At 45.2% G+C, this 115,343-nt stretch carries 97 protein-coding genes, 1 pseudogene and 1 riboswitch (1 of these 99 cut by a window edge); of the genes and pseudogenes, 21 read left to right on the top strand and 77 right to left on the bottom strand.

What is annotated here, in order from left to right:
* Nucleotides 1-259: 259 nt before the first annotated feature.
* A complete protein-coding gene (locus HP552_RS16890; RefSeq protein WP_175396586.1) occupies nt 260-1,144 on the top strand; it encodes a carbohydrate ABC transporter permease in 885 nt (294 codons plus the stop codon).
* A gap of 135 nt (nt 1,145-1,279) precedes the next feature.
* Here the strand turns inward: HP552_RS16890 and HP552_RS16885 are convergent, their stop codons facing one another.
* Nucleotides 1,280-3,523, bottom strand: a complete 2,244-nt coding sequence (locus tag HP552_RS16885; RefSeq protein ID WP_175396585.1) for an AraC family transcriptional regulator — start codon at nt 3,521-3,523, stop codon at nt 1,280-1,282.
* A 235-nt stretch (nt 3,524-3,758) separates the two neighbouring features.
* On the opposite strand from HP552_RS16885, the gene HP552_RS16880 reads away from it, so the two are divergent.
* Entirely contained in the window at nt 3,759-4,553 is a 795-nt protein-coding gene (locus HP552_RS16880) for an AraC family transcriptional regulator (protein ID WP_175396584.1), read from the top strand.
* 60 nt (nt 4,554-4,613) lie between these two features.
* Here HP552_RS16880 and HP552_RS16875 read toward each other — a convergent pair whose 3' ends face one another.
* Nucleotides 4,614-5,360: an SDR family NAD(P)-dependent oxidoreductase gene (locus tag HP552_RS16875; RefSeq protein ID WP_175396583.1), complete on the bottom strand. Its 747-nt coding sequence runs from the start codon at nt 5,358-5,360 to the stop codon at nt 4,614-4,616.
* Nucleotides 5,361-5,684: 324 nt separating this feature from the next.
* On the opposite strand from HP552_RS16875, the gene HP552_RS16870 reads away from it, so the two are divergent.
* Nucleotides 5,685-6,131, top strand: a complete 447-nt coding sequence (locus HP552_RS16870; protein ID WP_175396582.1) for an Lrp/AsnC family transcriptional regulator — start codon at nt 5,685-5,687, stop codon at nt 6,129-6,131.
* Between the two features lie 76 nt (nt 6,132-6,207).
* On the opposite strand, the gene HP552_RS16865 is transcribed toward HP552_RS16870, so the two are convergent.
* From HP552_RS16865 to HP552_RS16795, 16 genes are all read right to left on the bottom strand, one after another.
* Nucleotides 6,208-7,761 carry an acetamidase/formamidase family protein gene (locus HP552_RS16865; RefSeq protein WP_246310928.1) on the bottom strand — a complete coding sequence of 518 codons (1,554 nt, stop codon included), beginning with the start codon at nt 7,759-7,761 and terminating at the stop codon, nt 6,208-6,210.
* Between the two features lie 237 nt (nt 7,762-7,998).
* Nucleotides 7,999-8,283, bottom strand: coding sequence for a glycoside hydrolase family 95-like protein (locus HP552_RS35030; RefSeq protein ID WP_246310927.1), 285 nt, complete (start codon nt 8,281-8,283; stop codon nt 7,999-8,001).
* Complete coding sequence (locus HP552_RS16860; RefSeq protein ID WP_312884304.1) at nt 8,280-10,550, bottom strand: glycosyl hydrolase family 95 catalytic domain-containing protein; 2,271 nt, start codon at nt 10,548-10,550, stop codon at nt 8,280-8,282. Before HP552_RS16860 ends, HP552_RS35030 begins: the two co-directional genes overlap by 4 nt.
* A complete protein-coding gene (locus HP552_RS16855; RefSeq protein ID WP_175396581.1) occupies nt 10,547-11,692 on the bottom strand; it encodes a glycoside hydrolase family 88/105 protein in 1,146 nt (381 codons plus the stop codon). Before HP552_RS16855 ends, HP552_RS16860 begins: the two co-directional genes overlap by 4 nt.
* 69 nt (nt 11,693-11,761) lie before the next feature.
* The gene (locus tag HP552_RS16850; RefSeq protein ID WP_175396580.1) at nt 11,762-13,819 is read right to left on the bottom strand and encodes a glycoside hydrolase family 65; all 2,058 of its coding nucleotides are present in this window, start codon (nt 13,817-13,819) and stop codon (nt 11,762-11,764) included.
* Nucleotides 13,820-13,865: 46 nt separating this feature from the next.
* Nucleotides 13,866-16,160 carry a helix-turn-helix domain-containing protein gene (locus HP552_RS16845; protein ID WP_175396579.1) on the bottom strand — a complete coding sequence of 765 codons (2,295 nt, stop codon included), beginning with the start codon at nt 16,158-16,160 and terminating at the stop codon, nt 13,866-13,868.
* A 195-nt stretch (nt 16,161-16,355) separates the two neighbouring features.
* Nucleotides 16,356-17,681 (bottom strand): Gfo/Idh/MocA family protein, encoded by a 1,326-nt coding sequence (locus tag HP552_RS16840; protein ID WP_175396578.1) that lies wholly within the window; start codon nt 17,679-17,681, stop codon nt 16,356-16,358.
* On the bottom strand, nt 17,678-19,210 hold the full coding sequence (locus tag HP552_RS16835; RefSeq protein WP_175396577.1) for an extracellular solute-binding protein: 1,533 nt from the start codon (nt 19,208-19,210) through the stop codon (nt 17,678-17,680). Before HP552_RS16835 ends, HP552_RS16840 begins: the two co-directional genes overlap by 4 nt.
* Before the next feature lie 23 nt (nt 19,211-19,233).
* Nucleotides 19,234-20,103, bottom strand: coding sequence for a carbohydrate ABC transporter permease (locus HP552_RS16830; protein ID WP_175396606.1), 870 nt, complete (start codon nt 20,101-20,103; stop codon nt 19,234-19,236).
* Nucleotides 20,103-21,062, bottom strand: a complete 960-nt coding sequence (locus HP552_RS16825) for an ABC transporter permease (protein ID WP_175396576.1) — start codon at nt 21,060-21,062, stop codon at nt 20,103-20,105. Before HP552_RS16825 ends, HP552_RS16830 begins: the two co-directional genes overlap by 1 nt.
* Before the next feature lie 278 nt (nt 21,063-21,340).
* Nucleotides 21,341-22,033, bottom strand: coding sequence for a hypothetical protein (locus tag HP552_RS16820; RefSeq protein WP_175396575.1), 693 nt, complete (start codon nt 22,031-22,033; stop codon nt 21,341-21,343).
* 147 nt (nt 22,034-22,180) lie between these two features.
* Nucleotides 22,181-22,909, bottom strand: a complete 729-nt coding sequence (locus HP552_RS16815) for an amino acid ABC transporter ATP-binding protein (protein ID WP_175396574.1) — start codon at nt 22,907-22,909, stop codon at nt 22,181-22,183.
* Nucleotides 22,902-24,350 carry an amino acid ABC transporter substrate-binding protein/permease gene (locus HP552_RS16810; protein WP_175396573.1) on the bottom strand — a complete coding sequence of 483 codons (1,449 nt, stop codon included), beginning with the start codon at nt 24,348-24,350 and terminating at the stop codon, nt 22,902-22,904. Before HP552_RS16810 ends, HP552_RS16815 begins: the two co-directional genes overlap by 8 nt.
* A gap of 379 nt (nt 24,351-24,729) precedes the next feature.
* Nucleotides 24,730-25,149 (bottom strand): MFS transporter, encoded by a 420-nt coding sequence (locus HP552_RS16805; RefSeq protein ID WP_175396572.1) that lies wholly within the window; start codon nt 25,147-25,149, stop codon nt 24,730-24,732.
* A gap of 45 nt (nt 25,150-25,194) precedes the next feature.
* The gene (locus HP552_RS16800; RefSeq protein ID WP_175396571.1) at nt 25,195-26,910 is read right to left on the bottom strand and encodes an ABC transporter ATP-binding protein; all 1,716 of its coding nucleotides are present in this window, start codon (nt 26,908-26,910) and stop codon (nt 25,195-25,197) included.
* A gap of 514 nt (nt 26,911-27,424) precedes the next feature.
* Nucleotides 27,425-28,051 carry a spore coat protein gene (locus tag HP552_RS16795; protein ID WP_175396570.1) on the bottom strand — a complete coding sequence of 209 codons (627 nt, stop codon included), beginning with the start codon at nt 28,049-28,051 and terminating at the stop codon, nt 27,425-27,427.
* A 173-nt stretch (nt 28,052-28,224) separates the two neighbouring features.
* Here HP552_RS16795 and HP552_RS16790 point away from each other — a divergent pair, with 173 nt between their 5' ends.
* Nucleotides 28,225-28,722, top strand: a complete 498-nt coding sequence (locus HP552_RS16790) for a spore coat protein (protein ID WP_246310926.1) — start codon at nt 28,225-28,227, stop codon at nt 28,720-28,722.
* Nucleotides 28,723-28,816: 94 nt separating this feature from the next.
* Here HP552_RS16790 and HP552_RS16785 read toward each other — a convergent pair whose 3' ends face one another.
* The 3 genes from HP552_RS16785 to HP552_RS16775 form a co-directional block, all read right to left on the bottom strand.
* Nucleotides 28,817-29,680: a manganese catalase gene (locus HP552_RS16785; protein WP_175396569.1), complete on the bottom strand. Its 864-nt coding sequence runs from the start codon at nt 29,678-29,680 to the stop codon at nt 28,817-28,819.
* Between the two features lie 162 nt (nt 29,681-29,842).
* On the bottom strand, nt 29,843-32,677 hold the full coding sequence (locus HP552_RS16780) for a DUF8487 domain-containing protein (RefSeq protein WP_175396568.1): 2,835 nt from the start codon (nt 32,675-32,677) through the stop codon (nt 29,843-29,845).
* Between the two features lie 165 nt (nt 32,678-32,842).
* The gene (locus tag HP552_RS16775; RefSeq protein WP_246310925.1) at nt 32,843-36,904 is read right to left on the bottom strand and encodes an S-layer homology domain-containing protein; all 4,062 of its coding nucleotides are present in this window, start codon (nt 36,902-36,904) and stop codon (nt 32,843-32,845) included.
* A gap of 271 nt (nt 36,905-37,175) precedes the next feature.
* Here HP552_RS16775 and HP552_RS16770 point away from each other — a divergent pair, with 271 nt between their 5' ends.
* Nucleotides 37,176-38,378, top strand: coding sequence for an MFS transporter (locus tag HP552_RS16770; RefSeq protein ID WP_175396567.1), 1,203 nt, complete (start codon nt 37,176-37,178; stop codon nt 38,376-38,378).
* Nucleotides 38,371-39,006 carry a TetR/AcrR family transcriptional regulator gene (locus tag HP552_RS16765; protein WP_175396566.1) on the top strand — a complete coding sequence of 212 codons (636 nt, stop codon included), beginning with the start codon at nt 38,371-38,373 and terminating at the stop codon, nt 39,004-39,006. Before HP552_RS16770 ends, HP552_RS16765 begins: the two co-directional genes overlap by 8 nt.
* A 113-nt stretch (nt 39,007-39,119) precedes the next feature.
* On the opposite strand, the gene HP552_RS16760 is transcribed toward HP552_RS16765, so the two are convergent.
* Nucleotides 39,120-39,554 (bottom strand): DUF3888 domain-containing protein, encoded by a 435-nt coding sequence (locus tag HP552_RS16760; RefSeq protein ID WP_175396565.1) that lies wholly within the window; start codon nt 39,552-39,554, stop codon nt 39,120-39,122.
* Between the two features lie 232 nt (nt 39,555-39,786).
* Here HP552_RS16760 and HP552_RS16755 point away from each other — a divergent pair, with 232 nt between their 5' ends.
* Entirely contained in the window at nt 39,787-41,553 is a 1,767-nt protein-coding gene (locus HP552_RS16755; RefSeq protein ID WP_175396564.1) for a methyl-accepting chemotaxis protein, read from the top strand.
* 217 nt (nt 41,554-41,770) lie between these two features.
* On the opposite strand, the gene HP552_RS16750 is transcribed toward HP552_RS16755, so the two are convergent.
* The 4 genes from HP552_RS16750 to HP552_RS16735 form a co-directional block, all read right to left on the bottom strand.
* Nucleotides 41,771-42,397, bottom strand: a complete 627-nt coding sequence (locus HP552_RS16750) for an ABC-2 transporter permease (RefSeq protein WP_175396563.1) — start codon at nt 42,395-42,397, stop codon at nt 41,771-41,773.
* On the bottom strand, nt 42,390-43,256 hold the full coding sequence (locus HP552_RS16745; protein ID WP_175396562.1) for an ABC transporter ATP-binding protein: 867 nt from the start codon (nt 43,254-43,256) through the stop codon (nt 42,390-42,392). Before HP552_RS16745 ends, HP552_RS16750 begins: the two co-directional genes overlap by 8 nt.
* Nucleotides 43,253-43,585 carry a GntR family transcriptional regulator gene (locus tag HP552_RS16740; protein WP_217506458.1) on the bottom strand — a complete coding sequence of 111 codons (333 nt, stop codon included), beginning with the start codon at nt 43,583-43,585 and terminating at the stop codon, nt 43,253-43,255. Before HP552_RS16740 ends, HP552_RS16745 begins: the two co-directional genes overlap by 4 nt.
* Nucleotides 43,586-43,794: 209 nt before the next feature.
* Nucleotides 43,795-45,201 (bottom strand): outer membrane protein assembly factor BamB family protein, encoded by a 1,407-nt coding sequence (locus HP552_RS16735; protein WP_175396561.1) that lies wholly within the window; start codon nt 45,199-45,201, stop codon nt 43,795-43,797.
* A gap of 251 nt (nt 45,202-45,452) precedes the next feature.
* Between HP552_RS16735 and HP552_RS16730 the strand changes: the two genes are divergently transcribed.
* A complete protein-coding gene (locus HP552_RS16730; protein ID WP_175396560.1) occupies nt 45,453-45,800 on the top strand; it encodes an AMP-dependent synthetase and ligase in 348 nt (115 codons plus the stop codon).
* 157 nt (nt 45,801-45,957) lie between these two features.
* On the opposite strand, the gene HP552_RS16725 is transcribed toward HP552_RS16730, so the two are convergent.
* Nucleotides 45,958-46,812: a manganese catalase family protein gene (locus tag HP552_RS16725; protein WP_175396559.1), complete on the bottom strand. Its 855-nt coding sequence runs from the start codon at nt 46,810-46,812 to the stop codon at nt 45,958-45,960.
* Nucleotides 46,813-46,973: 161 nt separating this feature from the next.
* On the opposite strand from HP552_RS16725, the gene HP552_RS16720 reads away from it, so the two are divergent.
* The 4 genes from HP552_RS16720 to HP552_RS16705 all read left to right on the top strand — a co-directional run bounded on the left by HP552_RS16720 (nt 46,974) and on the right by HP552_RS16705 (nt 49,128).
* Entirely contained in the window at nt 46,974-47,492 is a 519-nt protein-coding gene (locus HP552_RS16720; RefSeq protein WP_175396558.1) for a DUF3231 family protein, read from the top strand.
* Between the two features lie 173 nt (nt 47,493-47,665).
* Nucleotides 47,666-48,505, top strand: a complete 840-nt coding sequence (locus HP552_RS16715) for a manganese catalase (RefSeq protein ID WP_175396557.1) — start codon at nt 47,666-47,668, stop codon at nt 48,503-48,505.
* 106 nt (nt 48,506-48,611) lie between these two features.
* Nucleotides 48,612-48,803, top strand: coding sequence for a spore coat protein (locus HP552_RS16710; RefSeq protein WP_175396556.1), 192 nt, complete (start codon nt 48,612-48,614; stop codon nt 48,801-48,803).
* Nucleotides 48,804-48,816: 13 nt separating this feature from the next.
* Nucleotides 48,817-49,128, top strand: a complete 312-nt coding sequence (locus tag HP552_RS16705) for a spore coat protein (protein WP_175396555.1) — start codon at nt 48,817-48,819, stop codon at nt 49,126-49,128.
* Between the two features lie 95 nt (nt 49,129-49,223).
* Here the strand turns inward: HP552_RS16705 and HP552_RS16700 are convergent, their stop codons facing one another.
* From HP552_RS16700 to HP552_RS16690, 3 genes are read right to left on the bottom strand one after another with little or no spacing between them, the layout of a single operon-like run.
* On the bottom strand, nt 49,224-50,333 hold the full coding sequence (locus HP552_RS16700) for a GerAB/ArcD/ProY family transporter (RefSeq protein WP_175396554.1): 1,110 nt from the start codon (nt 50,331-50,333) through the stop codon (nt 49,224-49,226).
* A 20-nt stretch (nt 50,334-50,353) separates the two neighbouring features.
* A complete protein-coding gene (locus tag HP552_RS16695; RefSeq protein ID WP_312884303.1) occupies nt 50,354-51,568 on the bottom strand; it encodes a Ger(x)C family spore germination protein in 1,215 nt (404 codons plus the stop codon).
* Nucleotides 51,569-51,581: 13 nt separating this feature from the next.
* Nucleotides 51,582-53,195, bottom strand: a complete 1,614-nt coding sequence (locus HP552_RS16690) for a spore germination protein (RefSeq protein ID WP_175396553.1) — start codon at nt 53,193-53,195, stop codon at nt 51,582-51,584.
* A 135-nt stretch (nt 53,196-53,330) separates the two neighbouring features.
* Between HP552_RS16690 and HP552_RS16685 the strand changes: the two genes are divergently transcribed.
* Entirely contained in the window at nt 53,331-53,957 is a 627-nt protein-coding gene (locus HP552_RS16685; RefSeq protein WP_246310924.1) for a LysE family transporter, read from the top strand.
* Here the strand turns inward: HP552_RS16685 and HP552_RS16680 are convergent.
* The 3 genes from HP552_RS16680 to HP552_RS16670 form a co-directional block, all read right to left on the bottom strand.
* Entirely contained in the window at nt 53,950-55,386 is a 1,437-nt protein-coding gene (locus HP552_RS16680) for an amino acid permease (protein WP_175396551.1), read from the bottom strand. The two genes, HP552_RS16685 and HP552_RS16680, sit on opposite strands and share 8 nt — an antisense overlap.
* A gap of 214 nt (nt 55,387-55,600) precedes the next feature.
* Nucleotides 55,601-56,188, bottom strand: coding sequence for a sugar O-acetyltransferase (locus HP552_RS16675; protein ID WP_217506466.1), 588 nt, complete (start codon nt 56,186-56,188; stop codon nt 55,601-55,603).
* A gap of 149 nt (nt 56,189-56,337) precedes the next feature.
* Nucleotides 56,338-56,919, bottom strand: coding sequence for an esterase/lipase family protein (locus HP552_RS16670; protein ID WP_217506465.1), 582 nt, complete (start codon nt 56,917-56,919; stop codon nt 56,338-56,340).
* 330 nt (nt 56,920-57,249) lie between these two features.
* Between HP552_RS16670 and HP552_RS16665 the strand changes: the two genes are divergently transcribed.
* Nucleotides 57,250-58,311 carry an S-layer homology domain-containing protein gene (locus tag HP552_RS16665; RefSeq protein ID WP_175396548.1) on the top strand — a complete coding sequence of 354 codons (1,062 nt, stop codon included), beginning with the start codon at nt 57,250-57,252 and terminating at the stop codon, nt 58,309-58,311.
* 85 nt (nt 58,312-58,396) lie between these two features.
* Here HP552_RS16665 and HP552_RS16660 read toward each other — a convergent pair whose 3' ends face one another.
* From HP552_RS16660 to HP552_RS16640, 5 genes are all read right to left on the bottom strand, one after another.
* A complete protein-coding gene (locus HP552_RS16660) occupies nt 58,397-59,191 on the bottom strand; it encodes an SDR family NAD(P)-dependent oxidoreductase (protein WP_175396547.1) in 795 nt (264 codons plus the stop codon).
* A gap of 105 nt (nt 59,192-59,296) precedes the next feature.
* Nucleotides 59,297-60,325 carry an AraC family transcriptional regulator gene (locus HP552_RS16655; protein ID WP_175396546.1) on the bottom strand — a complete coding sequence of 343 codons (1,029 nt, stop codon included), beginning with the start codon at nt 60,323-60,325 and terminating at the stop codon, nt 59,297-59,299.
* Between the two features lie 213 nt (nt 60,326-60,538).
* The gene (locus HP552_RS16650) at nt 60,539-62,509 is read right to left on the bottom strand and encodes a 5'-nucleotidase C-terminal domain-containing protein (protein ID WP_246310923.1); all 1,971 of its coding nucleotides are present in this window, start codon (nt 62,507-62,509) and stop codon (nt 60,539-60,541) included.
* Nucleotides 62,510-62,757: 248 nt separating this feature from the next.
* Entirely contained in the window at nt 62,758-63,066 is a 309-nt protein-coding gene (locus HP552_RS16645; RefSeq protein WP_175396545.1) for a hypothetical protein, read from the bottom strand.
* A gap of 189 nt (nt 63,067-63,255) precedes the next feature.
* Nucleotides 63,256-63,588: an antibiotic biosynthesis monooxygenase gene (locus HP552_RS16640; protein WP_175396544.1), complete on the bottom strand. Its 333-nt coding sequence runs from the start codon at nt 63,586-63,588 to the stop codon at nt 63,256-63,258.
* 230 nt (nt 63,589-63,818) lie between these two features.
* On the opposite strand from HP552_RS16640, the gene HP552_RS16635 reads away from it, so the two are divergent.
* Together HP552_RS16635 and HP552_RS16630 are read left to right on the top strand one after the other, a co-directional pair.
* Nucleotides 63,819-65,093 carry a stalk domain-containing protein gene (locus HP552_RS16635; protein ID WP_175396543.1) on the top strand — a complete coding sequence of 425 codons (1,275 nt, stop codon included), beginning with the start codon at nt 63,819-63,821 and terminating at the stop codon, nt 65,091-65,093.
* 68 nt (nt 65,094-65,161) lie between these two features.
* Nucleotides 65,162-65,587 carry a hypothetical protein gene (locus HP552_RS16630; RefSeq protein ID WP_175396542.1) on the top strand — a complete coding sequence of 142 codons (426 nt, stop codon included), beginning with the start codon at nt 65,162-65,164 and terminating at the stop codon, nt 65,585-65,587.
* 135 nt (nt 65,588-65,722) lie between these two features.
* On the opposite strand, the gene HP552_RS16625 is transcribed toward HP552_RS16630, so the two are convergent.
* From HP552_RS16625 to HP552_RS16580, 10 genes are all read right to left on the bottom strand, one after another.
* Nucleotides 65,723-66,907, bottom strand: a complete 1,185-nt coding sequence (locus tag HP552_RS16625) for an aminotransferase-like domain-containing protein (protein WP_175396541.1) — start codon at nt 66,905-66,907, stop codon at nt 65,723-65,725.
* Nucleotides 66,908-67,089: 182 nt separating this feature from the next.
* Nucleotides 67,090-68,241: an NAD(P)/FAD-dependent oxidoreductase gene (locus HP552_RS16620; protein WP_175396540.1), complete on the bottom strand. Its 1,152-nt coding sequence runs from the start codon at nt 68,239-68,241 to the stop codon at nt 67,090-67,092.
* 54 nt (nt 68,242-68,295) lie between these two features.
* Complete coding sequence (locus HP552_RS16615) at nt 68,296-69,027, bottom strand: SAM-dependent methyltransferase (RefSeq protein WP_175396539.1); 732 nt, start codon at nt 69,025-69,027, stop codon at nt 68,296-68,298.
* Complete coding sequence (locus HP552_RS16610; RefSeq protein WP_175396538.1) at nt 69,014-70,174, bottom strand: type III polyketide synthase; 1,161 nt, start codon at nt 70,172-70,174, stop codon at nt 69,014-69,016. The genes HP552_RS16615 and HP552_RS16610 overlap by 14 nt, the downstream gene beginning before the upstream one ends.
* 214 nt (nt 70,175-70,388) lie before the next feature.
* Complete coding sequence (gene murB, locus HP552_RS16605) at nt 70,389-71,321, bottom strand: UDP-N-acetylmuramate dehydrogenase (protein WP_175396537.1); 933 nt, start codon at nt 71,319-71,321, stop codon at nt 70,389-70,391.
* 229 nt (nt 71,322-71,550) lie between these two features.
* Entirely contained in the window at nt 71,551-72,432 is an 882-nt protein-coding gene (locus HP552_RS16600; RefSeq protein ID WP_175396536.1) for a carbohydrate ABC transporter permease, read from the bottom strand.
* Nucleotides 72,433-72,446: 14 nt separating this feature from the next.
* Nucleotides 72,447-73,337: a carbohydrate ABC transporter permease gene (locus HP552_RS16595; protein WP_175396535.1), complete on the bottom strand. Its 891-nt coding sequence runs from the start codon at nt 73,335-73,337 to the stop codon at nt 72,447-72,449.
* Nucleotides 73,338-73,385: 48 nt separating this feature from the next.
* Nucleotides 73,386-74,660, bottom strand: coding sequence for an ABC transporter substrate-binding protein (locus HP552_RS16590; RefSeq protein ID WP_246310922.1), 1,275 nt, complete (start codon nt 74,658-74,660; stop codon nt 73,386-73,388).
* A gap of 87 nt (nt 74,661-74,747) precedes the next feature.
* On the bottom strand, nt 74,748-75,626 hold the full coding sequence (locus HP552_RS16585) for an AraC family transcriptional regulator (protein WP_175396534.1): 879 nt from the start codon (nt 75,624-75,626) through the stop codon (nt 74,748-74,750).
* Between the two features lie 231 nt (nt 75,627-75,857).
* The gene (locus tag HP552_RS16580; RefSeq protein ID WP_312884305.1) at nt 75,858-76,619 is read right to left on the bottom strand and encodes a substrate-binding domain-containing protein; all 762 of its coding nucleotides are present in this window, start codon (nt 76,617-76,619) and stop codon (nt 75,858-75,860) included.
* Nucleotides 76,620-76,830: 211 nt separating this feature from the next.
* Between HP552_RS16580 and HP552_RS16575 the strand changes: the two genes are divergently transcribed.
* A complete protein-coding gene (locus HP552_RS16575; RefSeq protein WP_175396532.1) occupies nt 76,831-77,256 on the top strand; it encodes a MaoC family dehydratase in 426 nt (141 codons plus the stop codon).
* Nucleotides 77,257-77,352: 96 nt separating this feature from the next.
* Here the strand turns inward: HP552_RS16575 and HP552_RS16570 are convergent, their stop codons facing one another.
* The 7 genes from HP552_RS16570 to HP552_RS16540 form a co-directional block, all read right to left on the bottom strand.
* On the bottom strand, nt 77,353-79,365 hold the full coding sequence (locus HP552_RS16570) for an alpha-L-arabinofuranosidase family protein (protein ID WP_175396600.1): 2,013 nt from the start codon (nt 79,363-79,365) through the stop codon (nt 77,353-77,355).
* A gap of 22 nt (nt 79,366-79,387) precedes the next feature.
* Nucleotides 79,388-80,230 (bottom strand): carbohydrate ABC transporter permease, encoded by an 843-nt coding sequence (locus HP552_RS16565; RefSeq protein WP_246310932.1) that lies wholly within the window; start codon nt 80,228-80,230, stop codon nt 79,388-79,390.
* Between the two features lie 68 nt (nt 80,231-80,298).
* Complete coding sequence (locus HP552_RS16560) at nt 80,299-81,261, bottom strand: ABC transporter permease (protein ID WP_175396530.1); 963 nt, start codon at nt 81,259-81,261, stop codon at nt 80,299-80,301.
* A 30-nt stretch (nt 81,262-81,291) separates the two neighbouring features.
* Entirely contained in the window at nt 81,292-82,860 is a 1,569-nt protein-coding gene (locus HP552_RS16555; RefSeq protein ID WP_175396529.1) for an extracellular solute-binding protein, read from the bottom strand.
* Nucleotides 82,861-83,043: 183 nt separating this feature from the next.
* Nucleotides 83,044-84,699, bottom strand: a complete 1,656-nt coding sequence (locus HP552_RS16550; RefSeq protein ID WP_175396528.1) for a response regulator — start codon at nt 84,697-84,699, stop codon at nt 83,044-83,046.
* 2 nt (nt 84,700-84,701) lie between these two features.
* Nucleotides 84,702-86,501, bottom strand: a complete 1,800-nt coding sequence (locus HP552_RS16545) for a sensor histidine kinase (protein WP_175396527.1) — start codon at nt 86,499-86,501, stop codon at nt 84,702-84,704.
* 63 nt (nt 86,502-86,564) lie between these two features.
* Complete coding sequence (locus HP552_RS16540; protein ID WP_175396599.1) at nt 86,565-87,425, bottom strand: AraC family transcriptional regulator; 861 nt, start codon at nt 87,423-87,425, stop codon at nt 86,565-86,567.
* A gap of 125 nt (nt 87,426-87,550) precedes the next feature.
* Here HP552_RS16540 and HP552_RS16535 point away from each other — a divergent pair, with 125 nt between their 5' ends.
* The 3 genes from HP552_RS16535 to HP552_RS16525 are packed head-to-tail and all read left to right on the top strand — an operon-like array spanning nt 87,551 to nt 90,289.
* On the top strand, nt 87,551-89,089 hold the full coding sequence (locus HP552_RS16535) for a sulfatase family protein (protein ID WP_175396526.1): 1,539 nt from the start codon (nt 87,551-87,553) through the stop codon (nt 89,087-89,089).
* Complete coding sequence (locus HP552_RS16530; RefSeq protein WP_175396525.1) at nt 89,089-89,736, top strand: chromate transporter; 648 nt, start codon at nt 89,089-89,091, stop codon at nt 89,734-89,736. The genes HP552_RS16535 and HP552_RS16530 overlap by 1 nt, the downstream gene beginning before the upstream one ends.
* Before the next feature lie 22 nt (nt 89,737-89,758).
* Nucleotides 89,759-90,289: a chromate transporter gene (locus HP552_RS16525; protein WP_175396524.1), complete on the top strand. Its 531-nt coding sequence runs from the start codon at nt 89,759-89,761 to the stop codon at nt 90,287-90,289.
* A 70-nt stretch (nt 90,290-90,359) separates the two neighbouring features.
* On the opposite strand, the gene HP552_RS16520 is transcribed toward HP552_RS16525, so the two are convergent.
* The 16 genes from HP552_RS16520 to HP552_RS16445 all read right to left on the bottom strand — a co-directional run bounded on the left by HP552_RS16520 (nt 90,360) and on the right by HP552_RS16445 (nt 108,060).
* On the bottom strand, nt 90,360-91,373 hold the full coding sequence (locus tag HP552_RS16520) for an aldose 1-epimerase (RefSeq protein WP_246310921.1): 1,014 nt from the start codon (nt 91,371-91,373) through the stop codon (nt 90,360-90,362).
* 13 nt (nt 91,374-91,386) lie between these two features.
* Nucleotides 91,387-93,168: a glycoside hydrolase family 2 protein gene (locus HP552_RS16515; protein ID WP_175396522.1), complete on the bottom strand. Its 1,782-nt coding sequence runs from the start codon at nt 93,166-93,168 to the stop codon at nt 91,387-91,389.
* Between the two features lie 43 nt (nt 93,169-93,211).
* Nucleotides 93,212-94,978: a glycoside hydrolase family 2 protein gene (locus HP552_RS16510; protein WP_175396521.1), complete on the bottom strand. Its 1,767-nt coding sequence runs from the start codon at nt 94,976-94,978 to the stop codon at nt 93,212-93,214.
* 83 nt (nt 94,979-95,061) lie between these two features.
* Nucleotides 95,062-95,868, bottom strand: a complete 807-nt coding sequence (locus tag HP552_RS16505) for a carbohydrate ABC transporter permease (RefSeq protein ID WP_175396520.1) — start codon at nt 95,866-95,868, stop codon at nt 95,062-95,064.
* Nucleotides 95,868-96,758 carry a carbohydrate ABC transporter permease gene (locus HP552_RS16500; protein ID WP_175396519.1) on the bottom strand — a complete coding sequence of 297 codons (891 nt, stop codon included), beginning with the start codon at nt 96,756-96,758 and terminating at the stop codon, nt 95,868-95,870. Before HP552_RS16500 ends, HP552_RS16505 begins: the two co-directional genes overlap by 1 nt.
* Nucleotides 96,759-96,836: 78 nt before the next feature.
* The gene (locus HP552_RS16495) at nt 96,837-98,129 is read right to left on the bottom strand and encodes an ABC transporter substrate-binding protein (protein ID WP_175396518.1); all 1,293 of its coding nucleotides are present in this window, start codon (nt 98,127-98,129) and stop codon (nt 96,837-96,839) included.
* A 188-nt stretch (nt 98,130-98,317) separates the two neighbouring features.
* The gene (locus tag HP552_RS16490; protein WP_175396517.1) at nt 98,318-99,259 is read right to left on the bottom strand and encodes an ArsR/SmtB family transcription factor; all 942 of its coding nucleotides are present in this window, start codon (nt 99,257-99,259) and stop codon (nt 98,318-98,320) included.
* 280 nt (nt 99,260-99,539) lie between these two features.
* A complete protein-coding gene (locus HP552_RS16485; RefSeq protein ID WP_175396516.1) occupies nt 99,540-100,871 on the bottom strand; it encodes a DEAD/DEAH box helicase in 1,332 nt (443 codons plus the stop codon).
* Between the two features lie 111 nt (nt 100,872-100,982).
* Nucleotides 100,983-101,297 (bottom strand): DMT family transporter, encoded by a 315-nt coding sequence (locus HP552_RS16480; protein WP_175396515.1) that lies wholly within the window; start codon nt 101,295-101,297, stop codon nt 100,983-100,985.
* The gene (locus HP552_RS16475) at nt 101,294-101,635 is read right to left on the bottom strand and encodes a DMT family transporter (protein WP_175396514.1); all 342 of its coding nucleotides are present in this window, start codon (nt 101,633-101,635) and stop codon (nt 101,294-101,296) included. The genes HP552_RS16480 and HP552_RS16475 overlap by 4 nt, the downstream gene beginning before the upstream one ends.
* Before the next feature lie 99 nt (nt 101,636-101,734).
* Nucleotides 101,735-101,834, bottom strand: a riboswitch (guanidine-I (ykkC/yxkD leader).
* Between the two features lie 51 nt (nt 101,835-101,885).
* On the bottom strand, nt 101,886-102,518 hold the full coding sequence (locus HP552_RS16470) for a pentapeptide repeat-containing protein (protein WP_175396513.1): 633 nt from the start codon (nt 102,516-102,518) through the stop codon (nt 101,886-101,888).
* On the bottom strand, nt 102,508-103,284 hold the full coding sequence (locus HP552_RS16465; RefSeq protein WP_175396512.1) for a class I SAM-dependent methyltransferase: 777 nt from the start codon (nt 103,282-103,284) through the stop codon (nt 102,508-102,510). The genes HP552_RS16470 and HP552_RS16465 overlap by 11 nt, the downstream gene beginning before the upstream one ends.
* Before the next feature lie 183 nt (nt 103,285-103,467).
* Nucleotides 103,468-104,460: a helveticin J family class III bacteriocin gene (locus HP552_RS16460; protein ID WP_175396511.1), complete on the bottom strand. Its 993-nt coding sequence runs from the start codon at nt 104,458-104,460 to the stop codon at nt 103,468-103,470.
* 244 nt (nt 104,461-104,704) lie between these two features.
* Nucleotides 104,705-105,865, bottom strand: coding sequence for an MFS transporter (locus HP552_RS16455; RefSeq protein ID WP_175396510.1), 1,161 nt, complete (start codon nt 105,863-105,865; stop codon nt 104,705-104,707).
* A gap of 154 nt (nt 105,866-106,019) precedes the next feature.
* Nucleotides 106,020-107,006 (bottom strand): aldo/keto reductase, encoded by a 987-nt coding sequence (locus HP552_RS16450; protein WP_175396509.1) that lies wholly within the window; start codon nt 107,004-107,006, stop codon nt 106,020-106,022.
* Between the two features lie 67 nt (nt 107,007-107,073).
* On the bottom strand, nt 107,074-108,060 hold the full coding sequence (locus HP552_RS16445) for an aldo/keto reductase (protein WP_175396598.1): 987 nt from the start codon (nt 108,058-108,060) through the stop codon (nt 107,074-107,076).
* A 231-nt stretch (nt 108,061-108,291) separates the two neighbouring features.
* On the opposite strand from HP552_RS16445, the gene HP552_RS16440 reads away from it, so the two are divergent.
* Complete coding sequence (locus tag HP552_RS16440) at nt 108,292-109,209, top strand: AraC family transcriptional regulator (RefSeq protein WP_175396508.1); 918 nt, start codon at nt 108,292-108,294, stop codon at nt 109,207-109,209.
* A gap of 92 nt (nt 109,210-109,301) precedes the next feature.
* Here HP552_RS16440 and HP552_RS16435 read toward each other — a convergent pair whose 3' ends face one another.
* From HP552_RS16435 to HP552_RS16410, 6 genes and pseudogenes are all read right to left on the bottom strand, one after another.
* Nucleotides 109,302-110,381: a threonine aldolase family protein gene (locus HP552_RS16435; protein ID WP_175396507.1), complete on the bottom strand. Its 1,080-nt coding sequence runs from the start codon at nt 110,379-110,381 to the stop codon at nt 109,302-109,304.
* Nucleotides 110,378-110,800, bottom strand: coding sequence for a MarR family winged helix-turn-helix transcriptional regulator (locus HP552_RS16430; RefSeq protein ID WP_175396506.1), 423 nt, complete (start codon nt 110,798-110,800; stop codon nt 110,378-110,380). The genes HP552_RS16435 and HP552_RS16430 overlap by 4 nt, the downstream gene beginning before the upstream one ends.
* 187 nt (nt 110,801-110,987) lie before the next feature.
* Entirely contained in the window at nt 110,988-112,706 is a 1,719-nt protein-coding gene (locus HP552_RS16425; protein ID WP_175396505.1) for an ABC transporter ATP-binding protein, read from the bottom strand.
* 2 nt (nt 112,707-112,708) lie between these two features.
* Complete coding sequence (locus tag HP552_RS16420) at nt 112,709-113,077, bottom strand: hypothetical protein (RefSeq protein WP_175396504.1); 369 nt, start codon at nt 113,075-113,077, stop codon at nt 112,709-112,711.
* Between the two features lie 263 nt (nt 113,078-113,340).
* Nucleotides 113,341-114,320, bottom strand: a pseudogene (locus HP552_RS16415) (alpha/beta hydrolase).
* 164 nt (nt 114,321-114,484) lie between these two features.
* Nucleotides 114,485-115,343, bottom strand: partial view of an alpha/beta hydrolase gene (locus HP552_RS16410; RefSeq protein ID WP_175396503.1) — the 3' portion only. The gene runs 131 nt beyond the window's last position; the window shows 859 of its 990 coding nt (coding positions 132-990); its start codon lies beyond the right edge, outside the window; its stop codon occupies nt 114,485-114,487.

The raw sequence follows: 115,343 nt of genomic DNA, 5'->3' as shown, positions 1-115,343 counted from the left end.
TATCCCCTGAGTCCCATTCCGTATATAATCATTAGCTATCATACTCCAGATAATCCTTTGGAACTGGCCTCTGGTAAGGCTTTTCGTTCTAGTGATTGTAGTTGATGATTATTAACCCCGTTGATGATTATCCTGTTTTTTGCTCGCGTATTCCCCCATTTGAATGCCTGCCGTAAGGTCTTAGGATATGATTATATACGTTATCTTGAACGCTTGTTATGGTGGGATGAGACCAATTATTAAGGAGGAACCCATCATCATGTCCAAAGCCGCACTCAAGAAGGAAACGATCGGAAGCGTCGTATTTAACGTAATGAACTATACACTGCTGCTCCTCTTTGCCCTTGCCTGCCTTTTACCTTTCATCAATGTGGTTGCCAGTTCATTTGCCTCAACACAAGAAATCGTGCAGAAGAAATTCATTTTGTTTCCAACATCGTTTTCACTCGATGCCTATCGTTATATCTTGTCCACTCCGACCATCTTCAAAGGGCTCGGTGTTTCCATCTTCATCACCCTTGTCGGTACCGCGGTCAGTATGACACTTACTGCACTAATGGCGTACGGATTATCCAGACGTTATCTGCTGGGCAGAAACGTCATTAATTTTATCATCGTATTTTCCATGCTGTTCAGTGGAGGCATGATCCCGACATTTTTGATTGTCAAAGCAGTAGGGCTGATTGATTCCTATTGGTCCATGATTATACCCACAGCCATTAACGCATTTAACCTGATCATCATGCGAAATTTCTTCCAGGCCCTTCCGGACAGTTTGGAGGAATCGGCCAAGATCGATGGTGCCAATGATTTCAGAATATTGTGGCAGATCATGCTTCCACTGGCTTTGCCATCGATTGCCACGCTGTCTCTTTTTTACGGCGTATCTTACTGGAACACCTATATGAATGCAATTCTATATCTCAACGAATCCAAGATGTGGCCGCTTCAGGTACTTCTTCGTCAGATCGTCATTGTATCGAGCGGAATGGAAGGGAATAGCTCGGCTGTTGATATCGTTCCCCCTTCTCAGACGATTAAGATGAGTGTAATCGTTGTAGCTACTGTACCCATGCTCATTGCATACCCTTTTGTACAGAAACACTTCACGAAAGGTGCTCTGCTGGGTTCAGTAAAAGGTTGAATGGCAGGATGCTGTTTATGCAAAACAATCCCCTCAGGTTACGGACCTGAGGGGATTTGTGGTAGAAGTATTCCATCTGACTTAATCACTAATGACACCAGTTAGGTTAATACATTTAGGATAGTACATTTGCCTTCACAGTTCGAGCTTCATCTTTCGATATGCTCCTGGAGTGACATGCTCTTTTTTACGAAACGAACGAATAAAGTTCTGCGAATTCTGATAACCGAGACGTTCAGCGATATCCTTAATCGGCATATCAGTATCAACCAGCCATTTCCTTGCAACTTCAAGCCGGAATCCCATCAGATAATCACTGAAAGTCATTCCATATTCTTTGCGGAAAATGCTGCTTAGATAATTGGGTGTGTAATGCAAACGTTCACTGATGGATTCAAGCGACAGTTCCTGATCATACTCCGTGCGCACAATGGCTGCGATTCGATCTGCGACCGAACGGAATTGGTGATTTGCCTTCTCTTGCATACTGACGACCATGGGATAGATTACATCGTGAACAAGAATGTGCTCAATCTCTTCCGGGTTAAGTGTATTCAGCAGCCTTTGATATAGCGTTGCATTGCTTTGTGTCAGCAGCACTTCTGCTCCGATCAGCTGCTCCAGTTGGATCAGATTGTTCACGAAACGAATCAGTGTGATCTCCAGGTTCATCGGATTCTGACTATGCTTCATCATGTCAGCAAGGAGCGGGTACAGAGCACGGGATGCTTCATCCTTGTCTCCCAGCCTGATCGCATCAAACAGCTGTGATTCCAGCTCGGTAGGATAATGCAGCAACGTTGGTCCAGTACTTCCTTGAGAGATATCTTCATAAAAAATGACGGATTCCTTGCCCAGCTTCAGGCGCTGATATAATGCCTCGAGACTCATGGCGCATGCTTCTCTGCTGTTCATCAGATCCTCATAAGGTGCACTCACGCCTGCACTCACTGAAGCTTGCCAATAATCCCTGGACGAAAGGATAATATTCTTGGCATATTTCATGATCGAGTTTCGTATCTCTGCTGCCTTATCCGAGCTGCAAAACAACAGAGTCGCTTGTGTACGTTCATTTAGTACAACAGGAATCATTCGCTCCGATACCGGAATAATTTCCTGCACCAACTGGTTAACGGTAAGTAAAAGAACATCTTTATCCGATAAAGCTCCTTCTCCGCAGCGATCAACCTGAATGAGCATCGTGATAAAAACCGTGCTGCTGTCAACGTTATACCCAAAACGCTCTAAGTTCTTCTCCACTTCGTCTCTTGTTAATCGGTTTTGCAGCAGGTTAAGTACAAATTGAGCTTCGAGTTTAGGCTTTTCGAGCTGAATGAGCTGCTCCAGATCTTTCTTCTCGGATACAATCGAATCAATGGATTGAATGATCCAATCTACTTCATCCTTGATCATCGGCTTGGATATGTTCGTTAGACTGTTCTGAATCTTGCGGAATGGTTTGGTGAGATAGATGGAGATAATGTAGGCCAAGATAACCATGAGCGCCATAATCACGATTCCCATCACAATGAGACCTATTCGAATTGTCGTTAAGGCTCCACTGACTTCTTTTTGATCAAGCAGCGTGACATAAGTCCAACTGTTGTAATCCGACCGGGCATATAGGGCGATGATTTTATCTCCCGATGCACCTGGAATTTCCAATTTCCCAGTCTGTGCTTGATTGACGGTACGCTCACTGATGAGTTTCATTTGCTGGTTCGATAATCGCTCTTGATCTGTCTGAGTTGTGTACAACGGTTCTCCTTGTTTGTTTAAGATATATATGGATGTATTCGGTTTGGATTGCAGCGATTGATTTAGTGTATGAAGTGAAAGATCCGACACGGCGACAGCTTGTTTCTTGTTGGAGTACACGGGAAGTCCTTGCATTAGCCGGATACCATCAGTCGTTTTTGTCCAATATAATCCGTTACCTTCCTGCCCCGCAAACTGATCTTGAAACGCATCTGTCTCCTCGGAAGTCAGCCGGGACACGGAGCCATTGGACAAACTCCACTTCTGTTTCAGGCTGACTAACGTATACTGCACCCCTTCAAGGCCCATGGTGGCGATATAGCCCAGCTGGGATTTCAATTCTTGATATGCTTCGAATTCCTGCTCAGTCAGAGGACTGTTGATGACCGATCGGAATGATGGGGTCGTACTATAAGTGGCAAAAGCATATTCAATGGTTTGGATTTTCTGCTCCAGCGTATTCCGGATCTGTGTAATAAGGCTCTGTTTGCCGTCTCCAACCCGGTCAACCACGGAATTCGTGGTCGAGATGTATATGTAGCTACCAAAGCCGATAACAATTCCTACACTCAGGAGCAGAACCGGAATAAAAATATTGTAAAAGGTTTTACTTTTTCTCAAAGCACAGTCCTCTCCTTTCGCAAATTCACGTGATCAGAATGGTTAAAGATTAGCATCATGAAATACTCAGCATATAAAGCTTCTTTTATTGTAAGCGATTACAACAAATTGGGATATAGCACTTGATAATCCCTCCATTTGGTAATATTCTCTTGAATTTTAACACAGCACGTGATATGTGTTTAGACATAACATATTTGAAATTAGCCAAATATTGCACAGGAGTGAATGAATTATGCTGCCGTTTTACGAGATTCGAAAAGATGATTTTACGATTTTCCGTAACGCCAAGCCAATTGCTTTTCCTGCTCATATGCACGGTGCAGTTGAGATTTTATATATCTTTTCAGGCACTCAGTGCATCGAGATTAACGATGTTTCTTACGAAATTAAGCAAGGTGAGGCAGCCGTCATATTCCCGGATATGGTTCATCGTTATTACAAAAGTGGTCAAGAAAATGCAAGTGCCACTCTGCTCATCATAAATCCAAAAGTATTTGATGGAATATTCCCCGATTTCATTCATCTTCAGCCTGCAAATCCAGTGATTCCTAAGAAATATGTACACAAGGACGCGGTATATGCATTAAAGAAAATTAGAAAAGAAGATGACTATGCCATCAAGCTTGGTTGGGCACATATCATCATGACGCATCTGATGCGTCAGATCAATCTGGAGCAGCGGCAAAGGCTTCCGGTAACGGATATGTCACATAAAATTATAGAGTATCTGGCTAACCATTTTACGGAGCCCCTTTCACTGGATTCCCTTGCTGCCGAGTTCAATGTGAGCAAGTATTATATTTCGCATATTTTCTCCAAACGGATTCAGATGAATTTTCGAAACTACCTCTCCATGTTACGAGTCGAATACGCATCCAAATTAATCCGTACAACAGATGCCTCCTTAACCACCATTAGCAGCAGCGCAGGCTTTGAAAGCCAGCGTACATTTAATCGTGTTTTCCAAGCCATTTATGGAATTACACCCAGGGAATTCAGGAATAATGTAAGCAACTATATAAAATGACAAGAAATCAGGAATAAAAAAAGGCCCCACAAGGGGAGCCTCTTATCATTTGGTCAACATTTATTGGGCAAGGTATCCACCATCCACAAGGATAGTTGTACCCGTAACGAAGTCATTTTCAGCCAGAAATACGACAGCGTGAGCAATTTCTTCCGGTTTGCCCAGTCTTCCGATAGGGTGTTTAGCAACCAGGCCATCATAGAATTCACCCAGTGCTTCTTTGTTAACCATACCACTTTCCACAAATCCGGGTGCAACTGCGTTGACACGAATGTTACGATCAGCATACTCCAGAGCAAGGGATTTCGTAATCTGATTGACTGCACCTTTACTAGCCGCATAAGGCATGGATGTTGGTTCACCAACTGAACCCAGGATTGAAGAAGTGCTGATTACAGACCCTCCACCGGTTTTCAGCATTTCGCGGATCGCATATTTTGCACCGTAGAATACACCGTCCTGGTTGATTGCAATGACGCGTTTATATTCCTCGTCCGTCAGTTCGTGCGATGGCTTTTGAACTCCAATACCTGCATTATTAAAGATGACATCCAGTTTGCCAAATTGCTTCACCGTTTCGGCTACCAGGTTTTCAACTTGTTTCTCATCAGCAACATTGACTTTGATGAACAGTACATCTTCATTATATGTTTGTTTTAATTCTTGCTCGGCAGCTTTGCCGTGCTCTTCATTATAATCAGCAATGACAACTTTGGACCCTTTATCCAAAAAGGCTTTTACTGTGGCCAAACCAATTCCGGAAGCTCCGCCTGTGATAATTGCTACTTTGTCTTTAAGATTAGTCATGGTGATTCCTCCAGTAATTGATGTATTTTAGACAAAACAAACGTAATCATATGTAACCAAATTCATATTTACATACGCAATGACGTACGTTTTGTCATTTATTTGACACAATTAATCGTACTCCTGTTAATGAGTATTGTCAAGCAACTATATATTTATCAGTTTACACGACAAGTAATATTTAGCAGAAATCCTAAAATCCACTCTGTTACAATGATCTCGTATAGTTGTTATTGTGTTCCAAAAAAACAGGGATTATGTACGTCTTTAGGACGGAGAGTCTTTTTTTCTGTTACAATATTAAACGAAAAGGGAGTGAGACACATGCTGGATTCAATTGATAGTCATATTTTACGCAGACTGACACAAAACAGCCGGATTTCATATACCGATTTGGCCAAAGAGGTTGGATTATCTGGGGTTGCCGTCAAAGAGCGAATTGACCGACTTGTCAATCAAGGAATCATTGAACAATTCTCCATTGTGATTAGTGCCGAAAAGCTTGGTAAGAAAATATCTGCATACTTGGAGCTTGAAGTGGAGCCTCTCCACTTGAATCATATCGTAGACGTGTTGAAAAAAAACGATCAAGTCGCTGTATTGTACGAAATGACCGGGCCCTGCATTCTCCATATTCATATACTCGTTGAGAGTATTACAGAGATGGAGCAATTTATGAATGAATCGATCTATTCGCTGGACGGTATTGTTCGTGCTGAAACGCAGATTCTCTTGAAACGGCATAAAAACCAGGATGGCTTGAATATTTAACAAACAAGAACCGTCAGGCATGAAGACCAACGGTTCTTGTTAATATAGTAAAGTTATTATTGCACTTTAACTTCTGTTATTTCGTTTTGGACAGCTTGGCTTGATAGAAATCAGCGAAGTACTCGCTAACCTCTGCAGACTTCTGAGCATTCAATCGGATAGGAGCAATCAGTTTAATAGTTTCTCCATTGAATGTTGCCGTCGTTTCTCCAATTGTGGCCGACAGTATATTGTCGTTGTACAGGATCGAAACCATTTTTGTTGCCGGCTCCCACTTGATCTGGGCACCAAACTGTTCAAACGTACTGCGTAACGGTGTCATTTCCCGTTCCGCGTCTCCAAACAACTTCTTATTAATAACTGCATGACCCCCCCAGTTTCCATCGACCACCTGCGTGACTCCAAAGTCAGTGGTTACCGACATTAAAGAGTAGGCCTCGTCTTCGGTTAATTGCATGCCTCTCATGAGAAAAGCCTTTGTTTTGTGAGCTGCATCTTTCATGGCCTTGTCGAGCGAAGATTGATTGAAAATTTCCTTCTGGGCATTCTCACCCAGTTCAGCTAAATAGTTCGCGTAGCTGAAACCGTGGACTACCCACTCGTTCTCGTTTTCCAGCAGTGGGAAGTTCAATCCCTTCAATTTATTATTCAGATTATCCTTTTTATGAAGAATAACCTGCACATCTCCGGTTACAGAGGTTTCAATTGCTGTTCCGTTCAATTCAGAGTCTCCCTGCCCTGCGTGTGGATCGCCGATAGACAGCAGCGCCCCCGGTACGGAAACCGGATAGTACATGGTCGCCCCTTCAGTAACGCGCCAATCATCGATGTTGCCGCCATAATATGATGGAGGAACAGAATCGACGATGTCCGCTTCCTTCGGCGCTACGCTCATCGTTCCGAAATGGAGCCGGACAGGCACTCGCACGTCTTTCAGTACATTGTGATTTTCCTTCACCGTCGTATGATCAACGATAACACCGGGATAATCTACTGTAGGATGCACATTGCCATCAGGATCGGTTTGGGGAGTCCACCTGTAACTATATAATGCCTTTGCATAATCCGTTCCGCCATCTGAATCCATCTCGTAAATCGTCACAACCTCACGCGTCACCGGTTCCTCTTCCATCTCCCCATATAAGTAACCCCAGTTTGCTGCCACGTTGGAGCCGTATGTTTTTCCCGCATATTCCCCATTACCATTAGAACGGAGTCTCATATCCAAAATTTTAACTTCCAGAACATCTCCAGGCTCCGCTCCCTCCACCGCAATGGGGCCTGTCATGATATGTACCCCCGGTCCACGATCAGCTTCTGTCTTCTCCGATTCGTTCCAATGAAAAATATCTTCGACTCCTGCGTCACCTTGGATCATTCGTTCATAGTCGTCACCGGAATGATGAGTAATCGCTTCCACTGTAACGATATCACCCGAGTTAACTGTTAATACAGCATCACCCTTACCGATGTTTCCCCACCGGATATTTTCTGAATTCGCCTTTAGAATATGTGTCCTTGGCTCGCCAGACCCCTCAATGATGTTAGCATTAGCTACATGAGAATTAGAAATCATCAGAGCAGCAATGGAAAAAGCGACAACAGCATTCCATTTCAGTTGGATTTTCATTTTAAAACCCCTCCTATCAAATAGTTGTGTGAAGTTATCTAACTTGTTATGAATCAAAGTATAACAAACAACATTAAAGTTAACAATATAAAGTTTTTATCGCATTTTCATTTAATTTTTAATATATCGATTCGAAATTCATTAATAATATTAAATTTCTCACTTCTTTCATCATTCTCGGAACCGTAGATAAAAGAAAAAAAGCCGCCATTTGGCGACTCCTTAAAGCATTTCATACTATACGCTGCGCATGTCCACAGACCACTTTTCTCCCGCTTCGAGATGAAGCTGGAACGTTCCGTTCTCTATGGATTTCGTATTGAATTCCTTACTGATATTTAGCTTACAGATCCAACCGGGGAGCTGAAGCTTGGTGGCAATTCGGTGTCTGGCGGTTAACTCCGCTTGAAACGATCCTGTTTTGCGATTCCATGCGAACGACAGAGTTCCTCCCTGGATACACCAATTCTGCACCTCACCCCGAGTCCAGCGTGCAGGAAGTGCCGGAAGTATCTTGATCAATTGTGATGATACATAGAGCAGCATCTCCTGAATTGCGTTAACCCAACCCAAATTGGCGTCAAGCTGTACAGGAGCAGCAGGCAGAGGCAAGCATATCCCCATATTGCGCCAGTCATTATGCAGCGTGAATCCATTAGGAAGCAGCAAGAACGCGCAAGAACATTCAGACTTTCCAGTGCGCGTTCTCCATCACCGAGTCTGGCGTATATGGACGACATATGCGCCAGAGACCAGCCGCTCTGAGCTCCAAGTTTGCGCTGATGTACTGCTGTCTCAAATGCCCCGAATAGCGCCGGGTCCTCTTCCCGGCTGACTTCCTGTCCCGGAAAAACAGGATACAGATGGGATAGATGACGATGATTTTGCCGATCCTCAAACGCCGGATGCAGCCACTCCTTCACTGCCCCCTCCTCATTCAGCATGTAAGCAGGTAGCCGTTCCAGCATGGCTTCCCATTCCGGAATTTGACAGGCATGTGTACTGACAATCCGACTTGCTTCAATGGTATGCTGCAGAAGTTCCTTAATGATGGCGATGTCCATTGCAGCATTAATGGCGGTTGGCATGGGATGTGCCAGCTGTCTCCCGTCCTTTGGCATGAAATTCTCTGGTGTGTTCTCTGGAGAAACGGATGGGTACATCTTGTATTGACCATCTGCGTTCAAAACCAGAAAGTCTTCGTAGAATAGCAGCGCCTCTCTCATAAAAGGCAGAGCCTCTTCACGCAGAAACTGCCTATCGCCTGTGTACTGGTAATATTCATAATAATGTCTGGCAAGCCAGCCGGCTGCTCCTGTCCAGTTCATAATCACCGGAACAATCTGATTTGGGACACCCATGCCCGGTGCGGTTCCAGCAGGGATATAGATTCCTCGGCAGCCGTAGAGCTTGCGAGCATTATCTCTGAACGTTTCCATCATACCATTGTAATAGCGAAACAAAGACCGGTTCAGGCGGGATAAACCTCCGACATTGGAATGCCAATACATCATCTGCACGTTTTCATTGGCCATGTTATGACCCCACATGAGTCGGTAATCCCCGCCCCATAGTCCATAAAGCCCAAAAGGCGTATTGCCACCTTCCGAGATTCCACTAATGAACAAATATCGGCCATACGCCCACATCTTTCGAAGTAACCCCGTGGGTGCCTCACCTTCATACGCATCAAGAAGCAGTTCTTCATTACAACGCCCGTCATCATCGGCATCATCCAGATCGAGTTTTGCCGAGTGGAACAACGGCTGATGAAGTGCCTTATGCCTGGATAGCAATGCATCATAATCGGAGTCAAACACAGCCAGTTCCTGCTTTAACCGATTCCATTCCTCTTCCCTTTTACCTGTGGCAAACCATTTAATAAGAATGAGCAGATTACCTGAAGTTTCAAAAGAAAGTCTTGCATTTATTGCTTCTTCACCACGTTTATTCGGCTGATTTTCACTTGAAATGATATGGATATTTCCGGGGAAATTTAACGTCCCAGTTACCGGATTCTTCTCAGGTACATCTCCCACATGGATTAGACGGAGTACTGCTCCAAAATCCTGTCCGTCATCATTTTGACCGCCATAGAACAGATAATTCTCATCTTCATCTGTCCCTACGGTTACGGACATTTTCAGTTTCATGAACTCCTCGTCCTCCCGCTCGCGGTCACCCGGTGGAAACTGAAGACCAACATTTCCGGATAACATGGGCTTGCCCACTGCACTCCAATTTCTCCCTGGATCTGATTCTTCCAATTCATCGCCCGCTATTCTATAGACAACACAATCATCCGCACGGGATACAAAAATGCTTCTCGAAAAACTCCGTTTTGCTTCCTTCCACCGAACATTGATTTCACCCGTTTCCATATTCAGTTCTCTGCGATATTCACGAAAAGCATCGTCACAGGTCATGGTTAGCGTCAATGCGGTCAGAGGAAAACGGGAAGGTAGCTTGGAGGCATATCCTTTGGTTTGCAGCGCACGAGTCAGATGCCAGCTCGCCTCCGGATATTGTTCCTCATCCATCAGCCTCCGGGTCTCTGCCAGAGTATGGCGGACATCAGGCAGCTCATCCTTCTGACCCCAACGCCACAGGTCACTGTGCTGAAGCAGGATCATTTCCTCCTGTATGCCGCCTTGTACAGAGGCACCCAGCTTGCCGTTGCCGGTAGGAAGCGCCTCACGCCACATCCCCTTCCACCAAGAAGCGGGGTACTTGAGTAGCAATTTGTTTTTCTCCGGCCTGCTGCGTTGTGATCCGCTATGTTCCTTCACGCTTGCCTTGCTCCCCGCATCTCCATTTCAATACTGGCCAGCAGGAATGGAGCTACCCCCATTTGCACGTCGCTGACAATCTGTTCGCTGATATAATAGCTGTATGAACCGTCACGATATTTCTTCCCTCCGAGCCCGGCCCCATGACAAATACGGTGCAGGTGCACTCCCTGTTCATCTTCGGTAACAAAGTGTTTTAGAATGCCTTCATACGCGCGGTCAACAACTTTACGATCCAGCTCTGCTAGATAATGCAGCCGCTGGCCTTTCGCAAGAGCATAGGTCAGCATACAGGAAGCCGACGCCTCCAGATAGTTGCCTTCCCTGCCATTCTGGTCCATTACCTGATACCACAGTCCGCTCTCCTGATCCTGGGCGTGTGCAATCGCGTAGGCCATCCTCTCGAATATACCCATGATCTGGCCGCGCTGCGGATGATCGATTGGAAAATGCTCCAGCGCATCCACAACAGCCATCGCATACCAACCCATCGCCCTGCCCCAAACATGAAATGATTGACCCGTGTTTTTGTCGCACCATCGCTGCTCCCTGCTCTCATCCCATGCATGATGCAGAAGGCCGGTCCGAGGATTGCGGGTTCTTCGCTCAATTAGCAGAATCTGACGGGCTACCTCATCGAAGCTCTCGGAGTGATTGAAGGTACTTCCATATTCGGCCAAGAACGGAGAGGACATATAGATCCCATCCAACCACATCTGGAACGGATATATCTTTTTGTGCCAGTATCCGCCCTCACTGGTACGCGGCTGTCCTTTCAGTTGGGTAACCAGCCGCAGTATCGCTTGCTGGTATTTGTCTTCGCCCGTTCGCCTCCACTCTCTAAAGAGATTTTTGCCTTCGTTGATCATGTCCAGATTGTAATCCTCAAGTCGGTAGTTCCTGATCGTGCCATCCTTATCGATTAGACCGTCCATATGGTGATGAACAAGTTCACTATATCGGGGCTCGTTGTTCCATACTGCCGCTCGCTCCAAAGCCAAGAGTGTCATGCCGGCAACATAACCCCATTTCCCTGCCATCTTCGGATGATTGCCATTCTGACATTCAGAGACCAGCGTATCTGCGATTTTGACAGACATCCTGCGATCGTGTGCAGCAACCTTTGTTAACGTTTCGGCCATCGTAATCCCTCCCTGGTCATTAATCATGCACCTACAACATTCTGAAAGTGCTATTTATACGGCTTCTACTCAGATAAGAGGATTGAGCCCTTCCCATTGGACTGACCAGCTGCCGTCTTGCGGGAAACCCGGATTGTTCCCGCTGTCCGCGCGGCTCCAGCCCGCAGCCATCATGGCAACAGCAGTTAACAGTCCGCCATTCCCCGGCAAATATGCCCATAAACCGGGTCTCTGATAGTTGTGTCCATTGGGCAAATACGTGTTTTTGGTCGCATCCATCAGCAGAAAATCTACTGCCAGCCCAGGCTCCCCGAGTCTGGCCGCTGTCATCGCGCACATGGGAAAATCCCACCCCCATGCGGACTCCCAATCCCAGCATTCTTTTACTTTAAGCAATGTATTTTTCATGATGTCTTTGTCAATCAGCGTACCCGGTAGCAGCCCTAGCGCACCGAGCATCGAGGGATGATCATGGTTTTTGTCCGTATATGTGTCAGGGCAATTCTCGTGCGCGAGATAGACCCCACCTTCATGTTTGGGACTCGCCATATGCGCCGCTACCTTTGTCCAGTCTGGATTCGCCGGCTGCTCCAGCCGCTCTGCCCAGAGTGTCGCAATTTCCAATCCGAACTTCCAGTATTCAAGCTCATAAGGCGGATTCAGGCTTTCGTTCATGGCATGATTCTCTTGTGCAGGGATCAGCGGTGGACCTAAAACATATGCCTCTCTTTCTCCATCCCAATGGGCAAAAGACACCATAAAATCAGCGGCTTCAAAAACAATCTCCTTATATTGTTCCAGCACAGACCGCTCAGGCTGGGCGAGATAACACATCTCGGCGAGTGCCATAGGATGAGGCTGCTGCCAGATCAATCCCGGTGCAACGGGTGATGGCGTCTGTTGTCCGTTATAACCGACCATTTTGGGCCAGCGCGCCCCATCATACCCCTGAGAGCGAGCCAGCTCACGCGCCTCAGGCAAAATGGTAAGATACCAATCCATACTGCGACGAAGCAGATTGGTACGCCCCCACAGCGGAAAATGCGCCGCATGCCACCAGTGCATTTCCAGGTGCATTTTACCGAACCAGCTGTTGTACATGTAGCCCGTTTCCTGAGGCGGCATCGTGCCGCCACTGTGCACGGCGCACAGAAACTGCGACAATACGATTCGGCGTTCCAGCTCGGCCGCACGGGGATCTTTACTGCCGGATAAGTCCATTGCAGCTCCACTGTTCCAGAACCTCTCCCAGTGGGCCGAGCTTGCATGGAATACAGCATTCGCTGGTTGAGGTACTGGATCCGAGGCAGAAAAAGCAACACTGCAGGACCAGCTGTCGGCATTTTCTAAGGCTCCCGGAAGCAGCGTAAACTCATGGACTCCGGTTTGTTCCAGTCTTCCTGCGTCCCAGATCCACTTTACGGCATATCCATCCTCATCCATTGTGCGTTTCAATGAAGCCGAACTCGAATCGGCCGTCATTAGCTGGGTATGGTGTCTGTTCTCCTGCTCCCAATCGGGAAATACAGATTTGGACCAGCTCCGATGTGTCATATCCGGACATGGGAAAACAAGGAACAATTGGAGACGCCCCTTGCGGATTAGCTCTGAATGCACACGAATGCCTATACCATCCTTCTCCGGATCACAGACAGTCTGCACCTGAACATTAACGCCATCCACGGTGAACTCACTGTGCAGTGAACCTGTCCAGAGATTCAACTCCTGGCGTACCGGAATCACATTGGCCGCTTCTTCTTCCTGTCCGTTTTCCTTCAGGAATCGAAACGATAGTCGGCCAAGTTGAAGACGATGCGGATTCTGCCGCAGCCAGTGATAAGCCTCTTCTCTGTTTTCCGGCTTCATGGGATACTGCACCTTACGACCATACGTTTCAAAAGATTGATAGACGATGTCCTGATCTCCGAAGACCTGATGGCCTCCTGTATAATGCCAACCCCAATTGGACTGAGTACCAAGCGGTATTTCGTATGCCTCCGGAAAGGTCTGCAGGCCCGTGAAATCAGCGCTGAACGCAAATTCTCCGTTACCAACAGACAAAGGTGACTTGGGTTCAAGCCGTGTCAAAACCGGATGATTTCTGGTGACGATCGATTTACGGTCCATGTATAAACTTTGCCTCCTTGTGTCTTCAATACTTCATTTGAAAAAACTAGGATTCCAGCAAGGAGTCCCTGCGACTCCGCATCATTTCCCTGTATTTCCCCGGGGTGATATCCTTGGTTTTGCGATATACGCGAATAAAACTGTTCTCGTGCTGGTAGCCCACCATCGAAGCGATTTCGGATATTCTGTAGTCGGTATCCAGCAGGAGCTCACAAGCCCGCTCCATTCGCAGTTTTGTAAAATATCCATGAATCGTATCGTTCATCTCCTGCTTGAACAGCTGACTCGCCAAGCTGGAGCCAATGCCCGCATGCTCGGCAATATCCTGAATGCTTACAGGGTCTTCTAGGTGCTCTTTCATAAAAGCAATCATCTGTTGGCAAGCGATAAAATCCTTGCTGAGCTGCATGCTGTCATACCAGGCCGCCAATGCCCCTACCTCCTGCTGCAGCACGGTCCATGCAGCTTCCATATGCATCGTTCGCAAGCCCGAGATTCTGAATCCGCATCCTTCGCCATCTCGTTTCAAACGAATGCGCTCCAGCGTCTCGGCAACAGACTCCAGAAAGACAAATGCCGAGGAAGGATGCCACTGCTCTACCTCCATCCGGCTGAATGTTTTATCCATGATCTTTATAGCCTCTTCAGCACTGCCGGCCTCAATCGTTTCAGTCAATGTGGACATGAGTTCATTTTCTTCTGCAGCTTTTCCTGGCTCTGGATTGCCAGAGACATCCTCAAACTGAATCACTTGTTCATACCCGCGGTACAATCTGTATTCCAGAGCGCTGTCCGCTTCGTGCATTGCCTGTTGAAGGCGCATAACCCCTTCATGATACTTGCTTACACCAGCTGAAACCTGAAACTTAAGCAGCCTCGGAATCATCCTCAGTGCATCTCCAATGGCTGAGGCTGCTATCAAGTCCCTGTCAGATTCAAGCGGTTGGAGCATCACCAGCAATCGGTCTCTGCCCAGATCTGCAGGAATGACACGCCATTCCCCGGACAGTAGTTCAGCAATGATATTGGCAATCGCAAATTTCAATAGGGACTGATCTGACTTCTTAAATCGTTCACACCATGAATGATAGTCGTCGATAGACAGCATGGCTACTGCGAGTGGACTATCGCTCCAATCCATGAAGTATCGGTTCCACTTTTCACCGATCTCCCGGTAACCAGTCATATTTCCTGCATAGATGTCGGTCAGAAATTTGGAGGAGGCTTCCGGAAGAGTCTGTCTGAGATTTATTGCTTGCTGCGCATGATCTGTAAGCAGCTGCCCCGTTATTTTTTCGAGATCAATGAGCTCCGGACTGATTTGCTCACGGTCATAGCCGCTAAGCAGTTGTCTCATTCGTCTAACTGGTTTCAAGGCGGCTGTGTTGTAAAATGTAATTGCAGCTGCCCCTGCGGCAAGAGCGAGCAGAGATACGATGAATACGATGTTCCGGATCTTTTGGGCATTGGCCAGTAAACTATCTTGGGAAATGACCGACAGGTATCGCCATCCGGTATATGGTGAGATAGTCTGCGAAGCCAGCAACAGCTTGCCTTCGTGCTTGAACTCACCTAGCTTTTCCCCTTCAAGCTGCGTGAGAACCTGCACTACTGCATCCTCTCCGACTGGATAATTGCCGAGATCATACAAAGGTTTGTTGTCCGCATCCAAGATGAAGCGATGATTATCGAGATCAGAGATCGAAGAAAGAAGCATGTGCTTAAACATCTGATCCGTTTTGAAATTGATGGCAATGATCCCTTTTAGCTGACCAGCCAGCATAATCTTCCGATATAGTGTAATCTGTGAGACAGACTTTCCAGTACCTGCTGCAATCTCCCGCTGTTTCACCAACATCGGCCGGTCATCTAACTCAGCAGCCACGCCCACCCAGCCTGAATCGGGAAAATTGCTTTTACTCGAACTGTATCCCTGAGGAAAAGCAACCATGCTCTCCCGTTCCACATCATAAATGTAAGCGCTCTTAATATAAGGCGTGCTGCTAATTAAAGTTTCAAGAAACTGCACCAATTCCGTAACGTTGCGATATGATCCCTGAAGCTCACTCGTGAGAAATCGATATACATTATTATTCAACGCAATTTTTACAGCAATCTGGTCGCTTTCCCGAATGACTTCATCAATGTCATTCATGCTAATGCGCAGCATCTGGTGCTGTGGTTCACTAAGCTCCTGCTGTAATACCGATTTGGCAGAATAGTACGTTGTCATGCCTACTGCAATAATAATCATGAAGACTACAATGGTCAGAATTAGCAGCAGCCGGGTCTGGGTATTGGTGAAATTGAATTTCAACCACTTCAAAAAGGAAAGGGTCACAGTTATCTCCCACCTTATGTTCAATATACCGCAATTATACAGTTCAACCCCGATCAATACGACCCGGCCTTACAGCCTATTTTGCCTTCTCATGGTATCCCGATCTCTTATTTATCCGCAGTTGTAAGATCAGCCTGCCCATTCAGCATAATCATGGTCCCCAGCTCGGATTGTAATATCGATGATTCCCCATGTTCACTTCCCCCCAGCATTCTGTATAGGCACTGCATTTCCCCAACCACCAAGCACCTCGTCTATGGATATGGGTCGGTGCTCGGAGGCGGAACGCCATACTGCTTCTCCGGCAGCGACGGAATATGCTCCATCTGCCGCACCTGACAAAATCCGGAAGGGACGCCTGTGATCTTCACCGAGAAAAATGTCCTCAAGCAGCAGGGGATCTCCTCCGCCATGTCCGCCTTCCCGGTGTACGACATGAATGGTCTCTTTGGATCCAAACAGCGGGAAGTAGTCAATGGTCTGGACCGGAGTCGGAAAAGGCGTGCGGCCAGGCATATGGTATTCGAGCGTCTCCAGTCTCCCTTTTGTACCATTAACAGCCAACCGATAACCTTCATAAGGAAGCGAGAAATTGACTGAATAACTCAGAAGTGCTCCGCCGCTATATCTCACTGTCGCCGTATACGTATCTTCAATCCCAATGGTGGAATCAAATATGCATTGATCCGGACGATATGATGTGTATGGAAAATCCGTGTTGTCCGCTCCAAGCAGATTCAGATGGTCATCCGGAACACGGATCTGGCGGCTGCGCGGTGTCCAGCGAGAATAATAGGCACAATCTTCCGAAACGCTGCATGTACGACAATGTCGCCCATCTTCCCGCGCAGGGTTCCACTCGCCATCTGCACCGTAATAGTTTAGCGCCCCATAGGCAAAGACCTCCACCGGCTTTTGGTTAATCCACCACTGAACCAAATCAAAATGGTGGGTGCTTTTATGAACGGATAGTCCACCCGAGAAAGCCCTTTCGCGATTCCAGCGTTTGAAGTAACTCGATCCGTGATGGGTATCGATATACCAGTTGAGATCAATTGAAGTGACACGGCCAATTTTGCCTTCCTGTATCATTTCCTTGATCCGCATGTGAATTGGCATATATCGATAGTTGAATGTAACGATTACACTCCCCTGACTCAATGCTTCAGCATCCAGAATGCGTCTGGCATCTGCCCCAGTTGTAGCCATCGGTTTTTCAGTAATCACGTCCAGATCACGCTCGAGCGCCGCTGTTATATAGTGGACATGGGTATCATCCCTGCCAGCCACAATAATACAATCTGGCTTTGTCTCCTCCACCATGGCAGTAAAATCAGCGGCTCCATACACAGCAACTTCGGAGTGATGCGGAAAGCGCGCACGATAGGCCTCGAAACGGGCAGGATCCGTATCCAGCAGTGCCACGACTTCCGAATTGTGGGAAAACAACTCATGAATCGGTTTGGCGAACTGGCCCAATGCTCGGCCGCTTACCCCACAGATGGCGTATCTTTTTTTCATTTTTTCACCTTCTCATACCATTCCTGCACCCGCTGGGTGACTACTTCGCCTCCGGAAGCATTCCATTTCTTCACGTATTCATCATAAGCCTCCAGCGGCAGCTCCCCGATGACGATCTTGGTCAGTACCTCCTGAAAGAGTTTGTGTGACTGGATATCAGGAAAACCCTCATACACGGAAGCCGGGAGGCCATCGCCGGCAATTTGCCGGGCATCGGCTGTGCTGACTACGAACATGTCTTTTACCATCTGCTGCTGATCCTCCGGATAAGTCTCTTCAATTCGCTTGTTCATGTCATCTGCAGTGGTCAAATTCTTCATGCCCAGTGCAAGCGGTTTATTGTCGGCAGGCGGGAGAATAACTTTGCGCCCATCCTGAACTTCATGCTGCTCCCCTTCCAGACCGAATCGGACAAACTCATCATTTTCGGGATTGTAGAAGAAATCCAGCAGCTTCAGCGCATTAGCTGCATTATCCTGCTTGGCGGCTGGAATCATCCATTCCGGTTCCCCCATGCTCTTCTGCGTTACAAAGGCTTCAAATCCTTCGGCCTTCGGCAGTGGCATTGCCGCGATATAAGCTTCTGGAGCCTGTGTCAGCATGGCATTATAACGATCACGGACATTCGCGGGCAAATGGTACCAGCTGCCCACCAGGTTATTGTTAATTTTGGCTTGCCACACCTCTCCTTTGTTCAGGAATGTTTCATTGTCCAGCAGTTTTTCCACATATAGCATACGGATGAACTTGATTGCCTCTCTCATATTGTCCGTGGTCCCTGCATATTGGATCTTGCCTTCGTACTCATCCCATTCCGGATACCCTTCCCACATGGCTACCCCGTACATGGCAAACAGATGATCCATCCATCTTCCGAACTCCCTTCCGCTTGTCGGCAGCTCATCCGCTTTGCCATTGCCGTTCGGATCCTTGTCACGGAAGGCTTTGAGCACTTCCACATATTCATCCACGGTTGTTGGCATTTCCATGCCTACCTTATCCAGCCAATCCTTCCGGATCAAAGGTGCCCGCTCCGGGACAAGAAATACTTTGGGTACATAATAAATTTTACCGTCCGGAGAAGCTGACCGAACGATATCCCAGGCTTCCTGGGGAATACTCTCCCAGACATGCGGAGCATACTCAGGCAGCAATTCATCCAGCGGAAGTGCCCCACCTTGCTGGATCAGCGTTTGCTCTACGCCTCCAATTGGCCGTAAAATATCCGGCAGCTCATCCGAAGCGATCATCAGGTTCAAGTATTCCGATGGTTCCGAGCCTGGAGGTGTCGTTATCAGCTCATATTGGACGCCCGTTTTATCAGCGACATATTTTACGTGCGGATCATCAGCGGCTGGCATACTCCCGATCCCCATATGGCTTTTGAATACTTTGACGATAGGAACACCGGAAGCCCCCTCACCGGTAGCGCTCCCTGAATTGCTGGCATTTGAACTGCAGCCGGCAGCGACCAGCATGGCAATACTGAGTACGATCGGTACAATCTTTTGGGTCAGTTGTCTTCTCATGGAATCATCCCCCTGATCATGGTTTATTCTTTCAACGATCCAAGCAATGAACCTTTCACAAAATATTTCTGTAAATAAGGATACACCAAAATAATGGGAACGCTTGCAAAAAGAATTGTCGCAGCTTTCAGTGTGGTTGTGTTGAAGTCATAATCGCCGAGAAACATGTTGACCTGAGCCAGTTCTTCCGGGCTGGTCAAATAGGCACGCAGCTTCATCTGAAGCGGCCACAGATCAGGATCGCGAACGAAGAGTACCGCGCGTTGGAAGGTGTTCCAGTACCCTACGGCATAGAACAGACTGACAGTAGCAAGAACCGGTTTGGATAGCGGCAAATAAATCTGGAACAGGATTCGAAAATCATGACAACCATCGATCCGGGCGGTGTCATCCAGTTCCTTCGGCAAATTCATGAAAAACGTGCGTAGAATCACCATGTTGAATGTGCCGATGACGCCCGGAATAATCAGAGCCCAGATGGAATTCATCATGCCCAGCTCTCTTACCGTCAGGAAAAACGGAATCATCGGAGCATTGAAAATCATGGTGATTACGATACCCAGCATCACCTGTTTGCGGATCAGAAATTCTTTACGTGATAGCGGAAAAGCCGTCAGCACGGAAAAGAGCATACTAAGCGCTGTACCAGCCACCGTAATGAATACGGTTACACCAAACGATTGCCATAAGCCCGAGCTTTGTAAAATATGCATCCAGGAAGCCATCGTAAATCCGACCGGCCACAGGAAAACTTCCTTGGAATCGGCGGCAACCGGAGAACTCAGGGATACTGCGAGCAGATGTAGCAATGGCAAAATCATGGTTAAGGCCGCAGCTGTCAGGAAAACATAGTTGGCGACTTGAAAGCATTTTTCACCAAAGGTCTGTTTCATCACCACAACCCCTCCCCAGTCTTTTTGGCCAATCGGTTGAAGACCCAGAGCAGGATAAACCCGATGACGGATTGGAACAGCCCAATGGCCGTGGTGACACTATACTGCCCTTGCAGAACACCTGAGCGGTATACATAAGTTTCAATAATATCCCCTACCGAATAGGTCATCGGCGTCAACAGGTTGTATACCTGATCAAAACCGAGCTCCAGGAAGTTCCCGATATTGAGCAGAAACAGGATAAGGATCGTCGGGAACAACGCGGGCAATGTAATATAAATCGCTTGTTTCCACTTGTTGGCTCCGTCCATGACGGCAGCTTCATATTGGGTTGGGTCTACGCCGCTTATGGCTGCGAGATATATAATGGTTCCCCACCCAACTTCCTTCCAAATGGATGATAGCACAACAATCGGACGGAAGTACTGTTCCTGCTGCATATACAGAATGGGTTCGAAGCCAAACCATCCACGGACCGCGTTAACAAATCCACCCGAGGCAAGCACTTCAAAGACAATGCCCCCCACGACAACCCAAGAGAGGAAATGGGGTAAATAGAACAGACTCTGCAAGAAGCGTTTTGCGAGCATTTTTCGTACTTCGTTGAACAACAGCGCAAGCAGGATCGGAGCAGGAAATCCGACCACCAGTTTGTAAAAGGCAATTAGAGCTGTGTTCCGAAGAACATTGTAGAAGTCCTGATACGTAAAGATGAATTTGAAATTATCCAGGCCGACCCATGGGCTGCTCCAGATTCCTTTCATAATTTGAAAGTTCTGAAATGCGATTACGCTGCCTCCCAGTGGAATGTACTTAAAAATGATGTAAAACAAAATGCCGGGAAGGATCATGACATACAACATCCAATGCTTCCTCATGTTTCGCAAATACCCTTTTTTGACGGGTTTATTGACTGTAACTCCGGTTTGTCGTGCAGATGTTTCCGTCAGCTCAGCCATACGATTTTGGGCCCCCTTTAGCAAATGATGGTGTGAATGACGAGCAGGCTCCTCTGTTCACATATTAAGGGCGGGCAGCATGAGCGACAATCGTGCAATCGGCCAAACCATGAACCAATCGCTTACACAGTAAGCTTTTGCAGGATCGGTTCATTCGCTGGAGAAATGGTTGGTGCTATGATCAGGCTAAAAAAAAGGCCGCCAATATGGCGACCTCAAGGCATAGATGTTTCCTATCATTGATCAGGGTGCTCCCTTTCAAATAAAATGAACGAAATTCATTTTTCATTACTCATTGTGCCGCTGTCATTCTCGTCTTTATTTTCTTTGCTGGTTACAACAACCCCATCATCATTAAATCCCTTAATTTCGAATGGTGTCTTGACTATCGCGGGGGGAAATACGAACCAGATGGTACTTTCCGGTCCCACCTCAACCAGTTTAGCTTCAGTAGATACGTGTTCTCCATTTACTTTGGACTCAACGGTAACTCGCTTGATGGCAGGATCCAGTACATTTCCGAATACCATGGGAAAAGGAGTAGAGATGTGATCCAAGCGAGGAATGCTCATATAATCTATGACAAACTGGCTTGGAGAAGATTGACTAATCGCGTATCCTCCACCCCATCCCCATTTCCAGCCGAATAATCTCTTTCGTGCATACTCTACCTGGAGATTACTGGATTCCGAACTCGGTCTTCGTGTAAATAAAATCATGCCCTCTTCAACTTGTTCTTTATAAATGATTTGCAATTCCGGGTGATTGCCTCTAAACTTTTGAATCGCGTTTTCAGGAGTTTCCCCTGTTGGGATGCGTATGGTTTCATTCATTCCCAACAATTTGGACATTCGTTGATCCGATAACCCACCAGGTCTATCATTAATAAATACATAAAACAGAAATGATGCGACCGAGAGGACGATCACAGCAATGCAGATCCAGATCAGCCGTCTCTTTTTTGCTTGCATAGTAATTTCCACCCCTTATGATAATAACGGTCATATAAAATTAAAATTATTCTAATATTACCATATTTATCATCTCTTCTTCTGATTTGGATGCAGCAAAAAACCTTCAAGACCAATGTCTTGAAGGTTTTACGGTGTTTATGAGGTTTAGAGTACTTTCTCCAAAAAGCTGATTGTACGTTCATGCTTCGGATTACCGAATATTTCGGCAGGAGTCCCCTGCTCTACAATGTATCCGCCATCCATGAAGATAACCCGGTCTGCAACTTCACGAGCAAATCCCATCTCATGGGTAACGATCATCATCGTCATTCCTTCGCTGGCGAGGTCTTTCATGACACCCAGAACTTCACCAACCATCTCAGGATCAAGCGCGGAAGTTGGTTCATCGAACAGCATCACGTCCGGGTTCATCGCGAGAGCACGGGCAATCGCCACCCGCTGTTTCTGACCCCCGGAAAGTTTGTTTGGATAGCTATCCGCTTTGTCTGACAAACCTACCCGATCAAGTAAACGAAGAGCCGTTTCCCGAGCCTGCTGCTCGTTTAATTTGCCAAGCTCTCTTGGTGCGAACATGATATTTTTGAGCACGCTGAAATGAGGAAACAGGTTAAAATGCTGAAATACCATACCGATATTTTCACGTGCTTTATTGATATTGGTTTTAGGATCATTCAGATCCTGGTCATCCACGATAACCCGGCCCGCAGTAATCTCTTCCAATTGGTTAATGCAGCGCAAAAACGTACTTTTCCCCGAACCGGAAGGCCCGATGACACAAACAACTTCACCTTCGGTGACGGTCATATCGATTCCCTTCAAAACCTGATTCGAGCCAAAACTTTTCTTCAATCCTTCGACCTTAATTTTACCCACGGCGAACCTTCACCTCCAGATGGTCAGCGATTTTAGTCAATGTAATGATGACAATCAGATACATAATAGCAACCGTTAACCAAATGTCAAAAGAGGCGAACGTTCTAGCAATGACAATTTTACCTGATTGCGTCAGCTCCACCAAACCAATGACGGACAAGATCGACGTATCTTTCAGTGTAATGACCATCTGATTAATAAATGATGGAATCATAATCCGGATGGCCTGAGGAATAACGATCTTCATCATGGCTTTACGATAAGGAAGTCCAAGTGAACGGGCGGCTTCCATCTGTCCACGATCAATCGATTGAATCCCCCCACGAATAATTTCGGTTACATATGCCCCTGCATTCAGACTCAGCGTCAGAATGGCTGCCAGGAACAATGGCATCGTGAAGCCCAAAGCCTGCGGTATCCCGAAATAGATAAAGAAGGCCAGGACAATCAATGGAACCCCGCGGAATATATCCACAAATACGGTGGCAACACCGCGAAGGAATCTATTTTGTCCCACTTTCATAAATCCAAAGATCAAGCCCAGGATAAAGGCAAAAAACAATGAAACAATGGTGTATAAGAGCGTGTTTCCCAGACCCTTGATCAGGGACGGAAGTGATTTCTGAACCAGCTCCCAGCGACCCATATCGGCAGTTGTTGGAGCATTTTCACCAACATATGTCTCAGTAATGCGTTTATACTCACCGTTTGCCTTTATATTCATTAGTCCATCATTGAACATTTGTAGAAGTTCCTGATTCTGCCCTTTGCTTACGGCAAACCCATAGGAACCTCCTTTTTCTGGTTTAGTAACAATTTTAAGACCGTTATTCTGTTTGACCCCATAAGCCAATACAGGGAAATCTTCAAAACAAGCGACGGAATTACCGGTTTTGACATCATCATACATTTGTGAAGAGTCATCAAACGGCACAATGGTAAAGCCATACTCCGAAGCAACAGACTCCGCAAAAGTGTATCCTTCTGTTCCCGTTTTCACGGCGACTTTTTTGCCGCGGAGGTCTTCGTAACTTTTCACGGTATCGTTATTGGCGCTGATACCCATAACCACACCTGAATCGAAATAAGAATCTGAAAAATCAAACTTTTGTTTTCGTTCATCGGTGATACTCATCCCTGCAATGACGCCATCCACCTGATTCGACTCAAGTGCCTGAACAGCTGCGTTAAATCCGAGGGCTTTAATTTCATACTTAAAATTTTGATCTTTTGCAATGGCGTCGAGCAAATCCATGTCTATGCCCACAAAATCACCATTCACATCCTGAAACTCAAACGGAGCAAATGTAATATCTGTGCCGATCACATAGGTTTTGCCGGCATTGGATTCTGCGTCCGCAGCGCCTGCCCATCCGGATAATCCCGTCACCAAGAGCAGCACTAGCGAAAGTACAAAAAATGAGACCTTTGTTGTTTTCATATGTCCTCCTCTTCTCGGTCCTTTACGTTTTTCTGTGTTACATTTTTTTCAGACGTATTGCTCATTATACAGTCATATTGATTTCATGAAAATAAACATTTTAAATTTTAAGTTTTCATTTCTTTTCCAATCCGACTCTTACATGACCATGGCTTAAGTATAGTCTTGAAGGACATCTTTATTTACCGTTGTAATATGCACTCGCTCAAGTTTTTATTCCAACCGATATACATTTCTTGGTGATTAATTACCTATGTGTTTTTCTTGCTCCATTCATTCGAGATATGTTTATCATTTACAATAATCCCTCTTTCAATTAAAAAAGTTTGACGTCACATTAGGAGGTACTCCTTTCAGAGGTGCATCTTCCATTACCTTATTAAGCACTCACTTGAAACACCTTTTCCTTTTTCTCTCTCGACAGCAGACGCTGATGAGCAATCCAGAGAAAAGGCAGGCCAAGAGCAGTCATGAGAGCCAGCGGGATAAATATTTTGAGCCCAATCTCTGCACCATACTGGCTAAGCAGCAGGCCGCCAAACACAGGTGTCATCACACTGCCCAAATGATTAAATCCAATCGTGCCGAAGTAAATGCCTTTACTTTCCGGCTTGGCAATCCGGTCAATGAACAGGTCCATCATGGTAAACAGCAGCACTTCTCCGATCGTAAACAGTATGACACTGATGACCAGAAACGTTAAACCTTCAGCCCATCCAAACAGCAGCAGACTCGCAGCGAGCAAAATGTTGCCAAAGATGAGAGAGACAATGGGCGAATAATGTCTTGCCGTTCGCATAATGTTTCACATGCTTAACTTATGTTATCTATCCATCATCATTCATCATGGATCCAGATCGTACTCCAACCTTTTTTTCTGCCATAGTTCCATGAATGGTTTGCAATTCCGAATCAGTTCATCAAAAGACCCGTGACCAGCAACTCTTCCGTTGTCCATGACAACGATCTGATCCACCTGCTGAAGAAAGTTCAACCGATGGGCTACAATGATGATCGTTTTATCGCTAAATTCTTGAAGGATCGTCTCCATGATGCTTTTCTCCGTAATATTATCCAGTGCCGACACAGGTTCGTCCAGAATTAACACGTTTCTGCGCTGGAACAGGATACGGGCAAATGCAAGCCGCTGACGTTCTCCTCCAGACAACTTTACCCCTCTCTCGCCAACAAGAGTATCCAATCCCTCCGGTAAGTTCAGAATCGTCTCTTTTAGATGCACCTTCTCCAATAATTCATAGATGGCTTCATTGGAAACATGCGCATCAAAACATATATTGCCCCGAATGGTTGTATCGAAGATTGGGGTCTCCTGTGATAAATAGGAGATATGTTCATAGTAGGTATTCAGCTTCAGCTCATCGATGTCCACGCCGTCCAAAAGCAGCTTGCCGCTGTCCTTTTTCACCAATCCGGTCAACAGCTTGATTAACGTCGATTTTCCTCCTCCACTCATGCCCACCAGTGCAACAGACGTCCCTTGAGGAATGGTCAGAGATATGTTGTTCAAGATCGAATGCTGAGCATAACTGAACGAAACGTTGCTAAATTCAATTTCACCCTTGAGACCAGCAAGTTCAAGACCTGAATCCAGGTTGCGGTCTTCCGGAGCGTGAATAAATGCTTCAAACCGTTTGTATGTCACTTGATTCAGCCGGTAATCCACGAACAATACGTTGAATATGGCAATAGGAGAGTAGATTTTCTCGATAAAAAGGAATAATGCCACAATAACGCCAATGGATGAATCACCTGCAATGACACTTTGTACGCCGAAGAACAGGATCACGAGCTTAATGATTGTAATAAACACCTCAAATATGGCGAAAAAGGCTTCATGAATCATGCGAAGCTGTGCGCTTTTGTTAATAATCTGACGGGCAGAAGCGCTGAGCTTGGCCATCTCCTTCTCATATCTTTTGTTCGTTCGAAACACGACCAGTTCCATAAAACCACGTATGGAATATCGGGACATGGACTCCTGTTCGTTCAAAATGATGGATTTCATCCGGTATAGAAATTTCAAAAGCAGGTTGGTTACCACAAAGATGACAACATAACCTATCGCAATAATCAGCATGATCCGCGGGTCATAGAAGCTGATAAACAGCAAACTGAACAAGATGGTTGGCAGCAGTTCATGCAGCGTTTTGAGGATAAATCCATATATGATTTCGTTCCCGGCTTCAGTGCCGTTCTCAATCACTTTGATCATCTGCCCGGTTCCGATGTTTTGATATGCCTGATAATCGATTTTTGAAATTTTGTCCAGGGCCATCAGCTTTAATTGCTCGCTGATACTCTTGGACAGATATACGCTCGGATATTCGTCCACATAATTCAAAATGACTGTCCCCACAAGCAGCAGCCCGTATATGATGATGAAATGGATGATCTCGTCCATCCGGTTCGCCTGCACTGCCGTATCCAACACCTTCTGGAAAAAAACGATCCCCAGGCTGCTGAACAGCTGAATGCTACATCCCACCGCAATATATAAGAGAATCCACCATTTTAATTGAATTAGACATTGTTTTAACACAGTTCTCAAGCCCCTCTATCTTCTGAAATGAGAAAAAGCCAGACGGTTCCAGTCATGGACATGTCAAAGCCCTCATGATGAGAACTAATCTGTTCCACGATCGGTAGTGTCCTGGCTTGTAAACAAAATGACTGCCTGGGCACCGTTCAATGTTTCCAGTTTCATGCGATCAAATGGGCACAGAACCCCCTTGATAGCCGGTACGCGTTTTGATCCGGCCCGAAAACTAGTTACTTCGAACGATGCGGTAAGACATTCATTTCACCTCAATTCCAAAGATATGTTTCAGTATAGCCCTCTGCTACCACTAAAATCAACCTAATCATTTCCAGCATTTTAGTAAAATCTTACTTAAAAAACTTGCAACTCCTTCGATTAACAAGCTATGATCATGGTAGAATGAATACCTATATGTATTTTCCGGGAATTTTGTCAAGGAAGAGAAACACAACAACCCCCATAGCGACCCTGGTTAGGTGCCTGCTACGGGGGTTTTGTTATTACCTTTTAAAGATTAGTGTGGCAGGTTACCACCTGTTTGCGAGTCAATCATGGATGGAGCGAAACCATTCAGCATTTGCTGCATGTCTTGTTGGGCAAGTTGAGGCACTTGATAGAAACCATTTTTGTTTTGGTAAATGGAGATCTCATACGCCATCTCAATACAGTTTGGCAATGAATCTGCCAGTACCCGACGCACAACCGGATTAGTTGATTCCATCGCAGCAGTTGTTTTCATCACAGCACCCGATTTTACGGCATTCAACATGCTAGAAGAGATGCTTTGGTCACAGATTTCGGCAGCGGAAAGCATCGGCTTTTTCGGCTGGCTTGGTTTCAAGCCATATGTGAAGTCATTATCCTGTTTCATCTTATAGCTTTGCGTTGGTTTGGAGGGGTCCTGTCCTGTTTTAAAGCACTCCAACGTAATGTTGTATTCTTCGGAAATAAATTGCTTTTGACGCGTCAAAATATCACGAAGCTCCGGATCCTTCACATGTTGGCTCAGCATGGTATAGGTGTTCAATGTATTGATGGCTCCTGACAGCACCTCGTTTACATCAAACATTTCATGACCACCATGGTTGAGTTGTGGTGGAACCGTACCTGTTTCGACGTTTTGGTGATTTTGCATTTGCATGTAGTTAACCTCCTAAAGTGTGTGTATGTCTTTGCGCAGTCCGAGGTTTATTATTATTTTTAATCCCCAAAGATATTCAGATACTTTTATAAATTCCATGTATATTTTTTCAAACCAGTGACCTTTATTGATACCTTGCATAGGCTGATGCATACCATTTAGGAGGAATTCACTTGTATACTTATGAAGCAAATCGACAACAACACCTGGCTTGGCACGAGACTTTGGAGCTCCATGAACTAACAGCTTTTCAGAGTAACCAATTAACTAATTTTAAAATGGTCGTAAATGATGTAAAGAACCCTGCTCTTCATTCCTTGTATCAGGAAGCCATCCGGACCATTGAACAGAACTTAAAAGAGCTTCTTCACTACTTTCCCATGGCGCCTGAAGGAAACAGAAGCAGCGGCAAAGAACCGGATATGACTGCATTCTACGCCGGACAGTTGTTGGGATTTGCCAAGACTTCTGTACGCAACTATGCAATAGCGATTACTGAAACGGCAACCCCTCAGCTGCGTGAAACGTTACAAAAACAATTAAACGGTGCCATTCAATTACATGGCAAAGTGTTTTATTTTATGCTGGAGCAGGGACTGTATCCTTCTTATGACTTGCCTAAGCTCCTGGCTAACGATGTTGACATGGCAAACCAAGCAATTTCTCTATAAGTTTGCAATAATAAAACAAGCAGGCTTTCGAGGAAGAATGCCTGCTTCTAGCTCTATGCTATGATCCCTAAACAACATAAAAGCAGTTAAGTATCTACACCATAGGGGGCAAGCTCGCTCCCGCATTGTCGTTCCTAAGAGCGTACGGCGGAGTATCGTAGATATATGGAGGCGCTGGTGGCAATTTAGGGGCAGCTGCCAGTGGTTGAGGATGCTGTACATATTGAAAAACACCGTGCCCATCCATACTTGGTCCATGTGCCCAGCGACCGGTTGCACTCTCGTCTCCTCGGGAAAAGTTAAACAGCACATAAGATACTTCTTGTTTCTCCAATTCCCTCGGAAAGGTGGTTGGAACAACAATGCCTTCTTTTTCTTCCAATTCCTTAATGGCTGCGATCCATTGATTTTGATGCATGGTGTCTCGAGCGAGCAGCCAGGATAGCATATCTTTGACCCCACGATCATTTGTCATTCCATAAAGTCTGGCAACCTGCAGCCTTCCCTGTGACTCAGCAGCCAGATTATGCCTGAAATCAGCAAGCAGATTGCCGCTGGCAATCGTATACTTTGCATTCCATGGATAACCGTTACTATCCGAGGGAGCTGCTCCCAAGCCAGTAACAATGGCATGTTGAGGGTTACTTCCACCAAGAATTGCATTAATTACGGGATCTTTGGCGGCTTCTTCTAATGTGGCTAAGGGAGCATTATCCAACAATCGCGCAATCATGGTAGCAAGCATCTCGACATGTGCGAGTTCTTCTGTCCCCGTATCCATTAGCAAATCTTTGTACTTACCATCCCCGCGCACGTTCCAACCCTGAAACAAATACTGCATCGCTACCGTAATTTCACCAAATTGTCCGCCAAGCACCTCCTGAAGTTTTCTAGCAAATACAGGATCTGGACAATCCGGTTTAGCATGATACTGCAGTTCTTTGATATTAAAAAACAAACCATCACCTCATTCATTCGAATAGCAAATTCTATGTCGAATATTCCAAGAACTTGCTTGTCACAACTAAATATCTTCATGACATCTTATGAGGATCTTCTTTAAAAAAATATTTGGTAATTAAAAAAGACCACCTCATACGGGCGGTCTATCTTCATACTTTCAGTTAAACAGCAACCGAGTCAATTCATTTGCATCAAGCTCACAGGTCGGATTGAAATCATCACTGTCGAGGTATTGCAACAGACTGTAAATAAACTGTCGACCCTCGATCTGAGCGAGAAGTTGATCATAATCCAGTGCCCCTACCAGCACTTTTCCTTTCCCCACTTTGAACTCAAATAACAGACCCAGCTTGTGGTTACGCTCAAAGTTGTCAATAGTCTGGACGATAGGCTGCACATCTCCTGGAAAGTTATCCAAAATGATGGAACGTGAATGGGTAACTATATTCCACCACGGATAGGTAGAGTGTTTCTCACTCGGGAAATGCTGTAGTGCTGCATGCTCATTCTCAATAAGCAAGCCCAGCGTCCCTACCGGAACAGGTTTATTCATGCTTTCGGAAATGGACCGGAACATGGGATAACACCAGAAATCCGTACTGTACAAGCCTTCAATGGAGTTGGCGATCTTATTGAGAGCAGGCAGCAAAAGAATGGACTCTCCCTTTTCCAACTTCTCAAGGGCTTTATCAGTGAGTTCCCTGTATACAGGTGCGTCGGCAAACTGACTATCTTTCTGGTTAGGATAAATCCAGAGGTCGTAGGTTTTATAAATATCCGTTTCCGAAATGGACAGCTTCAATGTCATTTGAGTCATATCTACTACATCAGGTAGCGTTGCTGTAATGCTGCAGAGCATCTGATAAGGTTTCATATGATCCTCGGTAATGAGGTGTTCACCTTCTGATATAACGCGGCTGCCTTGAGTTAAATGCCATTTCAAGCTTTTCCCTTTCAAAGGAACCTGACGGTAATAGCGCAGCTCCACCGATGCACTAAATGCTTCACCTGCCGCATAGTTGTATTTCTCGAATCGAGCCAAAAGTACAGTATCCGAGCAAAACGTTCGCCATTCTTCTGCGCTGATTAGCCCTTTCGAGTCCATAAATGCATCCAGTATGCCGACCAAGGCCGTTCCTTGTCCGCTAAAATCCTGCAAATCCAGCAGTTGGAAGCCTGCAAGCCGCTCGGAACGGAAAGCTGCTTCCAGCTCTTCCTTATAACAAGCTACGGCCAGTTGTCCGGAAGCATGGAAAAATGAGTCCGCTAGATGGCCCATTCCCTTTTCCTGCAAACGTTCTCGGAAAATCTCAAAGTTGTGTGCCTTAATCGAGCCTGTATACTTTTCAATTTCCGCAAAATTCGGATACATGGCATACTGCCCTATCTCATGGGAAACCACAGGAAGATGCGGAATGAGCTCCTTGTCGGTTCCGGCCGCTTTCACCGTTTTGGAAACGGTCCCATATTGGATCTGGATCTCCTGCTCCTCTGCAGCGGAATTCTGAAGGTTACTATGTTCGAGAGGCAGGATATGATCGTCATAATCTTTCATTGTGCCGGGCAGATCTGTCTGAACATGGCCGAGTGGTGCATCACACATTGCATAGGAACCCCTGATCAGCCGGTCACGAGAAAAGCGTACACCACTAAAGAAATCTTCTTCTTCCAATATTACCGGAGTAAACTGGAAATTATTGGAGCCTTGAGTGTATAGATGTCGCGAATCATATGCCTTGTACTTTTTCAGAATCGCATTCAGCCTCTCCTTGCTCCCCCATAACTCATTACCCAGTGACATCATGACAAATGAAGGATGATTGCCGAAGGTGCGAAGAATCGCAAGTCCTTCCTCAATCAAGTAATCCTGCTCTGCCTGATTATGGTTCGGGTCTGTCTCGTCTGTGATGGTTCCCCAGAATGGGAGCTCGGGTTCCATATAGATTCCCAGCAGGTCAGCCGCAACAAATGCTGCTTCAGGTGGACAGCAGGTATGGAAACGGTAATGATTAATGCCGTAGGACTTCGATATGCCGAGGATTCTCACCCATTCATTCACGTCAGTTGGTGCATAGCCAGTTAACGGGAAGATCAACCCGTCATGTTTGCCTCGCAAAAAGGTTGGACGATCGTTGATTGTAAACTTGTCTCCACTCGCCTTGAAATCCCGCAGCCCAATAACGATGTCCCGATCATCGATGATTCTCCCGTTCTCTCCGCGCAACGTGATGGCAATCTTATATAAATGAGGTGCATCGTCACTCCATAAGAGCGCTTCATCACCGAATTCATAAGTGATACTGTTTTCGTTTTTGTCACATGGGTAAATACGCTCTGCAACTTGGTGTTTGTCTGCGGCCAACTCAGAAGTCTGCTCATATATTGCAAAACTCTGCGCGGAAACTGCAATAGCTGTTCCTTGAGTCTCTCCGCTCAGATTCACCGAAAGCGTTATCGATTTATTCATCGCGTCCGGGTAAATTTGCACATCGTCCATACGTGCTTCATTACTGAATTTCAATTTCATTTTACCAGTAATGCCGTTCCAGTTCGTCTGTGTGTCCTTGGAAGTCATGTGTCCACCTTTGGTTGGGTAGCTTGTGTTGTCCACCTTGATTCTAATGGTATGTGTACCAGCAGCGAGCCCTTCCATCAGAACATACTCATGTGGAGTATTGAGACTGTTTCGTGTTCCAAGCGGATGACCATCGATCCAGACTGTGGTGACGCGTGTACGTTCTAGATGCAGACAGCAATGCTTCCCTTCCAACTCCTTGGGAACTTCAAATTCCCGCTCCAGCCAGAGCCAGCCCTCGAAAGCGTGTTCATCTGTGAGTGCTCCAACCTCAGCCACTTCGTTTTTCTTTCCCTTTCCAGCATGAGATGTAGTATTCGGCATGGTAATCGTGTCGTCATAAGGTACCGTGACCCCCAGCTTATCTTCGTCAAGCTGCATTCTCCAGATCCCTTGCAAGTTAATGATGGGCAACATGATTTCAACTCCTACATTATGGGTTAACCGCACTTGTCTTTCATTGTACCAGAGAATGGACTGCCTATCTGTGAATTTAAATAAGGGGAAGTTCGGTCTATAAAAAAAGAACCTGACCCTCAGGTAAAGAACCTTGCAGGGTCAGGTAGACTATCAACGAAGAATTTAGTTTTGTTCCAGTAGACTTAAGATTAATTTGACCGATTCAGCCCGCGTTGCCGTTTGCAATGGGGCAAATCGATGGCCGCCTACACCTTCAATGAATCCGGCTTCAACCATGGAAGCCACGTAAGGTGCTGCCCATGCAGGAATCTGATCGAGGTCTTCAAAAGAAAGCGAAGCCGTTGAACCTTCAGGTGTGCTGCTTGCACGAGCTATCATGGTCACCATTTCGGCACGGTTCAGTGGTTTATTCGGCTTGAATGAGCCATCAGTGTATCCACTGATAATGCCTTCTGAAGCTGCTTCAACAATGTACGGAGCAGACCAGACTGGCATTTTCTTCGCATCGGTATAGGTTGCTACCTTGTTGGTCGTGTTCATTTTCATAGCTCTGCCCAGCATGGTAATGAACTCCGCCCGGGTTACTTTTTGATTCGGACGGAAGGTTCCATCGCCATAGCCTTGTACAAATCCTGCAGCCAGGGCTTGATCGATGAGCGACTTGGCCCAGTGCCCTTCCGTATCTTTCAGCTGAGGTACATTTCCGTTGTTGTTGCCGCCAGTCGTTCCGCTTTCGGATTGTCCAGGACTGCTGCTATCCGGATTGCCTCCCTGCTCTGTTTCTGACGGCGTAGTCTCCGAACCTGTGCCGGATGGTGGAGTATTGCTTCCTGACCCGCCACTGTTACCGGAACCACCACCTGATCCAGGGTTGGATGTACCAGGTCCGGGGTTCGGCGTTTCGGTATTCGACTTCTTGATCATGCCAAACTGATCTATAATAAAGGGTTTTGCATCATTTTTGTTCTGATCAATCTCATACGTTACAGCTGTAAGCTTGTTCCCGTCGATTGTGATGCCCACAAAGTTCTGAATCTGTCCCCGTTTCGGACGACGATCATCATTCGGGTCTGCTCCATACTGTGCAGCATGGTTTTCTTCTGCCCGTTCGAATAAGCTGTAGTACGCATCTCCAAGAACAGGATCCTGATTTTTATAGTACACTTTCGGTCCGGCTGTTGCCGGGATTAGGTAGATGGTACCATCCGGGTTCACCGTGTATTCAATCTTCTCACCGTTTAGTGTCTCCGTAATTTTCACGGCTTCCTTGGCTTTCCCGGTCGTGTCGATCGGTTTGGTACGGGCGTAGATATGATCATGCCCCTGTAACACAAAGTCGATATCCAGTTCTGCCATCAGCGGAGCGATTTTGTTGCGAACTCCGTTCGGTCCGATGATATCCGAGTCTGTCGCATGATTGGAGGTCGTGTATGGACCTTTGTGGATATTGACAATGATCCAATCTGCTCCGTTTTTCCGTGCCTGCTTCACATCATCCTGCAGCCACTGTACCTGTTCGGATGAGAAATTATTGTATTCTTCTGAATCCTCATTCGAATTCAACACCACAAAGTGTGCATTACTGTAATCGTACGAATAATAAGCACCTGTCTCTGTTGCCGAGTTCACCGGTACATCCAGGTTAAAATGGTCGATAAAAGCGTAGTTCTCGTCTTCATGATTACCCGCTGATGGAACGATTGTTGTATTCAAAAGACTTGATTGAGAATGACCGAGAAGCCAGTCCCATTGCTCCTCTTTTACACCCTTATCAACAATATCTCCATTGTGCACCACAAATTGTGCATTCGGAATGGTAGCAAGTGCTTTGTCCAGTGTCTCGGAGGAAAGGATGGCTTCATCCTCTTCCTTCGCCTGCGTATCTGCCAAGTCAATAAACGTAAAGGCTCCTGACTTCGGCGCTGTACGGAACGTACCCGTCTTGCTCCAAGTGTTGCTGGAAGCGTCACCTACTCTGAAGTAGTATAACGTGTCCGGCTTCAGATCCGCTGCTTCAGCTTTGTGTACACGTTCAGTTGATGAATTTACAGACAGGCCGGAACGCCCTTCATAAGTAAGTGGGTTGGAGAAGTCAGCGCTATTCGCTGTTGTTTTCTCAACGACCTGTAGATCACTTCCTGTGACTTGGTCAGAAGTATACCATGTAACGCCTTTGCTCGTCGTGGGATCTCCATTAAACGTAACTGTAACCTTACTCACTTGCTCACGGGTTGTGTCAGTATCCTTGGTAATTCCAAATTGGTCTACAACAAAAGGTACTGCATTATCGCGGTTTTGATCAATTTCATAAACGACCGCTGTCAGTTTGCCTCCGTCAACAGTTAATGAGGTAAAGTTTTGTACCTGACCTCTTGCTGTACTAGTTGTCTCTCCATACTTGCGTGCATGATTCTCTTCCGCTCTCTCAAACAGACTAAAGTAAGCATCGCCCAGTTCAGGTTTCGTATTTTTGAAATATACTTTGGCCCCTGCCGTACCTGGGATCATGTAGATTGTACCGTCCGGGTTAACCATATATTCAATGCTTTCCCCGTTTAAGCTTTCCGTGATCTTGGCAGGCTCTTCCGCTTGCCCATTCTGCTTGATCGGTTTGGTTCTGGCGTAGATGTGATCATGTCCTTGAAGCACGAGATCAATGCCAAGCTCGTTCATGAGCGGTGCTATTTGATGTCTAACGCCGTTCTCACCAATAATGTCCTTGTCGGTCGCATGATTGGACGTTGTATATGGTCCTTTGTGAATATTGACGATGATCCACTCAGCTCCAGCAGATTTGGCCTGCTCCACATCCTGCTTCATCCACTCGACTTGATCACTTGAGAAGTTGGCATACTCCGCCGAGTTTTCATTCGAGTTCAAAACGATAAAATGCGCATTGCTATAGTCATATGAGTAGTACGCCCCGGTGACAGTGTCCGCATTCTCCGGTTGCTTTACATTAAAGTGATCATAAAACGCGTAGTTTTTGTTCTCGTGATTGCCCGCGGAAGGTACAATCGTGGTTCTCATCAAGTCGTTTTGTGAATGACCAAGAAGCCAATTCCATTCCTGCTCGGAAGTTCCATTTTCGACAACATCCCCGTTATGAACGACAAACTCCGCATCCGGAACGGTATCTAGTGCCTTCGACAGCGTGGCTGCTGATAAAATGGCCTCTTCTTCATCTTTCGCTTGTGTATCCGTAAGGTCTATAAATGTAAATTCCCCATCGACTGGAGCCGTCTGGAACTCGCCTGTTTCACTCCAAAGTCCAATGGACTCGTCACCCACACGATAATAGTATGAAGTATCCGCATCAAGGCCCGTAGCTTCTGCTTTGTGAACTCTTTCTCCCGGTGAATTTCTGGAGATGATCGCTTCACCGCTAAAGGATTGCGCCATGTTGAAATCAGGAGTACCTTCCTGTTTCTTGACGACCTGCACATTACTGTTGGTCGAAGCAAGCGGTGTATACCAGGTAAACCCTTTACTCGATTTGGCGTCACCATAGAACGTAGCTGTTACTTTGCTGATATCGATAGCCGGTGCGTCAGCTAAAGCTTTGAGCTCCATATCGAAGTACAGATCAGAGCTTCCATCGCTTTGCTGATGAACCTCAACTGCAATGATATTCTCCCCATCATGCAGGAGTGTTTGAAGCGGTTCGGTCAGATCCACATCGTTATACATAACAGGCAGATCCATAGAAGATGTTGCTTTGGTAGAATAGCTAATCTCACCATCAGGCATGCCGAACCTGCGCACTTCCGTGCCATTTACATAGAGAACAGCACCGTCGTCAATGCCGAAGGTACCCAGAATTTGACCATAATCTTCAATTTGCTCTTTGTTGACTGTCAGCGTTGTCCGGAAGTATGTAGTGCGGTGTTTCAGACTTTTGTCGCCACCATAGTCCACATCAGTTTGGAGCGGTCCGAAATATGTCGTTGATATGCCGTTGCCGTTATCTTTATAGCCAAAAGGAGCATTGCCTTCCGGCCAGGTTGTATCTTCATAGACAGCCTGCCATACAGACATCAAATCCTGCCCTTGATCAAAATACTTCCAGTTCGAATTTTTACTTAACAAAATGTCCGGTTGAGGCTCAACTGCTGCTTCTGCCTTAACGATCGGCCCTGCTCCTAAACCTCCGAACCATCCTATTACCAGTGCAGTTGATAGCAGAATGGCTACAATCTTTTTGTACAATGGGTTAATCATCATGTTCTCCTCTCATTTGGCAATAATGTGAATCTAGTATGTTTTCATTTAACGATTACTAGATTGCCAGATATATATCATACGAGTGATACATGTTGATTCTTGCATGTTTATGTAAATTGCATGTAAATAAAGTCATATTCTGTTTTTCTCATTGGTCTTCGTTCATTGCATTAATGAAAAACTGTTCATTTACAATCCATGCTTTTTGATTTACGATGGTTTACATAAAGTAAATATTTACACAATGTAAACCAAAGGGGTGCCTTCTGTTATGAGCGGCTTGCCGAAATCAGCTTCATTTCCGCTGTTTATTTTAATGCTGAACTTATTCATTGCTTTATTGGGTCAAGGCATGGTTATTCCCATTTTGCCTGAATATTTGAAAGAATTTAATGCTGCAGGAGCAGCAGCCGGTTACCTTATTGCCGCTTTCGGAACCGCACAGTTTATTTTTTCACCTATAGGTGGGCAGCTTTCGGACCGATGGGGACGAAAATCAATGATCATTTCCGGCCTTTTTCTAACGGTTATTGCTGATTTATTGTTTGCCTTATCTACAACCCTACCCCTTCTGTATATTGCACGGTTTATTGGTGGTATCGGAATCGGTCTGATGGTCCCTGCTAACATGGCCTATGTGGCAGACATTACTACACCTGAGACCCGCGCCAAAGGGATGGGCTACCTAGGTGCATCCATGAACCTCGGAATGGTACTCGGTCCGGGACTTGGCGGACTAATTGCAGAACTTGGCATAAGAGCACCTTACTTTTTTGCCGGAGGACTTGGTCTTGTAGCCACACTGCTTAGCCTGTACATGCCAGAAACCCTTCCAAAAGAGAAACGGATACCAGCAAACACTTTGGTTCGTCGTGAGCCGATCCGCAACCAAATCATGAATTCGTTTCGCACGCCCTATTTTCGCTACTTGCTCCTCATCCTGATTATGACATTTGGTCTGATGAATTATGAAACCGTATATGCACTCTTTGTGGAACAAAAATACGGGTTTGATGCCACCAAAATCTCACTCATCATCACGATAGGCGCAGTGATCGGTATCATTGTGCAGATTTGGCTGCTCGATATTCTCATTAAGAGACTCGGTGAAATGAAACTTATTCGGATATCTCTGATCATGACTGCCGTCGCATTGATCTTGATGATCATCAAGATCAATTTAGTATACTTGTTAATCGTGTCAGCACTGTTTTTTGCCTTTAATGCCTTTTTAAGGCCTACAGTAAGTACGTTGATTGCCAACGCAGCCGGGGATCGGCAAGGATATGCTGCAGGATTGAATACGACATACTCCAGTATAGGTAACATTATCGGTCCGCTTTTTGCCGGGCTGCTGTTTGACAAACACATTCATATTCCTTATATTGTTGGTGCACTTATCCTTGGATCGGCCTTTTTCCTGACTCTGTCGAAAACAAAAAATGTGAAAGAACAGGTAGTCTCCTATGACTGAAAATTGGCACCAAAATTTTAAAAGCAAAAACCGGGAAGCTTTAATTGCAGCAGCCAAAGTACTTTTTATGAAGCAGAGCTTTCTGAATGTGAATATCAAAGATGTATGCAGCGAGGCTGGCATAAGCCGGGTTACTTTCTACAAACATTTTCAATCCATGAACGAGCTGATTCTGGAGGTCCAGGTTGAGATTTTGAAGAATATGACCGGATATGTGAAAAATGCAGCTGCTGCTGACATGAGCGGAAAAGAGATGCTTGCTTCGATGCTTGAAGCTTGGGTACGCTATGCTTCCTTACATCTGGGTTACATCAAATTCGTATTACTATTCGACCTGCATTATGAAGCTTATGATTCAAGTAAAGAGTTGAAAGAACAATACGATCTATTTATTAACCGTGAAAAAGAACAACATTTCCTATTGGATGCGCTGCAGATAGGGTACATGGATGGAACGTTAAAACCCGATCCGGACCCTTTGAATACGGCCCACTTTATCTTTGTATCGATGATGAGTTTGCTGCAGAAAATGAGCCTTGTGTCAGAAGCTGATCAGGAAACAGCTCAGAGTGATCTGAGATTCGCCAAACGATTTGTGGAGATGCTGGTACACCATTTGAGCACCTAAAGAAAGGTCATGGGAATATTCCTTGTAAGCGTGAAAAATTTGCGTTTGCAAAATGGAACAAAGCAAAAAAGACCAAATCCAACCGGGTTTGGTCTCTTGGCGTAGGACCCCTTTCACTTCAAAAGGTTCGAATAGTTCCAGGGAAATGCGTTTTTATCAGGACCTTCTAGATGCTGGTAATGAATCAGCTTTACATTGAATGAAGGAGAAATCTGATATGTGAATATATCTTTACCGACGACAATGTGTGGACCGACAGTAGGATAGGCTTCAAGAGTAATCTGAAAGTTAAATCCGCGAAATCCGCCCACCCTTTCGATATCCAGGAGATCAACATCAAATGGATACAAATTAGGAGCAGATGTTAAGACATTTGCATATGCCTTTTCGAGTTTTTTTTCCATATGGGAGAGCAATGACAATACGATCATATCCTGCAATTGCAGCTCTCTAGAATCGGTTTTCTGATTATCAGAGGAGGGATTAATTGAAGGCATGATTCCAGAAGCAATAATAGTGGATATCATCAAAATCAAGATTAACCTCATGTTGTGACTCCTTCCTCATTTTTTTATAATGTCCCTCATCTTAATGGTTATAATCCCCTGATTCCTTAAACATAATCTAAATTCTGTATTAAGTAATTCTTTTGCTCTTCACTTAGCCATATGTAATATAAATCTAGGTTTGGTCTTCATTTAAGCTTCCAATTTTACGATAAATAATATGGGGTTATACGGATTGCATTGTTGATTTACCACATCCAAGGGGGAACAGAACGTGAAACAGACTCGTAAAAAAAAGAGGGATCTAAGGTTTAAACTGTATTTAATCATTCTGGTTCCACTGCTGGCGATGGGCGGACTAATTATGTGGACCACCATTCACTCTAGTGAGAATGCTTCATTAATGACGAAGCAGCATGACAACCAGCAGTTGGCAGTAAACACCGCTTCACTGCTCGGTCAGGAATCGGAATTAATCAAGACGTTATCCTCTACTGCTTCGGAGGAGGGCAACGAATATAAAAGTCTGAGGGACGAGCTTGTCAAAGTTAGACTTCAATCGGGAGCCCTCTATGTTTATATGTATAACAAAACGTCTGACGGATGGTTCTATACCGTAGATGGAGCAGATTGGGACGATCCGGAGTATAGTCCTTATGGGACTGAAATGGAATTCAACCCCCAGATACAGGAACGCTTGTTAAGCGGCGAGGTTGTAACTACAGGCATTGTAGATGATCCAACCTGGGGACAGCTATTGTCCTCCTTTTCACCAATCAAGGATTCGCAAGGTGCTGTTATTGGCTATCTGGGTATTGATATTTCTGCTGAAGCAGTGAATCAAGTATCCGCGACATCCGTGAATAATGCATTTCGGACGGTTATCCCGATTTTTGTGGTTGTACTGATTCTCTCTCTGATTATGATGCTATTCGTGGTAAGAGGCATTCTCAGACAGGTACGCGATATTAAGTCGAGCCTCGAACAGGTCGCTGATGGAAATCTTAAAGTAGTATCAACACATATTACGAATGATCAGCTCGGTGAAATCAGTGAATTGATTAATGTCATGGTTGCCCAATTGACGAATATTCTTCTGGGTATACAGCAGGGATCCAATACGCTGCAGCTGTCCTCGAAAAATATTGCTGCAACAGCTCAGACGAATCAGCGTCAGACGGAGGAGCTTTCCAGAGCTATTGAGGAAATTGCCATAGGTTCCATGAAACAGGCCGAAGAGACAGAACACTCCGTCCAACATTCAGAGAATCTCGGTAAAATCATGGATGAAGTTGGTTCATATGTTCACCAGTTTACCAATACTTCAGAGCAGCTATCCGCTGTCCAAGTACAAGTTACTCGCGAACATGAGGTTCTGCTTGAGAAAGGCCGGGAAAATGCGAAACGGGTTGAGCATCAGCAGGAAATTTCCAGATCGCTGACGACTCAATCGGAGCTCGCTTCATCCATCAGCGGACAAATTCACAACATTTTGAAACAAACTCAAATCCTATCACTGAATGCTTCAATTGAGGCAGCCAGAGCTGGCGAAGCAGGTAAAGGCTTTGCGGTCGTTGCTGGTGAAATGGGACAGCTTGCCCAGCAATCCGAACAATCCATTCAGGAGATTGATGCGATTCTGGGATCCTTTGTACAAGAGATTCACCGTATGGGCAGTCATTTTGAAGCGAATATGGTGGCAGTTAAGGAACAGGAGAATCAGATTGCTGATTGCCTTCAGGCATTCAAACAGGTTAGCCGTTTGTCGGCTGAAGTACATGAACTGGCTCAGAAGTTGCAAAGCCGAACAACGAACATGCACTCCATTCGTCAGGAAGTGGAACAACATTTGAGCTACATCGCTTCAGCAACCGAGGAAACTTCAGCAATGGCTGAACAAGTAACGGCCAGTGCTGTGGAACAGCAACGATCTGCCGAAGAGCTATCGAATATCTCCGGGCAGCTCGCCGGACTTGCAGGTGATCTCAAATCATATTCCGATCAATTTCAGATTGAAACCCACAAATCAGATCCATCATGAGAAAGAACCCCGTCATCGATTTAACCAGATGCCGGGGTTCTAATTATGTTTAGGATATTATCATTTCGAAATTCCGATGAATTCCTTCTGGTCAGCATCCATTGTTTCTAAATAATGTACGAATATGCAGCGGGCGATTTTCTGCATTGGTTAGCATGAATCGATCCCAACTCCTTGTTTGACTTATGACTTGCAATAAAACTTCCTCTTCCGCATCCTATAAGTCTTTTCTTGAGAATAACCGAATCGTTAATAAATAGGAGGCACAAAACAACAGTATAATTCCGAATGAAATTGCAGTGATAACTCGGCCATTAATCATCCCTTCCTCGTTTACCATACTCATGAATAGAGCAAATGGTTGTGCAAGAACAATGAGCGAGACCATAAATACAGCATTGATAATCCCTGCTCCCTTTTTACTAAGTCCATAAAAAAGTGGCATATAGATGGAGACCAGGACAAGCACCATTCCCACTGATACCATAATGTCCAAAACCGAATAATTCGGTTTATTCAGCTCAGGGAAATTCAAGTCAACCAGCCAATGAATCCCGAACGAAGCGAAAACTCCAAATAACGTAAAAAGAATGGCCGACAAGTACTTGGCTTGCACGATGTTTTTGCGGCTAACCGGCAGGGTGACGAGGAAATTATGGTTATGATTTTTGATATCAATCATGGTCGCAAGGATAATCGAACCGAATGCGGTATAGATCCCGACAAAATACATCGACATTTCACTTTTGGGTATAAAGGCGAGACTAAACACAACAAGATATAGAAGAATCGTCCACAGGGAACTCCTGATTGCGATGAAATCTTTGCGCAGCAAATTAAGCATGTTTGCGTCCTCCCTTGGCTGTAAAATAGATCAGATCTTCCAGAGATGGCCTTTGCAAAAGGGCAAAGCTGCCAAATAACCGTTCTGCTTCCTCCTTATTCCGTGCCAATCCTTCAAAACCGACAGCTGTCTCACGGATTCCGATGAACAGATCTCGGGTATCTGAATCAAGAAGTTCCATGTCACCTTTGACAATCGTATATCTCTCAAGCACGTCATCTTTGGTTTCATTAAATACGAGCTTCCCCTGATTGATGAACGCAATATAGTCTGCGATACGCTCCAGATCCGTCGTGATATGCGTAGAGAAAATAATGGACCTTGTCTCGTCCTGTATCAGATCGGAGAGCAGATCAAGAAGTTCTCTTCTAAATACAGGGTCAAGACCGGATGTCGGCTCATCCATAATGAGGAGCTCCGCGTTGTGAGACAGTGCGATAGCAAGGGAAAATTTGATTTTCATCCCTTTGGACAGATCTTCAATCTTCTTTTTGGGAGACAACTCAAATTGCTCAAGAAAGCTGTTAAATTTCTTTTCGTCCCATCTCTTATAGAATGGTGCTATCATTTTTTTCATTTCCCGAATCGTTAGATGTTCATAGTAAAAGCATTCATCTGACACGATACCAATGCGCTGCTTAATATTAATTTCCTGTGAGGGCATCTCATTACCCAATGTCTTTATACTCCCGGAATCAGGACGGATTAGACCAATGATCATTTTAATTAGTGTGCTCTTTCCAGCTCCATTTGGTCCTATAAGGCCCGTAATGTACCCTTGTTTGACATTCAGAGATACATTATCCACCTTAAATAAGGGATACGTTTTGGTTAGATTTCGCAGTTCAATCGCATTCATGGTGTATTTTCCTCCTCAAACAACAATGTGAAATGATTGATTACCTCTTGCTCCGTCATGCTTAGTTCCTTGCTCTCACGAATAATGTCCAGCATTTTCTCTTCCAGTCGTTTCATGCGCTGTTCCCGAATAAAATCCTGATTGGCACCCGAAACGAAACACCCTTTGCCTACAACGGAATCAATCAGTTTTTCTTTCTCGAGCTCTTCATAGACGCGTTTGGTTGTTATCACGCTAACTTGCAAATCCTTGGCGAGCTGCCGGATTGAGGGAAGACTATCGCCCGCAACCAATTCCCCGCTCAAAATGCTCTGACGAATCTGATTCATAATCTGTATATAGATTGGATCGCTCGAAGCGTTGGATATGAGAATTTTTATGGCCCTTCACCTCATTACTGTTTATTGAGTGTATAGTGTGTATATATAATATATACACTATATACCCATTTCGTCAATCCAAATTTGCCCATTTATTCGAAACATCTGCACAACAAAAAAAGAACGGATAATATCCGTCCTTCCACTCTAATTCACGCTTATTTCAGAGATGCTGGGAGCTTGACTCCGATCAGTTTGTCTTCAGCTTGGATGATGATCATTCCGTTTGTCTTCAACGTTGCTTCGTGCAGATCCGCCCCGGTTTTCACGCTAAAAACCGGCTTGGACGTCAGCATATGAATACCGAGCAGTGTTCCGTTACGCTGCGCACGATAGACCCCTTTTCCGTATACACTGACCTGGGACACAGGGGCATCACCGTTCCATTGGACCCCGCTGCCGTTGACCAGTTTAATGCCTGTCAATTCACCTTCCGTTACGTTGCTTCTGTAGATAAGTCGTTCCTGTACAATGCCCATCAACTCTCCATCTACCCCGTAAGGACGCTGAAACGTCCGCGAAGGAGCATCACCCGTCTTGTAAGTGTCCAGATTGTATTCCGATATTTGATCGCCTTGTTCAACGTACAGCTTGCCTCCACTTGCTATTACGCTTCCTTGACCCCGATCATATGGTGGGTCACCAGGCATCTTCCAATTAAATTCAAGGGTTCCTTTTATCGCACCCGTCTTGAGGTTATACGCATTTATCTGCAGTTTCCGATCCGGAACGGATTCGTAGTCGGTAAGCAGCGGAGAGTAATAATCAACGGAGTAGACGAGACCGTTTTTAATATGAATGGCCTCTCCCTGACCAAAGTCGCTCCATAGCTTTTTTCCTGTTTTCTTATCATAAGCGTTCAGTTGAACAGAAGTTAGTGCCCCCTGCACAAAAAAAGTTCGCAGCACAACTCCATCCGATTCCTGAAGATAAGCGGTACCATTCCCCTCAGCCATTGCTTCGTCAGCCTTCCAGCGCAGCTTCCCGGTCTTGCGTTCAAAGGCAAACGTAGTACTTCCCTTGATCACGTAAAGTGTATCTGCAGCAGGTACCAACGCCTCTGTACCTTGACGTGTATCAATCCATGTGGATGTGCCCGATTGCCATACGGCCTTTCCTGTCTTGGCATTCACTGCATATGGCTTATGATTGGAAGACAGTCCATACAAAATACCGTCATTATAGACAATTGTGGGCGTCAAACTATTACCGAATGTCCATAGCTGCTTGCCTGTTGCTGCATCCAATGCGATTAGCTTGCTTTTTGAAAAAGCAAATACCTTGCCCTCCTCGGCTACTGCCTGATGTCCCAAAGAGGTCTCATTCATATTCAAATAGTTGTCTACCTTCACTGTCCAGGAAGGCTTTAATTCAGGTACGGTGAAACTCGGATAAGAGTACCAGTTGCGAACGGATACATCTGCTTTTTCCGCGAAAACCTGTGAAGGAAATGCAGCATAGCCCGAGCACACGGTTAGTAATGTGGCTGTTATGCCCGTAAGCGTGCGGCGGATAAGATGGTTCTTTGGTTTTCGAGATCGTGACTTGGACTGCAAGTGGATCATATAATATTCCTCCCTTTTGGTGAAGTATCTTAGTTCACCCTACTCTCTGTCTAATAGGATGTAAACATTTGGAATGAATTTAGTATACTAGAGGATAAATTTGGGGGCAATTAACAGATTCAATGTTCTTATGGTCATTAAACGTTACAGATGGATAACATATTGCATTCTTTGTAACGGTTTGAATATTTCCATTGACCTCTCTGCATACTACATCAAGTATTCCAAAAGACATTTAGGAGGCCATTCACTTGAATCAATTTTCTCAGACCCAGCAAATCACACAGCTCGCTCAACAGCTCACTCAACAAACTCAACAAGCATCCATGCAATATCAACAGCTTTTGAGACAAGAGCAAAGTAATGCCCAACAGCTTGAACAACTTGCACAACGGGAGCAGCAAGCTGCCCATATAATTCAGACAGCTCTTCAAGGACACCAAACAGCGATCCAGCAACTGCAGCAGATTGCAAACCTTGCACAACAATTGGCTAATACGACTAATCAACATGTATCCTTCTTAGACCAGCCATTTAACAATCCCGTTAATTCTCCTGGACAATCCTTTGGAAACTTTTCTAGCCAGCATCGTCAATAAAGCAATTCAGTACGGAAATACAATGGAGCCCTCGCAGGAGTGCTCCTTTTGTATTTCTATAATCAAACAATCATCAAACGACGTACCAAGATATAAAAAAGAAACCGGAATGTCCAGTTTCTTTTGTTAATCCATATTCACTATTACAGAAGATGGATTATGCATTTAAGTCATATAACCCTGGGCTGTGTTCATTCGGAAGTTCAGGCATGAACGGAAGAGGATGCCCTTGTGGAGGGTCCGTAACTTTGAGTTCGCCACCATTGCGACTAGGCGATTGACCACTATAGATTTCAGCAATCCGCGTATTATCCAAACGGAAATTGAATTGAGCATTGTGGAAGCCCAGGTCAATATATTTCTGACATTCCGGATATTTATTGATATCGTAATTCGGAATAGGGAATATTTTACCCCAATTAACCCCAAGTGTCTCCAATGCTTTTGCAAATGCATTTTGATGTGCATTATCACGGACAATCAGGAAACCCAGGGTTTCGCGAAACGCTTTATTCGTGCTCATTTCATAAATTCGAGACTTCTGTAAGACACCGGTTGATTCAAGTACAACATTATCAAGCAAATTACTAACCAGGTTGCCATGATCATACACATAATTGCCAAGCCATGGATTGCCGGCAGCATCTACAGGCAGTGAGCTTTGAGCCCCCATAATGTAATGATGCGGATTGGCGTGTTTAATAGCTTCGTCCAGCGGTGCGCCGTCAATGCCGGCATCCCCTGCTCCCTCCGCACCTGCTCCGGTCAACAATTGATTTATCGTTTGCTGTACCAATTCAATGTGGCTTAATTCTTCCAGAAATACACCACGAAGAAGGTCTCTATACTGTGTCGCTTTTCCACGGAAATTACTGCTCTGGAAGAAAAACTGCATCATGGTCCGCATTTCGCCGAATTGGCCCCCAAGGGTTTCCTGCAACACTTTTGCTGCAGCCGGATCAGGCTTATCCGGGACGATCATGTTAATCAGGTCCTCGCGATAAAAAAACATGGTTGTCCTCCATTCAAGAAATTATAACCCTAGTGTCTGCTTTCTTCCTGGATTTATGTAAATGCTTGATAACCAATGTTTGGTTATCGGTGAGAATATAATTATGCCATTAGGTAAAACATAATTCGGTAAAACGACATCAAATTTGGAGGGGAATTCAAATGGGTATTCTAAGTGGTAATCCCAAAACTGAACCGATGCATTACGGTGAAATCTTCAGTGTATGGCAATGTTCCATGGTAGCCAAAGGAGCCGTTTCCTGTTATCAAGCGTACTTGAATCATGCAGGTGACAAAGATTTGAAGAAAGTATTGGATGCCCTGTTGGATCAGGCCAAACTGGAAATTAAAGAATGCGATACCCTGTTAACCGAAAACGGAATTGCACCCGCGCCAACATTGCCGGAAAGACCTCCTGTAAAATTGGAAGATATCCCGGCCGGTGCGAGATTCACGGATCCTGAAATTGCGGCTAAAGCAGCAGCTGATACTGCATTGGGTCTGGTTGCAGCAAGCCAAGCCATGGGACAATCCATTCGAGAAGATATCGGTGCATTATTCGCGAAATATCACGTCACCAAGACGGCACTGGGCCTTAGAATTTTGCAAATGAACAAAGAAAAAGGATGGCTCATCCCTCCACCTCTTCAAATCAAAAGACCGGATTCTGACAAGGCCTAAGTACCTTTGTGTTTTGCTGACATTAGACTTCATCATCCCAAGACAAGACAAAGAAGGAGATGCTTCTCTCTCCATTCTTTGTCTTTTTTTGCTATGCACTCTGTTTAGAATTTTAGGAGCAGGTTATATACATTTAGAATTAATCTACCACACAAATAAATGGAGGGATTCATATGTTTCGACATCAGAAAGAGTTACAATTCGAGGTAAAAGTAGATCGCCCGGATCCCATGTTTGCTCGTCAAGTTCAAGAAGTATTGGGTGGACAGTTCGGGGAAATGACCGTTATGATGCAGTACCTTTTTCAAGGATTTAATTGTCGGGGCGAAGAAAAATATAAAGATATGCTCATGGATATTGGCACCGAGGAAATTGGCCACGTCGAAATGCTCTGTGCACTGATTAGCCAGTTACTGGATGGTGCTACACCAGCTGAGCAGCAAAAAGCGGCTGAAGATCCTGTTACTGCTGCCATTATGGGAGGCATAAATCCCCAACACCTGCTAGTAAGCGGTTTGGGCGGTTTGCCTAGCAACTCTAACGGCGTGCCTTGGAATGGTTCCTATATTGTGGCAAGCGGCAACCTTCTTGCGGACATGCGCTCTAATCTGCATGCCGAAAGTCAAGGCCGTCTACAAGTGGCAAGACTTTACCATATGACGACAGATGAAGGTGTACGCGCAACTTTCCGGAAAATGTTGGCACGCGACCGTTACCATCAATATCAATGGATGGCGGCTATTCAGGAACTGGAAGAGAAGAACGGAGTTGTCGTTCCAGCTTCCTTCCCTCCTGAGGCAGAGATGGAATCTCAGCCAGAGGCCTACGAGTTCTGGAATCTGTCCGAGGGGACGGAGTCCAGTGAAGGTTTATGGGCTACAGGAAGCGCCCCTGATGGAACTGGAGACTATGTATATGTATCCAATCCTGTTCCAAAAGGACAGATTTACGCGCCTGTTATCCCGGCCACAGAACTTCACCATGACCTGGATGGTAAAGCAAGTGATAAATAGTGTTTATCCAGCAAACTGCTGATTTTTCATCCACCAAACATTTTTTTTGTTTCTTCCTTTCTATGTAGGTACTAATTTACAGACGAATATCTGGAGGTGCTTCAAGATGGCAACAAAGGAACTTGCTTTACATGAGAAACTTGAAATCCATGAACTGCTTACCCTCAAAACTTCATGTGCCACCAAAGCCGTAACGATGCTGGAACTTGTCAAAGACGAAAAACTGAAGTCCTTGATTGAAGACGATTTGGACAACTCTTCCAAAGCAATTGAAGAATTGAAATCCCTTTTAAAATAAGGAGGTAATTCTGATGACTACAACCAAAACGAAAGAAATGCTCGTGAAGGCCATAGCTCCGATGGATGATTTGGCCATCGCTACCGATTTGCTTCTGTCTGCCAAGTCGGCCGTACGCACCTATGCAATCGCTCTTACCGAAACGGCGACTCCAAGAGTGCGGAAAGTATTGAAAGCCCAATTGGATACTGCGATCGAAACTCATCAAAAGATTGCAGATTACATGATCAAAAACGAAATGTATCATCCTTACAATATTGAAGAACAAGTTGAGCATGATTTGGAAAAATCCGATATGGCTTTAAAACTGGTGGAATCAAATTAAATGGTTAACAGAAAAACGACTCCGTGTCATACGGAGTCGTTTTTTGTTCTAGTCTATATACATCAAATGAAGTCTCTATGTACATTTCGATAATGTTAATTATTTTTAGTTTTTTTGTTTTTCATTCTTTTTTTCAAAAGAATAACGAGGAATAACAAAACAGGAAGGAAAATTTGAAATACAGGAGAAATATAAATCAACGTGAACCCCCGACCAACTTCAATATGTTCAGTAAAAGTCGGTGATAGGAATGAAACTCCATATAAAACAATCCCCATTGGTAACACCCACTTCTTGTAGCTTCTCTGTGTTATTCTTTCAAGTCCAATCACTGCACCATGGAAGAATGCAGCCAATTTAATACCTAGCCCCAAAAACAAAAGCAAAGTGAATAAGGCATCCATTCGCTCAAATACCTCTGTCATCTCAATCAATTGAACCGTCTGCAAAAGCGGGAGTGTACTGAACATCGCGATCTGGGGACCCATGACGAAAATGATGAGTTGATTAATAAAGGTTAAAGAGAGAGCGGTTATGATATAAGCAGCGATTACCACTTTATTCAGATTCCTCCCATTACGTGCATAGGGATAAAAGACCAAAAACAAGACGGCCTGCCCAAATGGAAAGGAAATCATTTCCGGGAAAGCTGCTCTAAAAATGGGACCCCACCCATTTTCCATAACAGGCAGACTTAAATCCGTGTGGAGAAGGCCCGTGGAAGGAATCAATACGCTAATTAGCGTATAGCCCAGAACCATAACAGGAAACAGCATCATGCACATGAGAAACAACACCCGATATCCATATCGAACGGTGTTGGAGACGACAACAATTGTAATTAAACTAACCAACCACAATGGTGTTCTATTCAATAATGTCAAATCGGTGACTTCAGCTAGATCCCGCAAATTTCGGGAAGCTTCATACGCGAAATAACTAATAAACAATAGACTTAATATTGTACCCAGTATCTTTCCCATATGGTTCCGAAGCAACTGGAACAGATCCAAGTCAGGTTCCTGATGATGAATCCCCAGATGAATACATAACAACAATAGTCCCGTAAAAGCTCCTGCCAGCATGGCTAACCATGCATCCTGTTTGGCCTCCCCGCCCATTAGAAACAAGGTTGTGCTGCCAACTTCAAACAGGGAAAGACAAACAGCCAATTCGGATACACGAAGAGTCCCGGCTGAATTCATATTTAACCATCTCCTTGGTGTTAGTGTTCCCCTTCGCTTTCCTTCTGAAGCAATCGGCTAAATGAATCCTGCAGCAAGCCTACGCGTTTGAGGCTAACGTCCACGTTAATGTCAATATCCATCTGTGCCAATACCTGTGGCCAATTATTCTTCAAAGCTTTCCAATCTTTTGGATGTCTTTGATGTATTTTGTTGGCGAGCCCCAGCATATCTGCATGTAGCCGCTGACTTGCATTCCACCCCAACTGCATCTGTGATTTGATCAATTGTTCAGCTTGATCCTGCAATTCATTGACGTTATCTGTACTTACGATATTTTTTTTTGAAGTGCTCTCGTCAAGCTCAGCTTCAACTTTCGCCCTTACATGAACGCTGTAATGAGAACCTGACTTAATAGGCATAACCTTCACCTTTGCTTTCCTGACAAAAAAAGAGTTAATCTCACCATGTCCTCCTTCATAGCTCAAGTTAGTCTTGTTTATTCGATCCGTTAGCCACGAAATGCCCATACTCTCTCTTTGATTCAATTTTCCGATTTCTTTGTCTTTATTGAACACACTTAATCCATCGAGTCTCAATTTACTTGGTGTTGTGGTCTGCTTGAAAATGTCGATGGATTCCAATTTACCAGGATTCTGACCATTAACAGTGACGATAGGAATCCCGGCAGCCCCACTATCAGAGGTGATTTTCAAAGCAATTTCATGCAGGTTCATGACAGGGTAAAAGGATCCCCTCTCATTGTTTCGTTCCAGGATCTCCGACAGTGCGCGACCAGGCTGCTTTTCTGGTGGTATCAGTTTCTTGAGGTAATCTCTTGCCTCTCCATCTGCAATAATCACCTTTACCGTTTCCCGGGCATTAACATTGCGATAGTAGTCATCCATAATTTCTGCAATTCCATATTTTGACGCTTCCTGACCAATCAACATGACGTTCGTATGTGCGAAGTACAATCTTTTGGGGTTCTCCACACTGCTTTTCGCTACCGCTTCACGAATTGTTTTCCCTTGAGATGAGAAGGTGGTCACGGATGCTTGAGATCCACCAGATGATCCCATTGTACTGGTCGCGGGAGGTACAATGATTTGATAGGTAATATCCCACCTTCCGTCCTTACGGTCAAATCCTGTGGCGGTAGTAATGCCCAGATCATTCAATTCGGTACGATTACCACACCCGGCAATGAATACTCCTAAACAAAGTATCATTACACAGAGAAATAAACGAATCACAGCAACCCCTCCCTTATTCGCTGGCATCAGATTCACCGATACTGTCTAAATTATTGTCTGAGCCTGATGGAAATTGGTGTGGGGCTTGCCTTGTTTTATTGCCCCCCGCTTTCTCATCAGGTCTAGTCTTCATTGCCCACCAAGGTACCCTTAAGATCAGATCTTTCATGTTCGACTTGTAAAATGGACTGTAAGGTGACAAATAATCCATCCCGAATGATCTTAGCGATACCAAGTGCGCCAGCAGAGGAATAGCGCCTGCCAATATGCCGAACAAACCAAGGGTACCTGCAAGTAACATGAATGGAAAACGCATTAACCGGACTGCAGTTGCCATGCTGAAATAAGGAATAACAAAGTTGGATATCGCTGTGAAGGAGACCACAATAACCATCGCTCCCGAGACCAACCCTGCTTCTACTGCTGCTTGGCCGATAACCAATGCACCTACTATAGATATCGCCGGTCCAATCGCTCGTGGCATCCGCACACCCGCTTCACGGATAACCTCAAAGGTAACTTCCATAAGCAAAGCCTCAAGTAATGCCGGAAAAGGGACACCTTCCCGTTGAGCTGCCAGCGTAACCAATAAAGTGGTGGGTATCATTTCTTGCTGAAAAGTAGTTAAAGCGATGAATGTGGAAGGCAATAATAAAGAGACTGCGAAAGAAATCATCCGAATGATTCTCAAAAACGTGGAAATATCATATCGCTGATAGTAATCCTCTGTAGTTTGAAAAAAGTTAAAAAAAGTGACAGGAGCAATCAGGGCAAACGGGGTTCCATCAACAAGAATGGCTACTTGTCCATCCAGCAGGCTGCCAGCCACTGTATCCGGACGCTCTGTATTGATCATGGTCGGAAAAGGAGTGATAGGCGCATCCTGGATGAATTCTTCTATGTAACCACTCTCGAGGATACTGTCTGTTCGGATGGTACCTAGTCTTTTTGTGATTTCTTCAACCACTTCCGGTTTGGCGATGCCTTGAATATAAGCCACTGCAACTGACGTTTGGGTGTACTCTCCGATGTTGTGCATTTGAAACTTCAGGTCAGGTGTCCGAACCTTTCTTCGAATAAGTGTAATGTTGGTCGTTATTTCTTCTGTAAATCCTTCTTTTGGTCCCCTGACCACCGTTTGGGATGTGGGTTCTTCCACTGACCTTCTTTCTCCTCCGGAGATGGAGACAGCTAAGACTTCCTGCACACCATCCACAATAATAACCACATACCCGGTTAATATGGCTTGATAGACCCGTTGGGGTGAATCCAAACTTTCGATATTTCCTGAGGGTAGAATTTTTCTCACTAATACATCTGCTGATTGGTCTTCATATGGTGGTGAGGTGTTAACAAATTGAATGACATTTTCCATAAGTTCAACTAGCAGGGCGGAATCTGTCAAACCCTCAATGTAACAAACGGCTAGAGGGGTGCCCTCCGCTGCAGATCCAGGGAAATCACGAATCACAAAATCAGGACTATATTCGAATGCTTTTTTTATAGAGCTCAGTTTATTTTGTAGTGATGGATCCAACTCCTCAGATTGCTTTGCTTGATTTTGCCCAGCTGCTACCTCCTTCTGGGGTTGAGATGTAAATACATTTTTCATCCAACGGAAGAGCATGATTCCACCTCCTTTATTTTCCGATTAATATGGGTTTGGCCTGAAAAAATTATGCAAATAAACAAACGTTTGTCCTATAAATGTGATTCATAGAATAAGCTGTTAGAGTACATGAAAGGAGGAGAATCGCGTTCCATGTTAATTGGTTATATATTTCTTGGAATCTCTTTATCCGCGCCGATCGGGCCGATTAATGCCGCGCAGTTGGACAAGGGTGTCCGAGGTGGCTTCATGCCTGCCTGGTTTGTTGGGTTGGGCGCGATCGCCGCTGATATTATTTACATGCTTCTCGTTTATTTCGGTGTCATTCACTTGCTGGATCTTCCATTTGTAAAGGCTTTCCTGTGGTTATTTGGCTTCTTTGTCTTGGTATATACCGGTGTGGAGAGTATTAAAAATTCAGGAAATCTTACTTCGTCTGATATGAGAGGAGATGAATCAGCGTTATCCAAATCGTTCATTCACGGATTTCTGATGTCACTCTTCAATCCCCTATCCATTATGTTTTGGCTTGGCATTTATGGCTCCATTCTGGCCAAGGCGGTGAATGATTCTTCCGTGGAGCAAACGCTGATTAACAGTGGAGCGGTGATCCTCGGGATCCTGATCTGGGATATCTTCATGGCAGCCGCCGCAAGTTTATTCCGCAAGTACCTAACTTCAGGAGTATTAAGAGGCATTTCCATCATATCCGGCCTCTCACTCGTTGGTTTTGGACTCTACTTTGGAGCTAAAGCCATTCAATTTCTCTTTTTTATTTAAGTTTGCTTTTGCGAAGCCGAATCCCCGTAATGTGGAAAGTGGGGGTTTCTTCCTTGTTGCTCTGTTCATCTTCAGCATCATCTGTATTGGAGGGATTTTCCCCCTTCTTCTTCTTACGAACCTTATGCACAATGATGTCACTCATAGCAATAAGAAAGACAAGCAGCAGGCTAATAAAGAACCCGGGTCTGCTGAGGGCATGGAATAGCGTACCTGTAACGGCCAAGCCAATCAGCACCAGTCCAATCCATCGTTTGACGATGCTGAACTTCCCTGCTTTCAACAGTCGACCAGAAGACAGCAATATAAACGACCAGTTGTACATGAGCATTAATCCGGCTGCAGTCGTTACATATTCATACACCTTGCCAGGAAGCAGCAGAGACATGATAATGGTTGCGATCAGCCCACATCCAATGAGAGAGAGCGCAAATAATGGATATTTCTTTTTCCATTTCCGTGCGAATAACCGCGGGGCGTCTCCTTCTTGAGCTAGGGTGAGCATCATGGAAGTGACAGCATAGAGTGACGCCGTCATCGTAGAAAAACCCGCTACAATCAATACACCATTGAACAAATGCGGAACAAACGCCAAGTGATCACTACTAAGGGCCAGGACAAACGGGCTCTCTTTCGGATTAAAGGCATTTAGCGGAACCATCGTTAAAGCGAGTCCGATCGAAACAACATACACTGTCGAAAGCGCGATGAGCATCACTTTTCCTGCTTTAGGTGCCTCTTCCGGTTTTTGAAGTCGATATGACATGATCCCGAGCACTTCAATACCCCCATAGGAATAAAATGCAAATAGAAAAGCAGACCACAAGCCAATACCGCCCTTTGGAAAAATTTCTGCCATGGCCAGAGGTACTTTGTGCTCGTACTTTGTCCCGCCAATCCACCCTGCGAGAAGCGCAATGGCAAGAACTACAAACATGATGATTGCTGCAATCTTAATGATGGCCAAAACATTTTCAACCCGGTCAAATCCTTTGTTGCCGAAGAATACAATGCAGAGGCCCACAATACCGAATCCGGCAGCAAAGATCCAGAGGGGAACATTCGGAAACCAGAAACGCGAAAAAATGGACAAGGCCGTTAACTGACTTCCCATAATCAGTAGTTCGGAAAACCAATACACCCATCCGCTGGCAAAGCCTGCCCAGCTTCCGAACGCCTTTTTCGCATAGGAACGAAAAGATCCCTGTTCGGGGTGGTCTGATGTCATTCTTGCCAAGGCATCAAAAACGATATATGTACCCAGTGCCGCCAAGATATAAGCCAGCAGTACAGCGGGACCACCAATGGATATCGCAAGGCTGGAACCCAGAAAATATCCTGTGCCAATGGTCCCCGCCACACCAAGCAAACTTAATTGCCACCATTTCAGTTTCTTTTCCTCTGTAGAGGCATCTGATGCTTTGCTCATTTTTTCATTCCTCTTCTATATAATTTGGATCGCACAAGGTAGCCTTTCCCAATTGTCCCTATTTCATGTCCTGTGTTGGCAAAACAAAAAAAGCCGCCATATTGGCGACTAAAGTGACACTACTCTTGTAATTTGATCGAAAGACGCCGCGAGACATCTTCCGTTATCTTCTTTTATTTATCCTGATAAAATTAAACTTCCTCTTTCAGAGATATCATGCTCTGGGATACTTATCTTTGTCGGCTTCCGTAATCGCTCGAATAACCCGGCACGGATTGCCAGCTGCGATGACACCTGCCGGAATGTCCCTGGTAACAACGCTACCCGCCCCAATAACCGTGTCATCTCCGATGGTTACGCCTGGAAGGACAGAAACACCTCCGCCTATCCATACATTGCTCCCCACAGTAATCGGAAGGGCGATCTCTAATCCCTGATTCCGCTGTTCCGCATCCAAAGGATGGCCAGCCGTGTAAAATCCGCAATTGGGTGCAATAAACACATGATCTCCAAATGTAATTTTCGCTGCATCCAACATCACCGCATTATGATTACAATAGAAGTTTTCTCCGATCTCTATGTTGTATCCCTGATCACAGAAAAAAGGTTGTTCTATTAGAAATTTGCTACCGGTTTTCGCTAATAATTTTTTCAGAATGGCTTCTCTTTCGGCAATCATTCGTGGACGCAGCTGGTTGTAGTCGTAACACAGCTCTTTGGCTTCAAGGCGTTCGTTTACCAACTGTGGATCATTGTTATTGTCGTACAACAGCCCTTTTTGTGCTTTTTCTTTTTCGGTCATCATGAAGTAAGGCTCCTTACCTGTGTCTATTTTCAATGCAAAACTTCTATGTATTAGGGTATAAACGTCTATATTATAACACTTATTATAAGAAAAACATGAGTAACCTTTAACGAGTCACTCATGTTTCGTGCATCTACTGTTAGCTGTTATTCACTTAGTGCTGTCTTAATTAGGGCATTAACTCTTGAATTGAAGAGCAAACCTATGTGGGAAACCAACGAAATCTGAATGTTATTCGCTCCAGTCAATCGGGAAAGTGCAGGAGATACAATCGTGTCGCTGGTAGAGTAGATCGAAGTAACCTCAACTCCCTGTGGCGCCGAAGTTGTAGTCAACCGATTGGCACCTCCCAAGGTTACCAGCTTGTCCACTTTGGATAAACCACCCCGATTCAGTATGTAATATAAGCTATTCGCCCCACCCATACTATGAGCCACAATATTGACTTTGGTATGGCCTGTTTCACGAAGCACATTGTCTACGAATTGACTGATCGCTGCCGAATTTAACAATTGATTTCCCTGTTTACTAGGCAGATCAATCGCGAATAACTCATCACTAGACCAACCTTGACCGCGTAAGTAGCTCTCAATAAAAGTAAAATTGCTATCTGAACCAGTTAATCCGTGAACAAAGACTACGGGTGTACGCTCTGCTGCAGCAAAAGCCTTTGAATTTTGACCGATACCAGGTATCGAGATAGCCAAAATTATGCTCATTACCATCATAAAAATCAATTTACTCTTTTTCACTCACTTCACTCTCCTTTAATAGTTTATATTTTATATAATATAAGTAAATATTTGTCACATAAATGGACCTTTAGCCTCAATTTTAACTTTGAAAATCGCAGTAACCACTGATTATACGACGTCTGGTACCTATTGATTTAAAATGGATTCACAAGGATCTGATCTCTCTATGAGCCTCTTATATATCCTCTAGCAGCCACTTTACAGAAGACCCAGATGAATAGTAAAGATTTCCTTTAGATATCTCTCTCATTCTCTGTTATGCTGAGTGACGGCAAATTTCAATTTACAGGAGGAACTTCCTAGATGAGACAACTGTTTAATCGTATCACCCTTTTCTTCTTAGCCATGATTCTTGTGGTATTCCCTTTTTCATGGAGCAGCGTCCATGCTGCCGATTCGTACAAGTCACTGGATTTGTATTTTCCGACAGATATTGACGGCCACTGGGCATACGAAACGCTCGACAATTTCGTTAACGCCGATCTCCTCAATGGATATTCGCTGGGTAATGGCGAGGTGGCTCTCAAGCCCAATCATCCGATTACCCGCGCAGAATTTGTAGCTATTCTTGTGCAGGCTACTGGACTACATAGCACAGCCCAAGGAAAAACCTTCAGTGATGTAAAGGCAGGCAAATGGTACGCTGAATCCGTTCGAATTGCCAGTTCGCTCGGTGTCGTTGGAGGTGTAAGCAGTACGAAATTCGGTCCTGATCTCCCAATCACACGTGGCGATATTGCGGTAATGGTCGTACGGGCGTTTTCCAGCACCGTTGAATTTAAAGGTAAAGCCAAAACATTCAAGGATGTTCCAAACTACTATGCAGCTGCCTCCATTTCCAAAGCAAGCCAGGCAGGTATTGTTTCAGGCATGACAGCGACTACGTTCCAGCCGTTTGCGAAGGCTACACGTGCCCAAGCTGTAGTCATGTTGGAGCGCGCTCTTAAGTTGGAGCAAACGGAGCTCCCTGATACCGCTGAACTGACGACACTCGCTTCCAACGCTACGGAATCGGAGATCAAAGCCATGACGGAGCACAACTATGATCAATTGTCCGTGACCTACGCAACGTATTACACAGGGTATCAGCTTTCTTACAATTTCACGTCTTTGGAGGATCTCACCTCTACACTGGATGAGGAAACATCCATGGATATTGAAACGCTCTCTCAGCCGGACTTTTCCGTTATCGAAAACTCGAACCGTTACGCTGTATTAGAAGCTGCTGGCGGCAAGATGAAAATAACGATAAATTCGGGTGAGGGCAAGCAAGAAGAGACTGTGTCCATGGACGGGTTGTATAAACTCAGAAAAATGAATGATAACAGCTGGAAAATCTACGCCATCTTACCCTATGAGGAATAGACCATAATACATCACGTACTCTCATATTCAACAAAAAAACCACTGAATTTGTTTTCAGTGGTTTTTTGCCTAAAGACTGATGGTATTAATAAATGGTCGGAATCATTCCTCCATCCATACGGATTGGAGAACCTTTAAATGCGGATGCATAAGGACTGCATACAAAAGCAGCGAGTCTGCCTATTTCAACAGGTTTGATAAATCGCTGTATTTCGGATTGAGGCAAGTTTGTCATCATAAATCGTTTCTCTTTTTCCAAAAAACTCAACTCTTCATCCGGATACAACCCTTCAATAATCTGCTGTACATTCTCAGAGAGTGTTGGACCAGGCATAATGGTATTGACCGTTACTTCTGTTCCTATGGTTAATTTGGATAAACTTTTGGAGAGAGACAGGAGCATCGTTTTGGTCATGCAATACTGGGGCATCTGGCCTGAAGGCATAACTGCTTCTTCACTCGCTATGAAAATAATGCGACCAAATTGATTATTCAACATCTTCGGCAAGTAAAACTTGGATAGTCCGTTAGCAGCAAGAACATTGGTACGGAAGTATTTATCCCAGATTTCATCGTCCACATCCTCATACTGCATGAGTTCGTAAATGCCCATATTGTTAACCAGAATATCCACATGGGGGTATTTTTCAAATAAAGCTTCTCGTTGTTTTATGTTTACCAAATCAGCGGTTGCATGCTTCGGTGATGTTTCCGGATATTTTGTCTTCAATTCATTGACGGTTGCTTCTACTTCTGAGTTATTCCGGCCATTGACGAGTACATGAACTCCTTCTCTGGCAAGTTCAAACGCGATTGCCTTCCCAATACCTTTCGTTGATCCTGTTACTAGAGCGGTTTTTTGATGTAATCCCATATCCATCTTTCATTTCTCCTTGATCGTTTGGCATGTACGGCAAGCTGACTGGAATCATTCATTGGTTATTCCGTCTTCTGCTCCCGATAAGGATAGTTTACCGTGACCAAATTAGTTCGTAACTAGCCTGCTGTGCCAAACTTCTTGCTTAAGACGCCAATTCGAAGGCGTTTCCCCTTCCCAACCTCGGAATGCACGGTAAAATGAATTTTGATCTTCGTATCCTACGAGGAAGGCCACTTCTTTTATATCAAGTGAGGGATCAGATAAGTACTCCCGGGCCTGCTCGTGCCTGGCTAGTGTCAACAGCTGTTTGAAGCTCGTGTTTTCTTCAGTAAGACGTCGCTGTAAAGTCCGGTGACTCACTCCTAATTCCTTCGCCACAATGTGGATGTCTGGGCGCCCTCTGGTGAGGCTGCGTTTGAGAATCCATACGACCGCGTCTGTCATGGATGGACTGCGCTGCTGTTCATCAAGGGAGCGATCGAGCACGGGTGTCAGAATCTCAAGCAACTCTTCGTTATAAGTAATAAAGGGCCTGTCCACATCTCTCTGATGTAAGATCAATCGGTTGCTTGGTGCCCCAATCCGGATATTGCAACCGAAATATTCTTCCAGCGTCTTCAGATCTCCCATAGCGTGCGAAAATTCGACCTGCTTTGCATTTAGGGGCTGACCCGTTCCACGGCGTCCAAGCTCCAGAAGAAATACGAGCGTAATCCCCACCAAAACGGGCGGTCCTGATTGACTCGTATTTTTCCACTCCAATTCGATCGTGCAGTGCTCCTTCTCCTCGGTAATACGCAAGCTTTCGGGAGGGCACATTTGTTTGTAACGCGCCATGCGATGCAGTGCATCACGATAGTCACGAGCATGGTAAGTGGCTAAAACACTCGGTGGATAGTGTGCTGTTTCAAAAACGGTTGCGAGCTTGATGATTCCTTCAGCCGTATCACCTATTAGATCGGAATAAGCCTGCCAGATCGCGAAATACTCATCCGTATTGACGGTTATATTGGTGATCTTCTTGAGCGGCAATTGTGCTTGGCGTGCTACGTCATGGGCGTCAATTCCCAATTGCTCTAATCCAGCCCAAAATCCAGGGGCGATTTTAATACGTTCATTGGGATGGGGCTTCATACCTTGGACTCCTTTGATTAATTTCAAGTATAGACTAGGATACTCTTTCGTTCATAAGATGTCTATTCTAATGCAATTGTCTTAAAGAGGAATGACGGTATTAGGTATTAGGTATTAGGTATTAGGTATTAGGCAGTAGGCTGCTGGACGTAAAAAAGCCGCCATGAAGGCGACTCCTTTACCATGCAATTTTTCAGTTGAATTACTTCCAAATTAATTCTGGATAACCCCTTGTTTGAGCAGTTCGTTAACATTTAGCGATTGATCATAAGGGACATCAATCTTGCCTTCATTCACCAATTGAATGATTTTATCCCGGTACGGGCTTGCCAGATCAATTCCAACGATCTCCCAGTTATTGTCCACTTCAGGGGAAATCTCCTGATGCTTTTGAATGTATTCAACCAGGTAATCCCGGATGCTGCGCGGTGACTCCCAGTCGCGGTTCGCTGCTACCAATTTGTAGGCCTTCAGTGCGCTGCTGTATCGATAATTGTTGACTGCAAGCTTCAGTTCCTGTGAGTCCGTCAGAGGTTTACCTTGATACATCACGTCAACGATCCGTTGTCCTGCAGGTTTGGATACATCGATTTTGTAATCCACACCCGCAAACATATCATACAGATAACCTGGAACCTCTGGATCGAAGCTGATGGATACGTCGCCTTCTTTCCATTGATTATAGTGGGAAGCAGACCACTCCATATAAGCTTTTAGTTCTTTGCCAGTCACATTAACGGTATATAGAACGTTGTCGAATTTGTAGATGTCAAAAATATTGGCATACGTAATATTGCCTTCTTTTAGATTGGAGGTGTCTTTAAACAAAGCTGCGGCCGAGACGTCCGCTCCGCTCACTTCCAGCTGAACCTTGTTGATGAGATCAACCACGGCTGTATCTTGGAGCTTGCCTTCCGGAATGCCTTTAATTTCATCGACAGGCTGGAAATCCGCAGTGGCCTGTCCGAATATACCGCCCGAAGTACCTTCAGCTCCAGCAGAGCCGCCACCAGTAATGAATTGGATGGTTGCTTCATGTTCTTCTTTCACCAGGTTTTGAATTGCCGGGTCCGGCGTATATGCAGCCATATCGACTACTTGAACTTGTCGGTCCGTTACTTTAGTTGTTCCATGATCTTTCTTCACTTCAATATCAAAACGCACAATATCGCGTCCGAGGTTGCGCGGGCCACCAATTACGGTTTGTCCGATTTTTTCATTGACAATAATGTGCATGTGTCCAACGAGCATGGCATCCAACTCAGGCACCATTTGCACAATACGTTCTGCAGAATCCGAAGCCCCATCTTCGTCGAATTCAGCAAACATGCCGGCATGGGCGCTCGCAATAAGTACATCCACTTTCTCCTCATTTTTGAGATATTGTGCATACTTCTTCACCGTTTCACCCATGTGCTCGAATGTCAGACCGTCCACTTTATCTCCGTCCCAACGAGGAACGTTCGGTGTCGTCACGCCGATAATCCCCACTTTTACACCATCCACATCAATAACCGTGTACGGTTCTCCCAGCGTCCCACCATCTTGTGTCAGGATGTTGGCCCCAAGAACAGGGAAATTCAATTCCTTCATAATACGATCAACATGATCCAGTCCGAAGTTGAATTCATGATTTCCGAAGACCATAGCATCATAATTCATGGCATTCATGGCTTTGGAAACAGGATGAACCACATCCGTATTTTTACGATAAATATCATCCGTTAAAATATTGCCTTGATATGTGTCCCCATTGTCTATTAACAGTACATTAGGGGAGGTCTTCTTTACCTCATTGACATATGTAGATATCCGTGCCAATCCGTTGTTCGTTGTTTCTGCACTGTCTTCATAGGTGTAACCCCACAAATTTCCGTGTACATCAGAGGTACCCAGGATCGTAATGCTGGTTGTTTCCGGTTCCTCTTCTTTTTGAGGTACCTCACTAACAGCAGGAGTCTTCTCAGGAAGCTTTAACTTCTGACCGATTTGAAGAAAGTTTACATTTTTCAATTGATTGAGCTTTTGCATTTCCGCAACGGTTGTCCCATTCGTTTTGGCAATAGTCCATAACGTATCTCCTTTTTTGACAGTGTACGTTTCGGCAGCCGCAACTCCACCAAAAAGGGTAGACAACAACAAAACCATGATGAGAATCCAGCTCAACTTTCCACGATGCTTCATAAAATCCCTTTCACCTCTTATCTAGTTATGTGTGTTACCAAGTCTATCAACTAAATCATAACAAGATAAATGAAAAATATGGAGATTAAATTCAGGTTTTGCACAAAAATATTCTATTTTTATACATCATCATGTAAATTCATGGAAATCTTCTAACTCATCTTTCCTATTATGTGATTATATGGTTATAAGACCATTTAATTTAAATAAAAAAAGCCCGATCCAGTTTGGACCAGGCTCCCTATATTCTACCCCTCTACAATATCTGCTTGCAGAGCAGTTGCAATTTCAATCATTTTAGGAACAACAGCTTCACTTGAAATAGCCACGTACAAATCTCCCGAATAAAGCCGGAACGGAACTTCCATGTTATCGAGCTTCCACATAAAAAAATCCCCATCAATTGACATGGTACTTTCGGTTCCCGTAACGGTCAAAACCTGAGCATATGCAAAATCGGGCTGGGATGCAAAGTATTCTTTGCACTCCTCAAGAGTGATGGATTGCTCCACATTTTGTTCTTGCATCGAACGTGTGATACGGAAACGCTGATTCATTGATATGCCTCCAAATTCATTCATTCTATTTTTGCTTTTCATCCATAATAGCAATTTATTTATCGTTTCGGCAAGGAAATGGCTCAGAACGCGCGGGATATTACTTCATTTTTCTTTGTTTCTTGCATCTTCGATCGGTTAAAATAGAAAAGAACCTCATCAAGAGGTTCTTACTCCACTACCTGAACTCTATTGTTGAACAGTGCCTTTGCCAGTCTTCACCGTCTGTACTTCATACATGTTAACCGTTGTGCTGATCAGATATGCAGGTTTCTCCTGCCCTCTTTTGTTCCGGTGACCCTGTAGATGCGCATCGCTCTTCTCCCAGTTTTTCCACGCTTCTTCCGATTCCCAACGAATGATCACCATAACCTCTTCATGTTCCTTGCTTTTCTTGTTAACCATTACACTGAAATCAATCAGTCCAGGCATATCTACCACAGGGGTCGGACCACTGAAGCGTTCCAGCACCTTTTCGCTGTTCCCTTTTTCAATAACCATACTGCGAGTTTGGATCAACATGACTATTCCTCCTGGTCGCCGCAGACGCTGTATACACACCAGCCTAGCAGCAATTTTATATCTCTCTCTTCTATAGTTTAATCCAATTGAAAATGATTATCAATATTACACAATATCAAGTAACAGCTTGTAATTGGAACTCTATGAAAATTTTGCTATACTACAGTATGCTAGATTAGTGTACAATGTCCCTTTTTCTACTAAATAAGGAACCAGGAGGAATATACAGAATGTTACGTAAACGTTTAGGCAAAACCGTTGCTGCCACCCTAATCGGCCTGTCCCTGCTTGGAACAACTGTAAACATCGGTGATGTACATGCAGCACCTGCCATTTCGGTTAAGCTGGATGATGTTGCGCTGCAATTTGATGCTGCCCCGCGGATTGATAAAGGAGTAACCTATGTCCCATTCCGTACAGTTGGGGAAGCGCTTGGAATTCAGATCACATGGAACAGCAAAACGCAAACGGTTAAAGCAGTAGGCAGACTTAAAGGTCAAACCACCGAGGTTCTTCTCAAAGTGGGCAGCAGCACAGCAACTGTTAATGGAAAGAAAGTAAAGCTGGCTGCCGCTCCGGTACAGCGAGAAGGTCGGGTACTCATTCCACTGAGTTCGTTCAGCAGCCAATTCGGCGTGGGTGTGGGTTGGGATCAGGCTACACGTACGGTTTCTCTGGTATCCCCGCAGCGCGAAATGCATCTGAGAGCATTTTATGCCGTGCGAGCATTTCATGAAATCGATCTTGTTACATCCATGAACTCCGTAGCCTTTGGCTGGAGTCGCATTGACCGGGAAGGCCAGTTTACGCTTCAAGGCGAGGAGTATTATCTCCCTGAGGCAGCAGGCGATGTGACCCCTCAAACCATCGTGGCGGATGCTGCAGATCAGAACATTAAGCCGTACCTTATGGTATATGCACTGGATGGCCAAGGGGAGTTAACCAAAGTTTTGAGTGACAGCAGTCTTCGCGAAAAATCGATTCAGGGCATAACCGATGCCGTTGCAGAGAATGGATTCGGTGGAGTCGTTCTTGATTTTGAAGGATTGGGTTTTAAACTGGATGCCAAACAGCAGCAGAAGCTGCTCAACGATTACGTTAAACAATTAAAAGCTTCCTTGCCTAACGACATTTCTATATCACTAGCTGTACCGCCGCTAAACAGTGCATACAAAGGCTATGATTACAATACGCTCGCTTCCTTGGCAGACGATCTCATTATTATGGCTTATCAATATAACCCTGCGGGTACCGAAGCACAGGTTTCTGAACCCAACAGTCTCGTAGATCAAGCCATTCAGCTAGCACTAAACGCAGGTGTTCCAAAAAACAAGCTGCTGCTTGGTATTAACTTAAACAGCGAAACGGGAACCTCCGTTGATGACAAGCTTGGATTAGCCAAGCGATACGATCTCAAAGGTGCTGCATTCTGGCGCCTTGGGTTATTCCGTCAATTCAGCAATCAAATGGAAGACGCGGTGAATGCATCGGTTATAAAGGAGTAGAATGAGTCCATGCGAACTTGTCTTCTATGAATATACTATTCTATCTCACAGGATAGGGGGTATGTAGATTGGCTCAATTTCTGGATGCACGAGTTTCGCAGAATGCGACATCGACCAACTCCATTGCTATACCGATTCCAGTAATCAACACTCCAACGTTATTTGCTCAGATTGGTCTATTAACTGCAGGCGCGGGGCCCAATCCCCGTGTTCAAATGAAAGGAACCATTACGGTACAGTTACCTCTGGCGCTTTTTATAGTGACGATCACGATTGTGAGAGGTACTCTGGCAACAGATCCGTTCATCTACTCGGCCAGTACCACATATGGATTGAGCGGCATAATTGCACCTGAAGTCATTACGTTTTCTGCAAATGACTTCAATCCTCCCATCACACCACAACTAACCTACTCTGCGTTCATCAGCACAAACTTATTGGGAACGGTTCGAGTAGGCCCTGAAAATTTGGACGGAGTTCTCGTCTCGGATTAATCATCGTTTGAATCCAATCTTCTTTCCTACCGGAGCTGCTGCGGTAGGTTTTTTTTCGACTGAAAAAGCTCCCTTCACAGTAGCAGGTTATAAATATCCTGTCTTCTGTAAGGGGAGCTGCTTGAATCTTACCTATTAATACTGTTTCAAAACCTGTCCCAGAATCTCGATTCCCTTCACGATCTGTTCATCCGAAGGTGTCGAGAAATTCAACCTGATGGCATTGCAGGCTTCGCTCTCATCAACCAGGAAAGCCGTGCCTGGAACAACCGCTACGCCACTGGCTGCAGCTGTTTTGGCATAATCCAGCATCGGGATGTGAGCCGGCAGATCACACCAGAGGAAAAGACCGCCATCCGGACGGGTAAATGTAATGGAATCCCCCATGTGCTCCTTCAGCTTGTCCATCATTAATGAAGATTTTCTGCGATATACCTCCCGAATGCTGCTGATATGTTCGGCATATGAATATTCCGCCATGAACTTGTATGCCAAAATCTGGGGAAGCATGGCCGTATGTACGTCTTCTCCCTGTTTGGCCACCACCATCTTCTGTACAACCTCGTTCGGCGCGAGAACAAACCCTACGCGTAATCCAGCAGACAGAATTTTGGAGAATGAGCCTACATAAATAACCAGCCCTTCTTCGTCCAAGGATTTGATCGTTGGCACGTCTTTTCCGCTGAAACGAAGCTCACCATATGGGTTATCTTCGAGAATCATGACCCCGTATGTTTTGGCAAGATCATAGATAGCCTTGCGTTTCTCCAGACTTGTCGTTACTCCCGTCGGGTTTTGGAAACTTGGGATCAGGTAGATCAATTTTACATTTTGCTCTGTCCGCAGTGCATGTTCCAGCTTCCCGATATCAATGCCATCGCTCTCCATGGGAACACCCACAAGCCTTGCACCTGAAGCCCGGAATGAATTCAACGATCCAATGAAGCTTGGACTCTCACAGATGATCGTGTCTCCTTCATTACAGAATACTTTACATGCAAGCTCAATACCCTGCTGGGCACCAGAAACTATGAAAAGTTCATCCGATGCTGAGCCTGTGTTATAGCCCGTCTTCAGGTGATTGGTCAATGTATCGCGCAGCGGACCGTAACCTTCTGTTATCCCATATTGCAGGGCCGTTACCGGATCCTGCTCCAGAATCGTCTGTGTGAACGTCCGAATCGCTTCAATGGGGAACGTTTCCGGAGCGGGATTTCCAGCAGAGAAAGGAATAACGTTTTGACCGGAAGATGCCTTCAGGATCTCTCGAATAATGGATGGTTGCAGTGCTGCAATCCGATTGGAAAATGAATAATTCATTGGTGTATAGTGCCTCCCTACTTCAAATCTGACGCTCATGACTGCTTCTGCACTCCATTCTATTATACGAGGACTTGTCCGTTTTCAAAATGGTCTCCTTCAAATTAGCTGAAAACAACAAAAAAAGAGGTCGGCATAAGCCTCCCCTTTTCAGATCCATGAATCGTGCTATAGCCCGTACATTATCTACGAACCACATTCATCTCCGATAGCCTTGTGGCCTTAACCAAATATGTCGCAAGTCCAGGAATTAACCGGGCTAGCCCTGGATAGTATTTGTTCGTTTTTGCAAATGCCAGCTTCTGAATTCTTCGAGCCCTTCTAAGCAGCTGGGTAAATTCGTTGTTGGCGTCCTTCGTATAGCCCTGCTGCCAGTCCTCAAAGCTAATGTCCTTCTTCAAATAACGGTTGGTCCATTCGGCACATAAAATGGAAGAACGCAGTGCAATGGACATACCGTCTCCACACAACGGAGGAATCATCAGCATGGCATCCCCGATATGTGGGAATTGTGACCAAGGTTCAGGGATATTGGACAAGTTAAGGGGGGCTATGGAAACCTGAGTTTCCGGAACCGGGCTGCCTTCAGCAAGTCTTGCAGCCAGTCTGCCATTGGTTGTGGATGCTGCCTGCAGAATATCAGTTACAGACTTACCACTTCCCTGTACCGTATCCAATGTCAACAAGGCTGCCACGTTAGCGGTACCATTCTCGATCGGAGAAATACCGACATACCCTCCCTCGCAAAAGTAGAGCTCCACACGATTGGACAACTGGAGTCCGCTATAGTGCGACTTCACGCCAACATATACCGTGTCATCCCGCAATTCAGGCGGAGACGTGATCCCGCGCGGCTTTTTGGTTCCATAGGCTCCAATAACCGCTTTTGCTCTGTAGCTTAATCGTTCATTCCCTTTTTTGACCTGCACCTCATAGTGGTCATCTTCAAGCTGCTGAATACTGATAATCGTCGCTTTATTGATGATTTCGGTTCCCGCCGCTTTGGCTTCGCTGTGGAGAATTTGATCCAATTCATGCCGACTGATCCCATAGGCCGATCCCGGTAAAGGAGCTTTAATCTGCCCTCCCTGAGGCATGATGATTTGGGCATGATCCATCGTGCTTGGCATCACTTCCTGATCAAGGAGTCGAATGTCCAGATATTCCAGCATTTCTTTGGTTTCTGGTGACATGAATTCACCGCAGGTTTTGTGACGTGGAAACGCCTGCCGATCAAGCAGTAATGTACGATGACCCCTTCTGGCCAGCTGCAGGGCACATGTACTGCCTGCGATTCCCGCACCTATGACAATGGCATCCAATGGTTTGGACACGTAAAATCACCTGCCTTTCATTTGTGCACCATCATCGGATTAGGCTTGAAAATCTCAAGTTATTGCTCCAACCCGATGATTCGGTATAACGACGGAGTACCGGAATAATGGTTTCCATTCGTAAGTCATGGTGTCATGGTTCAATTGCTGTTTTAACGCCTGCCAATCTCTTGCCGTAAAACCTTTGGCTACGGAGAGTGGACCATCATGGCGAATATAACGATTCCGGGATATCATTCGGGTCGTGATCCAAACTGCCGTATAAGATACCGGATGACGATGGATGTCGTTAATGACGACACCATATCTGGAGACACGCATCATGTGCGAGACCATATCAATCAGCAGCTGTCCGTCAAAATGATGCACAAATTGTGAGCCTGTAACGATATCCGCAAGGGCATCCGGCAGTTTCATTACATCGGCACGCTGCACCGTGATTCTTGGTTCATTTTGAAAAAGTTGTCTCGCCTCCTCACAAGCCTCCTCTGTCAGATCGACAAGAGTAATCCGGAGTTCGATCCCCTTCTGATCGGCCCAGTGCAGCAGTTTCTGATTTACATCCCCTGAACCTGCACCCACATCCATAATACTTAGCTTCGTCGGTCGACCAATGGATTTCCATAGCTTCTCCACACCTGCGAGGGTAGGGCCGGGAGCAGCAAATATTTTGTTGAGCCGCCTCAGATGCTTCAGTGCTTCACGCAATTCTTCTCCACCCATGGAGAAATCATCCATCAGTTCATCTTCCTTCGCACGGATCGACAGGCTTCTAAAGAAGGACATGATCCTTCTCCTTCGCTGCTGGAGAGTATGATGGTACATAAGTAAATTTCATGAGCTCTGCGATCAATCCAGGTCCAAATGCCATGGCCACACCCTCGGTGGAAGACTGATTCCTTGCTTTCATATCCTCGCGCATGGCATTAAGCACAAACAGGATGGTGTTAGAGGAAAGGTTACCTACCGTTCGAAGGACTTCCCTGCTGTACTTCGTTTGCTCTTCCCTTAGATTCATAACGTCCTGAACCGAGTCCACGATTCCCCGTCCACCTGGATGAATGGCCCATAGTTCAGGCAGACTGTCATTGCCGAGTAACTGATGAAGCTCGTTTTCCAGATGCGTACCCAGCAGTTTCGGAATACGGGGAGACAAATAAAGATCATAACCTTGATTGCCTACCTCCCAGGTCATATCTTCCGTCGAATCTGGAAGCAGGACGGAATAGCCGATTCCGAGATCCAGATAATGCCGTTGTTCGGGTGCCGGGGCACCAACGACACAGGAAGAAGCTCCATCTCCGAAGAATGAAGCTGCAAACAGGGCTTCCCTCTCCTTAACCGGTTGAAAATGAAGGGTGCATAATTCCACGCATACGACCAGCACCTGCGCATCAGCCGCACCCTGGACTACATCCCGGGCCATTTGAATGGCTTTCAATCCTGCCGCACAGCCCTGGAAAATCAACGGTAATCGGTTCACCCGGGAAGACAGACCCAAATGACGAATAAGCATGACGTCCAGACCAGGCAGATACTGTCCAGTACAGCTGACCGTAATGAGATGTGTAATTCGATCAGGAGACATTCCCGCGTCCTTCAACGCCTTCTCGGCAGCCTCAATCCCAAGCGGAAGGGCCTCACGTTTATATGTATTCATTCGTTCTTCGGTGGTAGGAATTTGTAAAAGATCACCAGAAGGCAGGTAGCGACAATCCTCAACGGATCTAAGATAACTGGGTTCAACCGTATAGCGTGTTTCGACGCCGCAGGATCTGAATATTCTTTTGGCGAAACGGGCCAAGTCGGGTTGATCCTGCAGGGATGAAGCAATAAGTTCAGCAATATCAGTCTGGGCTACCTCATGAGCAGGTAATGCAGTCCCCATGCCCAAAATGGCGATATCTGTGTGGTTACGTAAGGATTGATTCATGTTTAACCTCCTATGATGGATGAGCTGTATCCTTTAATTAACAACTCTTACCCTTAACAGCGGCCTTGTAATCGGGCGATCCAGTTATATTTATTTATATGGATAAACATGATCCGCATTCTCCATCTGGATGTCCTTCTTCAAAAAGTGTAAAAAAAAGAAGCCGCCCGAAGGCGACTTAAAGAGATTTTTGGACTTGCGTCCACCATGTATTTCAGCATTTTGCATTATTCAATTCATCGCCGATAATGACGACTTCCGTCTCCAGGTTGACATTGAACTGACTGCTCACCTTCTCCTGAATGAGCGCAATCATGTCGATGTAATCCTGTGCCGTTGCATTATCCACATTCACGATGAAGCCCGAATGCTTGCGGGAGACTTCTGCACCACCGATCCGCGTCCCCTGGAGTCCGCAATCCTGGATCAATTTGCCCGCGAAATAGCCTTCAGGACGCTTAAAGACACTTCCACATGAAGCATACTCCAGTGGCTGTTTGGACTCTCTTGCATAGGTTAGTTCATCCATCTTCTCCTTGATCTGCACCGGATCACCCGGCTGCAGGTTGAACTTCACCTCAATGATGATATCCCGTTTTCCCATAAACACACTTTTGCGGTAGCCCAGCAGCAGCTCATCGCTCTGCATCGTTATGATTTCACCGACCTCTGTCACGACAACAGCAGAATCGACCACATCAGACATCTGACCCCCGTATGCTCCGGCATTCATGTAGAGTGCACCACCGACCGAACCCGGGATGCCACATGCAAATTCCAGTCCGGTTAGACTCTCGCCTAATGCCTGACGCGATACGTCAATAATTGCTGCACCGCTCTGCGCAGTCATGGTATGACCATCAATGCTGACCTGGTTAAGATTCTGCAGCGAGATTGTAATCCCCCGGATGCCTCCATCTCTGACGATCATGTTGGAGCCATATCCCAGTATGGTCAACGGAATGTCATGCTGAGCTGCCTGCTTCACAATCATTGCAACTTCATCTATGGTTTCAGGGAACATGAGAATATCGGCTTCCCCGCCAAGTCGTGTATACGTATAGTTTCGAATCGGTTCAGAATATCGAATACGGTCCTTATGGAAGTTGTCAAACAGGGACTTACTTAGTAACTGATATGAATTCATGATTTCTACCACCTTGTCTTGATTGCATCGTATAGGTTATTTTACTCTGAATGTCTCCATTTTGTCGCAATTAATTCGAATTAATCATTATTTTTTTAAAATTATCATCCCGGACTGAAAAAAGCCGCCATGATGGCGACTTAGGGATACTCTATTCTGTGGCCTTTTACATTATAACTCATTTCAAGTAAGCGAGCATTATCCTTGACGTTCCCTCTTATTACAGCATCTATCCCTTCACAGCTCCCAGCGCCACGCTGCCTATAATTTGCCTGGAGAATATCGCAAAGACGATGATAATAGGCAGGATGGAGATCGCAACCCCCAAATACAGCAAACCATAATCCATGCCATAGTACCCCTGAACCAGTGCAACCAGTACAGGAAGCGGATATTTATCCAATGAAAAAAACAGAACGAGCGGCGTGAGAAAGTTGTTCCAGGAACCGATAAAAGTAAATATGCCAAGAGCCGAAATGGCTGGCCCCAGAATGGGCAATACAATCTGATTGAATGTGCGAAACTCCCCTGCACTGTCCACACGTGCTGATTCAATGATTTCATCCGGAATGCTGCTCTCCATAAATTGCTTGATGAAAAATACGTTAAAGGCATTAGCCGCCGCGGGTAGAATAATGGCCGCATAGCTGTCCAGCAGCCCCAGCGTACTGAACAGGCGATACATCCCGATGAGAGCGAGCTGCCCAGGCACCATCATCGTGGCAAGTAAAAACATGAACAGCCAGGTCCGGCCCTTAAATTTGAATTTGGCGAAGCCATATGCTGTAAGTGAACCGATATACAATGACAATACTGTCGAGGTTCCGGCAATAAAAAAACTGTTCGCAAAACCGCGCCAAATATTGATTTTGGAGGCCATATTCATATAATTATCCGCTACAAATGGACCGGGAAGGAAGGTGAATGTAGATGCAATAGTTGCATTGTTATGTGTGGAATAGATAAGCATCAGATAAAATGGAATGATACAGATCACGGCCAGACCCGTGAGGAATAAATAGATGATAACTTTGCCTACCGTAAGCCGCTTTGTACTGGCATATTGCTGGATCGCTGCGCTTGGTTGTTCAATTGATTTAGCAGTTTGCATGGAATTCCCCCTCCCTATGAACGGCTCTTCCGCTTGGTCATCATGAAGGATACGACGGACAAGAGAATGATGATAATGAACAGGCAGAATGCGATGGCTGCCCCGTAACCAAAACGTGTACTTTGGAATGCCACATTGTACAGATACATTATACTGGTCATGGCCGCACGGTCCGGACCACCGGTTCCATTCGTCAATGTGAATGGCTGGTCGAAAATTTGAATGCCCCCAATGATGGACGTAATCATCTGGAACAGAATGATCGGGCGCAGCATCGGAACGATAATATGGATGAAGATATGCTTCTTCTTTGCGCCATCCATCTGAGCAGCTTCCTGCAATGCCGGATCAATCCCCTGAAGGCCAGCAAGGTAGATGACCATGGAGTACCCAAAATATTGAAAGAACAGAATGGCTGACACAATAAGGCGCATAAACCACGGATCATTTTTCCAGTTAATCGGGTCATCAATCAGCCCAATCTGGACCAAAAAGTGGTTCAATCCGCCGGACTGCCAATCAAATATCAAACTCACAAGCAGACCAAGCGATGCCGCTGTCACGATGTTAGGGAAAAAGTATACGGCTCTGAAAAAGTCTCTACCCTTAAGCAGCTTATCGTTCAGGATAAAAGCGAGGATCAGAGAGACGGTAAGCTGCGGAACCACAGAGACACCCCAAATGAAGAGTGTATTAAACAGCGTTTTATAGAACAATGGATCTTGCAGAACTGCAGCATAGTTTCCTACCCCAACGAATTCGGGCGTAGTGATCCCGTCAAAGTTGGTAAAGCTGATATACAGGGAATATAGAATGGGATAGAGTCCAAAAATGGTGAAAATAATGAAAAATGGGGCGATAAAATAGTAGCCATAATGGTCTTTGCGGATTGATTTGGCAAACATGATGCGTTCCTCCAGTCATCGGATGATTAAAAGCTTTCGCTCCCTCAGCTAATCCACTTCCAGCTCCGGAAATCTCAATTGAACATCGCGTTTGATTCGCTTCACCGCTTCTGCCTTGGTCTGAATGTCGTTATTAAGATACAGCTGGAGCACATTTTTATAAATGTCACTGTTAATGATGGAGTCATACTTGGTTCGCTCATAAACAGGAACCTGTTTGGCCGCTTCGGAGAAAAACTCGAAATGCTTTTGTCCTCCCAGATAAGCTGAAGTTACGGATTGTGCGAGCTGATCATTGACAACCATATTACTTGTAAAATAATCCTGTTCCTTCGCCAGCTCAGACAGAAACTCATGGTTAAAGTTATAAAACTCAATAAACTTCCAGGCCAGGTCCTTTTTATCACTTTGGCTGTACATCGCAATATACGTACCACCCGCACTAAAAGCAGATGGCCCTGGGGCAAGACCCCACATGCCTTCGGTGTCTGGTGCGTTCGCCTTGAATGTGTATTGCAGTGCCCAGGTTGCTCCAGGATAGAACATGACTTCCCCCTTTTGCATTGAAGCGGCATGCCCGGCACTTCCTTCTTCATATTCGGCCAGCACCTTCCGCTGACGAGCTTCCCGAACCAGATCCAGAACCTGCATGTAGGTTGGGTCGATGACGAGCTTACCATCCTTCACCCATGGGATCCCGTCATAGGAATTGGAGATGGCATTCCAGTTTGCCAGTGCATGTACTTTGTTCCCGCTGGCCTGCTGCACCTTCTCTCCGATCTCGAATATCTTTTCCCATGTATCGATCTGCTCGCCTACCTTCTGCGGGTCATCTGTGCCCAAATATTCCTTGGCCAAATCCCGTCGATAATAGATGCCTCCCGGTGTCCCCTGATAGCCGATGGCGCGAATATTCCCTTCGCTATCCTTCTCATTAGCCTGCACAAATGCATACTGCTCTGGAATCAGCTCATTGGCGTTATACGGAGATGCAGATAAATTCTCCAAATAAGGAACATCAATCAGCTCTCTGATATTTGCGTTCTCAATCATAAACACATCAGGAGCTTTCGACCTCGTCTGCAGTGCGGATTTCAGTTTGGTAATATAGAAATTCCCTGGGATGTTGACGAAGTTCACCTTGATGTCCGGATACTTCTCTTCGAATTTCTCAATGGCATAACCCGCTTCATCCGTAAAACTCCAGACGGTAATCTCTTCCTGCTTGGATGCATGTTCTCCCTTCGACTGACAACCGGATACGATCATCACTGCGCTTACAAGTGCAATAATGGATAGATATTTCAATCTAAAGTTTTTCATGGGCCCCCTCCTTCAATAAAAGGAAACGCTTACATTTTATTCGAGTATAGTGATTTTGGAGAGGGCTTTCTCCTCAAATATTGTGAATCATCCTTCATATTTTGTGATGTGGGTCTGATGCTTCTTCCGAAATTCGGACGGCGTGCAGTCATTATATTTTTTGAACAACCGATTATAGGAGCTCACATTGTTAAATCCATGCCCGATTGCGATATCTAAAATGGAGGCTTGACTGAACAATAATGCCCATTCCGATTTGATGATGCGAAAGTGGTTCAAGTATTCCATCAGGGTTACTCCCTTGTTCTCCTTAAACAGCTTGCATACATGAAATTTGCTGAATTTGATGTGCTCTGCCACTTGATCCAGCTTGACGGGTTCGGCATAATGTTCCTCCAGGTATTCACACACTGATTCAAGGAATTCAAATCTTTTGGACGACGTGCAGGGCTCTCCCGAGATGCATTCGTGTGTCGTCGGTGTCTTGGTGCGCAACAAGTGAATGATAAGATCGTACAGCCTTGCAACCATGATCCATCGGTATCCCGGCTGCTGCTGTTTCTCTTCATCGGATATGGCATCTATATAATGACCCAAATTCTTCTCCCTGCAGATGGTAGACGGAAGGATTGTCGTTTTATGAAAAACTTCACGAAGCTCCTGAGATTCTTTGTCCGCTGCGAGGTTTCCCGTTAACCATTCCAGTCGAAACAGAATAATGGTCAAATGATCGGTACCCGGCAAAAAACAGTGAACATCCCCTGGTTTGATCAACAGCACGTCTCCTTGTTCCAGCTCACAGACTTGATTGTTTACTCCAATTCTCGCGCGTTCTCCATTCACTACGACCAACTCAACCTCTTCATGCCAGTGTGCGGCAAAATTAAACTGTTCACCTGTGTGAATTACCCGGATCGGAAAACCTTCTGTCATATGACCTGTTTCAAGAAACGTTGGCACTCCCATCAGATCACCCTTTCCATATTTACCAATTCCTTAGTAATCATATTATGCATGAAGTGCAGGATTCCTTTCGACTTGGAAATGAAAATAAATAATACCCAAGAAAAAAGTCACCTACATTTCATCATGCGGGCGACTTTTACAAACACAATATGGTAGCGTAACAAGTTGGATCTTTCAGCAAAGGTGTTTCTATACGCTAGTCTTGAAGCGAACGGAATGACGTTCCACACATTAATTATTCAATATGTATGAAGAATCCACGGTTTCTCCCTTTAACATTTGGATAAGTACATGTCCGGCCAGTTGGCCAGCATCCGTTTTTGGTTGACGAAATGTCGTAAGTGGTGGGTACACATAATGAGATAGATGTATGTTGTCGAATCCGACAACAGACACTTGCTCAGGAACTGAAATATGATGTTCCCGGAATGCCTCTAGCCCGCTAATAGCCATCTCATCACTCGCAAAAAACACTGCCGATGGAAGCTCATTTTCGATCAGAAATTTGGCCGCTTGATAACCGCCTTCTTTCGTGAAATGTCCGCTCAGCCTCCACTCCTTCCTTTCTTCAACACCCGCTTCGTGCAATGCTCTCAAGTAACCCTGATAACGTAGGAGATTGCAATCCGAACTGAATGTTCCATTAATATAGGCTATTGTACGGTGCCCTTTATCAAGAAGGTATCGGGTTGCCACATATCCTCCTTGTTCATCATCAATCAGAACATTTACAATATGATCATTATTTAGTTCCCGATCCATTACCACAATAGGAAATCCTGATTCAGCAGCTTCAAGAAGCAATTTATTTTGAATATTCTGAGCAATTACAATGGCGCCATCTATTCTTTTTTCCCGGATGTAGCGGCTAGCAGTTGAATGTTCTCCACCGAGTGAATTGCATACGATCATATCGTATCCATGATGCATAATAACCGATTCTATACCTTTGACTAATTCCGAGAAATACGGACTGGACATATCATGTACAATTACACCTCAAAAGACCATTCTCATTTGTGATCAGAAAAAAATAAAATCATTCACTGGCATTTTATCACGCCATCTGGTTCATGTCTCCATTCGTATCGCATGGCTCTTTTTGCTACGAACGCCCTTTTTGATTTATTATTGAATAAGCAATTCCTATGTATAACATCTACAACCACATCTACAACCATATTTTAGAAACAGGGGTGTCCCATTGAAGTATAGCGAGTATGCAATAGGTCAGGTTTACAAAACAAAATCGATTAAACTGTCCAAAACCGATATTATGGAGTTTGCGAAAATGTACGACCCGCAGTATATGCATTTGGACGAAGAAAAAGCCAAACAAGGACGATTCGGAAGTCTGATTGCATCCGGCATGCAGACGATGAACATATCCTTCAAGCTCTGGATTGAAGTGGGCGTATACGGGGAGCATGTTGTGGCCGGCACGGGAATGAATAACATCCAATTTATTAAGCCTGTATTCCCGGATGATGAACTCCATGTAACGGCTGAAGTGATCAACCTCCTGCCAAGACGCAGGGGCAATGGAATCGTTACTGTGTTACTCACAACGTTTAATCAAAACAATCAAAAGGTATTTCAGGCCGAATTAAGTGCATTAATTGATAATTGATTTGCCGCTAATACAAATCAAGTAAAATAGCCGCTTCCCGGAAACATTCGGGGAACGGCCACATATTCACATTTTAGTTCAAGTCCGAAGTCCCATTTATAACCGATTAAATTCCAGGACATATATGGAAAAGGGACGCAATACATGACCTTGCTGCCATTTGTGAGCAGGGACAACACACTCATCAGATCGAATATGATCCGGTTGAAATACAGAGTTGATGTCGTCGTAAGAATCGCCCGTAATTTCGTGCAGAACCGTGTCTTGGGATGCTTCGAAAGCATGAAGATCGATTTTGACCGTCACTTGCTCCAAACTTCGATTTACAATAAACAAAGTGATTTTGCTGTGATCCTCATTCGTTCCGGCCACAACATCCAGATCAGGGAGCGCACTCAGGTCCATCGGCGTTTTCCTGTGTGCAACAATAGAAAATGTTCCGCATTCCGCTTGCACAGGTATAATATGTTTGATATCCCGATTGGCATATAGTTTCAGCACTTCATAGGTTGGGGTTCCATAGATGGTAAGCGGTTTTCCGCTCCATCCAGCCTGTTTGCCACAGTATTGGTCGGCATAAAAGTCTCCGACGCGTATACATCCCCCGAGCCAGCCATTAACCAGATCAGAGTAACTGCCGATGTGTACCATATTACTACAGCGAATCATCTCATTCAGATTGGCGGCATTGGCAACAGCGGCTCCCAGTGTATGTTCATTTGGCAGCCCTTTTCTAACCGTATTCGGATAATACATTGTGTTGTATTCGGTAATGGCCAATTTTACATGTCGATGCTTGTTAGCAGATGCAATGACCTCTGTTGTTTGGTTAATATAGTGCCCAGTCCATTCGGGATAAGAAACTATTGCTTTATAACGATCGTCGGCAGGTGTATCCCGATTCATGCCAAAGGGACCATAACCGTGATACAGATGCAGGGTTAAATAGTCGATATGCTCGCCTGCGAGATCAAGAACCGTTTTATTCCATTCCTGCTCAAAGTGTCCACAAGCAAGTAGTACAATGGACGGATCGGTTTGTTTCATTTTTTTCGCAAACTGTACCGTTCGATCTCCAAATTGTTCTGCTGTGCAGCTGCCGACCTGCCATTGTCCCCATACCTCGTTCCCAATCTCCCAATATCTCACACGGTAAGGCTCTGGTGATCCATTTTTTGCCCTCAAAGCCCCCATCGGTGTATCGACACTTCCATTGCAGTATTCAATCCATTGGGCGGCCTCTTCAGGTGTACCCGATCCATCATTCACGCAGATCAATGGTTCGACCTGAAGCTCACGGCAAAAACGGATAAATTCATCTGTTCCGAAATATTTGCTTGTCCATCCACCCCATGCCTCATTGTACATGATTGGTCGTTCCAATACCGGGCCGATGCCATGTTCCCAATGATAAGCACTAATGTAGTTGCCTGCGAGTCTCATCATGCCTGCATTCAATTCTCTTGTCATCTCGACCACTTCACGTTTCACCAGCCCAATGTGATCTACTGGCAGCAGTGACACATGGTCAAGCCAGAGCATTCCGGTAGATACGTGATCTATCCATCTGGAGTGTTCGGCCGGAATATACAACCGGATTTCCGCATCCGGACAAGCGCGCAAGACCGTAAGACCGGCCTCATATTTCTGCCAGTTATGGCTTTTCAGTTCGATCCGAACCTGTCCAAGCACTTCTTCCGTTTGCCTATCGACGGCAGCCACAACCAAATAACGAAGTTCAATGGAAGCACGCGCAACGATTCGAAGGGTGTACTCCATCGGTCCTTTCAGCGCTGCTGCCTGAGCAATTCCCGCATAAGCTTCATCGTCACTAAGAAGACGAATGCGCTGAGCGCGGCCTGAATGTCTTGGTGCAGGAGCTTCTATGGCATATGTCGTATTTCTTCCGTTGGTGTATGCCCTCCAGCTTCCTGATACCGCTGTCTTTGACTCGGCTTCGCTCTCAAAATCCATATCTTTCAATGGGTATGCAAGCATCGCCTCCATATGATCACGGATATCTTCAACAAAATGTCCAAACAGATACGGGTTAATTTCATGCTCACTAATCTTGTTGCAATCAATGGTAATCATGGCATTTGATTTCAACATAAGTCCTCCCCAAAGTGATCTAACCTTTAATTGATCCAATCATGACTCCTTTTACAAAGTGCCGCTGCACGAGTGGATACATCAATAGGACTGGCAGACTCGAGACAATGATGACCGCGTATTTAATACTTTCAGCGAGCAGAATTTTATCTTCCAGTCCCATGGTCCCGTCCACAGCATCCGTTTGACTGATCAGCAGAATTTCGCGCAGCACCAGCTGAAGTGGGTGCAACTCTTCGTTACGGATATAGATGAGTGCGTTAAAAAAGGAGTTCCAATGCCCCACGGCATAAAACAACACCATTACAGCAAGAATTGGTTTCGACAACGGCAGAATAATGCTTATAAGCAGTCTCCAATTGGAACATCCATCGATATGGGCAGCCTCCTGCAGCTCCCAGGGTATACTCGACTGGAAATACGTTCTCATTACGATCAGGTTATACGTGGCGATTGCACCCGGAACAATTAATGCCCACATGGTATCGACCATTCCCAAATTTTTGACCAACAGATAGGTGGGAATCAACCCACCGCTGAAAAACATCGTTAACGTGATAAACACCATAATGACATTACGCCCGGGAAGATCAGGTCTGGATAGCGGGTAAGCCGCCAGCACAGTCATCACGATGTTAATGAGTGTGCCAATGGCCGTATAGAGAATCGTATTGCGATACCCCGTCCAAATTTTCTCATTATGCATGATGTTGGTGTAGGCATCCAGTGTCAAGCCTTTTGGCAGCAGCCACACCTCACCATTTAATACCTTTGTCGGATCACTGAAGGAAGCACTCACAATAAAGATCAACGGATATAATACGGCAACCATAATGATGGCTGCCATAGTGTAAATAATCATATCGAAAACTCGTTCATTTGAGCTACCTCCTAGCAATCTCGCTTGCTTCGGCACGGCACATCCCTCCTCTACCATAAACTCGTCTCTGACGTTTTACGTGCAATCCGGTTGACCAGTAGTAACAGCAGCAGATTGATGATTGAATTGAACAGCCCGATCGCTGCGGTGTAGCTATATTCTCCCTTCAGAATCCCGCTTGTATAGACAAACGTTGAGATGACGTCACTTGATTCCAGATTGAGATTGTTTTGCATGAGCAATATTTTCTCGAATCCAACGTTCATAAAATGACCGATGTCCAGTATTAACAATATGATCACGACCGGAGCAATACCAGGTAGCGAAATGTGCCAAATTCGGCGCAGCCTTGAAGCACCATCCATTTTGGCTGCCTCATACAGATGTGGATTTACCCCGCTCAAGGCTGCAATGTAGATAATGGATTGCCAGCCCATATTCTGCCATATGTTAGAACTGATAAAAATGGTCTTGAACCAGCCTGCTTCCTCCAGAAATCGGATTGGAGTGCCTCCAAAAAATTCGATGAGCATATTAACCGGTCCTGTAGTTGGCGAAAGAAATACATTGAGTATACCTACAATGACAACAACCGAAATAAAGTGCGGAATGTACGTAATATTTTGCAGCCACTTACTGAAGGTTTTGCTCCGAATCTCATTAATTATAAGGGCCAGCAGAATTGGAATGGGAAATGCGATTAACAGGGAGAACAAGTTAATGGAAAGGGTATTCCAGAGCAGTCTCCAAAAATAATAGGATTCAAAAAAACGCTCGAAATGTCCAAATCCCTCCCAGCTGCTGCCGAGAATCCCTTTGGCCGGATTGAAATTTTTGAATGCAATTTGCAATCCGTACAACGGGCCATAATGAAAAACCAAATACCATGCTACGGGTAGAAGCAACATCAAGTACAGGTCAGCTCTCTTGCCCATTTGCCTAAACAGGCGTGATCCCCTCCTGGAATGCGTATGGCCGATCGGGATCGTTGTATCGTTTTGGGCACGTTTCATGGGCGTTCACTCCTTCCCCTGTCTGTCAGCCTATTTTTGCATCTTGTCATAGGCATCCTGATATAACTTTTCAAGATCGTCTATCCGCATCTTCTGAAGTGTGGACTGAAATTGTTCCCACTTGTCAAAACCAATCGCACCAACGATAAATTTAGTGCTTTGCTCTTCGTAATATTTATCAATATCATTACGCAGAATGTTAACTTCCTGGGCGGTCTGTTCATCAAACATCGGAGCGGCATATCTTACTTCCGGCATGAACGGGTCCAGCTTAGCCTGAGCTTCCTGTACCTGAGGAGGATTGATAAATGACGCAACCTGTTCGCTGATCAAATGTGGCGCGCCGCCACCTGCGTAAGGTGTGATTTTAGCCTGATTGCTAATCTCCTTCAGAAAATCTTCTTTGTAATACGGGATTCCTTCCTTGTTCTCATAGTGCTCTCCTTCTCTGCCAAATCTCAACAAGGTTGATCCTTCATCACTATAGAAATAATCAATCCAGCGCATGGTTACTTCGGGAGAAGGGTTAACGGAAGTGATTGCAAAAGCTCCAAAATCCCTTGCAATTGGCAGAGCCTGGCTCTGTAAGCGGTCTCCTTGCGGGCCGGCAAAAGGTGCAATTCCCGTATATTGATCCTGAATCGAAAGAAAGTTATTGTTGGTCTGGTCAAAGAAAAAACCGGTATTTCCCGACCCCTGCTTGGCCAGATATTGTGCTTCCGTGTGTGCAAAAATCTCCTGATCCAGCAGCTTTTCCTGATAGAGTTTGTTTAAATACATCAACATTTCTTTATTGCGATCACTGCCCATCCAGATGTTTACTTTGTTATTCTCAATGTAGATGTTATATCCAAGCTGTGAATCCAATCCAAATGATCCGCTCATCGCTGCAACAATGGACAGTCCCATACGCGCCGTCATAGGAAGTTCATCCTTTTTCCCATTGCCATTTGGATCACCATCACGGAAAGCAAGCAGCACATTATATAATTCGTCAGTCGTCTCGGGTACATCCAGATTAAGCTTGTCGAGCCACATTTGATTGATCCATTTTTTGTCCGTACGTGCCGCACTTAAAGTTACAATGCCCGGAATGGCATAGATATGTCCCTCTGGTGTGGTAATGCCTGAACGAATCTCGGGATATTCGTCCATTAATTTCTTCAGGTTGGGAGCGTACTCATCAATCAGTCCTTCAAGCGGAATCAATTGTCCTGCTGCACCATAGCGAATCGTTTCTAGCGGTGTAAGGCCTGAACGAAACAAGGCATCAGGCAGCTCATTCGACGCAAAAAGAAGATTTTTTTTCTCTTGAAAACCATCGGTTTGTGCTTCAATGAATTCCACTTTCACATTGCTTAACTTCTCATAATCCTGGAACACGGGCATCTCTTTGAAAGGACCATTTACGGGTGCAATCCGGGTGAACATCTTAAGGTTTATTGGCTGGTCCACAATCGGAAATCCTGTCGCATGAACGTCATTTTTTGAAATCTCAGGAACAGATTCGTTATTGCCTCCACTAGAATTGCATCCAGAAAGAAATAAACTGGACGTAATTATTGTCATAAACAGATTTCTTCCCCAGTATTTGCGCATGATTTTGTGCCCCCTGCCATTTTCATCACCAAGTCCAACTTGAAAGCGGTTACTATTGGTGTGAGATCATTATAATTCAATGGATCAAGCGGCCAATTACAAAAATATGACCCATTACTCCACTTTTTTTACGGTTTTATTCCTTCTGCTTATGTGTGTAGGGTTTGAAGGAAGGCGTATCGGTTAGTTTCCTTTCGTTTGTGCCTGTCCCAGATTGCCCAAGTATTCTTGCGGGGTCATGCCCGTTATTTCCTTGAATACTTTGAAAAAATAGTTATGTGTCGTAAATCCCACTTGCACACTGATTTCTTTAATGGAATATTGGCCGCTTTCCAGCAGTTTGCATCCGGCATTAATTCGGACTCGATTCAAATATTCCGAAAAGGTCCGCTGTGTCTCTTCCTTGAATAATCGACTTAAATAGGATGAATTCAATCCGATCGAACCTGCAGCAAGTTCCAATGTTACATACCCCGGATACCGCTCCAGAATGAAGTGGATGGCTTGCGTGACATGTCGTGAATACGAACCCGCTATTCGATGCGGCTTCAATACATTGAACAGTCGTGAAAAATAGGAATGGAGCCAGTGTTCCAATTCGACCAACCGGGTTAGCTTTGCAAGCTCGCTTTTGGATGGAAGCTCATTTCTTGCGCTTTCATCTCCCGGCATCCACGTATTCAAAGCCTTATCCCCGATCTGTATGAGTTCACTGATCATGATTTGAACCGTAGGTGAATGAACCGGCTGTGATTTTATCGAAGAAAATATGGAGGAAATGTATTGGCTCACACCTTCCTTGTCAAACCTCTCGATAGCTAGAAGAATCTGCTTATGTTCTTCGATGGTGAGCGAAACACGCTGAGGTTGTCTTCCCGAAGATTTGTTTGCCATGGTTGAATCGATAATCGTATGGCTGGAAGTTTCTTGAGGTGAAGATCCATCCATTATGCGCAGAGCTGATCTGTAGCTGCCAGGCAGTTGGGACAAACCAGTGCATATATGTCCAAGCGCAGTTATGCATCGCAGATTAAGGAACAATTCCAGTGTGTGCTGAATTTTGCGCAACTGTCCATCTGCCTCCAGCTGCATTAAATGCTCGCTTCGTTCTTGAAAAGCAAACATGATGACAAATCGTCCATCCTCCACATATACCGCAGTCCGCTTATGGATATCCCCCAGACTCTGCTGCATCATATCCACGACTTGCTGAATCAATCCATGGGTCTTCATATCACTGTATGACTCTGTCAACAGAAAAAATGGAACAATTTGTAAGGTGGCTACCATGTAATGGGATGCTTGCGGATAGAAGAATTGTTGCCAAGTTTGAACTTCTGAATCAACCGTTGCGTTTTTCTGACTTTGAAGCAGATCAAGAATATCCTTGCGTACATTTCCAGGATTCCTCTTCTCCACTTTTGCTTTTTCACTGGCGTGTCCCCTGAGGTTTTGCTCTTCATTCTGCAGCTCCATAACCGCTCTCTTCAGAATGGATAATAATGCCGATTCATCCAAACGATGCTTAAGCAAATAATCGATGGACCCATTTCTCAGGCAATCCCGCACATAGTCATATTCATCATAACTGCTAAGCACGATGGTGCTTATCCATGGAAAACGTTCTTTGATGGCCCGATTAAGTTCAACGCCGTTCATCTCAGGCATATCGACATCAATGATCACGATATGCGGTGGATCTTGCTCAATCATGGTTAGAGCCATAACGCCATTTTGCGCCTGTCCGCATATTTCAAATCCGTGTGTATTCCAGTCCACTAAGGTCCTTAGATCATGATGTACCAATGGCTCATCATCAACAAGCAGCACTTGAAACATGCCTAGATCACCTCTTGTTCAGTGTTTTCTGTGCGCTTCTGCACTTTGGGAAGACGAATCTCCGCTTTTGTATATAAGCCTGGCTCACTATACAAATGGACACCGTACGCGTCACCGTACATGCCAACAATGCGTTCATGTACATTACGGACGCCCATGCCGCTAAAGCGTGAAGATTTTGCCTTCTTGTCACTTTCCCCCAGCAGACTGCCCTTTTGCTGCTCCGTGATGCCTTTGCCATTATCCATCACTTCAATCCTGAGATGACTGTCTGCATCAAATACACGAATCAATACCAATCCTTCCTGGGCAAACGGGCCGATCCCGTGGATAATGGCGTTCTCTACCAAAGGCTGCAGCATCAACTTCAACACCTGGCACTCCAGCAGGCTGTCATCCTCAATCTCGGTAATAAGCTGAATGGGTTCCGTATATCTGTACTTCATAATGGAAATATAATGTTCCACATAGGCCAGCTCCTCCCGTACTGTGAGAAACTCGCTTGAATTCCCAAGAACACTTCGCATAAGCTCAATCAACGAACCAGATACCTCTTCAATATTTGGTGCACCGTTAAGCTTAGCCAAATATTTGATTGTATTAAGTGAATTGTACAGAAAATGAGGGTGAATTTGAGCCTGGAGTGCTGTCATTTCTGCATCCCGTTTTGCTTTCTCACTGAAACGGATTCCTTCGAGTAACCTCTCCAGTTCCTCAACCATGCTAACAAAGACGTGGTATAACTGCCCCGTTTCATCTTCACTTTTGATCTCTTTTTTGGGAAATGTCAGATTTCCATCCTTCACAAACATCATGAGCGATTTCAGCTTCCTAATGTTCAGTGTGATACGTGATGAAACCTGAAAAGAAGCAATCAGAACGACCACAAATACGATGACTGAAACTTCTGCCAACAGTTTACGAAGTCTTGCAGACTCCGTTAAGAGTGAATCCATTGGGATCAGTGCAAGCGTAGTCCATCCGGTGTAGCTCGAATTCCGACTCACCACGATATATTCTTTTCCCTCAATGACTTGCCTGACTGCTTCACCGTTACTTTCCAATTCCTGATGAATCGTTCTAATCTCCTGGTATGATGGGGCGTAATGCGGGGTGGAATGATTCTCATAGACGAAGCGGCCATCTTTATCCAGCACATAGATCATGCTATCCGTAGTCGGCTTCACACCATATGTTTTTTGAATGAACGCATAACTCATGTCGACCATAACCACACCGATCGTCTCCCGATTGTAACGGACCTCTCGGCCAATGGTGATCGCATCGGATACACCTGTCTGTTTAAAATAGGCATGCCTTGAACCGTTTTGCAGCATATAGTCCATCATACTTGTCTCTAAGACAGTTCTGTCCATCCAAGGTCCGCCTGAGAAGAACACTTTTCCATTCAGACCAACAACAGCTATTCGTGAGATATAAGCTTTGTAATCAATCAGAGAAGATAAAAATTCATCCATCCGTTTCTCTTCCTGAAACCATTCATAACTGATCTCTTCATGCGGACTAAGCAACGTATCAATGACCGTATTTTTATTGGTTACTACTACGGTGTTCAGGCGGTCAATCTCTTCCAGCATGACATTAAGAGATTCATCAGCCTGTCTTATACTGTCTGAGACCGATGTAATGGCATTCAGACTGATTGTCTCTCGCATGCTCATATAAACAATAACGGTGATCGAAACGATAGATACAAGGGTCACGACGCTAAAGGCAATGAAGATTTTCCCCTGAATGCTTCGTTTCGGTGATATCCACCTCAGAATTGCAGAAAAATTCATTATGGGATCTCCCCTTTTTCGAAATCAAAAAAGTAAACGCTATCAACATTAACCGGACAGTGTTCAGCAATCCATTCCGTTTTTGCGCATCGTGATTGGAGGCATTTTATAATATATTTTGAACGCTCTGGTGAATGAATATAAATTCGGATACCCCAGGGACAAGGCGATTTCCGTGACGGTTGCATCGGTTTCCTTTAACAATTGATTCGCCTTTTCCATTCGTATTTTCTGCATGTATTTTACCGGTGGCATGCCAACCTGAGTGGTAAACATATTGGAGAAGTAGGAACGGTGCACACCTGCAAAATCGGCGACCTGTTGTACGGAAATGCCTTCGGTAGCATGCAATTCCATATAATCCTTGCATTCATGAATCCAACCTGCAAGTTCTGTCGGTTGCTCAGAAGCATGATCTGGAACGATGCCTGCGAGCAATGCATACATCAAACCATGCAATTCCAATGAAGCTGAAGGCTTCCAGCGTTCAACACTTGCCAGAGCGCAAATCAGGCGTTCGGAGGTTTCTTGCACATGGGGAGTAAACATCTGTTTGCCAAACGGACTTTCGGGAAGCAGCCCGGCCAGCTCCAATAACGGCTTGACTCTTGTCCCGTCCAATGCCAACCAGCTCATTTGCAATGAAGAATCAGAAGAAAGCATGTGATAATAGTAGGTTCGCCCTGGAAACAGACAGAACAGATCATTCTTCTGCAAATCCACCCGCTTGCCATCAAACTCAAGCCGTACGAAGCCGTCATGCACAAAATGAAGGCTGTAGCACTCAATCCGTTTGGGGCCAACCTTATAATTAGGTTTGGCTATACTTCGTCCAGCTCTTACAGGCCAAATGTGCTGCTCTTTGTCCAGATCACCCGGCTTATAATAGATGAACTCTGCATACTCATACTCGTATTCCTGCATCATGACGAACCTTCACTTCCCTTCACTTTTCGTTTTGCCATAACAAAATGACAACAATAATATAACATAGAGCTATTTTTATAACTTCAATTTTCCAATACTATCATACTAGGAGGGGATTGAACTTGACGAAAACACCTAACATTTTGCTAATTACAAGCGATCAACAGCACTGGAACACCATCGGGGCATTTCAATCTGAAATTTCCACACCAAATCTGGATCGTCTCGTCCGCGAAGGAACCTCATTTGATCGGGCCTATTGTCCGAATCCGACCTGCACACCCAGCCGGGCATCCATCATTACAGGCATGTATCCCAGTCAGCACGGGGCATGGACTTTGGGTACGAAATTGCTTGAAGATCGCCATACCGTTGGGCAAAGTTTTAATGAGGCAGGCTACCGGACAGCACTTGTTGGAAAGGCACATTTCCAGCCTTTGAAATCCACGGAAGCCTATCCGTCGGTCGAAGCCTATCCGATGTTGCAGGATATGGAGTACTGGAAAAATTTCAACGGGCCATTTTATGGGTTCGACCACGTGGAGCTTGCCCGCAATCATACAAATGAAGCACATGTCGGCCAGCATTATGCGTTATGGCTGGAAGAACAGGGTTGCGTGAACTGGAGAGATTACTTCCTTCCCCCAACGGGAACTATGGACTCTTCGATAACGTACACTTGGCCCATACCGGAAAAATATCATTACAACACCTGGATTGCCGAGCGAACCAACTCTCTTCTTAACCAGTATGCAAACAAAGATGAGCCCTTCTTTCTGTGGGCCAGCTTTTTCGACCCGCATCCGGAATATCTGGTGCCTGAGCCATGGGATTCAATGTATGATCCAGATGAACTTACGATTCCGTCCCTGACACCAGGTGAGCATGACCGCAATCCACCCCATTTTCAATTAACGCAAGAAGATCATCCGGATTTTGGACATTGGAGTGAAACCGGCTTCGGCATTCATGGCTACCGATCCCATCATTATTACGAATATGGCGCGAAGTCCCGTTTAACGGAATATGACAAGAAAAAGCTGGTTGGTGTGTATTACGGGATGATCAGTATGATGGATAAATATATTGGCAAAATTCTCGACAAACTGGACGAACAAGGGTTGGCAGAAAATACGATTGTCATTTTCACAACGGATCACGGTCATTTCTTCGGTCAGCACGGTCTTCAGGCCAAGGGCGGATTCCATTATGAGGATTTAATCAAAATTCCATTTATCGTCAGGTACCCTGGAAGAGTGCCAGCAGCGAAGAAGACAAGCGCCATTCAATCACTGGTTGATCTTGCGCCAACCCTGCTCTCGCTCTGTAACATCACAATTCCACACGCCATGACGGGGATCGACCAAAAAGAAGTATGGCTTGGTGCCAAAGAATCCGTTCGTAAGCACACGCTCTGTGAATTCCGCCATGAACCTACGACGATCCATCAAAAAACGTATGTAGAGCACCGTTATAAGATCACGGTCTATTACAATCAGACCTATGGTGAGCTTTTTGACCTTGAGGCAGATCCCGATGAACAATTCAACTTATGGAACGAACCAGGAGCGGCAGAACTGAAGGCAGAACTTCTGCTCAAGTATATTTGGGCCGAACTTGAAAAGGAGCCCATGCCGATGCCTCGAATACATCATGCCTAATGGAAAGGATGAGAGAACGCATCAAGAACTCAAAAGAAACATTTGCATTGTTGATCCAACTATTTTGGATATTTTTCCGTATTGGCCCCTCTACCTTTGGAGGTGGGTATGCCATGCTTCCGATTATTGAACGTGAAGTGGTCCATAAGAAAAAATGGATGCAAGAGGATGAGATCGCTGAACTCATATCCCTGGCAGGTTCAGCGCCAGGAGGTGTCGGTGTGAATGCAGCAGCGATCATCGGCCATCGTCAAGCCGGAATTGCCGGTGCTGTATCGGCCGTCATTGGAGTGACATGTCCTACTTTTTTGATTGTCATCCTCATCAGCATGTCTGCCATGATATTCCGGAATCATCCTAAAGTTGAAGCCGCTTTAAAAGGAATGAATGGCGCAATTATCGCTTTAATCGTCGCGGCTGCTTATCGGATGGCGAGACATTCCATTTTCGATACAACCACTACCCTTGCTGTCCTTGCCACCGTCTCTTTGCTGCTATTTGGGGGAGTTCATCCCTTCTATCTTATTGTTCCGGGGCTGATATTCGGCGTACTCGTTATCCGCATCAAGAAACGGCTGGGATTTCAAGTGAGAACGATGAAGGAAACTGCGACAGGCAGCTACCCGGAACTGGAATATTACATTTGAGAAAATGAATCGGGGCGATTGAATGTATTGGGATCTGTTCATCATGTTTATTATTGTAGGCCTCGTGTCGTTCGGAGGCGGTTATGCCGTTATCCCGATTATTCAGCATGAAGTAACGGAACAAGCATGGATGACCCCCGTGGAATTCCAACAGACTGTGGCTCTTGCAGGCATATCTCCCGGCTCCATTGCAACCAATACTGCAACGTTGATTGGTTATCAGACCGCTGGCTTTATCGGAGCTATTGTTGCTACAGTGGGGATCATCCTTCCGTCTGTCGTCGTTATTGTTTCGTTATCCGCCTTCTTCTATCGCATGCAGAACAATTCATGGATCAAGTCTTCTTTGTATGGCTTGCGTCCTGTTACGACTGGACTTATTATCTATGCTGCCATTCATTTTAGTTATCCGGGTACAAAAGCGGGAATAGACTGGGGACTGGTGGCGACGTTATTCATTGGCGGGGTTTGTTTGTTTCTCCTGTTGAAATACAAGCTTCACCCCTTGCTCATTCTTCTTGTAGCGAGTGCTTCCGGTATTGTTTTATTCTGATTTGCGGACAGCACATCCTTGGTTGGTTGAAGAAGAACCGACCCACAGCGAGTCGGTTCTTCTTCGTTTTTTATGCGAGTGTTTGACGCACATATAACCGGCTTGTTTCCTCCCATATCTCCCCAGGCTGCAGACTGAATAATCCGGCCTCCTCGGAACGCAAGTCCAAATTCGGGGCATTAACGAGATTGATCTGAGGTTCCGGACAGAAAAATCCCTCCTTCGCACCATTGTTCCAGATCATCCACTGTTTATAGGACGTGCCCACATCATAGATTAGCGTCTCTCCACTTCTCATATCCTGCAGTTCCATCCGGTTTCGTCCATTCTGAGGTACTGCAGTGTAATGGTTATCCATCTCAGCAAAAAACGGATATACCCCGGAGTCACGCATCTGCTCTTCCTCGGACACAAACGGTTGAAAACGTGTCGTCGGCAGCATACGTTCATCCAGTTCCCATCGTTCTCCTACAGTAAGCTTGAGTCTATATTCACGAGCCGATCCATCTGGCGAAAAAGGGGCATTAATGGCTGTATGAAAGGCAAGCAGACAAGGCATGGATAAGCATCCATGATTGCGGATTTGCACATGCTGCATAAGTCCATTTTCACTCAGTGCATAGCGTAAAGTAATATTGAAGCTGAACGGAAAGAACGAATATACAGGATGAGTCTCATCGACGGTGATCGACACGGTTACATGGCTTTCCTTGCCCGTATGGGCATACTCCTCCACTTTCCATGGAGTGTTGTACAAAAATCCATGCAAGTGATTACCTGTAGCTTCCTCATTAACTGGCAATTGAAGTATTTCCCCATTCCAGGCAAACTGCCCATTCTTATAACGGTTCGGTGGAAACAATACAGGAATACCGTGAATCATCGGTCTGGCTTTGAAAGATGGCATCTCGTCGGGTGCCGGTTCATGCAGGAACCGATATCCCTTCTCAACATCACGGTAAGCCACCAGATTGCCGCCAATCTCTGGAAGCATTACAGCCTCGTACGAACCGTACCGCAAATAAATCGCTTTCTCGCCGTGGTACTCACCTTCCCAGGATGCACTTGTTTCACATGTGTTCAAGACACGTCCCTCCTTATTCTCCAGCGGCCGATGGTCCCCGTCCTTCGATAATGGCCCGGATCTGTTCCATCGGCATCTTCGGCTGTCTGTCATACGTCAGCAGACCATTAATCTCCTGTTCCACATCCGTCAGTTGTGTATAACAAAAACCTTCAACGACAGGAGAATCCAGCAGTGGCTGTATTACGGCATGCAATCGCGCTGCAAAATCTTCATCATTCTCGGCTCCGGAGTAGCCCCAGCCCTCCCATTCGCTTTTTTTGTAACCAATCCCTCCAAATTCGGTAATCAGTATGGGCTGTCCTTCATAGCAATAGCCGCCTACACTCAGCTTTCGGCTGCCAGGCAGGGCACTCACTGCATTTTCACGGGTACGATATCGTTCCTCAAGGATTTCCCGTCTCCATTCATAATCATGGATATTGTACAAATCCGTTTCTACCATCTCCCAGCCGTCATTTGAGATAACCGGACGAGTCGGATCAAGTGACTTGGTCAAATAATACATCGACAAGGCGTGATATTGCTGCTCCTTGCTGGTCAGAATGTTGGGAACACCCCAGCTCTCATTAAGAGGTACCCAGACTACAATACTTGGATGGTTGTAATCCCGCTCCAGTGCCTCCTGCCATTCCTTTGTGATCTGTGCAACATATTGTTCGGAGAAATCATAGGCATTCGCCATCTCTCCCCATACCAGCAAACCCAGCTTATCGCACCAGTATAGATATCTTGGATCTTCGATCTTCTGGTGTTTTCTGGCACCGTTAAAGCCTAATTCCTTTGTCAGTTCCACATCATGCCGAATCGCCTCGTCACTCGGCGGAGTCAGGTTGCCATCCGGAAAATAACCTTGATCCAAAACCAGCTTCATAAAATAAGGACGGTTATTCAGAAACAGTTTGCCATGTTCAATCGAGATTTTACGCATACCGAAATAACTGTCGACCTCATCGACGGTTACACCATCCACCAGCAGCGTGAAATGAATATCGTACAGGTTGGGTTGTTCTGGTGACCAAAGCCTGCCCAATCCATGTTGATTAAAGGTGTGAAGTCCGATGGTACGGCTCTCCTCCCTGCCGCTGATTCGGTATTCATCCTCCGTCAACTGATCGCCCTGATAAGAAATCTGCACACGCAGTCTAATTTCCTGTGTGTCCCTCTCCCTTTGTTCACTTTGAATAAAGGAGGTGATTTTTATCTCGTTGCGATCGATATCGGGAGTAAGACGAACCTTTTGCAAGTAAACAGAATCAACGGCTTCCAGCCAGACGGATTGCCATATTCCGGTGGTGCGGGTATAAAAAATTTGTGCGGACTGCTCCTGCCAGAATTGCTTCCCGCGCGGCAGTGTCACATTCCTGCTGTAATCCAGTGCCTGCACTGTTAATACGTTGACCCCTTCCTCCAAAGCATCCGTGATATCGGCATGAAAAGGGGTGTGTCCCCCTTCATGTTGAACCACAAGCTGTCCATTGACCCATACAGAGGCTTCATAGTCCACCGCTCCGAAATGGAGCAGCAGACGTTTGCCAGAAAATTTCTGCGGGATGTCAAAGGTCCGTTTGTACCAGACATTATCATGAAAATCCGGATCTCCAATACCGCTTAACCGGCTTTGAAAAGCGAACGGAACCTGAATTCGGCGGCTAAACACTTGAGTCCCCTCATTCCATTTGTCCGCACGTCCGCGATTGTCATCGTCAAACTCAAACTCCCATTCTCCGTTCAGACTCATCCAATTTTCCCGCACAAATTGCGGGCGAGGATAATCTTCTCGTACCATTGCCATCAGCACTCCTGTTCCCGTTGAATCTGTAGTGTTTCTTTAGCCTTTAAGCCAGATTGATCTTGCGGATCACTTCGAGTGGTACTTTTGGTTTACGGTCTTCCGTCAGCAGACCATTAATCTCCTGCTGCACATCCGTGACCTGCGTATAACAATAGCCCGAGATATATGGGATGGCTTTGATCGCTTCGGTGATGGAACGGAAACGTTCAATAAAGGCTTCGACCGATTCCACCTGATTACCATAACCCCATCCTTTATCCGACTGGAAAGCAATACCTCCAAACTCACTAATGATAATGGGTTGCCCCTTATACTTGTAACCTTCAGCAAAAGCAAACTTCCATCGATTAGAAGCAGTCTTGTTATTTACGATCATGTCCTTATCCTGATACCGTTCCAGAAAAGCTTCTCCCGACTCCACATAATCGTGAAGTGTCAAAATATCCGATACCGTATGCTCCCATCCGTCGTTGGTAATGACCGGACGATACGGATCAATGGCTTTGGTCAGATGGTAAATGGACTCAGTAAACTGCTGCTGCCTTACCTCATGGCCAATCGTCGGTATTCCCCACGATTCATTAAATGGAACCCAGGTAATGATGCTGGGATGATTGTATTGCTGGGGAACAATTTCTAGCCATTCTTTGGTGAATCGACTTACAGCCTCATCGTTAAACTCAAAAGTTGCCGCCATTTCCGACCAGACCAGCATGCCTTTTACATCACACCAATACAAAAAGCGTGGATCTTCCAGTTTCATATGTTTACGGATTCCGTTATACCCCATCTCGGCAATTTTATCGATATCCTCAATTAGTGCTTCCACTGAAGGCGGGGTCAAATGGCTCTCCGTCCAATATCCCTGATCCAGAATCATTCTTTGGTACAACGGAGCATTATTCAGCAGAATCTGCCCATTTTCAATCGATATTTTTCGCATACCAAAATAGGAATGGACCCGATCGATTTCCTTCTCATCTTCATACATCACAAACTCGATATCGTACAGGTTCGGTGAGCCTGGTGACCATAACGACTGTTTCCATGGCCCGCCCGCTTCATGTTTCACACTGGCTTCCACCGTCATCCAGGGTCTGTCCGGAGACAGACTGATGGTTTGCACATGCTGACCCTTCAGCTCAATCCGTGTCTCCAAACGCAAGTTGTTCTTGCCCTCGATCCCACTCAACTGAAAGTCCAAACGAATCATATGACGGTCGATATCCGGTGTCATCTTGACCGCTTCAACCCTTGCTTCACTTACATGCTCCAGCCAGACACTTTTCCATATCCCGGTGCTTTGTACATAAAAGCATTCAAAATTATCATCCACCCAGCGTTGTTTCCCCCGAGGTTGCACTGCACTCTGACTGTCTTCAACTTCAAGAACAATATTATTCTCCGAGCCGTAAGTGATATAAGGGGTAATGTCGAATGAAAACGCTGCATACCCTCCCTCATGCTCACCCACAACCGTTCCGTTCACCCAGCATTTTGCGCGATAATCCACCCCTTGAAAATGCAGAATGGTTCTCTTGCCTTCTACCTCGTTAGGAATAGTGACCTGCTTGCGGTACCAAACGAACGGATGAAATGTTTCGATCCCGATTCCGCTCGCCTGAGTTTCATAGGTAAAGGGAACTTTAATTTTGAGTCCTTCCGGAAATTGAGCTTGGTCATACCAATGCCCGCTCTCACCCACTTGATTGTCGTCAAAACTAAAGTCCCATTCTCCATTCAAATCTAACCATTCTTGGCGTACAAATTGTGGTCTTGGATAATCTTTATTGTAAAATTTAGTTGTCATCTTGTTCTCCCCGATCTCCTATTTATTTGGCTCATTGGCCTGAAACACATCAGCGTTAGGTTTAAATATAAGAAAATTGCAGGTTATCCCTTAATACCGGACATGCTAATGCCTTTAACAATCTGTTTCTCAAAAATGATAAACAATATAATGATGGGAACAGAAGCCACGGCATTAATAACCATCGGTTTGACGTAATCTTCCGAATACTGCCCCATTAACGTTGGAATACCCATTGGCAGCGTAAACAGATTATCATCCGTTATGGAAAGGAATGGCCATAGGAAATTGTTCCACGAACCGATAAAGGTCAGAATTGCCATGGATGCCATCGCCGGTCGTGTCAAAGGAAGCATGATGCTGGTAAAGATTCGCCAAAAGCCTCCGCCGTCTATTTGCACACTCTCCAGCAGATCATTAGGCACGCCATCGAAGAAACTTTTGAGTACTATGACAGCTACAGGTGAAGCCAAAGCAGGAATAATCAATCCACTGTATGAGTTCAGCAAATGCAAATCCTTGGCTACCTGATAGAGCGGAATAATGGTTGCTTCTCCGGGGATCAGTAATCCACCAAGAATGAAAAAGAACACAAACGTACGGAAACGAAACGGCACTTTGGAGAGAGCAAATCCAGCCATCGCCGCGAAAATCACAGTCAGTACTGTCACAACTACAGCGACAAACAAACTGTTAACAACCCACTGGGAAAGCTTGGTGGTCGTAAGTACTTCCTGATATACAGCCATGGAATATGGAGGTTTAAACCAGTCCAGGACCGTAATGATCTTCATGCCTTCTTCTTTGATGGATACAACCAGCATCCATACCAGTGGGGCAGCGAACATGACTGCCATCAATGCTGAACCTATACGGTATAGCCATTTCATCAGCTTTCCGCCCCTTTCCGGTTATTAATCCAGTATTGCAGCGCTGACAGCACCAGCAGGATAACGAACAAGATATAGGACATCGTTGCGGCATAACCCAGATTGTTGTTCTTGAACCCGGTCTGATAGATCAACTGAATAATCGGCCGCGTCTGGTCAAGCGGTCCCCCGCCCGTAATAACGTAGATCTGCATAAAGACCTTATATGAAGCGATAATTTGCAGCATGGTAATGGTTTTCGTCAGTGGCTTCAGATAAGGAAGAGTAATCTTCCAAAATATTTGTGTATCGCTTGCTCCATCCAGCCTTGCTGCTTCATAGATCTCATCCGGTATTTCCTGCATGGCCGAGAGATACAAAATAAAGTTGAAGCCGACCGTCCACCAGAGGGTAATGACCGTAATCACGACCCATGCCAGCCCCGTTTCTGTCAGCCAGAAGATTTCAGCATGTTCAGGCAACAATTGAAACAGGTGCAGCACGGAATTTACAAGTCCCGTATAGGGCTGAAATACGAATAATCCCAGATAGGCTGCGACGGCAACAGAGAGCACGCTTGGAATGAAAAAGATGATGCGGTAGAATTTCTGCAAAACCGATTTTCGGTTGGCAATCACAGCCAGCATAATGGCAAGGATAATCATGGTTGGAGTACTTAAAAAAACGAAAAAAGTTGAATGCCAGATTGCCTCCCAAACTTCCCTGTCCTGAAGAACCTTACGGAAATTGTCAAGGCCGACAAAATCCATTTTCTTAATCAACGTCCATTTGTAGAAGGTCATCTCAACGCCTTTAATCATTGGCCAGATCGTAAATAAACCATAGACAATTAAGAATGGAAGCAGAAATACCAGCGCCTGAATATCCGCTCTCATTTTTTTGATCTTCATATGCGTCTCCCCTTTGATTGGCACGCAAGCCTGTGATTGTAATGAGGATTACACAGGCCTGCATGATCCGTCATCCTTCTATTCACTCAGTATTTTCTGAATGGCTGCCTCCATGTTGTTCATGGCATCCGCCGGAGTCATTTTGCTCACCCAGACTTCATTCAGAAATTTAAAAGCGGCTTCATCACGGATTTGCGCATTTTTGGTGGAATGTTTACTGAATTTAACGACGCTTGCCACCTCGGCATAATCGCTGCGATATGGCAGATCCTTAAATTCCTGCTTCTCCAGCACAGATGGCTTGGATGGGATATGTCCTGCTTTGGCCCAAACTTGACCATTGTCGGCAACATAATCGGCAAAAATCATGGCCGCTTTACGTTTGGCTGGATCTTCATCCTGCGTCAGTGGCAAAATGATCGTGTGAGAATCTCCCCAGGTTGCTTCCTGATCATAGAATTTGGGAATAGGCATGGCTCCAAACTCAAGTCCCTTGGTGGATTCCCACGTTCCTGTTGTCCATACCCCTGTCATGATAATGGCTGAAGTACCACTCTGGAAATTTTTATAAAAGTCCGGATCATTTTTCTTGATATAACCTTCGGTAAACAGTTTCTGAACATACTCAGCTGCTTTAATGCCTTTCTCCTTATCTATGGCTGCGGATTTCAGGTCATCCGATACCACATCATTTCCACCCATTTGTGAATATAAGGACCACCATAGCCGGTATGGATCATCATTGTTATTGGAGAGTGCAAAAGGGGTCACCTTGGCAGGCAGCTTTTCTTTTAAAGTCTGAAGGAAAGTGAGAAATCCGTCAGCGGATTGCTCCAGGATTGGCTTGCCGTCTTCGCCAAGCAGCCCCGCATCTTTTAACAGTTTTTTGTTGTAGAACATAATAAAAGGATGAGTATCAATGGGAGCGGCATAATGCTGGCCATCGACTGTAACCGCATCCAAAAGATTCTGATTGTAGGAATTCCAATCCACGCCTGCATCTGTGGCGGGAGTGTCGAGTTCAGTGACTACCCCTTGGTCGATCAGATCGGGAAGCCTGGAGGAATGGGAAATGCCAATGTCCGGTCCATTGCCGTTTCCAACAGCGGTAATGAGCTTGGTGTAATACTCTCCCCAAGCCAGTTTCGTATTTTTCACTTCGATGTTCGGGTGAGTTTTGTTGAATTCATCGACCAATGTCTGCATGTTTGCACCATCTCCGCCATCAAACAGTGTCCAGAAAGACAACGTTACTTTTTCATCGCCGGAGGCATCATTACCAGCGCTGTCATTACTTCCGCTGCATGCACTTAAAACCGTGGATAGCGAGAGAAGTAACGTTAGTGCCAACAAGCCCATTCTTCTTTTCATGCGAGTATCCCCTTTGTTCTAGTTTTATAGATACAAACGATTTAATTGATTTATTACATTATTATTGTATCTATAGTGGGATTATATCGATGTATTTTTTGTTTGTCAACGCTTTCAATCGTATTTCATGTAATTATTAAATTAAAAAAAGCTTTAGTTACAGTTTATCCGCAACTAAAGCTTTTTCGTTAATACACATCGGGATCCATTACATAATTAATAGTCATTTTGATGTTCTGATCGTGATCTCCGAATTGGCGACCAAACAAGTTAACGCCCCCTTGGTACACCGCGTCTGGTTTGATGCCTATACGTAAACGAAGTTTATGGCTGTTCTGCAGGTTGAGCTGATCCAAAGTAACCTGTGAAATTCTCTCCATATCAAGCGTTGTCTTCTCTTTATCCACCCGCCACGTCTTAAGCAACCCGTACTGGGTAGATCCCTCATACCACCAGGCAGGGTTCAACTTCCCTCTCCTGTCCCCAAAATCACCGGGACAAGTCCACATGCCGATTTCCACACCATTAATCCATATGGAAATATCAGAAGGCCAGTTGAGATCATAATTAGGGGCTTCGGAACACATCTCCATCGAAAGCTCCAGGGAATCAATCCTCGCACCTGACGGTATTTCTAAAGGCATTAAATATTCGACATAACCTTTGCGAAACCACATAATCTGGGCCCCTATATGTTTCGGGTGAAAGAAGCTCGCCGGCTCATCCTCGCGTATAATCATTCCATCCGCATTCGCCATACCGCAAGTGGGTGATACTTCACAATCACTATAATGACCAATCGGCATATCTACTTCATAAACCTGAATATTCCCTTTGGTACCTGCTTTATCCAAATTCAGTGCAATATGAATATCGTCATAATTGCGACTGCACACCTTCATCGCTCCGCGAGAAGCTGGCTGCAGCTCTGTATTTATTAACCTCGCAGACTCCAATACTTTGATATTGCTGGCTACTGTGGATACAGGCAAGTTGAGAGCTTCAGCGATTTCCACAATGTTAAGGTTTTTGGAAATAAGGAGGCGGAGGATATCCACCCTGGAACGTGTAGATAAAGCATGAGTAACTGTTACCAGCTTGTCCGGTTCATCAAAACTAAGTTCAAGCATTGCGTTATCCACCTCATTTCAAGTTTGTGTTTCAATAATTTTACTTGTATGCATCTAAAGAGTCAACTTTGCTGTATTAAACCTTTTATTTTGTATTAAACGAATTTTATCGAATGACTGTTTTTATCTTCACTTCAACGGTGCAAATCACTCTCATAGCCAACACAAAAACACCTTAAAAACCATCCTCCATCTCTTACGACATGGGGGATTTTTTAAAGGTGTTTTGCCGTGCCTCAAGCTTTGGCTTTGGGTTCAATCAGACAAAGCTTTCGCCCGTTTATAGTGAGCTTTTTTTGACTTTACTATTTTTTGATGCGTATGGTTTGGATTTGCTGTTATTTGCTTTCCCCGTCTTTGTAAACCACTCGGACTTGGGCTTGCGTGCCGGGTTAGCTTTGGACTTGGCAGGTTTATTCGCCGCGGGTTTGCGGGCTTTAGCTTTCGCTTCGGTTTTTGCGAACACAGGAGCACTCGCCATCGGATAAGGGTGACCCTTCACTTCAGGAATGCTCTTCTTGATCACCTTCTCAATATCCTTGAGGAACGGCAGCTCTTCCTTTTCACAAAAAGAGATCGCCATCCCGCTATGCCCCGCTCTACCCGTACGTCCAATGCGGTGTACATAGGTTTCCGGAATATTAGGCAGGTTGAAGTTAATGACATGTGAAAGCTCTTCGACGTCAATTCCTCTCGCCGCAATATCCGTCGCTACCAGCACTCGTGTAACTCCGCTTTTGAAATTGTTCAGTGCCTTTTGCCGATCCGTTTGAGACTTGTTGCCGTGAATAGCCTGGGCAGTAACATTCACCTTGGACAATTCCCGCGTAACACGGTCCGCGCCACGCTTCGTGCGGGTGAACACCAGTGCCGAAACAATGGATTTATCCTGTAAAATGTGGTTCAACATATTTTGTTTCTTGCCGTTCTCCAATAAATACACAGACTGTTCAATTCGATCTACCGTAGAAGACACAGGCGTAATTTCTACTTTAACAGGATCAACCAGCAGCGTTTTTACCATTTTTGTGATTTCCGGAGGCATCGTCGCCGAGAAGAAAAGGGTTTGTTTCTTGCTCGGCATCTTGGAGATGATTCTCTTCACATCGTGAATAAAGCCCATATCCAACATGCGGTCAGCTTCATCAAGAACCAAAATTTCAATAAAACTCAAATCAATACGTTTTTGATTGACCAGATCGATTAATCGGCCGGGAGTTGCGATAATAATGTCTGCGCCTTGATTCAGCGCACGCTCCTGCACCTTTTGTGAAACACCACCAACGATAGCCGAGCAGCGAATATCCGTATAACGGCTATACGTCTTGATGTTATCCGAAATTTGGATAGCAAGCTCTCTTGTCGGCGTTAAAATCAATGAGCGAATACGGCGTCCGGGTTTGGGACCACTGGCCTTTTCGCTTAATAGTTGAATGATCGGCACAGAAAATGCTGCCGTCTTCCCTGTCCCTGTTTGCGCACAGCCAAGCAGATCTCTGCCTGCTAACACGGCTGGAATCGCCTGTTCCTGTATAGGTGTCGGGGAGGTATAGTTTGCTTTGTTCAAACCTTCCAAAATCGGTGGGATAATATTCAAGTCTTTAAAATTCATTGAGTCTCCTTAATTACGTTCATATATAAGACGTATCTTTGTTTTCACACGTAACGTATAAGGATAACATTAAAAAGACAATTTGTATATTATCTTTTCATTTCCAATGGTTCAACTCACCAGTTTCAACCCCACCGCTGATCCGAGAACCAAGGCAATAAAAACGATTCTCAACGCATTTCGGGATTCTCCATAAAAAATCATACCCAGAATCGCGCCCCCGGAAGCTCCGATTCCCGTCCAAACCGCGTAAGCCGTTCCCATAGGGAGGGTTCTCATCGCTAGAGACAGGAACCCAAAGCTTAACCCAAAACCTGCAACTAAGAGAAGAATGGACGTCAGGTTGCGGTCCTTGTTCCATTTATTAATCATCAGCACACCCATCATCTCGAACAACCCTGCCATAATAAGAAATACCCAGCTCATGAATGATGCGCCTCCTTCGTTTTCTGCTTGCTTACCATCTTCAGTCCGATTACACCGAGTAGCAAGACACCAATGAGTATCATTTTCCCAGCCTGGACAGCTGCACCAAACAATATAATCTCTGCTAGTACTGTGCCCGCCGTACCCAGTCCAACAAAGACCGCGTATACAGTGCCCACATCGAGTGAACGGGAAGCTGCAATCATTAAGGAAAAGCTGATGGCAATGGCAATTACGGTTGCTCCCCATTCCACCAAACCGCTGGCATGCTTCAGGCCGATCACCCAACCCACTTCGAAAAACGCTGCAATAATGACAAACAACCAGGTTTTGTTCATTCTGACCTACTCCTTTTTCAATACATTTCATACAACCAGGATGGATCTCTTCGCGAAAAATAAAAAAAGCCCGGGAAATAAACTGCATTGATGCAGTTCATCTCCCAGGCTTTTATCCCTCCGTGGCACAACCATCAGGTTATGAGCTTTCTCTCGGACCAGACCGATATTCTATCGCGGAACCCTAGAAAACATGTCGTATGATTTTATGATACCTATTATACACACTTCCCCCCTAACGGCAAGCCTTTTATGATTTAATAATCATCCCCATTAATCCCACAAAGGTTGCCGCTTGATATGGGGAAATGATACAGCCATTCAAATCTTCCATGTTCAAAACCAAAGAATCAAAGTGGCAATTGCTAAGATCCATGTCTTTCATTTTGGTCCCCATCATGGAAGCTTGATCTATTTTACAGTTGTCCATAACGATCTTCTGCATTGCAAGATAGGCAAAGTCAGATCGAATGAATGAAGATTCGGCAAAAGCGACGTGTTTAAGATGAGCAAACCTGAAATTGGAGTAATCTCCCACACATTCAATAAATCGAACATTTTGCATTCGGCTGTTGGAGAAATCAGTACCAACCATTTTGCAATTTTTCCATGCGACGCGGTGCATAAAAGCATCTGGTAATTGGACATTGGAGAAGTCACAATTTTCAAAAATCACATCCGTAAATTCGAAATTATCCAATGTCGAATCGGAGATGATCACATTTCTAAAAATGACATTCTCAAAGGAAGCTTTGGCTGCTTCCTGGTGATCGAGCGACATATTTTCGATGAGTTGATTCCGGTATTCAACTTTGGATTCCAATACCTCAATGGTTCCGGATGTCATCCATTGTTCCTGCATTTTGGGATTGTCAATTTTCATGGTTCACCCCCGTCTCCTTCATAGCTACGACCCGCAACCGGCTTGTATCCAGAAACCATTGTCCTTCAGTCATAAGATGCGGCTGTACCTTTTTCTCGACCGCATCTATGATGACTTCTTGCTCTGCAGGTGTGACGTCCCGGAAGAAATAATCTGCAAAACTGCTCACCCATTTCCTAACACCTGGCTTGAGCGGTTTACGCTGATCGAAATGTTCGGCCATGGTGACACGGAAGCCGTTTTGCTCGAGCAGTTGGGCGTATTCCCCAAGGGTAGGGTGATACCACGGATTTCGCCCTTCCCATCCATATCCACGCGCAACCAATTCCTCCTGAATTGCCGTTGTCAGTACAGCAACATTGCCTTTTCCCGCAAATTCAGCCACAAATCGTCCGCCCTCTTTCAGGGCTAAGTATATCGTATGAACCACAGCAGGTGCGTCCAGTATCCAATGTAAAGCAGCATGTGAGAAGACTGCATCAAACGGATCATTTGTCCGATAATGACATGCATTCTCCACTTGAATGTTCAGATCGGGGTATTTCTTCTTCGCCTGACTGATCATTTCCTCTGACAGGTCGATGCCTGTTGGCAGAGCTCCTGCAGCTGCAATTCGGGCTGTTAAATCTCCATTGCCACATCCCACATCAAGAATTCGTTCTCCAGGAGAGGGCTGCAGCAAGGAAATAAGGGCTGCTCCCTTCTTCACTGGAGAATCTGGCGTATGACCGCTCAGCTCTTGTCTTGTCGATTCTTTAATACTCATAAATAATATACCCACTCTCAATTAAAGATCTAATGTATCCATGATAACTTCAATTCACCAGAAATGTCAATCCAATCTGTGAGCATAAAAAAAAAGGCTAACCAGCAGTTTCTGGCTAACCTGATCGTTACAATGCCTTCTTCCATGGCTTTCTTTTTTTGCGCACGCGATGCGAATCGCACTTTATTTAAACACGCTGTCCGGAACATAATACACTTTCTGTGTGTTCTTCTTGTTTACCGGATCCGAAACAATGGTAAAATACACGTTACCATTTTTGGTCTGTACACCTTCAATTTCCCGTTTCCCTACATTGGTAATATTCACAAGCGTTTTGTACGTTCCCGAGTTCGATATCAGTGCAATTTTCGGTGTATCACCATCCGCACCTCCCGAAGTGTAGATCTCCGTTTTGTCTAACAGATCCGCACCCTGAAATGAATCATTCGGTCTGATGATATTGTCACCGGACTGCGTAAAACTCGCAACACAGGCACCAACTGCTGCAGCACTATCCAGTCGTACCTGCTTATTGCTATCCAGCAACTTGTTCAATTTCACTGTATCATAAATCGACCAAGTGACTGTTTTCTCCTTCGTTTGTACCCGGAATACGGTATATTTGCTGTTGCCACCGCCATCAACGCGGTACGTTTCACCCAGCCTTGAACCATTTTTATTGGCATAATTCATGTATGTGAATCGGTTCAGATCGGTGTAATCTACTGTTTTACCGGCAGCGTACTTCAGCCTCGCTACCTGCAGTGACCAATAATAAGTAGTTGAAGAGTCTGCTTTGGAACTGAAATAAAAATAGTTATCACCATTGTAAGTATACATATCGAGTGTTTGACAGTGGCCTGTATTCGTAATGGTCATTTCATCAACATAAGCAGCATCATTGCCGTTAATCAGCAATCTGGACAGATAGCATGTACCTTTGGAGCGCTGAGTCACATAGAGGTACTTATCCGCAATATATGCTTTTTGAACAGCTACATTGTGATTAAGCCCTTTCAGATTATAGGCCAGTTTAGCCGTAGTATTTACGGTTTTCCCAGGATTTGATGCGAAGACCGGAATGACAGACATGCCAAATACAACCAAGGCGAGCATTAGAGATGTGTACATCTTCAATGTTCTTCTGATCAGACTGGATGTTCTCACTTGAGACATAATGATACCTCCATCACATTGATCTTTTTTTGCATCGAATTTAGCGTCAAGGACTACTTCCATTCTAACTACATTTCGAAATTGGATAAAAGTGCCATTAGATGTGTTTTAATAACCACCCTGATGTACCTATAAAATAGGGCCATGATTCCATCCGGGATGAATTCATGGCACCTTTTTCGAATATAAGGTTCAATGCTCAATTGTAGTGAATAGTGAAATACATCTGCTTATAAACGCCTCATCATTCTGAAGCACCCGACTTCTCCCCAATGTGCATTGATTTACGTTTCACATACAAAGTAAACAGGAGAAGGGCAATCAAAACAGACACCGCACTGACACTAAAAAGAACGCTGTAGCTCGTGTATTCGGATACCAAACCCAGTAAAATTGCACCCAAACCGATCCCCAAATCCGTAGCGGTCGAGAAAAAGGCATTGGCCGCACCTTGACGATCCTTCGGTGCCATGCGAAGTGTTATAGCTTGAAGAGCAGGCTGTGCAGAACCAAAGCCAATGCCGTATAGAACGGCAGAACTCAGTAATCCGAATAAACTGGTCGAAAAACTTAAGACAATCAGGGCCAAAATAGTCATGATAAGGGCTGGCACAATAACAGCCACCTCCCCGGTTCGGTCAGAGAGTTTTCCTGCAATGGGACGAGAAAGAGCAAGCGTTGCTGCGTAAACCAGAAAAAAAGTGCCGGAATTTACTTGTATTTCCGCCGCAAATAGTGGAACAAAAGTGGTAATCCCGCCATATGCAACAAACAAAAAGAAAATGGGTGCCATGACAGGCAGGACGGATTTTTCGAAAATTTGAATTTTCTTCTGACCTGTAATCGGCTTGAACGGCATTTTAGCACCCAGCGTCAGCAGCAATGCAACAACAGATAGTGCAGCGGCAAACTGGAACATGCTCTGATAAGAGTCAACTTGCATGATACCCAATCCAATCATCGGACCAATTGCCATGGCAAAGGTCATGGAGGTGCTGAACCAGCCCATCCCTTCCCCTCGGCGCTTGGCTGGAATCATGTCCGTGATGGCGGTCATCATGGCAGTCGTGGACATGGCCCAGCTCATCCCATGCAGAATCCGTAGTCCCATCAGTACCAGAATGCCGCCAACCCAGTTATACATATACATCGATGCAATAAAAACAAGCAGCCCTCCGATCATAAATGGACGTCTGCCGAACCGATCCAGCAATCCTCCGACAAAGGGCCGGAATGCAACAGAAGACAACATCAAGGCGCCCATCGCCAGCCCCACTTGCCGTTCATTGCCACCCATCTCTTTAATGAAGAGCGGAAGAGTCGGATATAGCATATAAAACGAAGTGAATAAAAAAAGCAACCCCACTGTCATCAAAATAAATGACTTGGTCCATAAACGTTCCAACGATACATTCCTCCTCATCAGTACGACTTTAACAGGTTCCTCTATTCTAACCAGGATTCATAAAGCTCATCTTCGATTTATAGAACTGAAGAATGGGTTTGTCTAGTAAAAAAGTCGCCACCAAGGCGACTTCATGAATAGATAAGTTTACATGCTAGCTGAGATTTCCGGTCACCGGATGAGGCACATACGCTTCTTCCAGGAAACTGATTTCTTCCGCAGTGAGTTTCACTGAAAGCGCGGATACAGCATCTTCGAGATGATGAATCTTGGTTGCACCAATGATCGGTGCGGTTACTGCTTCTTTTTGCAGCAGCCATGCCAGAGCAACCTGAGCTCGTGGAATATCGCGTTTCCCAGCCACTTCCGCTACTCTCTCCACTACCTGACGATCGGCTTCCACCATTGTACTTTCATAGAACGCTTTTCCGACAGGATCAATCTCCGAACGGGCAGTCTGTTCATTCCAATCCCGTGTAAGGCGTCCTTTGGCCAGGGGGCTCCATGGAATAACACCAACACCTTCATCAAGACATAATGGCAGCATTTCACGTTCTTCTTCGCGATATAACAAGTTCAGATGATTTTGCATGGAGACGAATTTCGTCCATCCATGCCGTTCGGCTGTATGCTGGGCTTTCATGAACTGCCAGGCATACATGGAGGAAGCCCCAATGTATCTGACTTTTCCAGCCTTCACCACATCATGAAGGGCCTCCATTGTTTCTTCAATAGGCGTTGTATGATCCCATCGATGAATCTGATACAGATCCACGTAATCTGTTCCCAAACGCATAAGACTGTTATCGATTTCGTTCATAATCGCTTTTCTCGACAACCCTGCACCATTGGGTCCATCATTCATCCGGAAAAACAATTTGGTCGCCAGAACAATCTCATCCCGGCGGGCAAAATCCTTCAAGGCACGTCCTACGATTTCTTCACTGGTTCCATCTGAATAGATGTTCGCCGTATCAAAGAAATTAATACCCGCCTCAACTGCTTTTTGAATAAATGGGCGACTCTGCTCTTCGTTCAGTGACCACGGAGCCATCCCCCGTTCCGGTACACCGTAACTCATACAGCCAAGGCACAATCTCGAAACGTCCAGACCGGTACGTCCCAATTTGACATATTCCATAATTCTCACTCCTTTATTGTTTGTCGCAATTAACCCAAAATCACTAGTCGATTCATTCCCAAAAGGTTCAAAGCCCTGTTCTTTTCTCCAGTTCTTCCGTGTATCGCGCGCCCATCAAAGTAATCTTCGAGGCTGCGTCATTTATGTTCTTTACATCTTCAGGCGTGAGTATAATGTCTGCCGAGTTCAGATTTTCTTCCAATCTGCTTCGTTTGCGCGTGCCCGGAATCGGTACGATCCAAGGTTTCTGTGCAAGTAACCACGCAAGCGCAATTTGGGCCGGACTGGCCTTTAACGCCTCCGCCTTCTCTTTCAATAGATCAATCAGCACTTGATTCGCCTCCAATGCTTCAGGCGTAAACCGGGGCAGAATGTTTCGCAAGTCCCCTTGATCAAATGTCGTTTTTGAGTTGAAACTCCCCGTGAGATAACCTTTGCCCAGCGGGCTAAATGGAACAAAACCAATGCCAAGTTCCTCAAGCGCAGGAATCAGCTCTTCTTCGGGACGTCTCCACCACAGGGAATATTCACTCTGCACTGCAGCGAGAGGCTGAACTGCATGAGCACGACGGATCGTATTCACTCCAGCCTCGGACAGTCCCCAGTGCTTCACCTTTCCTTCCCGAATCAGATCCTGAACAGCCCCCGCCACTTCCTCAATGGGCACATCCGGATCGACCCGGTGCTGATAGTACAGATCAATGGCTTCGACCTGCAGACGCTGCAGTGACTCCTCCGCCACCTTGCGAATATGTTCGGGACGGCTATTCATTCCGCTCTGTTTGCCGCCCTGTATATCGAAGCCAAATTTGGTTGCGATGATGACTTGATCCCGCACGGATTTCAGCGCTTCGCCCACAAGTTCTTCATTAATATAGGGTCCGTATACCTCAGCAGTATCGAAGAAGGTTACACCTCGCTCGACAGCTTCCCGGATCACAGAGATCATCTCACTTTTGTCAGAAGCTGGGCCATACCCGTAGCTCATGCCCATACAACCAAGCCCTATCGCCGAAACTTCCAACCTGCTATTTCCCAATGTCCGTTTTTGCATCATGCATCTTCCTTTCCCATATAATAATACTTTTAGCCAACATTCCAGGCATTTCACTGAACACACTCTCACTTGTTTAATTCTGTGAGCTTAGTCTTATTATGCTCAAGCATGTGCACCAAGCGGTATATCAATTGTCTTAAATGATTGCCTAATCCTATCACAGGCTCTTTTGATTTCAAATAATAGGCCTTATAATGAAACTAGGTTAAACCCGTAAGGAGGATTCAAATGACCGAGGATCTATCTCATCAGAGCCGAGAATTAAGCGAGTTGGTTGAGCGTCATTCCATTCGCAGCGGTGGGGTGGAGACACCAATCCCTTCCCTGTTTTTCTTTCATCACACAAGGACTTCCGAACCGGCATATCGGGTTTATAAGCCTTCATTTTGCGTTATCGTTCAAGGTTTAAAAGAAGTATTGCTCGCCCAGGAGCGCTTCGAATATGGCCCTTCCAATTATCTGATCGCTTCCATGAATCTTCCGGTGATTGGGCAAATTATCAAGGCATCCCCTGATGCCCCTTACCTAAGTCTCAAGCTTGAGTTCACACCGAATCAAATTCTTGAAGTGTTAAACGAATGCAACATACAAGTAACTTCCAAAGAAAACGCCAGACGCGCCTTATTCGTCGGAGAGATGGAATCAACCATACAGGATGCCCTACTTCGGCTGCTTCGCTTACTGGACACACCGGGGGAAATTCCTTTTCTCGCCCCTTTGTACACGAAGGAAATTTTGTTCCGTCTTCTCCAAGGACCTTACGGAGGTGAACTGGCACAGATTGCTGTGGAGGGAAGCAGTACGTATCGAATCAGGGAAGCCATTGAGTATATCGTTCGTCACTGGGAACAGCCATTTCGGATCGAAGATCTGGCAGAGACAGCCAGCATGAGCGTATCCTCGTTCCATCGGCACTTCAAGGAGATTACGGCCATGAGCCCATTACAATTCCAGAAACAATTAAGATTACAGGAAGCCCGGCGGCTTCTGATGGCTGAGTCTGCCGATGCTGCCGATGTAGCTTTCCGGGTAGGATACGAAAGTGCTTCCCAGTTCAGCCGTGAATATGCGCGCATGTTCGGTGCACCTCCGAGAAGTGATATTAAACGGTTGAAGGAAAAATACGATCTTATCTTGAGTGAGTAGCTCCTAAGCGCAGCAATAAAGCAAACCAAAAAGGACGACCAGTGGTCGTCCTTTCTCAGTATCACGTAACTAATCATCATTCATTTCTATGCTTAAACCAATGCTTCAGCGAGTAGCGGGGCCTTACTTGTTTCACGCAATAATTGGGCGATGTCCCGAGTCAATGCATCCACATTCTCCCGCCGAGTTGCCCAGCTTGTACAAAAGCGAACTGCACTGTGGGTATCGTCAACCTTTTCCCAAAAGGAGAACGTATACTGACTCCGCAATTGTTCAAGAAGATGGTCAGGCAAAATCGGAAATTGCTGGTTCGTTGGTGATTCGTACAGGAATCGGATGTTCTGCTCTTCGAGTGAATCATGAATTCTCATCGCCATATCAATCGCATGACGGGAAATCTCCAAATACAATCCATCCTCAAACAGCGTTTCGAATTGAATGCCCAGCAATCTGCCTTTGGCGAGCAAACCACCTTTTTGTTTGATCATATAACGGAAATCGGGCTTCAGTGCTTCATTCAGGATGACTACGGCCTCCCCCATCAAAGCCCCAATTTTGGTGCCACCAATATAGAACACGTCACACAGACGGGCAAGATCAGCAAGAGTCATATCACAATTTTTGGACGCAAGTGCATATCCCAGGCGTGCTCCATCAACGAAAAATGGGAGACCGCATTCCCGGCTTGTTTCGAATAATGCCTGCAGTTCCGCCTTGCTATACATCGTACCGTTCTCTGTTGGCTGAGATATGTAAACCATGCCAGGCTGTACGCAGTGTTCCGGAGATGACTCACTCATATGTGACTGATAGACTGCCTTCACTTGGTCAGGTGTGATTTTCCCGTCTTCGCTGGAAACAGTGAGCACTTTATGGCCGGTTGCTTCAATCGCTCCCGTCTCATGAACGGCGATATGGCCCGAGGTTGCTGCAATAACACCTTGATAAGGACGCAATATGGACGCAATCACTGTGGTGTTCGTTTGTGTGCCACCGACCAGGAAGTGCACATCTGCCTGCTCATTATCACACGCCTGACGAATAAGAGCTCTCGCCCGATCGCAGTGTGGATCTGTGCCATATCCGCTCGTTTGTTCCATATTGGTCTCTAACAGTCTTTGCAAAATACGCTCATGCGCACCTTCGTTATAATCACATTCGAATCGTATCATCGTGTTGTCTCTCCTGCTCTCTTATTCAACTTCTCTTGTATGTTCATCATCGAGGCATAGACCTCTCTGATCTCTTCCTCGTCCAGATTCTGCATTAACTTCAGGATCTGCTGGTCAGACCGATCATTTAATTCGGCGTAAAGTTCCTTGCCCTTCTCCGTTAGTCGAATTAAACTGACCCGACTGTCTGCTTCCGAATTCACTTTGACCAGCAGGCCTTCCTTGGACAGCTTGTTCACGATTCGGCTCATGTAACTGCGATCAATGGTCAGCGTATCCACCAGATTGTTCGCAATACTTTCTCCACGAATCCCAATTTCAATAATGACCCTTACTTCGGCAAACGAATAGCCTGTACCAAGGATATGCTTATCCAGTACACCAAGGATATTGGTATAAAAACGGTTGAAACGCCGCATATCATCCAAAATATCGGAATTTATGTGCTGAGAGTCGATATCAAACCCTCCCTTTTAGTGGACATTGTCAACAATATAATAATTAGATTAGTGGACGATGTCAACAAAATGATTCTAAACAATAAGAAAACCAAATACCTGCGCATATAAAAAACCGCGCATGATGCGCGGCTCTGTTTATACAATCTTATGAATGGCTGTATTGTACCTGATGAAGTCGGCTGTATATTCCTCCAGCTGCGACCAGTTCATCATGGTTCCCCTGCTCGGCAATGCCGTCAGCGTTCACGACCATAATCCGGTCCGCATTCTTGATGGTTGTCAGACGGTGTGCAATGACCAGCGTCGTTCTTCCCACAGAAAGTTCTGCAAGAGATTTCTGGATTAACGCTTCGGTTTCAGTATCCAAAGCGGATGTAGCTTCGTCCAAAATCAGGATCGGTGGATTCTTCAGGAACATGCGGGCTATGGACAAACGCTGCTTCTGCCCTCCCGAGAGCTTAACCCCTCGTTCACCGATAACCGTATCGATGCCGTCCGGCAAAGTAAGAAGCAATTCTTCCAGCGATGCGCGGCGGGCAGCATCCCAGATTTGCTCATCCGTTGCCGTCAGATCACCATAGGCAATATTCTCCTTGATTGTGCCTGAGAACAGGAATACATCTTGTTGAACAATACCGATATGCTTGCGAAGGGATTGCAGCTGGACATTTCGAATATCGACACCGTCCACCGTGATCCGCCCCTCTTCCACTTCGTAGAACCTTGGAAGCAGGCTGCATATGGTGGTCTTACCTGCACCGGATGGACCAACAAAAGCTACCGTTTCTCCAGGTTTAATGGATAAACTGATGTTCTTCAAAATTCGGCGGTTGGGCTCATAACCAAACGACACATTTTCGAAGCGAATATCCCCCCGAACGTGATTTAACGCAACAGCATTTTTGTCATCCGCGATTTCGGGCTCCGTATCAATAATCTCCAGATAGCGCTTGAAACCGGCGATTCCTTTCGGATAACTTTCAATTACAGCATTGATTTTCTCAATCGGGCGGAAGAAGATGTTGGACAGCAGCAGGAATGCCATGAAATCACCCATATCAATTTTGCCGTCAATAAAAAACCATGCACCACTGATCATCACAAATACCGTAACCAATCTCATCATCATATAACTGACAGATATGCTCTTGGCCATCGTTTTATAGGCAAGCAGCTTGGTTTGACGAAAGTTCTCATTGTCAACGGAAAACAGTTTTTTCTCATGTTCTTCATTGGCAAACGATTGAACCACACGAATTCCGCCTACGTTATCTTCGATCCGGGAATTGAAATTACCCACATTACCGAAGAGACGACGATAGGTTTTGGTCATGCGTCCACCAAAAACGATAATGACCCAGGCCATAATCGGGATAATGACAAATGTAATCAGAGCAAGTTCCAAATTAATGTTTGCCATAAGCCAGAATGATCCGATCAAGGTCATAACCGCGATGAAAACATCCTCAGGTCCATGGTGAGCAACCTCTCCGATATCGTTTAGATCATTGGTCAGGTGACCAATCAGATGGCCCGTTTTGCGGTTGTCAAAAAAGCGGAATGACAACTTCTGCAAGTGAGCGAACATCTTCTCACGCATGTTGGTCTCAATGTTAATACCGAGCATATGTCCCCAATATGTAACGACATAATTCAAGGCTGTATTAAGCGCATAGATCGATAGCAGTACAATACAGGCCAGGATAATGAGCGGCCAATCCTGACCTGGCAATAACTCATTAATAAATTTACTTACAGCTAGAGGAAAGGCCAGTTCCAGCAAACCTGCGATGACCGCACAACCAAAATCAATGACAAACAATTTCTTGTAAGGCCGATAATACGAAAAGAAACGACGAATCATTCTTATTCACTCTCCACATACTGATTAGGGCTTCCCTCTTCATTTTGCAGTTCGAAGAGATGAATATATTCATCGATCACCTGGTCAATGGCTTTCAGTTCACCACTGATCATCGGACGAATATGCTCATATTCCTCTTGACCGAGTTGTCTGGCCAAAGTCGTTCTTCGATTCTGCATTTGTTCCAAAAAGACTAAAATTCTTCCACGTCGAAACGTTTGTGCCCCATTACCCCGTTTTCCGTTATGCTCTCCATGCCCTCTCCCACGTCTTGAACGTTCACTTTGTTGCTCATCTTCCCCGCGGCCACGTCTGGATCGCTCTCCATGGCGATCAGGTTGTTCGTTCATATTTATATGTCTTTCTCTCATTTGTGAAACACCTCCATTTCCGTATACATATGTATACAATTTGTTCATGTATACGATTGTATACACAGAGGTTTTTTCTGTCAACCCATATTTTTCCATTTTATTCTGAACAGGAGAAGAGCAGATTGACACTAAAAAAAAACAACTTCAATCGCCGCCTTAGCCCCGGTGCTAACACAGCGATAGAAAAACCGTCCCACAGGACGGCTTTTGATATTCATTGATACACATCTCTGAATCACGAGTAGACTTTTACAGAATAGCTACTTCGCTTCGTTCATGAATGCTCTAACATCTTCAGCGATTTCTTTAAATAACGTATGGTGTAAGTAATGCTCGCCATCCATAGTTATTACTTTCCCATGTAAAGAATCTTTAATCTGTCCTTCGTGCAGTGGTATCCATTCTTTTACACCTTCATTATTCGCTTGAACAAGGAGAAGAAGTGGAAGGTCTTTAGAGAAGGTTAAACCTTGAGCTGCCTTGAAATTGGAAGAGATATGCTCCATCTCATTCAACATCGTGGAACTATTCGAGTTTTATTCGACAGCATTTTCATCTGCTCTACGGTGTGCTCATCAAATGGGAGTCCAGCATAAGGGTCCTCGCCAAATTTGACCACCAATCTTTGAAGACCTGATTTTTTAAGGAAATTGAACATTTTTACAGGTAATTTAGCATCCATACCCGGTTGTGTTGGAACACTGCTATCAATTCCGACGAATGCAGTTACTTCATTCGGATACTTGTTCACATAATCAAGGCCGTAAATGCCTGCAATGGAGTGGCCCATGAGGATGTATTGGTTAATATTAAGCTGCTGCAGAGCTTCATGTACTTCACTTACGATATTCTCTGTGGTTCGTTCTTTTTCCGTTGCATCACTTAAGCCATAACCGAAAGGCTCCACTGCTACCACTTTGTAATATGGAGATAGCTCGTCGATGAGCAGCTTAAAATCAAGCGCTGGTGAAGCTGTTCCATAACCTGGAAGAAGCACAATCGTTTCCTTGCCTTCTCCCTGAAAGAACACATTCATATTTTTCCCGTCTACGGATACATGCTGACCATAGGGCTCTATCTTTTTCGCCTCTGAATTTGTACTGATCACATTCGTGATATAGACAATACCTAGAAATAGAACAATGGCGATTACGATTGCTCCCAGTATTTTTAGTATCCTGTTTCGTATTTTCTTGGCCCTCGATCCATTCTTTGCTTTCTTTTCCTCTGGTTGTGTCACTCTCATCTTCTCCAATCCTGAACTGTTGTTCGGATTTTCTTCTTTGATGCTAATGAAATCTTAACTCCTGAAAATGTACTGCCCGTGACGTCAATATGAACTCAATATGAACCAGCACGAAAATGTTGCGGCATGACGGGTACGGCAGCTTGTACATGAAGGAATTATTGGATTCTTCCCATAAAATTCATGAATTTTTCAGCGATTTCTTTGGAATGGGAACGATATAAATAATGATTGGCTTCAAGCAGCACCATTTCTCCATGTACGGAGTCCTTTATGAGCTTCTCATGCTCAGGAATCCACTGATCCGTTCCCGGATGATTCGCCTGAACAAAGAACAGGACTGGCAGATTTGGCGGAAAAGTTTGCTTTTCAGCTGTTTTAAAGTTGGAATACATGCTCTCGGCCTCATTTAATTGAGTGGTATTATACATGTTTTTGCGTATCAGAATGTTCAATTGTTCTTTCGTTTGTTCATCATAAGGTAATTCATCATAAGGGTCGGCACTCAGTTTCAATTGAACACGGGCAAAACCTAAGTCACGGAACCATTTAATCGGTTGTGTATCTGACGAATCAATCTTTTGTTCACTCAGCGAGGGCACACTGCTATCCAGTCCGACAAATGCACGTACTTCGTTTGCATATTTGTTCACATAATCAAGGCTATAGATCCCCGAAATGGAATGACCCATCAGGATATAGCGATCAATATGTAGGCTCTGTAACGCTTCATGAATTTCACTGACGATATTTGCCGTACTGCGTTCCTTTTCGGTCTGATCGCTCAATCCGTAACCAAAAGGCTCTACGACGACGACCTTATAATATGGGGATAACTCTGAAATAAGCGGTTTAAAATCAAGTGCTGGCGATGCCGTTCCAAAGCCGGGTAAAATCACGATGGTTTCATCGCCCTTTCCTTGAATGGTGACATTCATCTGTTTCCCATCTACAGACACATGCTGACCATAAGGCTCCAATCTCTTCTTCTCCGAATGACTGCTGATTTTGTTAACG

It is taken from the genome of Paenibacillus xylanilyticus, assembly GCF_013359935.1.
In the GTDB taxonomy this organism is placed as follows: Bacteria; Bacillota; Bacilli; order Paenibacillales; family Paenibacillaceae; genus Paenibacillus; species Paenibacillus xylanilyticus.
The sequence above is the reverse complement of the archived record's forward strand: the minus strand, read 5'-3'. Positions and strand labels throughout refer to the sequence as shown.

Coding starts and splice junctions, on each gene's coding strand:
- HP552_RS16680 (WP_175396551.1), bottom strand. CDS start 55,386: ATGAGCAAAGCATCAGATGCCTCTACAGAGGAAAAGAAACTGAAATGG.
- HP552_RS16715 (WP_175396557.1), top strand. CDS start 47,666: ATGTTTCGACATCAGAAAGAGTTACAATTCGAGGTAAAAGTAGATCGC.
- HP552_RS16450 (WP_175396509.1), bottom strand. CDS start 107,006: ATGGAATATGTCAAATTGGGACGTACCGGTCTGGACGTTTCGAGATTG.
- HP552_RS16725 (WP_175396559.1), bottom strand. CDS start 46,812: ATGTTTTTTTATCGCGAGGACCTGATTAACATGATCGTCCCGGATAAG.
- HP552_RS16760 (WP_175396565.1), bottom strand. CDS start 39,554: ATGAGGTTAATCTTGATTTTGATGATATCCACTATTATTGCTTCTGGA.
- HP552_RS16640 (WP_175396544.1), bottom strand. CDS start 63,588: ATGTTGATCCAAACTCGCAGTATGGTTATTGAAAAAGGGAACAGCGAA.
- HP552_RS16650 (WP_246310923.1), bottom strand. CDS start 62,509: ATGAAGCATCGTGGAAAGTTGAGCTGGATTCTCATCATGGTTTTGTTG.
- HP552_RS16770 (WP_175396567.1), top strand. CDS start 37,176: ATGAGCGGCTTGCCGAAATCAGCTTCATTTCCGCTGTTTATTTTAATG.
- HP552_RS16470 (WP_175396513.1), bottom strand. CDS start 102,518: ATGAAAATTGACAATCCCAAAATGCAGGAACAATGGATGACATCCGGA.
- HP552_RS16735 (WP_175396561.1), bottom strand. CDS start 45,201: ATGATCCACTTGCAGTCCAAGTCACGATCTCGAAAACCAAAGAACCAT.
- HP552_RS16825 (WP_175396576.1), bottom strand. CDS start 21,062: ATGGCTGAGCTGACGGAAACATCTGCACGACAAACCGGAGTTACAGTC.
- HP552_RS16865 (WP_246310928.1), bottom strand. CDS start 7,761: ATGAAAATCCAACTGAAATGGAATGCTGTTGTCGCTTTTTCCATTGCT.
- HP552_RS16615 (WP_175396539.1), bottom strand. CDS start 69,027: ATGTCCTTCTTTAGAAGCCTGTCGATCCGTGCGAAGGAAGATGAACTG.
- HP552_RS16600 (WP_175396536.1), bottom strand. CDS start 72,432: ATGCAAACTGCTAAATCAATTGAACAACCAAGCGCAGCGATCCAGCAA.
- HP552_RS16585 (WP_175396534.1), bottom strand. CDS start 75,626: ATGGGAGTGCCAACGTTTCTTGAAACAGGTCATATGACAGAAGGTTTT.
- HP552_RS16710 (WP_175396556.1), top strand. CDS start 48,612: ATGGCAACAAAGGAACTTGCTTTACATGAGAAACTTGAAATCCATGAA.
- HP552_RS16775 (WP_246310925.1), bottom strand. CDS start 36,904: ATGATGATTAACCCATTGTACAAAAAGATTGTAGCCATTCTGCTATCA.
- HP552_RS16890 (WP_175396586.1), top strand. CDS start 260: ATGTCCAAAGCCGCACTCAAGAAGGAAACGATCGGAAGCGTCGTATTT.
- HP552_RS16510 (WP_175396521.1), bottom strand. CDS start 94,978: ATGACAACTAAATTTTACAATAAAGATTATCCAAGACCACAATTTGTA.
- HP552_RS16440 (WP_175396508.1), top strand. CDS start 108,292: ATGACCGAGGATCTATCTCATCAGAGCCGAGAATTAAGCGAGTTGGTT.
- HP552_RS16460 (WP_175396511.1), bottom strand. CDS start 104,460: ATGTCTCAAGTGAGAACATCCAGTCTGATCAGAAGAACATTGAAGATG.
- HP552_RS16830 (WP_175396606.1), bottom strand. CDS start 20,103: ATGAAACAGACCTTTGGTGAAAAATGCTTTCAAGTCGCCAACTATGTT.
- HP552_RS16485 (WP_175396516.1), bottom strand. CDS start 100,871: ATGAATTTTAAAGACTTGAATATTATCCCACCGATTTTGGAAGGTTTG.
- HP552_RS16435 (WP_175396507.1), bottom strand. CDS start 110,381: ATGATACGATTCGAATGTGATTATAACGAAGGTGCGCATGAGCGTATT.
- HP552_RS16540 (WP_175396599.1), bottom strand. CDS start 87,425: ATGCAGGAATACGAGTATGAGTATGCAGAGTTCATCTATTATAAGCCG.
- HP552_RS16505 (WP_175396520.1), bottom strand. CDS start 95,868: ATGAAATGGCTATACCGTATAGGTTCAGCATTGATGGCAGTCATGTTC.
- HP552_RS16525 (WP_175396524.1), top strand. CDS start 89,759: ATGTATTGGGATCTGTTCATCATGTTTATTATTGTAGGCCTCGTGTCG.
- HP552_RS16750 (WP_175396563.1), bottom strand. CDS start 42,397: ATGCTTAATTTGCTGCGCAAAGATTTCATCGCAATCAGGAGTTCCCTG.
- HP552_RS16595 (WP_175396535.1), bottom strand. CDS start 73,337: ATGTTTGCCAAATCAATCCGCAAAGACCATTATGGCTACTATTTTATC.
- HP552_RS16430 (WP_175396506.1), bottom strand. CDS start 110,800: ATGCGGCGTTTCAACCGTTTTTATACCAATATCCTTGGTGTACTGGAT.
- HP552_RS16700 (WP_175396554.1), bottom strand. CDS start 50,333: ATGAATTCAGCCGGGACTCTTCGTGTATCCGAATTGGCTGTTTGTCTT.
- HP552_RS16675 (WP_217506466.1), bottom strand. CDS start 56,188: ATGACCGAAAAAGAAAAAGCACAAAAAGGGCTGTTGTACGACAATAAC.
- HP552_RS16870 (WP_175396582.1), top strand. CDS start 5,685: ATGCTGGATTCAATTGATAGTCATATTTTACGCAGACTGACACAAAAC.
- HP552_RS16805 (WP_175396572.1), bottom strand. CDS start 25,149: ATGCGAACGGCAAGACATTATTCGCCCATTGTCTCTCTCATCTTTGGC.
- HP552_RS16500 (WP_175396519.1), bottom strand. CDS start 96,758: ATGAAGATCAAAAAAATGAGAGCGGATATTCAGGCGCTGGTATTTCTG.
- HP552_RS16425 (WP_175396505.1), bottom strand. CDS start 112,706: ATGATTCGTCGTTTCTTTTCGTATTATCGGCCTTACAAGAAATTGTTT.
- HP552_RS16840 (WP_175396578.1), bottom strand. CDS start 17,681: ATGAAAAAAAGATACGCCATCTGTGGGGTAAGCGGCCGAGCATTGGGC.
- HP552_RS16670 (WP_217506465.1), bottom strand. CDS start 56,919: ATGATGGTAATGAGCATAATTTTGGCTATCTCGATACCTGGTATCGGT.
- murB (WP_175396537.1), bottom strand. CDS start 71,321: ATGAATTCATATCAGTTACTAAGTAAGTCCCTGTTTGACAACTTCCAT.
- HP552_RS16795 (WP_175396570.1), bottom strand. CDS start 28,051: ATGCAAATGCAAAATCACCAAAACGTCGAAACAGGTACGGTTCCACCA.
- HP552_RS16685 (WP_246310924.1), top strand. CDS start 53,331: ATGTTAATTGGTTATATATTTCTTGGAATCTCTTTATCCGCGCCGATC.
- HP552_RS16820 (WP_175396575.1), bottom strand. CDS start 22,033: ATGCAAGCAAAAAAGAGACGGCTGATCTGGATCTGCATTGCTGTGATC.
- HP552_RS16625 (WP_175396541.1), bottom strand. CDS start 66,907: ATGAATTATTCATTTTCCAATCGGATTGCAGCACTGCAACCATCCATT.
- HP552_RS16850 (WP_175396580.1), bottom strand. CDS start 13,819: ATGGACCGTAAATCGATCGTCACCAGAAATCATCCGGTTTTGACACGG.
- HP552_RS16765 (WP_175396566.1), top strand. CDS start 38,371: ATGACTGAAAATTGGCACCAAAATTTTAAAAGCAAAAACCGGGAAGCT.
- HP552_RS16555 (WP_175396529.1), bottom strand. CDS start 82,860: ATGCGCAAATACTGGGGAAGAAATCTGTTTATGACAATAATTACGTCC.
- HP552_RS16635 (WP_175396543.1), top strand. CDS start 63,819: ATGTTACGTAAACGTTTAGGCAAAACCGTTGCTGCCACCCTAATCGGC.
- HP552_RS16880 (WP_175396584.1), top strand. CDS start 3,759: ATGCTGCCGTTTTACGAGATTCGAAAAGATGATTTTACGATTTTCCGT.
- HP552_RS16610 (WP_175396538.1), bottom strand. CDS start 70,174: ATGAATCAATCCTTACGTAACCACACAGATATCGCCATTTTGGGCATG.
- HP552_RS16590 (WP_246310922.1), bottom strand. CDS start 74,660: ATGAAAAACTTTAGATTGAAATATCTATCCATTATTGCACTTGTAAGC.
- HP552_RS16745 (WP_175396562.1), bottom strand. CDS start 43,256: ATGAATGCGATTGAACTGCGAAATCTAACCAAAACGTATCCCTTATTT.
- HP552_RS16490 (WP_175396517.1), bottom strand. CDS start 99,259: ATGCTTGAACTTAGTTTTGATGAACCGGACAAGCTGGTAACAGTTACT.
- HP552_RS16780 (WP_175396568.1), bottom strand. CDS start 32,677: ATGTTGCCCATCATTAACTTGCAAGGGATCTGGAGAATGCAGCTTGAC.
- HP552_RS16495 (WP_175396518.1), bottom strand. CDS start 98,129: ATGAAAAGAAGAATGGGCTTGTTGGCACTAACGTTACTTCTCTCGCTA.
- HP552_RS16835 (WP_175396577.1), bottom strand. CDS start 19,210: ATGAGAAGACAACTGACCCAAAAGATTGTACCGATCGTACTCAGTATT.
- HP552_RS16655 (WP_175396546.1), bottom strand. CDS start 60,325: ATGAAGCCCCATCCCAATGAACGTATTAAAATCGCCCCTGGATTTTGG.
- HP552_RS16875 (WP_175396583.1), bottom strand. CDS start 5,360: ATGACTAATCTTAAAGACAAAGTAGCAATTATCACAGGCGGAGCTTCC.
- HP552_RS16515 (WP_175396522.1), bottom strand. CDS start 93,168: ATGGCAATGGTACGAGAAGATTATCCTCGCCCGCAATTTGTGCGGGAA.
- HP552_RS16565 (WP_246310932.1), bottom strand. CDS start 80,230: ATGATTATTTACACTATGGCAGCCATCATTATGGTTGCCGTATTATAT.
- HP552_RS16560 (WP_175396530.1), bottom strand. CDS start 81,261: ATGAAACGTGCCCAAAACGATACAACGATCCCGATCGGCCATACGCAT.
- HP552_RS16420 (WP_175396504.1), bottom strand. CDS start 113,077: ATGAGAGAAAGACATATAAATATGAACGAACAACCTGATCGCCATGGA.
- HP552_RS16545 (WP_175396527.1), bottom strand. CDS start 86,501: ATGAATTTTTCTGCAATTCTGAGGTGGATATCACCGAAACGAAGCATT.
- HP552_RS16810 (WP_175396573.1), bottom strand. CDS start 24,350: ATGAAAACAACAAAGGTCTCATTTTTTGTACTTTCGCTAGTGCTGCTC.
- HP552_RS16445 (WP_175396598.1), bottom strand. CDS start 108,060: ATGCAAAAACGGACATTGGGAAATAGCAGGTTGGAAGTTTCGGCGATA.
- HP552_RS16690 (WP_175396553.1), bottom strand. CDS start 53,195: ATGCTCTTCCGTTGGATGAAAAATGTATTTACATCTCAACCCCAGAAG.
- HP552_RS16465 (WP_175396512.1), bottom strand. CDS start 103,284: ATGAGTATTAAAGAATCGACAAGACAAGAGCTGAGCGGTCATACGCCA.
- HP552_RS16480 (WP_175396515.1), bottom strand. CDS start 101,297: ATGAGCTGGGTATTTCTTATTATGGCAGGGTTGTTCGAGATGATGGGT.
- HP552_RS16705 (WP_175396555.1), top strand. CDS start 48,817: ATGACTACAACCAAAACGAAAGAAATGCTCGTGAAGGCCATAGCTCCG.
- HP552_RS16855 (WP_175396581.1), bottom strand. CDS start 11,692: ATGGCCGAAACGTTAACAAAGGTTGCTGCACACGATCGCAGGATGTCT.
- HP552_RS16475 (WP_175396514.1), bottom strand. CDS start 101,635: ATGAACAAAACCTGGTTGTTTGTCATTATTGCAGCGTTTTTCGAAGTG.
- HP552_RS16665 (WP_175396548.1), top strand. CDS start 57,250: ATGAGACAACTGTTTAATCGTATCACCCTTTTCTTCTTAGCCATGATT.
- HP552_RS16720 (WP_175396558.1), top strand. CDS start 46,974: ATGGGTATTCTAAGTGGTAATCCCAAAACTGAACCGATGCATTACGGT.
- HP552_RS16550 (WP_175396528.1), bottom strand. CDS start 84,699: ATGTTTCAAGTGCTGCTTGTTGATGATGAGCCATTGGTACATCATGAT.
- HP552_RS16660 (WP_175396547.1), bottom strand. CDS start 59,191: ATGGATATGGGATTACATCAAAAAACCGCTCTAGTAACAGGATCAACG.
- HP552_RS16645 (WP_175396545.1), bottom strand. CDS start 63,066: ATGAATCAGCGTTTCCGTATCACACGTTCGATGCAAGAACAAAATGTG.
- HP552_RS16530 (WP_175396525.1), top strand. CDS start 89,089: ATGGAAAGGATGAGAGAACGCATCAAGAACTCAAAAGAAACATTTGCA.
- HP552_RS16740 (WP_217506458.1), bottom strand. CDS start 43,585: ATGAATCAGATTCGTCAGAGCATTTTGAGCGGGGAATTGGTTGCGGGC.